The sequence below is a fragment of the Caldimonas tepidiphila genome (genome assembly GCF_003569765.1).
In the GTDB taxonomy this organism is placed as follows: Bacteria; Pseudomonadota; Gammaproteobacteria; order Burkholderiales; family Burkholderiaceae_C; genus Caldimonas; species Caldimonas tepidiphila.
This window is the reverse complement of sequence record NZ_QXMG01000012.1, coordinates 1-108838: the sequence shown is the minus strand read 5'-3', so window position 1 is coordinate 108838 and position 108838 is coordinate 1. Positions and strand designations below refer to the sequence as shown.

Genomic DNA, 108838 nt, shown 5'->3' with positions numbered 1-108838 from the left:
TCACCGGGCTGCACACGCACCGCCGGGCCATCGAGGCGGGCTGCAAGGTGGCAGGGCTGACGGTGCACTTCGTCACCGCCGAGCTCGACCACGGCCCGATCATCGCGCAGGCGGTGGTGCCGGTGCTGCTGGGCGACAGCGAGGAAAGCCTCTCGCAGCGCGTGCTCGCGCGCGAGCATGTGCTCTACCCGCGCGCGGTGCGCTGGCTGGTCGAGGACCGGCTGGACGTGCGCGAGGGCATCGTCACGCACCGCGACGGCGAGAGCCAGCTGCTGACCTGAGGCTCGGGCCGCGGCGGCCGGAACCGGGGCGGCTCGCGGCCGGAGGCCTCAGGCGCCGGTGAAGCGGAAGCGCGGCTGCTCGACCCCGTCGATCGTGACGGTCTCGAAGAACATCGCGTGCGGCCGCACCCACCAGCCGGTCTGGTTGTAGAGCGGGCGGTAGACCACCAGCGGCTCGAGCGTCTCCGAGTGGCGAGCGACGCCGATCACCTCGTATTCGCCGCCCTTGTAGTGCCGATAGCGACCGGTGGGCGTGTCGGGCAGCGGCGGCAGTTCCTCGATGTCGAGCATGGCGGACAAGGCCACGGCGGGCGTGGCGGACAGGGTGGCTGGGATAATCCGCATCATGCATCCAAACGCCCTGCTCGACCTGGCCACCGAACTGCTTCGCCAGGTCCTCAAGTTCGAAGCCCCTGCCGACGGCGTCGTGTCGGCCTTCTTCCGCAAGCACCGTGCCCTCGGGCCGCGCGAGCGCCATGCGCTGGCCGAGACCACCTACAACGTGCTGCGCCAGCGACTGCTGTTCCAGAACCTCGCACAAAGCGGCAGCGGCGCGCTCGAGCGGCGCCTGGCCTTGCTCGCCTGGCAGGGCACCGAGAGCTTGCGCCGCGGCGCGATCGGCCCGAACGAGCAGCAGTGGCTCGCCGAGGTGCAGGCGATCGACCGCAGCACGCTGCCCGAGAAGCTGCGCCACAACCTGCCCGACTGGCTCGCGACGCAGCTGAAGAACGCGCTCGGCGACGAGTTCTGGCCGCTGATGGAGGCGCTCAGCCAGCCCGCGCCGCTGGACCTGCGCGTCAACACCCTGAAAGCCAAGCGCGAGGACGTGCTCGCCACGCTCGTGGCCGCGGGTGTCGCGGCGGAGCTGATGCCCTACTCGCCCTGGGGCCTGCGCACCCAGGCCAAGTCCTCGCTGCACCGCATGGAGATCTACACCGGCGGCCTGGTCGAGGTGCAGGACGAGGGCAGCCAGCTGCTCGCGCTGCTGACCGGCGCCAAGCGTGGCGAGATGGTGGTGGACTTCTGCGCGGGCGCGGGCGGCAAGACCCTGGCGCTCGGCGCGATGATGCGCAACACCGGCCGGCTCTATGCCTTCGACGTCTCGGGCCACCGGCTGGAAGCCCTCAAGCCACGCCTGGCGCGCAGCGGCCTCTCGAACGTGTACCCGGCGCAGATCGCGCACGAGCGCGACGAGCGCGTCAAGCGTCTCGCGGGCAAGATCGACCGCGTGCTGGTGGACGCGCCCTGCTCGGGCCTCGGCACGCTGCGGCGCAACCCGGACCTGAAGTGGCGCCAGTCGCCGAAGGCGATCGAGGAGATGACGGTCAAGCAGAGCGCGATCCTCGCGGGCGCGGCGCGGCTCGTGAAGTCGGGCGGGCGGCTCGTCTACTCCACCTGCAGCGTGCTGCCCGACGAGAACGAGGCGATCGCCGCCGCCTTCACCGAGGCGCAGCGCGGCGACTTCCGGCTGGTGCCCGCGGCCGAGGTGCTGGAGGCGGCCAAGGTCGAGAACGCCGCCGCGCTCGTGAAGGACGACTACCTGCGGCTGTGGCCGCACCGCCACGGCACCGACGGATTCTTTGCCGCGGTGTGGGAACGTCGCTGAGCCGAAACGCTCCAAGTGACAGCGCGGACGGAATCCCCGTCCGCGCGGCTGTGCTTGACGCCGAGAAAGTTCAGGCAACAAATCCCAGCAATCCAGGGTAGCGGATGGCGGGGCGGCGGGGCCGCCCCCCTACAATCGTGGGTTGTTCTGGAAAAGGCCTGAAAGGCGCTTCAATGACCGAATCTCTCCTCGTGGTGTGGGACAGCCTCCTGCACTGGCTGGCCTACGGCCTGACCGGTGCCTCCTGGTGGCAGGTGCTGATCTACACGCTGGTGGTCACCCACATCACGATCGCGGCGGTGACGATCTACCTGCACCGCTCGCAGGCGCACCGTGCGCTCGACCTGCACGCGCTGCCTTCGCACTTCTTCCGCTTCTGGCTGTGGCTGACCACCGGGATGGTGACGAAGGAGTGGGTGTCGATCCACCGCAAGCACCACGCCAAGTGCGAGACGGTCGACGATCCGCACAGCCCGATGACGCGCGGCATCAAGACCGTGCTGCTGCAGGGCGCCGAGCTCTACCGCGCCGAGGCGAAGAACGAGGAGACGCTGCGCAAGTACTGCCACGGCACCCCGAACGACTGGATCGAGCGCAACCTCTACACCCGCTACAGCTGGCAGGGCGTGGGCCTGATGCTGATCATCAACGTGCTGCTGTTCGGCGCGCTGGGCCTCACCGTCTGGGCGGTGCAGATGCTGTGGATCCCGATCAACGCGGCCGGCATCATCAACGGCATCGGCCACTACTGGGGCTACCGCAACTTCGAGGCGCCCGACGCGTCGACCAACGTCTCGCCCTGGGGCATCATGATCGGCGGCGAGGAGCTGCACAACAACCACCACACCTACCCGACCTCGGCCAAGTTCTCGGTCAAGAAGTACGAGTTCGACATCGGCTGGGGCTACATCCGCGCGATGGAGATGCTGGGCCTGGCCAAGGTGCGCAAGACCGCGCCGACGCTCAAGCTCGGCGAGATCAAGCCGGTGGCCGACGAGAAGACGCTCGAGGCGGTGATCGCCCACCGCTACGAGGTGATGGCCAAGTACGCCCGCGAGCTGCGCCGCGCCTGCGCGGCCGAGCTCGAGCAGCTCAAGGCCGCGGGGGCGGAGAACAGCGCGCGCTGGCGCGAGATGCGCCTCGCGCAGCGCTGGCTGCACCGCGATGCCGAGCGCATCCCGATGAGCGTGCGCGCCGACATCCAGAAGGCCTGCGCCGCCGCCTGCGAGGCCTCGCCGGCGCTGACCAAGCTGGTGACGATGCGCGAGGAGCTGCGCCAGATCTGGACCCGCACCAACGTCTCGGCCGAGCAGCTTGTGCTCGACCTGCAGGCCTGGTGCAAGAAGGCCGAGGAGAGCGGCAACGCCGCGCTGGCCGACTTCGCGCTGAAGCTGCGCGCCGTGCGCGCCTGATCCCGGCTTTCCGATCGATCCCCGGAAGCGCCTCCTCGGAGGCGCTTTTTTCTTGCCTGCGCGAGGAGCGGGGCACCCGGGTTGGCGCTGCAGGGCGGCGCGTGCGAAGGAGAGGGCTGCTGCCGGGTGTCGGGGGCGGGGCCCTGCAGGGCCGCAGCGTTGTGCAGGCAACAAAAAACCCGCCGGGAGTCTTCCGCGGCGGGTTCTTTGCAAACGGCCCTCGTCAGGGCCTGGAAGGCTGCCGAATCACTTCAGCTTGACTTCCTTGTAAGCGACGTGCTTGCGCGCCTTCGGATCGAACTTCATCAGCTCCATCTTCTCGGGCGTGGTCTTCTTGTTCTTGGTGGTGGTGTAGAAGTGACCGGTGCCGGCAGTGGATTCCAGCTTGATCTTCTCGCGTCCGCCTTTGGATGCCATGGTGTGTTTCTCCTAGGTCCTGTATGAGTCGGAGCGGCTGATCAGAGCTCGCCCTTGGCGCGCAGGTCGGCCACGACCTGGTCGATGCCGACCTTGTCGATCAGGCGCAGAGCGGCGTTGCTGATGCGCAGGCGCACCCAGCGGTTCTCGGTCTCGAGCCAGAAGCGACGGTACTGCAGGTTGGGCAGGAAGCGGCGCTTCGTTTTGTTGTTGGCGTGGGACACATTGTTGCCCACCATCGGGCGCTTGCCCGTAACTTGACAGACGCGTGCCATGACGCTTCTCCGTTTCAATCTCGTTTCAAGATTGGCCTCCAGCGCAAGCTCACGAGCACCGCTCGCCGCACGAGGCGCCGGAGATGCGAGGCTTGATGGAGGCCCTTCGAAGGCTGCGTGCGGTGGCGACTGTGATCCGGGTGAGGGAATGCACAAGCGCTGGCGCTCGAGCCAGTTTCGGCAAAGACAGCGATTATAGCCAGATTTGCGAGCCGGCCCGAGAGACCGGCCGCAAGAGGCCTCAGAGCGCGCCGTCCTGCTCGAGGAAGCGCTGCGCGTCGAGCGCGGCCATGCAGCCGGTGCCGGCGCTGGTGATGGCCTGGCGGTAGACATGGTCCTGCACGTCGCCGGCGGCGAACACGCCCGGCACGCTGGTCATCGTCGCGAAGCCGTTGAGGCCCGAGCGCGTGACGATGTAGCCGTCCTTCATCTCGAGCTGGCCCTCGAAGATGCCGGTGTTGGGCTGGTGGCCGATGGCGATGAAGCAGCCCTTGAGCGGGATGTCCTCGGTCGCCCCGGTGTCGACGTTGCGGATGCGCACGCCGGTGACGCCCGTCTGGTCGCCCAGCACCTCGTCGAGCACCGAGAAGAGCTTGAGCTCCATCGTGCCGGCGTTGACCTTCTCCTGCAGCTTGTCGACGAGGATCGCCTCGGCGCGGAACTTGTCGCGGCGGTGGATCAGCGTGACCTTGCGCGCGATGTTCGACAGGTAGAGCGCCTCCTCGACCGCGGTGTTGCCGCCGCCGACCACGCAGACGTCCTCGCCGCGGTAGAAGAAGCCGTCGCAGGTGGCGCAGCCGCTGACCCCGCGGCCGTGGAAGGCCTGCTCAGAGGGCAGGCCCAGGTACTTCGCCGACGCGCCGGTGGCGATGATGAGCGCGTCGCAGGTGTACTCGCCCGCGTCGCCCTTGAGGCGGAACGGCCGCTGCGTGAGGCTGACCTCGTTGATGTGGTCGAACACGATCTCGGTGTTGAAGCGCTTGGCATGCTGCTGGAAGCGCTGCATCAGCTCGGGCCCCTGCACGCCCATCACGTCGGCCGGCCAGTTGTCGACCTCGGTGGTGGTCATCAGCTGGCCGCCCTGCGCCATGCCGGTGACGAGCATCGGCTTGAGGTTGGCGCGCGCGGCGTAGATCGCGGCGGTGTAGCCCGCGGGGCCGGAGCCGAGGATCAGGACCTGTGCATGCTTCGGGGGAGTGCTCATGGCGTCAGAGGGAGTTCGAGGGTTCGACAAGGGGTGTGCATCGGTTAGAGTGATACTGTGAAGAATTTCACGTATTCCGATGTTGCACGGCAGGAGAGCGGTGAGCGACACCGCCGTTCCGGCGCATTGTAGGTAAGGCCTGCCGGCTTGACGCGAGCGCGGGCTTGCATAACTCGAATCGGCGCGATAGCCGGCGATCAAGGGGTATCTGTCATGGCGATGTTGTCCAATCTGGACCTGATTCGGCGCGTTCCGTTGTTCTCGATGCTGACCAACGTCCAGGCCGAGGCGGTGGCCGAGGGCGTGGTCAAGCGCCGCTTCCGGCGCGGCGAGATCATCGTCGAGCAGGGGCGCAAGACCAATGCGCTGTTCATCCTGCTGACCGGGCGCGCGCGCGTGCTCACCTCCGACTCGCGGGGGCGCGAGGTGATCCTGGCGATGCTGCAGCCGGGCGACTATGTCGGCGAGATGAGCCTGATCGACAACGAGCCGCACTCGGCCACGGTGCGCGCGGAGGTGCAGACCGACGTGCTGGTGCTCGGCCGCCCGGAGTTCTCGCGCTGCCTGCCCGAGAGCTCGAGCCTGTCGTACGCGATCCTGCGCGGGCTGGTGGCACGGCTGCGCGCGGCCGACCGGCAGATCGAGTCGCTTGCGTTGCTCGACGTCTATGGCCGCGTCGCGAGGACGCTCCTCGACATGGCCGAGGACGTCAACGGCGTGCAGCTGATCCGCAACAAGGTCTCGCGCCAGGACCTGGCCAAGATCGTCGGCGCCTCGCGCGAGATGGTCAGCCGCGTGATGAAGGATCTCGAGGAGCGCGGCTTCGTCGAGACGCAGCCGGACGGCTCGGTGATCGTCAAGGAGCGCCAGCCGGCCGCTTGAAGCCGAAGCCGCGCGCGGGGCAGGCGGCTTCCCCGCGCCGGGTGTGAACCTCGCCGCGGTTCGGCGCAGGCCGGACCGCGGCGCGTGCCTGCAGGGGAGTGCGTGCGGCCCGCGATGGGCCACAATCCCTGCAATGGTTTTCCCGCTTGGCTCTCTCCGGACCGAGGCCGGTCCGCCCTCCACCGTCTATCGGCGCGGCAAGGCCGCCAAGGCCCCGCCGCCGGAGCCCGCGCGCCCGCGCTGGCAGACACAGGTCGGCGTGCTCGTCGGCGCGCTGCTGCTCGGCCTGTACGTGCTCGCGCTGGCGACTCATTCGCCGCTCGACGGCGCGTGGTCCACGTCCGGCAGCGCGAGCGTGCCGCGCAACAAGGCCGGCGCCTTCGGCGCCTGGCTGTCCGATCTCTCCTATTTCGGCCTCGGCTTCTCGGCCTGGTGGCTGGTGCCGGTGGCCGTGCGCGCCTTCCTGGGCCGGCTCGCCGGCGTGCTGCGCGAGGACGCGCTGCCCGCGCCCGAGGGGGCCCCGCCGCGGCCGGCCTGGTCGGTGTGGCTCGGGCTGGCGCTGCTGCTGTGCGCGAGCACGGCGCTCGAGTGGACGCGCCTCTATCAGCTGGAGGCGCTGCTGCCGGGACATGCCGGCGGCGTGCTCGGCTACCTGCTGGGGCCGAGCAGCATGCGCTGGCTGGGCTTCACCGGCTCGGGCGCCTTCTGGATCGTGGTGCTCGTGATCGGGCTGCCGCTGGCGCTGCGTTTCTCGTGGATGCGCTCGGCGGAGACGCTCGGGGCGCGCATCGACGGCCTGCGCCTGCGGCTGCTGGAGCGGCGCGAGCGCCAGAAGGACCTGCGCCTGGGCGAGCAGGCGAGCCGCGAGCGCGAGGCGGTGCTGGAGGAGGAGCGCCAGGTCGCGGCCGCCCATCCGCCGATCCTCGTCGAGGCGGCGTCGGAGGCCTTCAAGAAGGTCCGCACCAGGCTCGTCACGCCGAAGAAGGTCGAGCCGCCGCTCGAGCCGGAGGTCGAGGCCGCCAGTGCGGCGCCGCCCGCGGCAGCGCCGCTCGACGTGCCGGTGCTGCGCGAGCTCGCGATCAAGGAGCCCGCGCTGGTCGAGCCGCCCTGGATCGAGCCCGGCATGATCGAGGAGCCGCACGCACGCCCGGTGCGCGAGCGCAAGGCGAAGCAGGAGCCGGCGGCCGCGCCCGCGGTGGCGCCGGCCGTCGCCGCCGCAGCGCCTGTCCCGGCTGCCGCGCCCGCTCCCGCCGCGGCGAGGAGCGCGCCTGCCGAGCCCGGCGACGCCCGGAGGCCGCAGGTCGCGCTGCTCGACCCGGTGCCGGCCCGCCAGGAGACGATCACCGCCGACACGCTCGAGATGACGAGCCGGCTGATCGAGAAGAAGCTCAAGGACTTCGGCGTCGAGGTGCTGGTCGTCGCGGCCTTCCCCGGCCCGGTCATCACGCGCTACGAGATCGAGCCGGCCACCGGCGTGAAGGGCTCGCAGATCGTCAACCTCGCCAAGGACCTGGCGCGTTCGCTGAGCCTCGTGAGCATCCGCGTCGTCGAGACCATTCCCGGCAAGAACCTGATGGCGCTGGAGCTGCCCAACCCGCGCCGCCAGAGCATCCGGCTCACCGAGATCCTCGACTCGCCGGTCTACCGCGACGCGCCCTCGCTGCTGACGATGGGCCTGGGCAAGGACATCGTCGGCCAGCCGGTGGTCGCCGACCTCGCGAAGATGCCGCACCTGCTGGTGGCCGGCACCACCGGCTCGGGCAAGTCGGTGGGCATCAACGCGATGATCCTGAGCCTGCTCTTCAAGGCCGAGGCGCGCGACGTGCGCCTGCTGATGATCGACCCGAAGATGCTCGAGATGGCGATGTACGAGGGCATCCCGCACCTGCTCGCGCCGGTCGTCACCGACATGAAGCAGGCGTCGAACGCGCTGACCTGGTGCGTGGGCGAGATGGAGCGGCGCTACAAGCTGATGAGCAAGCTCGGCGTGCGCAACCTCGCCGGCTACAACAAGAAGATCGACGAGGCGGCCGAGCGCGAGGAGAAGATCCCGAACCCGTTCAGCCTCACGCCCGAGGAGCCCGAGCCGCTGGACCGGCTGCCCTACATCGTGGTCGTGATCGACGAGCTCGCCGACCTGATGATGGTGGTCGGCAAGAAGATCGAGGAGCTGATCGCGCGGCTGGCGCAGAAGGCGCGCGCGGCCGGCATCCACCTGATCCTCGCGACGCAGCGGCCGAGCGTGGACGTGATCACCGGCCTCATCAAGGCCAACATCCCGACGCGCATCGCCTTCCAGGTCTCGAGCAAGATCGACAGCCGCACCATCCTCGACCAGATGGGCGCCGAGGCGTTGCTCGGCCAGGGCGACATGCTCTTCCTCGCGCCGGGCACCGGCATGCCGGTGCGCGTGCACGGCGCCTTCGTCAGCGACGAGGAGGTGCATCGCGTCGTCGAGCAGCTCAAGAGCCTGGGCGAGCCCGACTACATCGAGGGCATCCTCGAGGGCGGCGTGCTCGACGGCGAGGGCGGCGGCGAGCCGGGCGGGGCGGGCGGCGCCGGCGGCGAAGGCGAGGCCGACCCGATGTACGACCAGGCGGTGGCGATCGTGCTGCAGCACCGGCGCGCGTCGATCTCGCTGGTGCAGCGCCACCTGCGCATCGGTTACAACCGCGCCGCGCGACTGCTGGAACAAATGGAGAAGTCCGGGCTCGTATCGTCGATGGGAACCAACGGGAACCGGGACCTGATCGTCCCGGCGCGCGAAGAATGAAACGACTGCTGATGGCCGCCCTGCTGGGCCTGGCCGCCCCCGCCTGGGCCGACGCGGTGGACACGCTGCGCGAGTTCGTGCGCGACGTCAAGAGCGGCCGCGCCGAGTTCACGCAGACCGTGACCTCGCCCGACGGCGCGCGCCAGCGCAGCTCGAGCGGGCGCTTCGAGTTCCTGCGGCCGAACCGCTTCCGCTTCGACTACCTGAAGCCCTTCGAGCAGCACATCGTCGCCGACGGCCGCAAGGTCTGGGTGCACGACGCCGACCTCGACCAGGTGACGGTGCGCAACATGGACCAGGCGCTCGGCGCGACGCCGGCGGCGCTGCTGGCGGGCACCGGCATCGAGCGCGACTTCCAGCTCAAGGCCTTGCCCGATGCCGAGGGCCTGCAGTGGGTCGAGGCGCTGCCGCGCACGAAGGAAGGCCAGTTCCAGTCGCTGCGCATCGGCTTTCGAGGCCGCGACCTCGGTGCGATCGAGATCCTCGACAGCTTCGGGCAGCGCTCGCGGCTGAACTTCAGCCGCGTCGAGTCCAACGTCGCGATCGCGCCCGAGTCCTTCCGCTACACGCCGCCGCCGGGCGTGGACGTGCTGCCGCAGTGAGGCAGCGGGTCCGGCGCCGATTCGGGACAATCGGCGCATGACCGACGAGCTGTTCCCCGACGAGGCGCCCGCGGGCGCCGTCCCGCCGCAGCCCGCGCCACGCGCGCAGGGCGCTGCGGCCGCCTCCGACCCCACCGACGCGCCGCTCGCCGAGCGGCTGCGCCCGCGCACGCTCGACGAGGTGATCGGCCAGTCGCAGCTGCTCGGCCCGGGCAAGCCGCTGCGCGCCGCGTTCGAGTCGGGGCGGCCCCACTCGATGATCCTCTGGGGGCCGCCCGGCGTCGGCAAGACGACGCTGGCGCGGCTGATGGCCGACGGCTTCGAGGCGCAGTTCATCACCATCTCCGCCGTGCTCGGCGGCGTGAAGGACATCCGCGAGGCGGTCGAGCAGGCGCAGGCCGCGCGCAGGCAGGGCCGGCGCACGATCGTCTTCGTCGACGAGGTGCACCGCTTCAACAAGGCGCAGCAGGACGCCTTCCTGCCGCATGTCGAGTCGGGCCTCTTCACCTTCATCGGCGCGACCACCGAGAACCCGTCCTTCGAGGTCAACTCGGCGCTGCTGTCGCGCGCCACCGTGCATGTCCTGAAAAGCCTCGACGAGGCCGAGATGGCGCAGCTGCTCGGGCGTGCCGCCGCCGCGCTGCAGGGCCCGGCGCTGAGCGATGCCGCGCGCGCGCGCCTGATCGGCTATGCCGACGGCGACGCGCGGCGGCTGCTCAACACCTACGAGAATCTCGCGCGCATGGCCGGCGGCGCGGCCGAGATCGACGAGGCGCAGCTCGAGCGCAGCCTCGGCGAGCAGCTGCGCCGCTACGACAAGGGCGGCGAGCAGTTCTACGACACGATCTCGGCGCTGCACAAGTCGGTGCGTGGCTCCGACCCTGATGCGGCGCTGTACTGGCTGGTGCGCATGCTCGACGGCGGCGTCGATGCGCGCTACCTGTCGCGCCGGCTGATCCGCATGGCGGCCGAGGACATCGGGCTGGCCGACCCGCGCGCGCTGCGGCTCGCGCTCGACGCGGCCGAGACCTACGAGCGGCTCGGCTCGCCCGAGGGCGAGCTGGCGCTGGCTCAGGCGGTGGTCTACCTCGCGGTGGCACCGAAGTCGAACGCCGTCTATGCCGCCTTCAATGCGGCGCGCGCCTTCGTGAAGAAGGACGGCACCCGTCCGGTGCCGATGCACCTTCGCAATGCACCGACGCGGCTCATGAAGGAGCTCGGACACGGCCAGGGCTACCGTTACGCGCATGACGAGGCGGGCGGCTTCGCGGCTGGCGAGAGCTACCTGCCCGAGGGCATGGCACCGCCCGGCTTCTACGAGCCGGTGGCGCGCGGACTGGAGATCCGCATCGGGGAAAAGCTCGCGGAGTTGCGCGAACTCAACCGGCGCGCCGGCGAGTCGCGCTAAAGGCACGCTCCACACTCTGTTTTTCGCTGTGACAACGGACAGAAACCCGTAGCGGGTGTTAGCAGAGGTACGACTACAATCCGCGCCACTTTGGCGGCCGGAACGGTGGGGGCTGGATGCATCCTCCAGGGCGGCCAACTTCTTGCTAATGGTCACCCCCGTTACAAGAACGCTGGCGGCAGCTGTGATCCTGGCGCGCCGGCTCCGGTCGAGAACACCCTTCTCTTGTGGAGAACCCCTCCGATGGAAATCCTCCTTCAGCAGATCATCAATGGTCTGGTGCTGGGCAGCATGTATGCGCTCGTCGCACTGGGCTACACGATGGTCTACGGCATCATCAGCCTCATCAACTTCGCCCACGGCGAAGTCCTGATGGTCGGCGCCATGGTCAGCTGGACCGTGGTCACCTTCCTGCAGGAGGCGGCGCCCGACCTGCCGGGCTGGCTGATGATGCTGATCTCACTCGTCTGCGCGATCGTGGTCTGCGCGGCGCTGAACTTCACGATCGAGAAGGTCGCCTACCGGCCGCTGCGCAGCGCGCCGCGCCTGGCGCCGCTGATCACCGCGATCGGCATGTCGATCCTGCTGCAGACGCTGGCGATGATCATCTGGAAGCCGAATCCCAAGCCCTATCCGCTGCTGCTGCCCACCGAGGTGATCGAGATCGGCGGCGCGGTCATCACCGTCACGCAGGTGATCATCCTGGTGGCCACCGCGCTGATCCTCACCGGCCTGCTGTGGCTCGTGAACAAGACCAAGCTCGGCCGCGCGATGCGCGCCACCGCCGAGAACCCGCGCGTCGCGGGCCTGATGGGCGTGCGCCCCGACATGGTGATCTCCGCGACCTTCATCATCGGCGCGGCGCTCGCGGCAGTGGCCGGCGTGATGTGGGCCGCCAACTACGGCTCGGTGCAGCACTCGATGGGCTTCCTGCCGGGCCTCAAGGCCTTCACCGCGGCGGTGTTCGGCGGCATCGGCAACCTCACCGGCGCGATGGTCGGCGGCGTGCTGCTCGGCCTGATCGAGGCGCTCGGTGCCGGCTACATCGGCGAGCTGACCGGGGGCGTGTTCGGCAGCCATTACGCCGACATCTTCGCCTTCATCGTGCTGATCCTGATCCTGACGCTGCGGCCCTCGGGCCTGCTCGGCGAGCGTGTCGCCGACCGCGCCTGACCTTCCGCAGGAGTACGACATGGAACAAAAGAACAAGCTGGTGGTGTTCGCGCTGGCGGGTCTCGGCCTGCTGCTGCTGCCGCACCTCGCGCTCTACTTCGGCCAGGGCTGGGTGCGCATCATCGACCTGGCGCTGCTCTACGTGATGCTGGCGATCGGCCTGAACATCGTGGTGGGCTACGCCGGCCTGCTCGACCTGGGCTACGTGGCGTTCTACGCGGTGGGCGCCTACCTCTTCGGCCTGCTCGCGTCGCCGCATCTCTGGGACAACTTCCCCGCGATCGCGGCCGCCTTCCCCAACGGGCTGCACACGCCGATCTGGGTGATCGTGCCGCTGGCGGCCGCACTCGCGGCGCTGGCCGGCGTGCTGCTCGGCACGCCCGTGCTGCGGCTGCGCGGCGACTACCTCGCGATCGTCACGCTCGGCTTCGGCGAGATCATCCGCGTGTTCATGAACAACCTCGAGCACCCGCTCAACATCACCAACGGCCCGCGCGGCATCAGCGGCATCGACTCGATGCGCATCTTCGGCTTCGACTTCGGCCAGCCGCTGATGCTCGGCGACTACCGGATGCCGCCTGTGGTGCTGTACTACTACCTCTTCCTCGCGCTGGTGCTCTTCAGCATCCTGATCAGCCACCGGCTCGAGACCTCGCGCATCGGCCGTGCGTGGATGGCGATCCGCGAGGACGACATCGCCGCCAAGGCGATGGGCATCAACGTGCGCAACATGAAGCTGCTCGCCTTCGCGATGGGCGCGACCTTCGGCGGCGTGTCCGGCGCGATGTTCGCGGCCTTCCAGGGCTTCATCTCGCCCGAGTCCTTCAGCCTGATGGAGTCGATCATGATCGTCGCGATGGTCGTGCTCGGCGGCCTCGGCCACCTGCCGGGCGTGATCGTGGGCGCCTTGCTGCTCGCGGCGCTGCCCGAGGTGCTGCGCTACGTCGCCGGCCCGCTGCAGCAGATGACCGACGGGCGCCTGGACGCGGCCATCCTGCGCCAGTTCCTGATCGCGGTGGCGATGATCACCGTGATGCTGCTGCGTCCGCGCGGCCTGTGGCCGGCGCCCGAGCACGGCAAGGTCAAGCCGACCCCCCAGTGAAGGAGACACGACGATGAGTGAAAGCATTCTCAAGGTCAGCGGCGTGTCCAAGCGCTTCGGCGGCCTGCAGGCGCTGTCGGACGTCGGCATCGAGATCCGCCGCGGCCAGGTCTACGGTCTGATCGGCCCCAACGGTGCCGGCAAGACCACCTTCTTCAACGTGCTCACCGGCTTGTACACGCCCGACTCGGGCCGCTTCGAACTGGGCGGTGCGCCCTACAAGCCCACCGCGGTGCACGAGGTGGCGAAGGCGGGCATCGCGCGCACCTTCCAGAACATCCGGCTCTTCCCCGACATGACGGCGGCGGAGAACGTGATGGTGGGCCGCCACGTGCGCACGAGCTCGGGCCTCATCGGCGCGGTGTTCCGCACCCGGCGCTTCCGCGACGAGGAGGCGCAGATCCGCGAGCGCGCGATGCAGCTGCTCGACTACGTCGGCATCGCCCGCTACGCCGACTACCGGGCGCGCACGCTGAGCTACGGCGACCAGCGGCGCCTGGAGATCGCGCGCGCGCTCGCCACCGACCCGAAGCTGATCGCGCTCGACGAGCCCGCCGCCGGCATGAACGCGACCGAGAAGGTGGTGCTGCGCGAGCTGATCGACCGCATCCGCAACGACGGCCGCACGATCCTGCTGATCGAGCACGACGTGAAGCTCGTGATGGGCCTGTGCGACCGCGTCACGGTGCTCGACTACGGCAAGCAGATCGCCGAGGGCACGCCCGCGGACGTGCAGCGCAACGAGAAGGTGATCGAGGCCTACCTGGGCGCCGGTCATGCCGCCCACTGATCCGGGCTTCGCAAGGAAAGAGCAGAAGATGTCCCAGACCCTGCTGAAGATCAGCGGACTGAAGGTGGCCTACGGCGGCATCCAGGCCGTCAAGGGCGCGTCGATGGAAGTGAAGGAGGGCGAGCTCGTCAGCCTGATTGGCGCCAACGGCGCCGGCAAGACCACCACCCTCAAGGCCGTCACCGGGCTGCTCGCGCCGGCGGGCGGCCACATCGAGTACCTCGGCCAGAACATCCAGGGCCTCGGCGCCTGGGACCTGGTCAAGCGCGGCCTGATCATGGTGCCGGAGGGCCGTGGCACCTTCACGCGCATGACGATCACCGAGAACCTGCAGATGGGCGCCTACACCCGCGACGACGACGGGATCGAGGCCGACATGCAGCGCGTGTTCGACTACTTCCCGCGCCTGAAGGAGCGCCGCGACCAGCTCGCCGGCACGATGTCCGGCGGCGAGCAGCAGATGCTCGCGATGGGCCGCGCGCTGATGGCCCGCCCGAAGGTGCTGCTGCTCGACGAGCCCTCGATGGGCCTGTCGCCGATCATGGTCGACAAGATCTTCGAGGTGGTGAGCGACATCTCGAAGCAGGGCGTGACGATCCTGCTCGTCGAGCAGAACGCGAGCCGCGCGCTCGCGCTCGCGTCGCGCGGCTACGTGATGGACTCGGGCGAGATCACGATGGAGGGCGAGGGCCGCGCGCTGCTCGACGACCCGCGCGTGCGCGCCGCCTACCTCGGCGAGTGAGCCGCGGACGCGGGCGCCGCCCGGCGCCCGCGGCACGGCGCGCGCTCAATCGATGCGCGCGCCGCTCGCCTTCACGACCCGCTCGTACTTCGCGAGCTCGGACTTCACGAACTCGCCGAACTGCGCCGGCGTCGTCGGCGCGGGCTCGGCCATCAGCTGCGCGAAGCGCGCACGCACGTCGGGCGCGTTCATCGCCGCGACGAACACCTCGTTGAGCCGCTGCACCGTCTCGGCGGGCGTGCGCGCCGGCGCGAACAGCCCGAACCAGGTGTCGACCGCGAAGCCGGGCAGGCCCGACTCGGCGATCGTCGGCAGCTCCGGCATCGCGCTCGAGCGCTGCGCGGTGGTCACGGCCAGCGCGCGCAGCTTGCCGGCGCGGATGTTGGCCGACGCGGCGGCGAGGTTGTCGAAGTTCAGGTCCACCTGGCCGGCGAGCAGCCCGAGCTGCGCCGGCGCCGCGCCCGCGTAGGGGATGTGCACCATCGCGACGCCGGCCTGCGCCTCGAACATCTCGCCGGCGAGGTGGCCGGCGCTGCCGTTGCCGCCCGAGCCGTAGTTGAGCCGACCGGGATTCTTGCGCGCATGGGCGACCAGGTCGGCGACGGTGCGGATGCCCAGGCGCTGCGCGGTGTCGGCGTTCATCACCAGCACGTTCGGCACGCGCGCCACCAGCGTGATCGGCGCGAAGTCGCGCACCGGGTCGTAGGGCAGCCGCGCGTAGAGCCAGGGGTTGATCGCGTGCGTGGCGACCGCGCCCATCACGATCGTCTGGCCGTCCGGCGCCGAGCGCGCCACCGCGTCCGCGCCGAGGTTGCCGCCGGCGCCGGGCCGGTTCTCGACGATCACGTTGCCGAGGCCGTCGCGCGCCTTCTCGGCGAGCAGCCGCGCGATCGCGTCGAGCGGGCCGCCGGGCGGGTAGGGCACCACGAGCTTGACGGTGCGGGGCTGGGCGGACAGCCAGCCGGGGGCGGCCAGCGCCGCGGCGGCAAGGCTGCCCTGCGCGAGCAGCCAGGAGCGACGATTCATCGGGGTTCCTTCAGGGAGAAAGAGGAGGTTCCCGGGTCCCGCCCCGCACCGGCCGGAGGCTGGGGGGCGGGGCGCCGGGCGAGCGAGACGGCGTGCCGCCGCCGGCTCAGTGCTTGTCCGCCTCGGACGTGAAGCTGTCGGCGAAGAACTCCTCGGCCGGCAGGCCGCAGCGCGCGACGAAGTCGCGCTGCGCCGACTCGACCATCACCGGCGCGCCGCAGGCGTAGACCTGGTGGCCGCCGAGGTCCGGCAGGTCCGCCATCACCGCCTCGTGCACGAAGCCGGTGCGCCCGGTCCAGCCGTCCTCGGGCTTCGGCTCCGACAGCACCGGCACGTAGCGCAGGTTCGGCATCTCGGCCGCGGCCTGCTCGGCCCACTCGTGCATGTAGAGGTCCTGGCGGCTGCGGCAGCCCCAGTACAGCACCGCGGGCCGCGTGATGTTGCGCACGCGCATGTGCTCGATCAGCGCCTTGAGCGGCGCGAAGCCGGTGCCCGACGCGAGCAGCACCACCGGCTTGCTCGAGTCCTCGCGCAGGAAGAAGCTGCCGAAGGGGCCCTCGAAGCGCAGGATGTCCTTCTCCTTCATCGCGCCGAAGACATGGTCGGTGAACTTGCCGCCGGGCATGTGGCGGATGTGCAGCTCGATCCCCGGCTGCTCGCCCTGCAGCTCGGGCGCGTTGGCCATCGAGTAGCTGCGGCGTGCGCCGTCGCGCAGGATGAACTCGATGTACTGCCCGGCGTGGTACTGCAGCTGGTCGTTGGCCGGCAGCTGCAGGCGCAGCACCGCGACGTCGGGCGCGGGCTTGGCGATGCTCGCGACCCGGCAGGGCATCTTCTTGATCGGGAACTGGCCGGCGGCGGTGACCTGGCGCGACTCGAGCACGATGTCGGCCTTGGGCGTCGCGCAGCAGGTCAGCACGAAGCCGGCCTGCTCCTCCTCGGCCGACAGCGCCTTGCTCTGGTGCGCGCCGTGGACCACGCTGCCCTCGACGAGGCGGCACTTGCAGGAGCCGCAGGCGCCGTCCTTGCAGCCGTAGGGCAGGCCGACGCCCTCGCGGATCGCCGCGGCGAGCAGCGTCTCATCTTCCTGGGTCTCGAAGGCGCGGCCGCTGGGCAGCACTTTGACTGAAAACGACATGGAATCGACCTCTTAAACTGACGGGCTCCATTGTGCCCGCAGCGGGCACCGCCTCCCCCGACCCGGAACCTCCGCCCGTCTCCCGCCATGCCCACGCCCGCCTTTTCCCGCCCTGCCGCCTTCCGCCGCCCGCGCCTGCTGATCGTCGGCTGCGGGGATGTCGGGCTGCGCGTCGCGCGGCTGCTGCGGGATCGCTACCGCATTGTCGCCCTGAGCTCCAGTGCCGAGCGGCGGCTGCAGTTGCGTGCCGCGGGGGTGATGCCGCTGCGCGGCGACCTGGACGCCCCGGCCACGCTGGCCCGGCTCGCCGGCCTGGCCGACGCGGTGCTGCACCTGGCGCCGCCGCCGGGGCAGGGCGAGTCCGACACGCGCACCCGGGCGCTGCTCGCGGCACTCGCCCATCGCTCCCGCCCGCTCGCGCTGGTCTACGGCAGCACGACCGGCGTCTACGGCGACTGCGGCGGCGAACGCTTCGACGAGACGCGCAGCGTCAACCCCGCCACCGACCGTGCGCGGCGCCGCGTCGATGCGGAGGCGCGGGTGCGCTGGTTCGGCCGCGCCTTCGGCGTGCGGGCCTGCGTGCTGCGCATCCCGGGCATCTACGCGGGCGACCGCCCCGGCGGCCATCCGCGCGAGCGGCTCGCGCGCGGCACGCCCGCGCTGCGTGCCGAGGACGATGTCTACACCAACCACATCCATGCCGACGACCTCGCGCGCGCCTGCGTCGCGGCCCTGCACCGGGGGCGGCCGCAGCGCGTGGTGCATGCGAGCGACGACACCGAGCTGAAGATGGGCGACTACTTCGAGCTCGCCGCGCGGCTGTGCGGGCTGCCTGCGCCGCCGCGCCTGTCGCGCGCGGAGGCGGCGCAGCGGCTCTCACCGGTGCAGCTGTCCTTCATGAGCGAGTCGCGGCGCCTCGCCAACGAGCGGCTCAAGCACGAGTTGCGGCTGCGCCTGCGCTACCCGACGGTGCGCGAGGGGCTGCTCGCCTGAGAGGCGGGCCTCACTGCACGCGGCGGATGTGGTCGCGGCGCCCGCCGCCTCCCCGGCCGTTGCCGCCGCGGCCGCCGAAGGGCGGCTGGCCGCGCCAGTAGCGGATCATCAGCCAGCCGCCGAGCATGCCGCCGAGGTGCGCGAAGTGCGCGACGCCCGAGGCGGTGCCGGTGACGCCGAAGAACAGCTCCAGGCCGCCGAAGACCATCACGAAGGTGCGCGCCTTCATCGGGATCGGCGGGAACAGCGGCATGATGGTGCGGTTCGGGAACAGCATGCCGAAGGCCAGCAGCAGGCCGAACAGGCCGCCCGAGGCGCCTACGGTGGGCCAGCGCGAGTCCAGCATCATGTTGAAGACGAGCTGGATCGCGGCGGCGGCGAGGATGCTGGCGAAGTAGAACTGCAGGTAGCGCCGCTGGCCCCAGACGCGCTCGAGCTCGCTGCCGAACATCCACAGGCCGAGCATGTTGAAGAACAGGTGGCCGATGCTGCCGTGCAGGAAGCCGTAGCTCACCACCTGCCAGGGCATGAAGCGGTCCCCGAGCGGCCACAGCGCGAAGAACTGCGTCAGCAGCCGCCCGGCGAGGGCGTCGATGAAGAAGGCGGCGACGTTGATCAGCAGCAGCGCCTTGGTGACGGGTGGGATCGGTGGCATGCGTGAGGGGTCCGCGCTCGTTGGGGGCAGGATCCGCGAGGTTACCCGCTTTTTGCCGTCCGGCCTGCGGGGCGGGAACCGAGGCCGGCATGCCCCCGCAGCCGCGTGGGGCCTTGGCCGCCTCCGGTGGCGGCTGCCGCGGGCTTGGGGCTAACGTGATCGCTTCTGCCTTGCCGATCCCGAGGAGACCGTCATGTTCGACTCCGCCGAAGACCGCATCCAGTTCATGCAGATCGTCGATGCCCTCGAGCAGGGCCAGGGCGACACGCTGCCTGCCGACGTGCTCGACCGCTACGTGCAGCAGGGCCTGATGGCGCGCGACGGCGGAGCGGTGAAGCTCACCGACGAGGGACGGCGGGAATACGACAAGGCCCGCAACGAGCGCCAGATGACCGGCTGAGCGAGGGGGCTCGGCGACCGGGGAAAAGGGCGGCCGCTCGGCCGCGGCCCCGGGCAGCCGTGTCGCCCGGCTCCCGCGAATCGGGTAATGAAATGCGCCCCGGCCCTCGCTACCTTACCCGCCTGAAGGAGCGAAGGGAGGTCGCGATGCTGAAGAAAATCGGTGGAACCGTGTTGGTGCTGCTTGTCCTGGCCGCCCTGGCAGGGGAGTCCGGCAGTTCGACGAAGTGCAGATGGGATCGCCGCGCCGCGGATTTCATCTGCCGGTGAGGCAGGCAGGAACGATCCGGCCGGGGGGCTGAGGAAAGCTGGTGCCGAGAGCCGGAATCGAACCGGCACGGTGTTGCCACCGGCAGATTTTGAGTCTGCTGCGTCTACCTATTTCGCCATCTCGGCGGCGAGTCCCCGGGAGGGGACGAGGCTGCGGATTATGTCATACGGCCAGGCGGCTTCCGCTTCCCTGCCACAATGCGCGCAGGAGAAGAAGTCGTCATGCCCCAGTACAAGACCATCGAAGACGTGATCGGCCGCACGCCGCTCGTGAGGCTGCAGCGCCTGCCGGGCGCCGACAACGAGCGGCGCGGCAACGTGATCCTCGGCAAGCTCGAGGGCAACAACCCCGCGGGCTCGGTCAAGGACCGCCCGGCCATCAGCATGATCCGCCGTGCCGAGGAGCGCGGCCAGATCAAGCCGGGCGACGTGCTGATCGAGGCCACCTCGGGCAACACCGGCATCGCGCTGGCGATGGCCGCCGCGGTGCGCGGCTACCGGATGCTGCTGATCATGCCGGAGGACCTGAGCGTCGAGCGCGCGCAGACGATGAAGGCCTTCGGCGCCGAGCTGATCCTCACGCCCCGCGCCGGCGGCATGGAGTACGCCCGCGACCTCGCCGAGCAGATGCAGCGCGACGGCAAGGGCCTGGTGCTCGACCAGTTCGCCAACGAGGACAACCCGCGCGTGCACTACGAGACCACCGGCCCCGAGATCTGGGCCGACACCGAGGGACGGGTGACGCACTTCGTCAGCGCGATGGGCACCACCGGCACGATCACCGGCACCTCGCGCTTCCTGAAGGAGCAGAACCCGGAGGTGCGCATCGTCGGCGCGCAGCCGAGCGAGGGCTCGCGCATCCCCGGCATCCGCAAGTGGCCCGAGGAGTACCTGCCGAAGATCTACGACGCGAGCACGGTGGACGAGCTGGTGCTGGTCAGCCAGGCCGATGCCGAGGACATGGCGCGGCGCCTCGCGCGCGAGGAGGGCCTGTTCGCCGGCATCTCCGCGGCAGGCGCCTGCTGGGCAGCGCTGCAGCTCGCTAGGACGGTCGAGAACGCGACGATCGTGTTCGTCGTCTGCGACCGCGGCGACCGCTACCTGTCCACCGGCGTGTTCCCCGCCTGATGGCGCCCCGCGCCGCAATGTCGCGCGCCGCCGCTGCCCCGGCATGAGCCACGAATTCCGCTACTGCCCCTGCTGCCGCACCGAGCTCGGCCGGGTGCACGACGGCGAGCGCGAGCGCCTGCGCTGCCCGGCCTGCGACTTCACGCACTGGAACAACCCGACGCCGGTGCTCGCGGCGATCGTCGAGCTCACCGACCGCGGCGGTCAGCTGCTGCTGGCACGCAATGCCGCCTGGTCCGGCAAGCTCTTCGCGCTGATCACCGGCTTCATGGAGGCGGGCGAATCGCCCGAGGACGGGATCCGGCGCGAGATCGCCGAGGAGACGGGCCTCGCCGTCAGCGAGCTGGCGCTCGTCGGCGTGAGCGACTTCCAGCGCATGAACCAGGTGATCATCACCTACCACGCTCGGGCGCATGGCGAGATCGTGCTGTCGCCGGAACTGGCGGAATACCGGCTGTTCCCGCTCGACAAGGTCAAGTGCTGGCCGGCCGGCACCGGGCTGGTGCTGGCGCGCTGGCTGCGCGAGCGCGGCCACGAGCCGCAGTGGATCGAGCTGCCGCGCCCCTGAGCCGCGACCGCGAGGGCCGCCCCCCATCTCCCCCCGGACATCGAAGAAGACACGAGAAACCGACCATGGATGCACACAAGGAACTCGACACCCGCGGGCTGAACTGCCCGCTGCCCATCCTGAAGGCCAAGAAGGCGCTCGCCGAGATGAACAGCGGCGAGCTGCTGCGCGTGTGGGCCACCGACCCGGGCTCGCTGCGCGACTTCCAGGCCTTCGCGAAGCAGACCGGCAACGAGCTGGTCGAGCAGCAGACGCTGCAGGGCGAGTTCATGCACCTGCTGCGCCGGCGCTGAGGGGCGGGGACGCAGGAGCGGCCGTCCCCGCGGCCCCCGGCGGCTCGCGCCGGGGCCGGCCGGGAGCTCAGAGCTCCAGGTTCTTCAGGTAGTCGCGGAAGCCCGGGCCGAGCTGCGGGTGGGCGAGCGCGAGCTCGACCGAGGCCTGCAGGAAGCCTTCCTTGCTGCCGCAGTCGTAGCGCTTGCCCTCGTAGCAGTAGGCGAAGACCTTCTCGCGGCGCAGCATGCCGGCGATGCCGTCGGTGAGCTGGATCTCGCCGCCCACGCCCTTGGGCTGCATGCGGATCTCGTCGAGCACGCCCGGCGTGAGGATGTAGCGGCCGGCCACGCCGAGGTTCGAGGGCGCCTCCTCGGGAGCGGGTTTCTCGACGATCTTCGCGACGTCCACCAGGCGGTCACGGACATGGGTGCCGCCGACGATGCCGTAGCGTTTCGTGTGCTCGGGCGGCACTTCCTGCACCGCGATGATCGACGCGCGCCACTCGGCGAACTGCTCGACCATCTGCTTCATGATGGGCTTCTCGCCCACCATCAGGTCGTCGGCCAGCAGCACCGCGAACGGATCGCCGTTGATGAGCTGCTGCGCGCATAGCACTGCGTGGCCGAGGCCGAGCATCTTGGGCTGGCGGATGAAGACGCACTCCATGTCCTCGGGCTTGATCGACTGCACGACCTTCAGCAACTCGAGCTTGCCGGCCGCCTGCAGCTCGGTCTCGAGCTCGTAGGCCATGTCGAAATGGTCCTCGATCGGCCGCTTGGTGCGGCCGGTGATGAAGATCATCTCGCGGATGCCGGCGTCGTAGGCTTCCTCGATCGCGTACTGGATCAGCGGCTTGTCGACGACGGGGAGCATTTCCTTCGGCTGCGCCTTCGTGGCCGGAAGGAAGCGCGTTCCGAGACCGGCAACGGGAAAGACGGCTTTCGTGATGTGCTGCATGTTTTTGCTCCTTGACAATCGACTTGATTGTGCATTGCGCAAAAGCGTTCAGCCGAGGCGTGCCAACTGCTCCGTAAGCCTTGCGACGGTGGCGCTGAATCCGGCGAGGCGCTGGCGCTCCTGATCGACCACCGCGGCGGGCGCGCGGGCGACGAAACTTTCGTTACCCAACTTACCTTCGGCCTTCGCGATCTCCCCGTTCAGGCGCTGGATCTCCTTGCCCAGGCGCTCGCGCTCGGCCGCGACGTCAATCTCCACGTGCAGCGCCAAGCGCGCCTCGCCCTGCACCGCGGTCGGTGCATGGCGGGTGGCCTCGGCGAACGCTGCTTCGTCGTCGAACAGCTTCACCTCGCTGAGCTTGGCCAGGGACTGCAGCAGCGGCGCGGCCTGTGCGATCAGCTCCGCGTCGCCGATCGCGTAGAGCGGCACGCGCGCCGCGGGCGACAGGTTCATCTCGCCGCGCAGGTTGCGGCAGGCACCCACCAGCGCCTTCACGCGCTCCATCCAGGCGTCGGCCTGCGCATCGATGCGCTCGGGCTGCGCCTTGGGGTAGGGCGCCACCACGATCGATGCGTCGGAGCCGGCCTCCTTGCGGCCCGCCACCGGGGCGACCTTCTGCCACAGCTCCTCGGTGATGAAGGGCGTGACCGGGTGCAGCAGCCGCAGCACCGTCTCCAGCACGCGGATCAGCGTGCGGCGCGTGGCGCGCTGCTGCGCCTCGCTGCCGGTCTGGATCTGCACCTTGGCGATCTCGAGGTACCAGTCGCAGTACTGGTCCCAGACGAACTGGTAGAGGGCGTTGGCGACGTTGTCGAGCCGGTAGTCGGCGAAGCCTTGCTCGACCGCCGCTTCCACGCGCTGCAGCTCGCCCGTGATCCAGCGGTCGGCGGGAGAGAAGTCGAGGTAGCCGCCGGGTACGCAGGCGTCGGCGCCGTGCTCGGCGAGGCCGCAGTCCTTGCCCTCGCAGTTCATCAGCACGAAGCGCGTCGCGTTCCACAACTTGTTGCAGAAGTTGCGATAGCCCTCGCAGCGCTTGCTGTCGAAGTTGATGTTGCGCCCCAGGCTCGCGAGCGAGGCGAATGTGAAGCGCAGCGCATCGGCCCCGAAACCGGGGATGCCCTCGGGGAACTCCTTCTCGGTGTCCTTGCGCACCTTCGGGGCGGTTTCGGGCTTGCGCAGGCCCGTCGTGCGCTTCTCGAGCAGCGGGCCGAGCTCGATGCCGTCGATCAGGTCCACCGGGTCGAGCACGTTGCCCTCGGACTTGCTCATCTTCTTGCCCTGCGCGTCGCGCACCAGGCCGTGGATGTAGACGTCGCGGAAGGGCACCTGGCCGGTGAAGTGCTTGGTCATCATGATCATCCGGGCGACCCAGAAGAAGATGATGTCGAAGCCAGTGACGAGCACCGAGGAGGGCAGGAACAGGCCCAGCTCGGGCGTCTTCTCGGGCCAGCCCAGCGACGAGAAGGGCACCAGCGCCGACGAGTACCAGGTGTCGAGCACGTCTTCGTCGCGCGTGAGCTCGCCGTGGTAGCCGGCGGCGGTGGCCTTCGCGCGCGCCTCGGCCTCGTCGCGCGCGACGAAGAGCTCGCCGCCCGTGCCGTACCAGGCCGGGATCTGGTGGCCCCACCAGAGCTGGCGGCTGATGCACCAGTCCTGGATGTTCTTCATCCACTGGTTGTAGGTGTTGACCCACTGCTCGGGCACGAACTTCACCTCGCCCGACTCGACCACCTGGATGGCCTCCTCGGCGATCGATTTCCCATTCGCACCGGGCTTGGTCATTGCAACGAACCACTGGTCGGTGAGCATCGGCTCGACCACCTGGCCGGTGCGCGCGCAGCGCGGCACCATCAGCTTGTGCTTCTTCACCTCCACCAGGAAGCCCTGCGCCTCGAGGTCGGCGACGACCTTCTTGCGTGCGACGAAGCGGTCCAGGCCCCGGTAGGTCTCGGGCGCGTTGTCGTTGACCGTCGCGTCGAGCGTCAGGATGCCGATCGTCGGCAGGCCGTGGCGCTGGCCGACCGCGTAGTCGTTGTAGTCGTGCGCGGGCGTGACCTTCACGACGCCGGTGCCGAACTCGCGGTCCACGTAGGCGTCGGCGATCACCGGGATCTCGCGATCGCACAGCGGCAGCTTCACCGTCTTGCCGATCAGCGCCGCGTAGCGCTCGTCCTCCGGGTGCACCATCACGGCGACGTCGCCGAGCATGGTCTCGGGGCGGGTGGTGGCGACCACCACTTCGCCGCCGCCGTCGGCGAGCGGGTAGCGGATGTGCCAGAGGAAACCGTCCTCCTCCTCGCTCTCGACCTCGAGGTCGGAGACGGCGGACTTCAGCACCGGGTCCCAGTTCACCAGGCGCTTGCCGCGGTAGATCAGGCCTTCTTCAAACAGCCGCACGAAGGTCTCGGTGACGACCTTCGACAGCTTCTCGTCCATCGTGAAGTACTCGTGGCCCCAGCTGACCGAGGCGCCCATGCGGCGCATCTGGCGCGTGATCGTGGAGCCCGACTCCTCCTTCCACTCCCAGACCTTGGCGACGAAGTTCTTGCGCGCCTCGGCCGGCGTCGGGCCCATGTCGTGGCGGCTGATGCCCTTCGCCTGCAGCTGGCGCTCGACGACGATCTGCGTCGCGATGCCGGCGTGGTCGGTGCCGGGCACCCACAGCGTGTTGTCGCCGCGCATGCGGTGGTAGCGCGTCAGCGAGTCCATGATGGTCTGGTTGAACGCGTGGCCCATGTGCAGTGTGCCGGTGACGTTGGGCGGCGGCAGCTGGATCGAGAACGAGGGCTTGCTCGCGTCGAGCGTCGGCTCGTAGAGGCCGCGCTGCTCCCACAGCGGGCCCCAGTGGGCTTCGATGGCGGCGGGTTCAAACGACTTGGCGAGTTCGGACATGGAAGAGGCCGGGGAGTAGGTGTGCTGAAGGAGGGCGGGCGGCGCACGCTGCCGAGCAGGGGCGCCGCCCGGGGAATCGGCCGATTTTAGGCCGGGCACGCGGGATGCCGCCGAGCCGCAGGGCCCTGCGCCGCGCGGGGCCGGCTCCAGCGGAGGTGAACATGAAGCTCGAAGGCTCCTGCCACTGCAAGGCGGTGCGCTTCTCGGTCGAGTCGGCGCAGCCGGTGCCCTTCATGCGCTGCTACTGCTCGATCTGCCGCAAGACCGCGGGCACCGGCGGCTACGCGATCAACCTCGGTGCCGACCGTCGCACGCTGCAGGTGCAGGGCGGGGAGCATGTGGCGGTCTATCGCGCGATCCTGGAAGACGGCCGGCGCAGCAGCGCCGAGCGCAACTTCTGCCGTGAGTGCGGCAGCGCGCTGTGGCTCTACGATCCGGGCTGGCCGGAGCTCGTGCACCCGCACGCGTCGGCGATCGACACGGAACTGCCGCCGCCGCCCCAGCGAACCCACATGATGCTCGGCTCGCGCGCGAACTGGGTGGAGCCGGACCTGTGGCCGGGCGACAAGTGCTTCGACGCGTATCCGGACGAGTCGCTCGCCGAATGGCACGAGCGCATGCACATGAGCTCGCCGCCCTCGTCCTGAAGGAAAAGGCGCCCGGCCTCGCGCCGGGCGCCGGGGCTCACATCAGCAGGTGCTCGCCGGCGTTCTCGCCGCCGAGGATCACGTAGTTCACGCGCTTCAGGTCGGTGAGCGAGCGGCCGCCCGAGTAGCTGATGGAGCTCTGCAGGTCCTCCTGCATCTCGCGCAGCGTGTCGGCGAGCCGGCCCTTGACCGGCTCGAGGATGCGCTTGCCCTCGACGTGCTTGTACTCGCCCTTGTTGAAGTCGCTGGCCGAGCCGAAGTACTCCTTGAACAGCTTGCCGTCGACCTCGACCGTCTTGCCCGGCGACTCCTCGTGGCCGGCGAACAGCGAGCCGATCATCACCATCGAGGCGCCGAAGCGCACGCTCTTGGCGATGTCGCCGTGGTGGCGGATGCCGCCGTCGGCGATGATCGGCTTCGTGGCGACGCGCGCGCACCACTTCAGCGCCGAGAGCTGCCAGCCGCCGGTGCCGAAGCCGGTCTTGAGCCGCGTGATGCAGACCTTGCCCGGGCCGATGCCGACCTTGGTCGCGTCCGCGCCCCAGTTCTCGAGGTCGATCACCGCCTCGGGCGTGCCGACGTTGCCGGCGATCACGAAGGCCTTCGGAAGCCGCTGCTTGATGTGCGCAATCATGCGCTGCACGCTGTCGGCATGACCGTGGGCGATGTCGATCGTGATGTAGTCGGCGCCGACGCCCTCGGCCGCGAGCCGGTCGATCACGTCGTAGTCGGGCTGCTTGACGCCGGAGCTGATCGACACGAACAGGCCCTTGTCGCGCATGCGCTTCGCGTAGGCGACGTTGTCGAGGTCGAAGCGGTGCATTACGTAGAAGTAGCCGTTGGCGGCAAGCCATTCGGTGATGCGCTCGTCCACGACCGTCTTCATGTTGGCCGGCACCGCCGGCAGCTTGAAGCGCCGGCCGCCGAACTCGATCGAGGGGTCGCATTCGCTGCGGCTGTCCACGCGGCACTTGCGCGGCAGCAGCAGCACGTTGTCGTAGTCGAAGATTTCCATGGTGTTCTTTCTCGCTCCTGGGTGAGGGCGGCACCGGCGTGCAAAGGAGGGCCGGTGCCGAGCTGCGGGCGGCGCGTTGAGGCAGTGCGCGGCCCAATGGCTGCGAGCGCTTGACTTGGATTCCCGGCGGCGCGAGGCGGGAGCGTTCCCGGGCGCCTTCGGCCCTGTGGATGCCGTCGGCAGGGGACGGCGCGGGCACAAAAAACCGGGCACCAAAATTTGGGCCCGGTGGCGCATTCTACGGATTCCGGGGGCCCCCGGGGGACGCAGGATGTAACGGTGCAGGACGGCCCGGACATGGCCTGGATGTCCCTGCCTGCGGCGCGTGCCGCGGCGCGGCGGAGCGGGGCGGCTTCCTAGAATGCTGCATGCAATCCGAATTCGACGCCTTCGCAGCGCCCGCCGCCCCCGCGCTGCTGCGCAACCTGAATCCCGAACAGCTCGCCGCGGTGACGCTGCCGCCCGAGCCCGCGCTGATCCTCGCCGGCGCCGGCTCCGGCAAGACCCGCGTGCTGACCACCCGCATCGCCTGGCTGATCCAGACCAGCCAGGTCTCCCCGGGCGGCGTGATGGCGGTGACCTTCACGAACAAGGCCGCCAAGGAGATGCTGACGCGGCTGTCGACGATGCTGCCGCTGCCCGTGCGCGGCATGTGGGTCGGCACCTTCCACGGCCTGTGCAACCGCTTCCTGCGCGCGCACTGGAAGCTCGCCGGCCTGCCGCAGTCCTTCCAGATCCTCGACAGCGGCGACCAGGTCTCGGCGGTGCGGCGCATCGTCAAGGCGATGGGGCTGGACGAGGAGCGCTTCGTGCCGAAGCAGGTGGCCTGGTTCATCGCGGGGGCGAAGGAGGAGGGGCGGCGCCCGAAGGACCTCGAGGCCTTCGACGAGCAGCGCCGCCGGCTGATCGAGATCTACCAGGCCTACGAGGACCAGTGCGAGCGCGAGGGCGTGGTCGACTTCGCGGAGCTGATGCTGCGCAGCTACGAACTGATGCGCGACAACGCCGAGCTGCGCGAGCACTACCGGCGGCGCTTCCGCCACATCCTCGTCGACGAGTTCCAGGACACCAACCGGCTGCAGTACCTGTGGCTGAAGATGTTCGCCGGCGACCCCTCGCAGGGCGACGCGGCGGCCGCGGTGTTCGCGGTCGGCGACGACGACCAGAGCATCTACGCCTTCCGCGGCGCGCAGGTCGGCAACATGAGCGACTTCGAGCGCGAGTTCCGCGTGCGTCACCTGATCAAGCTCGAGCGCAACTACCGCAGCTTCGGCAACATCCTCGACACCGCCAACGCGCTGATCTCGAACAACGCCCGGCGCCTGGGCAAGAACCTGAGCACCGAGGCCGGCCCGGGCGAGCCGGTGCGCGTGCACGAGTCGGTGAGCGACTTCGCCGAGGCGCAGTGGCTGGTCGACGAGGCGCGGCAGTTGCACCGCGAGGGCGTCGCGCGCAGCGAGATTGCGGTGCTCTACCGCAGCAACGCGCAGTCGCGCGTGGTCGAGTCGGCGCTCTTCAACGCCGGCATCCCCTACCGCGTCTGGGGCGGACTGCGCTTCTTCGAGCGCGCCGAGGTCAAGCACGCGCTCGCCTACCTGCGCCTGCTCGAGAACCCGAACGACGACACCTCCTTCCTGCGCGTGGTGAACTTCCCGGCGCGCGGCATCGGTGCGCGCACCGTCGAGCAGCTGCAGGATGCGGCGCGCGCCAGCGGCCGCAGCCTGTGGCAGAGCGTCGGCGCAGTCGCAGGCCGCGGCGGCGCGAGCCTCGCCGCCTTCTGCCGTCTGGTCGAGGCGATGCGGGCGGCCACGGCCGGCGCGACGCTGCGCGAGATCATCGAGCACGTCACGCACGCGTCAGGGCTGCGCGAGCACTACCGCACCGAGAAGGAGGGCCAGGACCGCATCGAGAACCTGGACGAGCTCGTCAACGCGGCGGAAGCCTTCGTGACGCAGGAGGGCTTCGGCCGCGACGCGGTGGCGCTGCCGATCGACGAGCAGGCGCCGGGCGCGATCGCGGCCGGGCTGCCCGCGGCGGTCGCCGACGTGGACCTGCTGCCCGACGCCGAGACCGGCGAGATCGTCTCGCCGCTGGCGGCCTTCCTCGCGCACGCCTCGCTCGAGGCCGGCGACAACCAGGCGCAGGCCGGGCAGGACGCGGTGCAGCTGATGACGGTGCACGCGGCCAAGGGCCTGGAATTCGACTGCGTCTTCATCACCGGGCTGGAGGAGGGCCTGTTCCCGCACGAGAACTCGCTGTCGGACAACGACGGGCTGGAGGAGGAGCGGCGGCTGATGTACGTCGCGATCACGCGTGCGAGAAAGCGGCTCTACCTGAGCCACAGCCAGACGCGCATGCTGCACGGCCAGACGCGCTACAACGTCAGGAGCCGCTTCTTCGACGAGCTGCCGGACGCGGCGTTGAAATGGATCACGCCGAAGGCACCGGCCTTCGGCCCGCGCGAGGCGCAGCAGTGGGGCGGCTGGGGCGGCAACCGCAGCGCGGGAGCGTCCTTCGGCACGGCGCGTCCCGCCGCGCCCGCGCCCGCGCCGGCCGAGGGGCCGCGCACGCAGAGCGGCGGCGGCCTGCGCGTCGGGCAGGCGGTGTTCCACACCAAGTTCGGCGAGGGCGTGATCAAGACGATCGAGGGCAGCGGCGAGGACGCGCGCGCGCAGGTCAACTTCGGCCGCCACGGCGTCAAGTGGCTGGCGCTGTCGGTGGCCAAGCTCACGCCGATCGACTGAAGGGCCGAAGGGCCGGGCGCGACGGTTCGCCGTGCGCCGTCACGGGAGGGCGGCGCTACGCCGTCCCGGCGGCCTCACTCTGCGGGCGTCGAGGAGCCGGGCGTCACGACGTCGATGGTCTTCTCCACCACCTTGCCGGTCACCTTCACGCCGGTGCTGACCACCGCGCCGGTCACCGAGATCGCGGCGCCCGCGGCGGCGCCGGCCACGCTGACCACGGCGCAGCCGGGCAAGGCGAGGCAGGCGGCTGCCGCCAGCAGCAGCCGGGGGGAGAGTCTGCGCGTCGAGGGGATCGGGTTCATGGCCAGGGCGGTGCGTTGCAGTCCCGCACATGATAGGGCCGGCATGCCCGGCGCGATGACGCGAAAAAGCCGGGCTTTCGGCCCGGCTCGCGAGAGGGATCGGTTCCGCTCAGGTGCCGATCACGCCGCCGTCCTCCTTCCAGATCACCACGGTGGCCGAGCGGGGACGGCCGCCCGCCGCTTCAGGCCACTTCGAGAAGGCCAGCGGGTCGTCCTGCGGCTCCACCGCGGGCTTGGCCGGGTGGTTGCCGTACTCGCCCGGGTGCTGGATGTTGACGAAGACGTACTTCTGGTCCGGCGTCCACGTGATGCCGGTGACCTCGCAGCCCGAAGGGCCGACCATGAAGCGGCGGATCTCCTTGGTGTTCGGGTCGGCCACCAGCATCTGGTTGTTGCCCATGCCGTCGAAGTTGCCGACGTTCGAGAAATTGCCGTCGGTCTGGATCCACAGGCGGCCGTGGACGTCGAAGGCCAAGCCGTCCGGGCTGTTGAACATGTTGGTCTGGGTGACGCTCGCCGAGCCCGCCTTCAGGTCGCCCGCGGCGGTGTGGACCTTCGGGTTGCCGGCAAGGACGAACAGGTCCCATTCGAACTTCGACGCGGCAGCGTCGCTGCCGGCCTCGCGCCAGCGCACGATCTGGCCATAGACGTTGCCAGCGCGGGGATTGGCCTCGTCGGTGGTCGTGCGGCTGCTGTTGTTCGTCATCGTGATGTAGACCTCGCCGCTCTTCGGATGCACGGTGACCCACTCCGGGCGGTCCATCTTGGTCGCGCCGACCGCGTCGGCGGCCAGCCGGGTGTTGACCAGCAGCGCGCCCATGTCGGCGTACAGGTCGCCGAGCTTCTGGCCGGTGGTGGTGGTCGGCGTGTCGAGCTTCAGCGGGATCCACACGCCGTCGCCCATCATGTCGCCGGCCGTCGCACCGGCGCCGAACCTGGCCACGTAGAGCGTGCCCGAGTCCAGCAGGTCGCGGTTGGCAGCCGGGTTGCCCGCCACGTACTTGCCGTCGGAGACGAACTTGTAGACGTAGTCGTTGGCCTGGTCGTCACCCATGTAGACCACCACGCGCTTGTCGGCGGCCAGCGTCATCGCGCAGTTCTCGTGCTTGAATCGGCCGAGCGCGGTGCGCTTGCGCGGCATGGACGTGGGGTCGAAGGGATCGATCTCGACCATCCAGCCGAAGCGGTTCGACTCGTTGGGGTGCTTGGCGTAGTCGAAGCGATCGTCGAACATCTCCCACTTGTAGCCCGACACGCCGCCGCTGATGCCGTAGCGCCTCATGCTGGCATTGCGGGTGTCGGTGCCGGAGGTGGTGCCGAAGTAGCCGTTGAAGTTCTCCTCGCAGGTGAGGTAGGTGCCCCACAGCGTGTAGCCGTTGCCGCAGTTGTTCAGCGTGCCGAGCGCCACCTCGCCGCTCGGGTCGGCAGCGGTCCTCATCAGCGCGTGGCCGCTGGCCGGGCCGGTGATCTGCATCGGCGTGTTGCCATGGATGCGGCGGTTGTACTTCGACGGGATCACGACCTTCCACGTCCCGTCGACCAGCTTCACGTGCGCGACCGAGACGCCATGGGCGTGCTGGCCCTTGCGCACCTGCTCCAGGTCCCAGCCGGCGCCGCCGGGCACCACCGCCTTGGGATAGAAGTACTCGTCGTTCAGGTACTCGTGGTTCATCACCAGCAGGCCCTCGGCGCTGTTGCCGGCGTCGAGCGGGAAGAAGTGCATCCCGTCGTGGTTGTCGCCGAACTGCAGCCGCTGCGACTCGGCCGTGTTGCCGGCATCGGACTTCCACGCCGGGCTGTTCGCGAACAGCGGGTCGCCCCAGCGGCAGAACACGGCGTGCTTGTAGCCCTTCGGCACGGTGACGGCGTCCAGCGAGTTGGCGGCCACGGCGCCGAAGCCGAGCATCACCGGCTCGCTGGTTTTCTGGGGCTCCTTGGAAGGGGGCGGACTGCTGCCGTCGTCATTGCCGCCGCCGCAGGCCGCCAGCCCGCCGCTGAGGAACGACACTGCGCCAGTAGCCAAGCCGGCCTTCAGGAAACCGCGACGCGAGCGAGCGATCTGGACGATCTCGTCGAAGTGGGCGTTGGCCGAGGCGTTGGTGGGGAAGTCGTCGGAATCGTGTGCGCTCATTGCAGCTCGAGTGAGTAGGTTCGCGGAAGCCATCCCCGGCGCGGGGGCCGGGCTGGGTGGCTGCAATGTTCTGCAATGGGCGTGACGAGGCTGTGACAGTACTTGCGCGCTGTCGCGCACTCGAGAAGGGGGTTGCGCGCCCTCGCGCGTGGTGGCGAGCCCGGGCGCGCCCTCGGGCGGCGCCGGGCGCGTCCTCACTGGGGAGCCGGGGCGGGGTCCTGCTCGAAGCAGTCGACGAAGGTGAAGTACAGCGACGCGTAGAACACGGTCGAGAACATCAGCGCGGCGGGCATCGCGGCGACCGCGGCGAGCTGCGGCTGCCCGAGCAGCGACATCGTCAGCGTCAGCAGGATCGTGAACAGGCCGATCACGCCGATCCAGGCGAAGAAGTACACCGCGAAGGCACCGAGGTTGCGCCAGCAGGCGATGGCGCTGTAGAAGATCGACTGCAGCGGCGAGGCGCCACCCCAGTGGATCAGCGCCGGCGCATGCCAGAACAGCAGCGAGACCGGCAGCGCCAGCGCGAAGCGCAGCAGCAGGCCGAACTCCATGGCCGGCGCCTGGGGCTGCGCCGTCCCCCCGCTCTCGCCATTGCCGATCGATTCCTGCAGCGCCTCGAGGCTGCCGCCGTCGAGCGCGTCGGCGAGGAACATCACCAGCACCGAGATCGCGGTGTAGGCGAGGCCGAGCTGCAGCTGCGCGCGCGCGCGGCCCTTGTCGCGCTTGAAGGGCACGACGAACACGCCCGGCAGCGGCATGCCGCCCGACACCGTCTTCTGCGTCGCGATCATGAAGCCCTGCGTCACCGCGGGCAGCAGCATCAGCAGCACCGGCATGCCCACCAGCGGCAGGCTCGCGAGCAGGAAGGCGCCGAACAGGAACAGGAAGAACAGGGCCGTGTACGCCAGCGGCTGGCGGAAGTACACGCGGAAGCCCTGCCGGACCCACTGCACGCCCTGCCGGGGCGGCACCAGTCGGAGTTTCATCGGGGCCGCCTCAGTCCGCGCCGCGCGCGTAGTGCCAGGGGTTGTCGATGCGCTCGCGCAGGATGCGCTCGAAGTGCGTCGGGTCGTGGGGCTTGAGCATCTGCGCGTCGCGCGGCAGGTGGAAGTCCCACAGCCGCGAGGTCCAGAAGCGCAGCGCGCCCGCGCGCATCAGCGCCGGCAGCAGGCGCAGCTCGTCGTGCGTCAGCTCGCGCTCGCCGTCGTAGGCGGCGACGAAGGCCGCGGCGCGCTCCTCGTCGAGCCGGCCGGTGGCGAGATCGACGCACCAGTCGTTGAGGCACACCGCGATGTCGAACAGCCAGGTGTCGACGCCGGCGAAGTAGAAGTCGAAGAAGCCGGTGAGCTCCTCGCCGTCGAACATCACGTTGTCGCGGAACAGGTCGGCATGGATCGGGCCGCGCGGCAGCTTCCCGTAGGCCGGCGACGCGGCCAGCGCCTGCTGGAAGGCGAGCTCGGCCTCGATCAGCTCGGCCTGCGCGGGCGCGAGGTGCGGCAGCACCACTGGCACCGTCTCGGTCCACCAGGACAGGCCGCGCAGGTTGGGCTGGGCGTGCGGGTAGTCCCGGCCGGCGAGGTGCATGCGCGCGAGCATCGCGCCGACCGCAGCGCAGTGGCGCGGTCCCGGCGCGAGCTGGTTGCGCCCGCGCAGCCGGTCGACCACCGCGGCCGGCTTGGCTTGCAGCGTGTGCAGGATCTCGCCGTCCGCGTCGGCCTGCGGGTCGGGCACCGGGATGCCGCGCTGCGCGAGGTGCTTCATCAGGTGCAGGTAGAAGGGCAGCTGCTCGAAGCTCAGGCGCTCGAAGATCGTCAGCACCCATTCGCCGCGCTCGGTGCTGGCGAAGTAGTTGGTGTTCTCGATGCCGGAGGCACAGCCCTCCAGTTGCTGGAGCCGGCCGAGGCCGAGCCGCGCGAGCAGCGCGGCGGCATCGTCGAAGGAAACGGGCGTGAAGACGGCCATGGGGCGCGGGGGCGCTCGCGCGCCCGGGAAGAGGTCAGAAGGAAAGGAAGTGCCACACCCGCTGGCCGGCCGCGCCGCGCGAGCCGCCGCCGAGGCCGTTGCCCTGGCTCGGGTCGCGCGCGGCGTCGATCGGCAGCACCTCGTAGGCCACCGCCTGGCGGGGCTGCACCTGGATGCGGCGGGTCTGTCCGCGCACGCGCAGCTCGTCGATGCGACTGCCCTCGTCCTCGACGCGCAGCTGCTGCACGGCGGGTTCGCGCGTCGCTTCAGGCTGCCGCGCCGCCCCGGGTTCGGACTGCGCGCGGGCCGGCAGCACGGCGGCAGCGGCCAGCAGCGGCACCAGGAGGGCGAGGCGGGGGAGCAGGGCGGACATGGTGCGGATTCTATCGGCCGCCACCGGGGCGCCCCGGTGGCGCGACCGCGCCGCCGGGGCTTGCCCGACAATCCGTCCATGACCGAAAAGACCCTGCTGCTGGTGGACGGCTCCAGCTACCTCTACCGCGCCTTCCACGCGATGCCCGACCTGCGCAGCGCCGACGGCACGCCCACCGGCGCACTGCACGGCATCGTCGCGATGCTCAAGCGCCTGCGCGAGCAGGTGCCCTGCGCGCACGCCGCCTGCGTGTTCGACGCCAAGGGCCCGACCTTCCGCGACGAGTGGTACGCCGACTACAAGGCGCACCGCCCGCCGATGCCCGAGGCGCTCGCCGCGCAGGTCGGCCCGATCCACGAGGTGGTGCGGCTGCTCGGCTGGCCGGTGCTGGAGATGCCCGGCGTCGAGGCCGACGACGTGATCGGCACGCTCGCGCGCGTCGGCGCCGAGAACGGCCACCGCGTCGTGATCTCCACCGGCGACAAGGACATGGCGCAACTCGTCACCGACCGCGTCACGCTGATCAACACGATGAGCAACGAGACGCTCGACGCCGAGGCGGTCAAGGCCAAGTTCGGCGTGCCTCCGGAGCGCATCGTGGACTACCTGACGCTGATCGGCGACGCGGTGGACAACGTGCCCGGCGTCGACAAGGTGGGCCCGAAGACCGCCGCGAAGTGGATCGCCGAGCACGGCTCGCTCGACGGCGTGATCGCCGCGGCGGGCTCGATCAAGGGGGTGGCCGGCGAGAACCTGCGCCGCGCGCTCGACTGGCTGCCGCAGGGGCGGCGCCTCGTCACCGTCGTCACCGACTGCGACCTGTCGGCGCAGCTGCCCGGCTGGCCGTCCCTGGATGCGCTCGCCTTCGGCGAGGTGCAGCGCGAGGCGCTGCTCGACTTCTACACGCGCTACGGTTTCCGCAGCTGGAAGAAGGAGCTGGAGGCGCAACTCGGCGTGAAGGCCGCCGGCGAAGGCGAGAAGGGTGGCGACCTGTTCGCCGCCTCCGGCGCGCCGGCCGACGCGGAGGTTCCTGCCGCCCCGGCCGCGCCGCTCGAGAAGCGCTACGAGACGATCCTGGACCTCGGCGTGCTCGACGGCTGGATCGAGCGGCTGCGCGCGGCGCCGCTGGCCGCCTTCGACACCGAGACCGACTCGCTCGACGCGATGAGCGCGCGCATCGTCGGGCTGTCCTTCTCGGTCAGGCCCGGCGAGGCGGCCTACGTGCCGCTCGCCCACGACTACGCCGGCGCTCCGCAGCAGCTGCCGCTCGGCGAGGTGCTCGCGCGGCTCAAGCCCTGGCTCGAGGACGAGGCGGCCGCGAAGCTCGCCCAGCACGCCAAGTACGACATGCACGTGCTGATGAACCACGGCATCGCGGTGCGCGGCGTCGTGCACGACACGATGCTCCAGAGCTACGTGCTCGAGGCGCACAAGCCGCACAGCCTCGAAAGCCTCGCCGAGCGCCACCTCGGCCGCAAGGGGCTCGCCTACGAGGACCTGTGCGGCAAGGGCGCCAAGCAGATCCCGTTCGCGCAGGTGGAGGTCGAGCGCGCCGCCGAGTACTCGTGCGAGGACAGCGAGATGACGCTGCACGTGCACGAGGCGCTGTGGCCGCGCATCGAGGCCGAGCCGGGGCTGCGGCGCATCTACGAGGACATCGAGATCCCGACCGCGCGCGTGCTGCAGCGCATCGAGCGCAACGGCGTGCTCGTCGACGCGCAGCGGCTGCAGCACCAGAGCCACGAGCTCGCGCAGCGCATCCTCGCGCTCGAGGCCGAGGCGCACCGCATCGCGGGCCGCCCGTTCAACCTCGGCAGCCCCAAGCAGGTCGGCGAGATCCTGTTCAACGAGCTCGGGCTGCCGGTGGTCAAGAAGACCGCCAGCGGCGCGCCCTCGACCGACGAGGAGGTGCTCGAGAAGCTCGCCGCCGACTACCCGCTGCCGGCCAAGCTGCTCGAGCACCGGGGTCTCTCCAAGTTGAAGAGCACCTACACCGACAAGCTGCCGCAGATGATCGACGCGGCCACCGGCCGCGTGCACACGAACTACGCGCAGGCGGTGGCGGTCACCGGGCGGCTCTCGAGCAACGAGCCCAACCTGCAGAACATCCCGATCCGCACGCCGGAAGGGCGGCGCATCCGCGAGGCCTTCGTCGCGCCGCCGGGACACGCGATCGTCTCGGCCGACTACTCGCAGATCGAGCTGCGCATCATGGCGCACATCTCCGGCGACGCGAACCTGCTGCGCGCCTTCTCCGAGGGGCTGGACGTGCACCGCGCCACCGCCGGCGAGATCTTCGGCGTCGGGCCCGAGGAGGTGACGAGCGAGCAGCGCCGCTACGCCAAGGTCATCAACTTCGGCCTGATCTACGGCATGAGCAGCTTCGGGCTCGCGGCCAACCTCGGCATCGAGACCCGGGCGGCGAAGGACTACATCGACCGCTACTTCGCGCGCTATCCGGACGTGAAGCGCTACATGGACGAGACGCGCGCGGCGGCCAAGGAGCGCGGCTACGTGGAGACGGTGTTCGGGCGGCGGCTGTGGCTGCCGGAGATCAACAGCCCGAACGGGCCGCGCCGCGCCGGGGCGGAGCGCGCGGCGATCAACGCGCCGATGCAGGGCACGGCCGCCGACCTGATCAAGCTGTCGATGATCGCGGTGCAGCGCGCGCTCGACGAGCAGGGCCGCGCGACGCGGATGATCCTGCAGGTGCACGACGAGCTGGTGTTCGAGGTGCCCGAGGCGGAGCTGGAGTGGGTGCGCGCCGAGGTGCCGCGCATCATGGCCGGCGTCGCGCAGCTGCGCGTGCCGCTGCTCGCCGAGGTCGGCGTCGGCCGCAACTGGGACGAGGCGCACTGAAGCGGAGGCGGGGGGCGGGGCGGCGCTGCCCGCCGCCGCTCCGCCTCATTCCTGCGCCAGCAGGCGGTCCAGCGCGTCCATGTCGATCGGCTTGACGAGGTGGGCGTCGAAGCCGGCCTCGAGCGCGAGCTCGATGTCGCGCTGCTGGCCGTAGCCGGTCAGCGCCACCAGCCGGCCGCGGTGGCCGGCCTCGCGCACGCGGCGCGCCACGCCGTAGCCGTCGAGGCCCGGCAGGCCGATGTCCACCAGCGCGATGTCGGGGCGCTGCTCGAGGATGCGCTGCACGCCGGCCTCGCCGTCGCCGGCGGTGGCCACCTGGTGGCCGCCGAGCTCGAGCAGCATCTGCAGCGCTTCGAGCGCGTCGGCGTTGTCCTCGACGATCACGACGCGACGCGCGCCGGCTTGTAGGGGTAGAGACTGCATGTGGGCTCGGGAAGGCGGCGCCGCGGCAAGGCGCGGCAGCCGCACGGTGAAGGTACTGCCCTGTTGCGGGCCCGGACTCTCGGCACTGACGACGCCGCCGTGCAGCTCGACGAGCCGGCGCACCAGCGTCAAGCCGATGCCCAGGCCGCCCTGGCTGCGGTCGAGCGTGCGCTCGCCCTGCACGAACAGGTCGAACACCCGAGGCACCAGGGTCTCGGGCATGCCGACGCCATTGTCGCGCACCTGCAGCAGCGCGGTGTTTCCCTCGGCACGCACGTCGACCTCGATCGTGCCGCCGGCCGGGGTGTACTTCACCGCGTTGGTGACGAGGTTGTTGATGACTTGGTCGAGCCGCGTCGGGTCGGCGTCGACCCAGGCCTCCTGCAGCCGCAGCGTCACCCGGTGCGACTTCAGCAGGCCGGCCATCTCCAGTGTCTGCAGCAGCTGCCGTACCGCCTGCGCGAGCTCGAGCGGCTCGCGCTCGAGCGGGATCTTGCCGGAGATCGCGCGGCTCACGTCGAGCAGGTCGTCCATCAGGTGCGCGAGGTGCTGCGTCTGCCGCGCGATCAGTTCCAGCGCACGGCGGCTGGCGTCGGCGGGGGGCGCGGCGTGGCGCAGCGCCTGCGTCGCGGCAGTGATCGCGCCGAGCGGGTTGCGCAGCTCGTGGCCGAGCATCGCCAGGAACTCGTCCTTGGCACGGTTGGCGTTCTCGGCCTCGATGCGTGCGGCATGCTCGCGTGCGGCGAAGGCGGCGCGCTCGCGCTCGACCGTCTTCTGGTCGCTCACGTCCACCGTCACGCCGAGCATGCGCTGCGCGCGGCCTGCCTCGTCGTAGCTCAGCAGCGCGCGCATCGCCAGCCAGCGAACCTGCCCGTCGGGCCACGCGACGCGGAATTCGAAGGTGCACTGCTCCTCGTGGCGCGCGAGTGCGGCGTCGAGCAGCGCGCGCACCGCCGTCTCGTCGTCGGGCACCATGCGCCCGGCCCAGTCGGCCCATTGGCCGCGGAACTCGTCGAGCCCGATGCCGAACAGCCGCGCCATGCCGGAGGACCAGGTCGCCTGGTCGAACTCGAACAGGTAGTCGAAGAAGCCGACGTGGCCCGCCGCCTGCACCAGCTCCACCAGGTGCTGGCTCTCGCGCAGGCGCCGGTCGGCCTCGATCAGGCGCGCCTCGGCGCGCTTGCGCTCGGTGATGTCGACGAAGGCGCCGATCGCGCCACGCGAGCGGCCGGCGGCGTCGTGCAGCGGCACCGCGTGCACCAGCAGCTGCTGCGTGCGACCGTCGTGCTGGCGCACCTCGAGCTCGACGTCGCGCAGCACCCGGTCCTCGGACGCGGCGAGTTGCAGCGGCCGCTCGTGCATCGCAATCTCGCGCCCGCCCTGGAACACGCGCGGCGGGGGCGCGTCGGGCGGCGCGAGGACCGACGCGAGCGCGGGGTTGCGCAGCACCTGCGTGGAGCGGGCGTCGCCGGCCATCGCCAGCCCGATCGGGCTGTTGTTGAACAGCGTCTCGAACTCGTCGGCCTTGGCCTGCAGCCGCTCGTGCGCGGCCCGGCGCTCGGCCTCGGCATCGAGCAGCGCGTCGCGCAGCGCGGCGATCTCGGTCACCTCGATCTTGCCGCCTACCGCCTGCGGTCCGGCATGCGCGAGCCGCGCCAGCGGCGCGGTCACGCGGCGCGCGGCGAACAGCGCCAGCAGCAGCCCCGCCGCCAGCGACAGCAGCCCGGCGCCGACCGCGGTGACGATCGACGCGAAGTGCGCGCGGTCGAGCGGCTCGGCCGGGCGGCCGACGGCGACGCCCCAGCCGCCGGGCTCGATGCGCTGGAAGGCGACGTAGGCCTGGCCGCCTTCGAGCACGTCGGTCTTGTGCAGGCCGTGCGGGCGCCGGCCCATCGAGCGCTGCGTCGTTGGCGGCAGCGCCTCGCCGATGTAGAGGTCCGGCGACTTGCTGCGGGCGATGATGCGGTTGTCCGCGTCGAACAGGGTCACGAAGCCGCCTTGCGGCGCCGGGGTGTCGCCCACCAGGTCCTGCCAGCGTTCCGGCGCGATCCAGGCCGACAGCACGTAGCGCAACTCGCCGCCAATCACCACCGGCACCTGGATGCCGGTGCTCAGCGCAGCGGGCTCGTCCTCGCTCGACAGGCCGATGACCGCCGGCTCGCGGTGACTGTTCATGCCCTCGAAGCCCGGCGGGCGCGGGTTCTCCCGCGACACGCCGCCGTAGGGCTCGGCGGTGTTGAGCAGCACCTTGCCGTCGGGCGCGATCAGCGAGAGGCTGCTCCAGCTCGGCCGCAGCTTGGGCAGGCTCGTGAGCGTGCGGTGGAACTCCGCGAGGTCGCCGGCGAGCAGCTCGCGCGAGTACGACAGGATCGTGAGCGCGTCGATCGAGGAGGCGATCTCGCGCTCGACCGCCACCGCGACCGAGCCGGCGTTGCCGCGCAGCGCGGCCTCCATCTGGGTGCGGCCCGTGCGCACCTCGTCGACGATCAGGTAGGAGGTGAGGGCGGCCAGCGGCACGGTGGCGATCACGATCACCGCCACCAGGTAGGCGCGCAGCGAGGCGCTCGGCCAGCGCGCGAGCGCGGGCCGGGCGAGCAGCCGGGACAGGCGCGCCGGCGGTTTCATTCGGAGGGGTTTCTCATGAGGCATTGAAGCGTAGCGGCGATGCCGGGGACGTCAAGTTCTGGGCGCCCATCGTGGTCCCCGCCCCGTCCGGGGGATGGGCATGTGCCTTGCCGCACTGCGTCAAGGCCGGGTCGGCGACCCGGCGTGTTCCGCACCCGCCAGGAGACCGCCATGCGACGACAGAGCGTCCTTGCCGCAACGATGACGATGCTGATGATCTCGACGGTGCCCGTCGCGCTTCACGCCCAGGCCGTCACCGGCCGGGGCGAGGCCGCCGGCAGCGACAGCGTCGGCAGCCCGGGCGGCACCTCGGGGGGCACGTCCGGGCGCGTGCACGAAGGGGCCGGCGCCGACGCCGCGGGGCAGGGCGGCACACCGGCCACGACCGGCACCTCCGGCCAGCCCGGCGCGCTGCCGCCGGTGGAGCCCAAGGCGGGGCAGCCCAACAACTACTCCGGCATGCCCGACAGCGAGCGCTGGGAGCGCACCCACCGCATCAGCAAGATCATCGGCGTGGAGGTGCGCAACCGCGAGGGCGAGCGCATCGGCGGCATCGAGGACATGGTGCTCGACCGCAACGGCAACGCCGCCTACGCGATCGTCTCGACCGGGGGCTTCCTCGGCCTCGGCAGCCGCCTCCACGCGGTGCCGTGGAAGCTGCTGCAGACGCACAACGAGGGCTACTACCTGCTCGACATGGACCGCGACCGGCTGCGCCAGGCGCCGAGCTTCGACGAGCGCGCCTGGCCGAACTTCAACGACGAGCGCTGGGTCCGCGACAACAGCCGCTACTTCGGCGTGCGCCGCTGAGCCGGCGCGACGGCCCGCTTCCGATCCTTCCTCTCGACTCAAGGAGACCTGCATGAGGACCAACCGCTTCCTGATCGCCGGCCTCGTGCTCGGCGGCATCCTCGGGGCCGGCTATGCGGCCCGCTACGTGCGCCGCCAGCAGTACAGCGCGCTTGCCTCCGATCCGCTGCTCGGCTGGAACGGCGAGAGCAGTGCCGGCTCGTCCGCCACCGGATGGCGCGAGGCGTCTTCGACGACGCGCGGCGACTCGATGCCCAGCCCCACCGCGCCGCTCGGCGCGGCCTGAGCCCGGGAGAAGGGCATGCCGCCGGTGCGCGGCATGGCCGCTTCGGGCGGCTGCGGCCGTACTGCGTCGCGGCAGGTATCCGCCCGCGGCGGTCCGTCGCGCCGGCGGTTCAGGCGGCCGCGAGGCTCGGCGTCTGCGGCGGCAGCGTGCCGGGCCGCAGGCGGCGCATCAGCGGCGTCACGACCGGGGTGCGCGGCACCATGAAGCCGGCATCGCCCGTCAGGCCGCCCCCGGGAGGGCCGGCATCGGCCAGCAGCCGCACGCAGGCCTGCACGCAGCCCTCGCAGGCCTGCCGCAGCCCCCGCGAGGATTCGTCTTCCTGCCTATCGTCCTCGTGGAGGGAGGCGAGCTCGCTGCAGACACCGGCGCACAACTGCGCCATGCCCGTCGCCCAGCGGCTCAGCCTCTGGCGCCGCGCACCGGCGCCCTGATCGGCTTCCGGGGCCTCGACGGCGAGCACCTCGGCCAGCGTGCGGCACAGGCTCGCACCGGCCAGCCAGTCATTGAGCGGCGGCGCGCTGCGCTTGCTGCTCAGCGCCTCCCGGACCGCCTGGAGGCAGGCGTCGTGGGCGTGCTCGCACGCCTCCATCGTCTCGCGCAGCAGTTCGTCCATCGGCGTGATCGGCGTGGCGGCCAGCGTGGGGCGCAGCGTCTGGGGGCTGGTGGTCATCGTTGCTCCTGTCTGAAGGGAGGTCGCCATCGCTCGGCGGCCTCCGGTGTTCCCACGGAAATCTGCCCCCGGTCCCGGTTCCTCCTCCATCGCAAGGTTCCGGCCGGGGCTCGGGCTCCTTCAAGCAGGACCCGTGCCGACCGGAAAAACGGTGCGCGACGCCCCCGAACCGGGGCTGCAGTCCACGCGCAGGATTGACAGGTGTCATGGGCGATAAACAGGCGTTTCCGCCAGTAACCATGCTGCACTGCCGCATAAACGGGTTTTTTTCCCATATCGCCGCCGTCTTCCTCTCCTCCGACAACGTTACCGGTGGACACCTCTTGGTCCGGCGGTCCTGTCGGCAAAGCTTACGGAGCGGCCGCTCCAACTTACAGGTCCGGCCGGTCAGAGGGGCAAGGCAGGGCACGAGCAGGGTGCAAGCTGTTTCAGATCAAGAGTGAAGGCAGCGAGGGACAAGCTCCCAGCCGGTGCGGGGCACGCCGATTGCCCTGCAGCGCTCGTACCCATAACGAGCGCACGGACATGCCCATGAGCCCACCCACCACGCCTTCCGTCTCGCGGCCGCCGATGCGCATTGCGCTGATCAGCGAACACGCATCGCCCCTGGCTGCGCTCGGTGGGGTGGATGCGGGCGGCCAGAACCTCTACGTGGCCCATGTCGCGCGCTGCCTCGCGCGCGCCGGCCACCATGTGGACGTGCTGACGCGGCGCGACAGCCCCGACCTGCCGCCGGTGGTGGACCTGCGGCCCGGCGTGCGGGTGCTGCACATCCCGGCCGGGCCGGCCGAGTTCGTGCCGAAGGAGGCGCTGCTGCCCCACATGCCGGCCTTCGCGCATGCGGCCGAGCAGCTGATGCGCCACAGCGTCCCCTACGACGTCGTGCACGCCAACTTCTTCATGTCCGGCATGGTCGCGCAGCAGCTCAAGGCCTCGCTCGGGCTGCCCTACGTGATCACCTTCCACGCGCTCGGGCTGGTGCGGCGCGAGCACCAGAAGCAGGCCGACGGCTTTCCCGACGAGCGCGTGGACATCGAGCGCGCGCTCGTGCGCGACGCCGACGCGATCGTCGCCGAGTGCCCGCAGGACCGGCTCGACCTGGTGCGCCTGTACGGCGCGCAGCCCGGCCGCATCGCGATGGTCCCCTGCGGCTTCGACGGCAGCGAGTTCGGCCCGATGGACCGGGCGCAGGCCCGCGCGCGGCTCGGGCTCGACGCGCGCGACTTCATCGTGCTGCAGCTCGGCCGCCTCGTGCCGCGCAAGGGCGTGGACAACGTGATCCGCTCCTTCGCCCACCTCGGCGCCGAGGTGCCGGCGCGGCTGCTGGTGGTCGGCGGCGAGACCGCCGAGCCCGACGAGGCCGCCACGCCTGAGATCGGGCGCCTGCGGCGCGTCGCGCGCGAGGCCGGCGTGCTCGAGCGCGTCACCTTCACCGGCCGCCGCCAGCGCGCCGACCTGCGCAGCTTCTATGCCGCGGCCGACGTCTTCGTCACCACGCCCTGGTACGAGCCCTTCGGCATCACGCCGCTCGAGGCAATGGCCTGCGCGCGGCCGGTGATCGGCAGCCGCGTGGGCGGCATCCAGTACTCGGTGCTCGACGGCGTGACCGGCTACCTGGTGCCGCCGCACGACCCGGCCGCGCTCGCGCAGCGCCTCGCGCAGCTCCACGCCGATCCGCAGCAGGCGCAGGCGATGGGCCTCGCGGGCCTGCGCCGCGCGCGCTCGATGTTCACCTGGGAGCAGGTCGCGGCCAGCCTGGCGGGCGTCTACGAGTCGGTGCGGGGCGGCGCGGCGCAGCCCGTCGCCGCGCAGGCCGCCGCGGCCTGGAAGGGCGCCGCGCGGCTCGCGTCCGCCGCCGCCGCCGGCTCGCTCGCCGCCTCCCGATGAATTCCCTTGTACCCACCGCAGGAGCCCTCTCGATGATTTCACTTGATCGCAAGACCGCACTCGTCACCGGCGCCGGCAGCGGCCTCGGGGCCGCCATCGCGCGCAGCCTGCGCGGTGCCGGTGCCCGCGTCGTGCTGGCCGACCTGAACGTCGAGCGCGCCGCGAAGGTCGCGCGCGAGATCGACGCCGGCGGCGAGGACACGCTGGTGGTCGGCGGCGACGTGGCCGACGAGGCAGCGGCGCGCGCGCTCGTCGAGCAGACGCTGTCGCGCTTCGGCTCGCTCGACGTGCTGGTCAACAACGCCGGCACCGACGTCACCAAGTCGCTCGACGAGCTCGGCCTCGACGAGTGGGACCGCGTGATCCGCACCAACCTGCGCGCGCCCTTCCTGCTCTCCAAGCTGGCGCTGCCGGCGCTGCGCGACAGCGACGGCGGGCAGGGCGGCCAGATCGTCAACATCGCCTCGACCGCGGCGCGCCGCGCCTGGCCCAACGCCAGCGCCTACCACGCCAGCAAGTTCGGCCTCGTCGGCCTGTCGCACGCGCTGCACTCCGAGCTGCGCCCGCAGGGCGTGCGCGTCTCCACCGTCGTGGTCGGCGGCATGCGCACCCCCTTCCTGCTCGACCGCTTCCCCGACATCGACGCCACCAAGCTGCAGGACCCGGCCAACGTCGCCGACACCATCCGCTTCCTGCTGACGGTGCCGCGCGAGTCGGTGATCCCGGAGGTGATGGTGCTGCCGATGCAGGAGACCTCATGGCCCTGATGCCCGAGGCGCGGGGCCCGGGACGGCCGGCGATCTTCCTCGACAAGGACGGCACGCTGGTCGAGGACGTGCCCTACAACGTCGACCCGGCGCTGCTGCGCTTCACGCCGCGCGCCGTCGAGGCGCTGCGGCTGCTCGCCGGCCACGGCTATGCGCTCGTCGTGGTGACGAACCAGCCGGGCATCGCGCTCGGCCGCTTCGACGCCGCGGCGCTCGGCCGGCTGCAGGCCGCGCTCACCGCGCGGCTGGCCGACGCGGGCGTGCACCTCGAGGGCTTCCATGCCTGCCCGCATGCCCCGGAGGGGCCCGACGGCCGGCTGCGCTGCACCTGCCGCAAGCCCGCGCCGGGGCTGCTGCAGCAGGCCGCACGGCAGCACGGGCTCGACCTCGCGCGCTCGTGGATGGTCGGCGACATCCTCAACGACATCGAGGCGGGGCGGCGCGCCGGCTGCCGCACCGTGCTGCTCGACGTCGGCAACGAGACCGAGTGGCTGATGTCGCCGCTGCGCACGCCGCACCGCTGCGTGCGCGACCTGATGGAGGCCGCGCGCTCGATCCTCGCGAGCGACCGCGCCGGCCGTCCCGACGTCGAACGAAACCCGCTCCCGCCCGGCACCGGCAGCCGCGCGGCCCCGATCCGAACCGCGCCCTGAGGCGCGCCACCGAACGAACGCTTGCCCCGAGGAGAGGCCCGCATGAACCACGATCCGCTGCACCCCACCGAGCCGCTGCGGCGCTGGCGGGCGGCCCGCAACATCCTGCTGGTGCGGCTCGACAACCTCGGCGACGTGGTGATGAGCACGCCCGCCTTCGCCGCGGTGCGCCACACGCTGCCGCAGGCGCGGCTGACGCTGCTCGCCTCGCGCTCGGGCGCCGCCGCGCTCGCGCACGTGCCGATGCTCGACGACGTGATCGTCTACGACGCGCCCTGGAGCAAGGGCAGCGGCGCGCCGCGCGGGCCGGAGTCGGTCGAGGCCGACCGGGCGCTGATCGGGCAGCTCGCCGAGCGCCGCTTCGACGCCGCGATCATCTTCACCGTCTGCACGCAGAGCGCGCTGCCGGCGGCGCTGATGTGCCGCCTCGCCGGCATCCCGCTGCGCCTCGCGCATGCACGCGAGAACCCCTACGACCTGCTCAGCGACTGGGTGCGCGACACCGACTCGCCCGAGACCGGCATGCGCCACGAGGTCGCGCGCCAGCTCGCGCTGGTCGCCGCCGTCGGCCTGCACCCGCGCGACGACGCCCTGGTGTTCCGCTACCGCGTCGACGACGTGCTCGCCGCGCGCGCCAAGCTCGCCGCGGCCGGGGGCGACCCGATGCGGCCCTACTTCATCGTCCACCCGGGCGCCACCGCGCCGTCGCGCCGCTACCCGGCGGCGCGCTTCGGCGTCGCGGCGCAGCAGATCGTCGCCGCCACCGGCTGCCAGCCGGTGTTCACCGGCGGCGCCGACGAGCAGGCGCTGGTCGACGAGGCCGCCGCCGGGCTGCCCGGCGCGCTCTCGCTCGCCGGGCAGCTGAGCCTGGGCGAGTTCGCCGCGCTGCTCGCCGGCGCCCAGGTGCTGGTGAGCAACAACACCGGGCCGGTGCACATGGCCGCCGCGCTCGGCACGCCGGTGGTCGATCTCTACGCGCTGACCAACCCGCAGCACACGCCCTGGAAGGTGCGCTCGCGCGTGCTCAGCCACGACGTGCCCTGCCGCAACTGCTTCAAGAGCGTCTGCCCCGAGGGCCACAACGACTGCCTGCACAAGGTCGAGCCGCAGGCGGTGGCGCAGGCGGCGCAGGAGCTGATGGGGCAGCCGGGGGTGGTGGTGCCGCTGCCGGTGCAGGCGCGCGTGAGCGTGGTGCCGGCGCTGTGAGCGCGACGGAGGGCCGATGCTGACACTCGGAATCAACGCTGCCTTCCACGACTCCTCGGCCGCCCTGGTGGCCGACGGCGTGCTCGTCGCCGCCTCGGAGGAGGAGCGCTTCACGCGCATCAAGCACGGCAAGCGCCCGGTGCCCTTCACCGCCTGGGAGCTGCCCTTCCACGCCATCGACGATTGCCTCGCGCGCGCCGGCGTGACGCTCGCCGAGGTGGACCACGTCGCCTACAGCTACGACCCGCGCCGCTTCCTGCGCGAGCGCGTGCCGGAGGGCGTGCTGACGCTGCCGCTGGAGCCCTCGGCGCACGACAAGGGCGCGTGGGAGAGCGTCTGGGATCCGCTGTTCGCGTCCTACATCGTCAACGCGCCGCGCCAGCTCGCCTCGGGCGCGCCGCACCACTTGAAGAAGCGCTTCGCCGGCGTGCGCCCCGACGGGCCGTTCAGGTGGCACTTCGTGGATCACCACCTGAGCCACCAGGCGAGCGCCTTCCTCGCCGCGCCCTTCGAGCGCTGCGCGGTGATGACGCTCGACGGCCGCGGCGAGGAGGCGACGACGAGCTACGGCGTGTGGCGCGACCAGCGCTACCGCCCGCTCGGCGAGGTGCTGATGCCGCACTCGCTCGGCCTGCTCTACGAGCGCGTCACCTCGCACCTCGGCTTCCTGCACTCGTCGGACGAGTACAAGGTGATGGCGCTGGCCGCGCTCGGCCAGCCGCGCTGGCGCGAGCGGCTGCGCGAGCTGGTGCAGGTCGGGGAGGGCGGGCAGTACCGCGTCGAGCCGACCGGGCTCGCCGAGCTGTTCGGCCCGGCGCGCGAGCGCGGCGCGCCGCTGGAGCAGTCGCACTTCGACATCGCCGCGTCGCTGCAGCAGGTGCTCGAGGAGACCGTGCTGCGGCTCGCCGCGTGGCTGCGCGAGGCGAGCGGCGAGCGCCACCTCGCGATGGCCGGCGGCGTGGCGCTGAACTGCGTGATGAACGCGCGGCTGCGCGACGCGGGCCTGTTCGACGAGGTCTGGGTGCAGCCGGCCGCGGGCGACGCCGGCACCGCGCTCGGCGCGGCGCTGTGGGTCGATGCGCGCGAGCGCGCCCTGGCTGCCGACGCGCGCAGCGGCATGCCCGACGAGGCCGCCAACGCGCCGCAGTTCGAGCCGGCGAGCGAGGCCGACACCGGCGCGCTGCTGGCGGCGCGGCGCTGGCACATGGAGCACGCCTACTGGGGGCCGGGCTCGAGCGACGAGGAGATCGAGGCCTTCCTGCGCTGGGCCAAGCTGCCCTACCGGCGGCTCGACGACGTGGCGGCCGAGACGGCGAGGATCCTCGCCGACAACCGCATCATCGGCTGGTACCAGGGCCGCATGGAGTTCGGCCCGCGCGCGCTCGGCGCACGCTCGATCGTCGCGTCGCCGCTCGACGCGGCGATGCAGCAGCGCCTCAACGAGCTCAAGGACCGCGAGGACTTCCGCCCGGTCGCACCGGCGGTGCCCGAGGAGCGGCTCGCCGAGTGGTTCACGCCGGCCGGCGCCAACGGCGGCCGTGCGCCCTTCATGCTCTTCATCTACGACGTGATCCCGGAGCAGGCGCCGCGCATCCCCGCGGCCTGCCACGCCGACCTGACCGCGCGCGTGCAGACAGTGCGCGCCGAGGACAACCCGCGCTGGCACGCGCTGCTGAGCGCCTTCGGCGAGCTCACCGGCGTGCCGGTGCTGGTGAACACCTCGTTCAACGTGCGCGGCGAGCCGATCGTCTGCACGCCGCGCGACGCGGTCGACGCCTTCTACAGCACGCCGCTGGACGCGCTGGTGATCGGCTCCTTCCTGCTGGAGAAGAAGTGAGATGGCGGCCGAGATCCTGAAGGGAACGATGCCGGCGCGGCCGGCTCGTGCGGCGGCGAGCGAGGAGGCGATGCCCGCGCCGCGCGGTCCGGTGCCGCGGCTGAGCGTCGTGATCCCGACCTTCCGGCGCCCGGACCTGCTCGCGCGCTGCCTCGAGGCGGTGATGGCGCAGACGCTCGCGCCCGAGGCCTACGAGGTGATCGTGGTCGACGACGGGCAGACCGAGGACACGCGCGAGAAGGTCGAGTCGATCGCGCGCGCGCATCCGCAGGGGCCGCGGTTGCACTACCTGCGCCCCGACGGCACGCGCGGGCCGGCCGCCGCGCGCAACCGCGGCTGGCGCGCGGCGCGCGCGCCGTGGATCGCCTTCACCGACGACGACACCCGTCCCGAGCGCGACTGGCTCGCCGAGGCCGAGCGCGCGATCGCGGCGGCCGGCGCCGAGGTCGCGCTGCGCGGCCGCGTGGTGGTGCCGGTCGAGGGCGAGTTCACCGACCACGCGAAGATGACCAAGGGGCTGGAGACGGCCGACTTCGTCACCGCCAACGCCTTCGTCGAGCGCGCGGCGCTCGCGGCGGTCGGCGGCTTCGACGAGCGCTTCCTGCGCGCCTGGCGCGAGGACTCGGACCTGTGCTTCATGCTGCAGCAGCACTGCGGCCCGGTCGGGCGTGCGCCGGGCGCGGTCGTCGTGCATCCGGTGCGCGAGGCGCCCTGGGGCCTGAGCCTGCGCCAGCAGGCCAACGTCTACTTCGACGCGCTGCTCTACAAGAAGCACCCGCGCCGCTACCGCGCCGAGATCCGCCCGGTGCCGCCCTGGCGCTACTACGCGATCGTCGCGAGTACGCTGGCGGGCTGCGGCTCGCTGCTGTGGGGCGCCGCGGGGCCGGCGCTGCTGCTGTTCGCCTTCGCGCTGGCGGCGATCGCGGGCTTCGCGCTCGAGCGGCTGCGCGACACCTCGCGCAGCGCCCGCCACGTCGCCGAGATGGTGCTGACCTCCGCGGCGATCCCCTTCCTGTCGGTGTACTGGCGGCTCGCCGGCGCCTGGCGCTTCAGGGTGCTGTTCCTGTGAGGGCCGCACCGCGCTGGAACGATTCGGAGCAGGCGCCGCCCTGGCTGGCCGAGCCGATGCGTCGCATCGCGGTGTTCCGCGCGCTGATGCTCGGCGACCTGCTGTGCGCGACGCCGGCGCTGCGGGCGCTGAAAGGGGCCTTCCCGTCGGCCGAGATCACGCTGGTCGGCCTGCCCTGGGCGCGCGAGCTCGCCGCGCGGCTGCCGAGCGTCGACGCCTTCGAGGCCTTCCCCGGCTGGCCGGGACTGCCCGAGCAGGCCTGCGAGCTCGCCGCGCTGCCGGACTTCCTCGCGCGCATGCAGGCGCGGCGCTGGGACCTGCTGGTGCAGATGCACGGCAGCGGCGGCATCACCAACCCGCTGCTCGCGAGCTTCGGCGCGCGCCATGTCGCGTGCTTCTTCGACACCGGCGGCTTCGTGCCGGAGCCGGAGCTCGCGGTGCCCTGGCCGCGCGAGGGCCACGAGATCGAGCGGCTGCTGCAGCTCACCGACCGGCTCGGCGCGCCGCGGCTCGGCACTGCGCTCGACTTCCCGCTGTGCGATGCCGACCGCACCGAGCTCGCCGCGCTGTGGCCCGGCGCCTATGCCGGCCGGCCCTTCGTCTGCCTGCACCCGGGCGCGCAGCTGCCCTCGCGGCGCTGGCCGGTGGAGCGCTTCGCCGAGGTCGCCGAGGCGCTGCGCCGGCGCGGCTTCGAGGTGGTGCTGACCGGCACCGCGGCCGAGGCCGCGCTCGGCGCGCGGCTCGAGGCGGCGCTCGCGACGCGGCCGCACGGCCCGGTGGTCAACCTGATCGGCCGCACCAGCCTGTGGACGCTCGGCGCGCTGGTCGAGCGCGCCCGCTTCGTGGTGTGCAACGACACCGGCATCGTGCACGTCGCCGCGGCGCTCGGCACGCCCACGGTGGTCGTGAGCGCGGGCTCGGACGTGCCGCGCTGGGCGCCGCTCGACGCGCGGCGTCACCGGGTGCTGTGGCAGGCCACGCCCTGCCGGCCCTGCCAGCACCACGCCTGCCCCTACGAACATGGTTGCGCCACCGCGATCGATCCCGCTGCGGTGATCGACGAGGTGCGCGCGTTGACGATGGCCGGAGAACGACTGCATGCCTGAAACCCTGCCGCAAGGCCACAAGAAGCTGCGCATCCTCACCTGGCACGTGCACGGCAACTACCTGTATTACCTGACGCAGGTGCCGCACGACTTCTACCTCGTGACCGACGACGCGCGCTCCACCCACCACAGCGGCAGGAGCGGCACGCTGCCCTGGGGCGACAACGTGCACGAGGCGCATGTCGACGAGATCGCGAAGATGGAGTTCGACGTGATCCTCTACCAGTCGCGCGACGCCTGGGAGCGCGAGCGCGAGCGGCTGCTCAGCCCCGCGCAGCAGCGCCTGCCGCGGGTCTACCTCGAGCACGACCCGCCGCAGCAGCACCCGACCGAGACGCGCCACTGGGTGGACGACCCCGGCGCGCTGCTGGTGCACTGCACGCCCTTCAACGCGCTGATGTGGGACAGCGGCAGGACGCCGGTGCGCGTGATCGAGCACGGCGTGGTGCCGCTGTCGCCGGCCCGCTACAGCGGCGAGCGCGCCAGCGGCGTCGTCGTCGTCAACAACCTCGACCGGCGCGGCCGCCGGCTCGGCGCCGACGTCTACGCGCAGGTGGCGCGCGAGGTGCCGCTGATGCTCGTCGGCATGGGCAGCGAGCGCATGGGCGGCCACGGCGAGGTGGCCAACCACCTGCTGCCCGGCGTGATGGCGCCGTTCCGCTTCTTCTTCAACCCGATCCGCTACACGAGCCTCGGGCTGTCGATCATCGAGGCGATGATGGTGGGGCTGCCGGTCGTGGGTCTCGCGACCACCGAGCTCGTCACGGTGATCCGCAACGGCGACAACGGCTACGTCGACACGCGCGTCGAGCGGCTGGTGGAGCACATGAAGCGGCTGCTCGCCGACCCGAAGGAGGCGGCGCGCCTCGGCGCGGCGGCGCGGCAGACCGCCGAGGAGCGCTTCGACATCCGCCGCTTCGTCGCGGACTGGTGCGAGGCGCTCAGGACCGTGGCGTCCTGAGCGGAGGGCCGCGTCTCAGCGCGGCGGGACGGCGCCCGCGAACAGCGTGGCGAGCTTCTGCGCGGTGGCGCGGGTATCGAGGATCAGCTTGCCGAGGTTGATCGTGTTGGCCGCGGCAACGGTCAGCACGCCGGTGCCGCCGGCACGCGTCAGCAGCATCACGCCCTGGGCGCCGTCGAGGATGATCTGGCGCAGCTCGCCGCGGTCGACCTCCCGGGCGGCACGCGTCGCGAGCGCCAGCAGCGAAGCGCACATCGCGCCGAAGCGGTCCTCGTCGACGCCGCTGCCGAGCACCGCGGCGACGACCAGGCCGTCGCCGGAAACCAGCGCCGAGGCCTGGATGTGCTCGGAACTCGCCTGGAGGTTCCTCAGGACGCTGCGGGCGGAACTCGCCAGCGGGGAGGCGGCCGGGCCGGACGGTTCACGCATTGCTCTTTCCTTGTTGCCGGGTCGTGGCGGCAGCGACGCCGCAGGCCCGGAAGATGGGGGACGACCCCGCGGGCGGCATCGGCTGCCGCCCCGCGGGGAAAGCCTGGGGACGGGGGGCGATTAGAGCGCGACCTCGATGGTCGGCATCGCCATGCGCGACTTGGTCAGCACCATGCCGAGGTTGGCGCCCTTGCGGCAGACGAAGCACGCGACCTGCTGCTGCTTCTTGCCGCGCAGGAAGACGTGGATCAGGTTGTCGCTGTTGACGATGATCTCCTGGAAGTAGTGGTGTCCGTCCTCAGGGATGCCGCGCGACATGCGGAACATCTGCTCGATGGTCTGCACGCTCGGACCCTGGAACAGGTCGGCCGTCGCCGCGGCGACCATCTCGACCACTTGGCTGGGATGGGAGTCGACCGTCTTGATGCCGAGCAGCATGCCGGACGCGAGGTCCACATAGCCGGCCGCCACGCAATCGGGGATGCTGCTCACTGCCTTCTGCAGTGCGGTGTCCAGGGTGCTCATGATTGATCGTTCTTCAGTGGGTTCTTGATGTAATGCAGGCCGGGCCGCCGCCGGTTCAGGGATGCGGCGCCAGCCTGCGTGAAGCGCTCTCCATCACGGAGGCGTTTTTTGCGACGACTCTCGCAAATTCCTCGAGGAAGCGGACCTGGGTGTCGGACTGGACCCAGCCCGGGTGCATGCGGCGCACATGCTCGAGCGCCTGCAGCGCGCCGATGCGGCCCATGCCCTGCCAGATCCAGTAGGCCGCCAGGATCGTGCCGGTGCGTCCCAGGCCGGCCTTGCAGTGCACCGCGATCACCTCGCCGGCGCGCAGGTGGCGGTCGATGTCGGCGCAGAGCTGCCAGCCGGTGGTCAGCGTCGGCGCGGCCATGTCGTCGATCGGGCAGGGCGTGCAGCGGATGCCGAAGGGCGCCGCCAGCGCCGGGTCGAAGGGCGTCTCGGTCAGCGACACCAGCCGCGTGATTCCGACCGACTGCAGCGCGTCGAGGTCGTAGCGCACGTCGTGGAAGATGCCGGGCAGCGGCGTGCCGCCGAGGCGCCCGGGGATCAGCCAGACGAAGCCGCGCGGCCCGTAGGCGGCGCTGCGCCCGGGCGGCCGCGCGGCGACGGCGGGGGCGATGTCCGCAGGCACCGGGGGCGCTTCGTCGGTGACGGCGGGCGGAGGCGGCGCGGCGGCCCCGATCGTCTCCTCGCGGCTCGCGTCGCGCGCTTCCTCGCAGGCCCCTTCGCAGGTTTCCTCGCAGGCCTCTTCGCCGGCGTCCTGCGCCTCCTCGGGGCAGGAGCCGGTGCGCACGAAGGCCCGGGCCGCCTCGCTGCGCGGATCGGAGAAGAAGGCCTCGACACCGGCGGCTTCCTGCACGATGCCGTTGGCCAGCAGCACCACCTGGTCGGCGATCTCGCGCGTCTGCAGCTGGTGGTGCATCACGACCAGCAGCGCGCGCTCGCGGGCGAGCTGCCGCAGCAGCTCCAGCACCGGCGCGGCCTGCTCGGGCGTCAGCCCGCTGGTGGGCTCGTCGACCATCAGCACCGCCGGCTGCGCGAGCGCCATGCGCAGGATCGCGATCAGCCGCTGCTCCGTCGGCGGGCAGCCGATCACCTTGTCGTGCAGGCGCGGCTGCAGCCGCGGCTGCAGGCCGTAGCGTTCGAGCGCCTCGCGCACGAGCTCGTTCTGCTCGGTGCGCCGCAGGTCCGAGCGGTTGGGCAGCTCGCACACCAGGTTCTCCATCACGGTGGAGACGAGCAGCTGGGGCTTCTGCATCACCAGCGCCGGGCGCTGCAGCCCGTCGGCCGGCGGGGCTTCGCCGAGGCGCACCGCGCCCCAGGTGCGCAGCGAGGGGTTGGCGTCGTTGTAGCCCGCGAGCGTGCGCAGCAGCGTGGACTTGCCGGTGCCCGAGGGGCCCAGCAGCGCCGTGCATCCGCACTGCGGCACGCCGAAGCTCACCGAGCGCAGCACCGTGCGTTCGCCGAAGGCGACGCCGAAGCCGTCGAGCAGCAGGCCGAAGCGGCTCATCGGGGCATCCTCGCGCTGCGTGCGTTCCCTCCGGGAGGGGCGCAGCGCTTCCTGGGGAGGGGCCGTGCGGAAGCGCTCATGCGTGCAGACGCGAGTGCAGCGCGCGTGCCGGGAAGCGCTCGTTCATCTCCAGCATCGCGGTGAGCGTGAGCAGCAGTGCCGTGACGTCGCGGCGCTCGCGCGTGTCGACGCGGAACAGTGGCGGGCGGCACATGCTGCAGGTGCAGGAGGCGGCGGCATGCTCGTCGAGATAGTCGTCGAGCGAGGTGTCGATGGCCTCGTCGACATGGGTGATGCCGATCACGATCGGCTTGCGCAGCGGCCCGACGCGCCGGCGGATCTGCGTCAGGTAGTGCCGCATGTCGGACACCGGGTCGGGCCGGGAATGGTCGACGAGCAGCACGATGCCCTTGGACTGTTCGAGCAGGATGTCCCACATGAAGTCGAAGCGGTCCTGGCCGGGCGCGCCGTACAGGCGCAGCTTGTCGGAGGGGCCGATGCGCATCACGCCCATGTCCATCGCGACGGTGGTGTGATGCTTCAGCAGCGCGGTCTCGTCGGTCGCGACCGCCTCCGTGTCGACGACCTCGATGTCGCTGATGGTGCGGATCGCCTGGGTCTTGCCCGAGCCGACCGAGCCGAGGAAGAGGATGCTCCATTCCATGAGGGCTTCTTCCTAGCGCGACACGAGCTTCTTCCAGAGCCTTCCGAGGAAGGCGCTGGGCGGGGGCGGCGTCATCGCGAGGCCCGGGTCGCCGGCCGGCATCGGCTCGGCCGCCGCTTCGGCCAAGCCGCGTCGCTGCTGCAGCACGTCGAGGTGGCCGAAGCGGTGCAGCACCAGCAGCAGGCGGCGCGACTCCTCCTCCGGCAGCTCGAGCACGCGGCTGACGAGGAATCCGACCGTGGGCTTGTGCGACAGCAGCGCGCAGACGCGGGTGACCGGACCGGCCCATTCTTCCGGCAGATCCGGGATCGCGGGCCAGGATTTCAGGTAGACGAGGCCCAGGCGGAAGTCCTCAGCTGCCGGGCGTCCGTCGCCCGTCTCGGCCAGCGCGCGGCGCCAGGCCTCGGCCGCGGGCCGCGGCCGCTCCTGCGGCACAGGACGCAGCGCAGCTCCGGACTGCCCCAGATAGGCCGGCGCCCCCGATCCGGCGCGTGCCGGAAACTGCGACCTGGCGTCGATGGCCGGATCGAGCGAACCAAATGACGTGTTCATTTCAGCCAACCCCCTTTGAAGCATCGGCTGTCCCCCCGAATTGTTGTAACGAGTTGTATACGCATTTCTACGTCCCTGCCGGACGACTGTCAAGGCGCTCGGAGGAATGGCAAGGCGGCTTGCGTCAGGCTAAACAGTCCGCTCGTCATGCCGCCGGATTCGGTGCTATACGCGAGGGAGCGCGAGAGATGTCGCGCATCCTGAGCGGCCGCTGCGGCCCTGCGGTGTTCCGCTACCCGGGGGGCGGGTGGGGCGGCTCATGCGCGCGTCCGGGAGGAATCGGGGGGATTCTCGGCAGTGCCGGCGCGCGTTCGTCTGCGCCGGTTCAAGGGGGCATCGCAGGCGCTGGCCGGGGCAGGCGCGCTGACCCCCGCGCCGCGTCGCTCCCGGCCGTGCACGGCGCGCTGCTGGCGCTCGAGCCAGTGCAGCAGACGGAGTTCGTCGCGGTCGAGCCCGCGGCGCGGCGGCGGCTCCACCGCGGCATGCGTCTCGGGGTCGATCTCGAGGACCCCGGGGTGGACGTAGGACTTGCGGCAGACCGCCACCGTGTTGCCGAGCCGGCCGGCGACCTCGCGCAGGATCTGCATCGCCGTGGGGCGCTGCGCCCCCTCGGCGCACGGCGCGGTCATCAGCGCGAGCGCGTGCACCGTCGCGTGCCAGGTGCGGAAGTCCTTCGCGGTGAAGTCGGCCTGCGCGGCCTCGCGCAGGTAGGCGTTGACCTCGGCCGAGCCGATCGGATGCGACTGGCCGTCCTGGTCCGGGTAGTGGAACAGCTCCTGACCCGGCATCGCCTGGCAGCGCCGCACCACGCGCGCGACGCGCGGGTCCTCGAGCGCGACCTCGTGCATCACGCCGTGCTTGCCGCGAAAGCGCAGCCTGAGCACGCTGCCCTCGAGCGCGGCATGGCGCCGGCGCAGCGTCGTGAGGCCGTAGGAATGGTTCTGGCGCGCGTACTCGTCGTTGCCGATGCGCACCAGCGTCGTGTCGAGCAGTCGCACCAGCGTCGCGAGCACCGTGTTCCGGTCGGGCTTGCCGCGCCCTGCGCGCGCGAGGTCGCGCTCGACGCGGCGCCGGATGCGCGGCAGCGCGGCGCCGAAGGCACGCATGCGCTCGAACTTGTCGGCGTCGCGGTGCAGCCGCCACTGCGGGTGATAGCGGTACTGCTTGCGTCCCCGCGAGTCGCGCCCGGTGGCCTGCAGGTGGCCGCGCGGATCGGGGCAGATCCAGACCTCCTGGTAGGCCGGGGGAATGGCCAGCCGCCGGATGCGATCGAGCTCTGCCGGGTCGCTCAACCAGCGACCGTCGGGCAGGCGATAGGCGAAGCCGCGGCCGCGGCGCACGCGGCGGATGCCGGGCTGGGTGTCGGTGACGTAGACGAGGCCGGGCGGGATCTCGACGTCGGCCGACGGCGCGGGTGGCGACCCGAGGGGCGTCGAGGGGGGCGCGGGCGAGGCTCCCGCAGGCGCCGGCGTTGCCGCTGCGGCGGCGCTGCGCCCGCGTGGCGGCCGGGCGCCGGCCTTCGCTGTGGCGGGGACCTGGGCCGTCCCCACCATCAACCCGCTTTCGCCCCTGGCAGCTTCTGCGCGGCTTCCAGGTGCTGGCGCAGCATCGGCAGCGCCTTCTCGACGAGAGCCTTCACCTGCGGGTTCTGCGTCTCGCGGCTCGCGCGCTCGAACAGCGCGATGTCCTCGCGGTGGGCTTGCAGGCCGACGGTCTGCACGAAGAGCCGGTCGAACTCGTCCTGGCGCGCCTTGCTGAGCCGGTCGACGAGCGCCTGCTTGTCGGCCGGCGCGTCGGTCGGCAGCGTCACGCCCGAGGCCAGCGCGAGCCGCTGGAGCTCGCGGTTGAGTCCGGTGTGATCGTCGACCAGCATCTTCGCGTAGGCCGTCACTGTCCTGTCCTGGCCGCGCTGCGTGGCGAGCTGCGCCATCGCCAGCTCGAAGTTCCCCGAGGCGACCGCGGCGGCGAGGAACTTCTGGTCCGGGCCGGCCGCCGTGGCCGGCGAGGGCGAGCCGGCGGCATCCTGGGCGGCAGACGGCTGCGCGGCGGGCCGCTCGTCGCCGACAGTGGCCCCGGTGCCGCCGCTCATCGCGCCGCTGGCGTCGCGGCCGCTGCCGGGGGCGCCAGTGGAGCCGCTCGAGCCTCCCGGCAGGCCGGCGACGGTGCCGGAACCGGTGTGGCCGCCGGCGCCGCTGCCCGTCGATGCCGTGCCGCCGGTGTCGGCCGGGCCGGGCGGCAGGGCCAGGTCGGAGCGCGGCGAGCCGCCCGTGTCCGCGCCTCCGCCGCGCGAGGTCGCGGTGCCGCCGCTGCCGCTCGATCCGCTGCTGCCGGACGCGCTGCCCGAGCCCGGGCCGTTGCTCCCGGAGCCGCCGGCGGCGGTGCCGGTCGTCGCACCGGTGCCGGTCGTGCTGGTCACGCCGGTGCTGCCGGTCGCGCCCGAAGGGCTGCCGAGCTGCGCGCCCTCGGAGGGCGCGGCGCCGCTGACGCCGCTGCCCGCCGAGGTGGCGGTGGTGCTCCCCGAACTCGTCACCGTGTCCGTGCCGGTCGAGATCTCGGTGCCGGTGCGCTCGCCGAGCGCGGAGCCGGCGGTACTGCCGCCGGAGGTGGCCGGCGCGCTCGCCGGCTGGCCCGAGGTCGGCGTGTCGGTGGTCGGGTTCGGGGTGTTGGGGCTGCGGTCGCAGGCGGTGAGCGCCAGTGACACCACGGCGAGGGCGATCGCGGTGCGGAGGCCGCCAGAGGTCGGTTTCTTCATCGGAATCTCCTGCCAAATGTGCATCGGCGCTGCACTTCTTGCGTCACCGCGCCTCATCAGGACGAGGCCATCTTGATCCGGTTGCGCGCGGCCTTGACCATGTCGTGGTTGCGCTGCACGCCCTGGTACTGGCGCTCGACCACCGCGCGCACCGGCTCGGGCAGCGGCTTGGCCAGCGCGTTGCGGTAGCGCTCGAGCGCCGCGTCCTCGCCGCGCTCGCACTCCTCGAGCATCGCCTCGTCGCTGTGGCCGGTCAGCATGCCCTTGACCGAGACCCAGCCGCGGTGCAGCGTGCCGCTGGCGCTGCTGCCGGTGTCGGGGGTGCCACCGTACTGCGTGACGAGCGACTGCAGCTCCTGCGCACCGCGGCGGCAGGACTCGGCGCGGTCGTTGAACAGCGTGCGCAGGTCGGTCGACTTCACGTGCTCGGCGCACTGCTGGAAGCCGTACTCGCCGTCCTTGCAGGTCTCGATCAGGGTGTTGAGGGTGTCGAGGACGTCGTTCTGGTCCATGGGGAACTCCTTTGCTTGTGGGAGAGGGAAGGGGAGGAGGGCCTCACCGCAAACGCGATACACGCGGCAGCAGCGCGAGGCAGTACAGCGCGGCCAGGCCCACGAGCACGTAGACGATGCGCGAGAGCACCGACATCGGGCCGAAGATCGCGGCCACGAGATCGAAGTTGAACAGGCCCACCAGCGCCCAGTTGAGGCCGCCGATGATCAGCAGCACCATCGCGATGGTGCTCAGCACTGCCGGCGCCGCCGAGGCGCCCGAGGCGGGCATGTCGTCCGCGGGTCGGTTCATGGATCACTCCTTTCCGAACTTCCGAGAGAGTGAGGGATTGAGGCATGTCTGCTCGGCAGGTAACGTGCCTGCCAGCGCGGTCATGCCGCCCGTCCCGCCGGGGCGGAGCTCGCCGCATCCCTTCACCCCCCTGATCCGGATGTCCGGGCATGGGCGTTGCCCCCTTCTGGTGTCATGGATGTTTCCCTCTCCGCGCCGGCGACGCGCCTCCCCGCTGCGGTCCCTCGCGAGCGCGGCGGCGGGGACGCGCGGCTCCACCTGCTCGACGCGACGATGTTCTGGAGCGCCACCAGCGGCGGCGTGCGCCGCTACCTGCGCGCCAAGCGCGACTGGCTCGCGTCGCGGGACGGCTGGCGCCACACCATCATCGCGCCGGTCGTCACCGAGCCCGGCATGGTCGGCGTGCCGGGCGTGCCGCTGCCGGGTGCGCCCGACTACCGGGTGCCGCTGCGGCGCGCGGCCGGCGCGCGGCTGATGCAGGACCTGCGTCCCGACCTGATCGAGGCGGGCGATCCGTGGCGGCTCGCATGGTCCGCACGCGACGCGGCCGCGCGCCTGGGCGTGCCGGCGGTCGCGTTCTGCCACTCGAACCTCGCGGCGCTGGCCGAGCGGCTGTGCGCCCCGCTGCTCGGTGCGCGCGGCGCGCGGCTGGCCGCCGGCGCGGCGCGCCGCTACATGCGCCACGTCTACCGCGGCTTCGACCTCGTACTCGCGCCGAGCGAGGCGATGCGCCTTCAACTGCTCGAGCTCGGCCTCGAGCGGGTCGAGCGCCAGCCGCTCGGCGTCGACGTGAACACCTTCTGCCCGGCGCGGCGCGATCCGCGCTGGCGCGAGGCGCTCGGCCTGCCTCGCGATGCGCGCGTGCTGGTCTACGTGGGCCGCTTCGCCGCCGAGAAGAACCTGCCGCTGCTGGCTCGGGCGGTGAGCTGCCTGGGGCCCCGCTACTGGCTGGTGGCGATCGGCGACGGGCCGCTGCCGCCCTCGGGCGAGCGCGTGCTCGTGCGCCCCTTCGAGGCCCGGCCCGAGGGCGTCGCGCGCGCGCTCGCGAGCGCGGACGCGGCGGTGCACGCGGGCGACCAGGAGACCTTCGGCCTGGGCGTGCTGGAGGCGCTGGCCTGCGGCACGCCGGTGGTCGCGAGCGCCGCGCAGGGCCTGGCCGAGCTCGTCGACGTGCGCGTCGGCATGCCGGTGGCGCGGCAGCGGCCCGAGGCCTTCGCGGAGGCCGTCGACGCGCTGTTCGCGCGCGAGCGCGCCGCGCTGTCGCTCGCGGCGCGCGAGCGCGCCGAGGCGCATGCCTGGGACCGGGTGCTGCCGCAGCTGCAGGCGCGCTACCACCGCCTGCTCGGGCGCGAGGAGGACCGGGCGCCGCGGCCGGCGCCGCTGCTGGCGGAGATGCCCCGATGAAGCCGGGCCTGAGCGTGGTGCTGCATGACGTGGCGCCGGCCACCGCGCTGCTGTGCCGGCGGCTGATCGACGCGGTGCACGAGGTCGCGCCGCTGCCGATGACGCTGCTGGCGGTGCCGCGCTACCACCACCAGGACCCCGACGCGGGCTTCGACCACTGGCTGGGCGAGCGGCTCGATGCCGGCGACGAGCTCGCGCTGCACGGCTACACGCACTGGGACGACGGCGAGCCCGACGGCTGGATCGACCACCTGCGCCGGCGCGTCTACACCGCGAGCGAGGGCGAGTTCAGCGCGCTGAGCTGCGCGCAGGCGACGCTGCGGCTCGCGGCCGGCATGCGCTGGTTCGAGCGCAACCACTGGCCGCTGCACGGCTTCGTCGCGCCGGCCTGGCTGCTCAGCGAGGGCAGCTGGAAGGCGCTGCGCACGATGCCGCTGCGCTACACCTGCACGCTGCGCGAGCTCGTGCCGCTGCAGCGCGGCAGCGAGCCGCTGGTCAGCCAGAGCGTGGTCTACAGCACCCGCAGCGCATGGCGGCGCGCGCTGTCGCGCCTGTGGAACCCGGCGGTGGTCGCGACGCAGCGCCACCGCCCGCTGCTGCGCTTCGAGCTGCATCCGCACGACGTCGAGCACGCCACGGTGCGCCGCTCGTGGCAGCGCCTGCTCGCGCGCCACCTCGAGGCGCGCGAGCCGCTGACGCTCGCGCAGGCGACGCTCGCCTGGCAGCAGCGCGGGCGCGGTTCGCTGGCGTGCTGAGCCGGGCGGCCCACGGCCCGGCGCTGGAAAAGGAGCGGGCGGCGACGGGCTCGCCGGGCGAGCCCGCCGGCCTCAGATCACCGACAGCGCGATCGCCGCGATCAGCGCGCCGATGCCGGCGCCGGCCAGCACGTCGCTCGGGTAGTGCAGGCCGAGCACGACGCGCGACAGCGCCACCAGCGCGGTGAAGCCCCACAGCAGCGGCGCGAGCACCGGGTAGGTGTTGGCGATCACCATCGAGAAGGCCACCGCGTGCAGCGTGTGCCCGCTCGGGAAGCTGAACTGGTCGAGCGCGCGCGCGCAGGCGCGGATGTCGGGGCAGCTCATGAAGGGCCGCTCGCGCGCGATGCAGCGCTTGAGCGAGAGGTAGAGCACCAGGTTGATCAGGCCGACCAGTCCCATCTGGATGGCGCAGGTCCAGCCGCCCGGGCCGCCGAGGAAGGGCAGCAGCACCATCACCGAGTACCACAGCATGCCGTCGCCGAGCCGGCTCACGAGCACCAGCAGCAGCACCACGGCCGGGTTGGCCGCGGCGCGGTGCAGCCAGCGCGCGCCGCGGCGGTCGTGCTCGGCCCACAGCGCGCGGCGCGCCCAGGGCGGGCGTGAGGCGTCCTCGTCGGCCGCGGCAGCGGCGAGCGAGTCGGCCGGGCTCGCCGGCCGGGGAGGCGACGCCTCAGGCGAGGCAGGCGTCGGCGGAACGTGCGGCTTCCACGGCATGCGCAGTCTCCTGAAGGTGGTCCTCGAAGCGGGCGAGCACCCGGTCCCAGCTGGCCTGCAGCGCGGCCTCGCGGGCCCGCTCGCGCAGCGCCCGCAGCGTGTCGGACTGCCAGGCCAGCGAGCAGGCGGCGGCGACGAAGCCGGGCTCGTCGCCGGGCGGCACGAGCAGGCCGCTGTCGTGGTCCTCGATGTGCTCGGCGGCTGCCGCGACGTCGAAGGCCACCACCGCGAGGCCCGAGGCCATCGCCTCCAGCGTCACGTTGCCGAAGGTGTCGGACAGGCTCGGGAACAGGAACAGGTCGGCCGAGGCGTAGTGCTCGGCGAGCGCCTCGCCGCGCTGCAGCCCGGCGAAGTGGACATGCGGGTGCTGCTGCTGCCAGCGCCGGCGCATCGGGCCGTCGCCGACCACCACCATGCGCGCGCCGGGCAGCCGCTCGCGCACCGCGTCGAAGGCGGCCAGCGCGAGCGGCACGTTCTTCTCGGCCGCGAGCCGCCCGACGTAGAGCAGCACCGGGGTCGCCTCGCCCGCGCCCCAGCGCTCGCGCAGCGCGGCGCTGCGCCGCTGCGGCGAGAAGAGCCGCGCGTCGACGCCGCGGCCCACCACCGTCAGGTGAGCGAAGCCGCTGCCGGCGAGCTGCTCGCGCAGCGCGGCGGTCGGCACGAAGGTGCGGTGCGTGGCGTTGTGGAAGCGGCACAGGTAGTGGCGCACCATCGGCTCCATCCAGCCGAGCCCGTAGTAGCGGCTGTACTGGTGGAAGTTGGTGCGGAAGTCCGAGGTCACCGCGAGGCCGAGCTGCCGGGCCGCCTGCACCGCCGCGCGCCCGAGCGGCCCCTGCGTCGCGACGTGCACGAGCTGCGGCAGGCGGCGCTCGAAGCGCTCGCGCAGCGTGGCCGTCAGCGCGAGGCCGAAGCGCAGGTCGCGGTACATCGGGATCGGCAGGCTGCGCGTGCGCCACTCCTCGGCGTCGTCGCGGCGCTCCTCGCCGGGCTGGCGCGGGCGCAGCAGGCAGAGCTCGTGACCGTTCGCGCGAAGGTGGCGCACCGTGCGTTCCACGGTCAGTGCGACGCCGTTGAGTTCGGGCGGATAGGTCTCGGTGACGTAGGCGATGCGCACGGCGGATTCGGGCTCTGAGGGTGAGTGTGGCGGGGCAATCGAAGTGCCCGTACACCCGTTCGAGGGGCGTCGGCGAACGCCGGCTGAAGGCTTCCCGGGGGCCGGGCGGCGGGCGGGCTCGCGGCACCACGCATCCGCGGGGGGGGCGCTCGCCCGCGTCCCCGCGCGGGCGGCAATTCCTTCTCACCGAAGCGGCGGTGCCGGCGGCCGCGGCACGCGTTGCCGCATGCGGCGCGACGCGCGGCCGGGGCAAGGGAGGGGCAAGGGCGGGAGGCGCCCCCCGGGCGCGCCGCTGGGGCACGGGGCTTGCTGCCCGCAGGCATCACGACAACGCGGGATCGCCCATGACAACGTCCACTCGGAAGCGCGTGCTGGTCGCCGGGGGCGCCGGTTTCCTCGGCAGCCATCTCTGCGACCGCCTGCTCTCCGAGGGGCACCGCGTGCTCGCGATCGACGACCTCTCCACCGGGCGGCGCGAGAACCTCGAGCACCTGAGGCTGCACGCGCGCTTCGCCTTCCGGGAGCACGACGTGACGCGGCCGCTGCCGGCGGGGCTGGACGTGGACGGCATCTTCAACCTCGCCTGCCCGGCGAGCCCGCCGCACTACCAGCGCGAGCCGGTGCAGACCACGCTCACCTGCGTGCTCGGCGCGCACCACCTGCTCGAGCTGGCGCGGCAGTGCGGCGCGCGGCTGCTGCAGACCTCCACCAGCGAGGTCTACGGCGACCCGGCCGTGCATCCGCAGGTCGAGGACTACCGCGGCAACGTCAGCCCGACCGGCCCGCGCGCCTGCTACGACGAGGGCAAGCGCTGCGCCGAGACGCTGTGCTTCGCCTACCTGCGCCAGCACCAGACGCCGGTGCGCGTGGTGCGCATCTTCAACACCTACGGGCCGCGCATGCAGCCCGACGACGGCCGCGTCGTCAGCAACTTCATCGTGCAGGCGCTGCGCGGCGAGGACCTGACGGTCTACGGCAACGGCGAGCAGACGCGCAGCTTCTGCTACGTCGACGACCTGATCGAGGGCTTGCGCCGCATGATGGACGCCGACGCCGAGGGGCCGGTGAACCTCGGCAACCCCCAGGAGCACACCGTCGCGGAGCTCGCCGAGCGGGTGCTGGCGCTGACCGGCAGCCGCTCGCGCATCGTGCGCCGGCCGCTGCCCGCGGACGACCCGAAGCGCCGCAAGCCCGACATCGGCCAGGCGCGGCGGCTGCTCGGCTGGCAGCCGAGCGTGAGCCTCGAGGACGGGCTGCGCGAGACGATCGCGTGGTTCCGCGAGCGGCTCGGCCTGCCGCCCGAGCGCAGCATCTTCCTGCCGGCGGTCGCGGTCGCGGTCGCGGCCGAGGCGGCGACGGCGACGGCGACGGCGACGGAGGGGCCGTGCGAATCGCGGTGATCGGCACCGGCCGCGTCGGCCTGGTCTGCGCGGCCGGCCTGGCGCAGCTCGGCCACGACGTGGCCTCGGTCGATGCCGACCCGTCGCTGATCGGGCGGCTCGAGCGCGGTGCGCTGCCGCTCTACGAGCCGGGGCTCGATGCGCTGGTGGCGATCCACCGCGCGTCGGGGCGGCTCGCCTTCACCGCTGACCTGCGCGCCGCGCTCGCGCAGGCCGAGGTGGTCTTTATCGCGGTGGAGCGGCGCGAGGAGGCGGGGCCGGGCCCGGCGGCGGGCAGCGCCGTCCCCGGGCGCACCGCGCCCGAACACGCGCTCGAGGCCGAGCGCGCGTGCGTGCTCGAGGTGGCGCGCGCACTCGGCCGCTGCCTGGCGCGGCCGGCGACCGTGGTGCTGAAGTCCGCCGCCCCGGTGGGCACCTGCGAGCGCCTGCGCGAGGCCATCGACGCGGGCCTGCGCGAGCGGGGGCTGCCGTGGCGGGTGCCGGTGCTGTGCAATCCCGAGTTCCTGCGCGGCGGCAGCGCGGTGCGCGACTTCCTCGAGCCCGGCCGCATCGTGGTGGGCGCCGACGCGGCGGGCGAGGCCGGGGTGCTGCGGCGCGTCTACGCGCCGCTGCTGGAGCGCGGGGTGCGGCTGCTGTGCCTCGGTCTGCGCAGCGCCGAGCTCGGCAAGCAGGCCGTCGGCGCGATGCTCGCGGCGCGCATCAGCTTCATCAACGAGATGGCGGCGATCGCGCATGCGCTCGACGCCGACATCGCGCAGGTCTGCGAGGTGCTCGGCAGCGACCCGCGCATCGGCCCCGAGTGCCTGCGCCCCGGCATCGGCTGGGGCGGCGCGGGCTTCCCGCGCGACCTCGCGAACCTGCGCCACGCGGCGGCCGCGCAGGGCCTGCAGCCGCGGCTGATCGGCGCGGCGGAGGCGGTCAACGAGACGCAGCGGCACTGGCTCTACGAGCGCCTGTGCGACTGCTACGGCGGGCCGGCCGGGCTGCGCGGGCGGCGCATCGCGCTGTGGGGCCTGGCCTGCAAGCCCGGCAGCGACGAGATGCGCGACGCGCCCAGCCTCTGGCTGGCGCGGCGGCTGGTCGAGGCCGGCGCGCATGTCGCCGCCTACGACCCGGTGGCGCTGCGCGGCGCCGCGCGCCGGCTCGACCATCCGCCCCGGCTGCACTGGGCACGCAGCGCGCGCGCCGCGCTGCAGGGGGCGCAGGCGCTCGTGCTGGCCACCGAGTGGCCCGAGTTCCTGCGCGTCGACCCGCGCGAGATCGCGCGCGAACTCGCCGACGGTCTCGTGATCGACGGCCGCAACCTCTTCGATGCCGAGCGCTGCCGCGCAGCCGGGCTGCGGCTGCTGCAGGTCGGCCGCCCCGCGCTCGCGCCGCGCCCCGCGCTGCCCGGCGGCGTGCCCGACGCGCTGCGGCAGGTCGCGGCGGCAAACGCCGAGCATGCGCACCGCCAAGGCGGGCCGGCCGGGGGGACGTGGGGGGCCTGAAGTCCCGGGGGCAAGACCCTGCGCGGCCTGCATCCGTGCCCCGCTTGCAAGGCCCGCCGGGCCCGTCGGTGTTAAGTTCGGTGCAGTTTGCGCTGCCGAGGAGGCCTGCCATGCCGAACGATCCTGTCGCGGAGTGCGCCAATGCGCACTGGACCCAGATGGTCGACCAGTGCTGCGGTGCGCCCGCACCGTCGCGCGGACCGCGGCCGAAGACGGCCGGTCCGCCGCTGCCGGGCCGGCCGCTGCCACCCTCGCCGGACGGCGCGCAGGACGAGCGCGAGCGCCTGCGCGAGCGGCTGCCCCGCGTCGAGCGCCTGCTCGCGAGCCGGCGCGCCGACCTGCTGTCGGAGCAGGAGGTCGAGCGCTACGTCGCGCTCGACTGGCTCGAGTGGCATGGCGGCACGCTGCGTCTGACCGTCGTCGGCCGCAATCTGTGCAGCCGGCAAGGCGCGGCCCTGCGCTGAAGCCGCGCCCACCCCGCGAGCGGCTCAGAGGAAGAACTCGAAGCGGCGCGCCAGCCACTCCTGCATGCGCGGCACCCAGCCCCGCTGCTGCCAGCGCTCGGCGGTGATCTCGCTGCAGCAGCCGACGTCGCGCCAGAACACCGCCTCGAGCTCGGCCGCGAAGTCGCGGTCGAGCACCACCACGTTGGCCTCGGCGTTGTGCAGGAAGCTGCGCCAGTCGAGGTTGCTCGAGCCGACCGTGGCCCACACGCCGTCGATCACGCAGGTCTTGGCGTGCAGCATCGCGTCGTGCCGCTCGTGGATGTGCACCCCGGCCTGCAGCAGCCAGGCGTAGTGCGAGCGTCCCGCGTGCAGCGGCGCCCACACGTCGCTGATGCCGGGCAGCACCATGCGCACCTCGACGCCGCGGCGCGCCGCCGCGGCGAGCGAGCGCATCAGGCGGCGCGTCGGCACGAAGTAGGCCACCGTGATCAGCACGCGCTGCTGCGCGGCGTCGATCGCGCCGATCAGCGAGCGGTAGAAGGCGTTGCGGCGCCGTCCCGCCTCGCGCGCCGCGACGCCCACCTGCTGCGTGCCCGCGGGCGGCAGCGGCGGGTAGTAGCGCGCGCCCGGCAGCGGCTCGCAGGAGTGGCGGTGCCAGTGCGAGATGAAGAGCCGCTGCATCTCGGCCACCACCGGGCCCTCGATGCGCACGTGCGTGTCGCGCCAGCCCGACTGCAGCACCCGCGCGCGCTCGCGCCGCAGCGGCCCCGAGGGGCCCGCGGCGTAGACGCCGCTGATGTTGACGCCCCCGGTGAAGCCGATGCGGCCGTCGACGATCATCAGCTTGCGGTGGTCGCGCAGGTGCAGCGCGCGGCTGATCGTGTTGCGCAGCGGATTCAGCGGGTTGTACTCGCACACCCGCACGCCGGCCGCGCGCATCGCGTCGAAGTAGGACGCGGGCGTCTGCATCGAGCCGAAGGCGTCGAACAGCACGTTCACGCGCAGGCCGTCGCGGCGCCGCGCGATCAGCCGGCGCGCCATCTCCTCGCCGGGGCCGCTCGCCTCGAGCGTGTAGCTCTCCAGGTTGATGTGGTCGCGCGCGGCGTCGATCGCGTCGAACATCGCCGCGTAGGTGGCCGGCCCGTCGAGCAGCACCTCGACGCGGTTGCCGGGAATCACCGGCGCGTCGAGCGTGCGCGCCAGCACGCGGCCGTGGCGCTGCAGAGCGGCGGCCGGGCCGCCGTGGGGCGGAGCGGCGGAGGGGGAAGGGGAGGCGCCGCTGCCGAGGCCGGAAAGGCCGGGAACCCGCAGCGGCGCGACGGCGGTTCCGGACTGGACGGGCGGGCTCAAGGCCTGCCCCTCAGTTCCATGCGTCGCGGCCGCGGCGCGGGGCGGCGGGAGAGGGGCGGGGCGCCGGCCGGGCGGCAGGGCGGTTGCCGGGATGGGCCTCCGGCCGGGAGAGGTTGGCGTGGTCGCCGCGCTCGCGGCTCGGGTGCTCGCAGGGGAGCTTGCCGTTGATCGTCTCGGGGGATCTCATGGGGGTCTCCAGGCGACTTCGGGAGCATTTCGCACGGTCGAAGAGGCAATCGGCGTGCCCGGGGCCCGCACCGAACAAAGTGCAGTCCGCGGCAGTTTCTGCAGCGGGGCCGAGGGTCTGGCCGGCAAGGGCCTCGCACCCGCCGCCGAAGGCGGCCCGCGGGATCGGCCGGCGGAGGTTCCCCCCGGCATGCCCCTTGCCCAAGGGGGTAGCGCAGCCTGATCGTCCCGTCAATGGGGCAAGGCACCGTGTTTACACCCCCATTCAAGGAGTGACGATGAAACCTAAGAGCAGCATCTTCTCCACCGCGGTGATCGCCGCCGCGCTCGGCTCCGCGGCCTTCGCGGTCCAGGCGCAGACGAGCGGCGCCACGACCGGGACCGGGGCCACCGGCACCTCGCCGGCCATTGGCGGCACCTACGACAGCGGCGCCACCGGCAGCAGCGGCATGGGCACCGGCGCGAGCGGGACGACGGGCGCCACCGGCAGCGGCATGGGCTCCATGGGCACGACCGGCAGCGGCATGAGCGGCACCGGAACCGATGCCTCGGGCACGAGCGGAGCGACCGGCACCGGAACCGATGCCACCGGCACCACCGGGGCGACCGGCACCGGCAGCACCTACGGCACCGGCACGACCGGAACGACCGGCAGCCCTTACGGCACCGGCGCCACCGGCACGAGCGGCATGGGCGGCACCGGAACCGACGCGACGGGTTCCGGCACGACGGGCTCGACCACCGGCACCGGTAGCGGCTACGGCACCGGCAGCGACGCAATGGGCACCGGCACCGGCGGCACGACCGGCTCCGGCATGGGCGGCAGCACCGGCGGCACGACCGGATCCGGCATGGGCGGCAGCACCGGCGGCACGACCGGCAGCGACATGGGCAGCGGCATGGGCGGGGCGACCGGCGGGGGCCTGGGCACCGGCGCGGCCGGCACGACCGGCACCGGCAGCGATGCGATGGGTACCGGCACCGGCGGCACGAGCGGCTCCGGCATGGGCGGCAGCACCGGCAGCGATGCCACCGGCAGCGGCACCAGCGGCTCTGGCATGGGCAGCCCGCGCAGCTCCACGATGGGCACCTCCGGCATGGGCAGCGACGCCACCGCCCGCGGCGGCATGATGGGGATGGGGGCCGGCCAGTCCTGGCTGCCCTACACCACGCAGGGCTACGTGGGCGCCAGCATCGGCCGCGCCGACTTCGACGACGCCTGCGGTGGCCTCGTCGGCTGCGACAACCCCGACGTCTCCGGCAAGATCTTCACCGGCGGGCGGGTCAACGAGTGGCTCGGCGCCGAGGTCAGCCTGATCCACTTCGGCCGCGCGGACGTCGCCGCCGGCGCGGGTGGACGCGCGCGTGCCTACGGCATCAACCTGAGCGCGGTCGGCACGATGCCCGTGAGCCCCACCTTCGACCTCGTCGGCAAGCTCGGCACCACCTACGGCTGGACCCGCACGCCGGCGGTGGGCGGCGTCGCCGGCGGCGACGAGAACGGCTTCGGCTTCACCTGGGGCCTCGGCGCCAACCTGAACGTCGCGCCGAACTGGGCGGTGACGCTGGACTGGGAGCGCCACCGCATGAAGTTCGTCGGCGGCCGCGAGGAGGTGGACCTGGCGACGATCGGCGTCAAGTACAAGTTCTGAACGTCGGCCCTGTCGGGCCGTGACGCACGAAGGGCGCCCCGCGGGGCGCCCTTCCTTTCATGCGGGCCTCGCGGCCGCACGGTGCATGACGCCGCCTCAGGCGCCCGCGGTCTCGCGCACCGGCTGCGGCGCCGGCAGGGCCGCCGCCTCGCCGGGGCCGTGCACCATCTCGCGGAAGATCGGCTGGCGCTCCATCAGCTCGGGCACGCTGCCCACGTCGAGCACCCGGCCCGCCACCATCAGTACCACCTTGTCGAAGTGCTCGAGCAGGCTCATGCGGTGCACCGACGAGACGATGCAGGCCTGCGGGAAGCATTCGCCCAGCCGGCGGAACACGAGCGCCTCGGTCACCGGGTCGAGCGCGCTGGTGGGCTCGTCGAGCATCAGCACTGAGCTGCCCTGCGCGGCAAGCGCGCCGCGCGCCAGGCACAGCCGCTGGCGCTGGCCGCCCGACATGTTGACGCCGCGCTCGGTGATCGGCGTGTCGAGCCCCTGCGGCATCGTCGCGAGCACCGTGTCGAAGGCGCTGACGTGCGCGGCCTCCACGATCGCGCTGTCGTCGTAGCGCTCGCCGAAGGTCAGGTTCTCGCGCACCGTGCACTCGAACACCTCCGCCTCCTGCGGGATCAGCGTCGTGACGCTGCCGAGGTGCTTCAGGCCGGGCCGGGCGCTGCCGTCCACGCTGAAGTGGCCGTGGTCGGGCTGGTAGAGGCCGGCGAGCACCTTCATCAGCGTGCTCTTGCCCGAGCCGCTCGGGCCCACCAGCGCCACGCGCTCGCCGCGGTAGAGCGTGAGCGACACGCCGTGCAGGCCGCCGCGCTGCGCCGCCTCGCCGTCCGCCGCGCCCGCCTCGGGGGCGCCGTCGCGCGAGAAGTGCAGGTCGCGCACGTCGATGCGGCGCCATTCCTCGCCCACCGCGGCGGTCGCCTCGGGGTGCTCCGGCGCGTTCCAGACCGGGTCGGCGCTCGAGTAGTCGGTGCGCATGCGCGCGAAGTTCTGGAAGTTCGTCGCCATCGAGCCGATCACGCCGCCGGCCTGGTTGGCGTACTGGTAGATCATGAACAGGCTGCCGATCATCAGCGTGCCGCCCGCGTTCTGCGACTGCCAGGCGTAGACGACCACCAGGCTCCAGGTCAGCGTGATCGTCAGCAGGTCCACCGCACACCACTTGGCCTCGGTCAGCACGATCGAGCGCTTGAGCGGCTCGAACACCGCGTCGAGGCGCTGGCCGACGAGGCGGCGCGTGGCCTTGTGCAGCCGCAGGCTCATCACGGTGGAGATGTTGCCGATGAAGTCCAGCAGCCCGGCGCCGTAGCGGCGGTTGGCGTCGTTCTCGCGCCGCGCCAGGCGCATCAGCGCGCGGTCGAAGCGGATGATCACGAAGGCCACCGCCAGGTAGCCGGCGAGCGCCATGCCGCCGGCGAGCTGCGACAGCAGCGTCAGCGCCACCACCGGCCCGATCAGGTTGACGATGTTCTGCAGGTAGATGAACTGCGTCTGCGCGAAGTTGCCGAGCGCGTTGCTCGCCTGGTCCACGCGCTGCTGCAGCTCGCCCGAGTGGTGCCGGTCGTGCCACACCAGCGGCACGCGGGTGAGCTTGCCGTAGAGCGCGTCGGACACGCCCTGGCGCACCTTCACGCCCACCGAGCGCTCCAGGATGCGGCCCGGGCCGTGCATGCTCCACGACACCACCACCGCCAGCACGATCGCGGCGATCCACAGCGCCGCCTGCGTCGAGGCGTCGGCGCCGCCGGCCTGCAGCGTGTTGATCGCCTGCGCGGCCATCCACGGCATCGACAGCTTCACGAGCGTCGAGCTCACGAGCAGCGCAGTGGCCAGCAGCCAGCGCGCGCGCACGCCGTCGGCGAAGCGCCACACGCTGCGGTAGAGGCCGAGCACGCCGGCCGGGGCGGGCGTTGCCAAAGAATTCGTCGTTTTCACAAGCTTCTCTTTCCCTGTCTGGGCGCCGCCGCGACGGCGCCGATGGCTTGTCCGCCGCCGGCTCCGTTCCAGAGGACGGCCGGCGACTCAGGCTCGCTTAAACGACAGGGAAAACCCGGGCTTGAGGGTGCGGGATGCGATCGGACGCATCCGGTGCCCCGAACCCTCGATTATTCACGGCGGGCTTGTAGAAGCTGGAGCGCAGGCGCTTGCGCGCGGAAGGAAGTTGTTGCAGGCGGAACGGCTGCTTACGTTCCGCGCGCCCCCGCGCTCCTGCGCTTGGCGCGCAGCAGCGACTTCAGCGAGGGCGCCTCGTTGCGGTCGCCCTCGAGGTAGACGCAGAGCAACTTGAGGCGGCGCCAGTAGCGGCAGACCGCGCGCAGGCCGAGCAGCAGCGGCACCGCGATCAGCGCACCGGCGATGCCCCACAGCCAGCCCCACACCATCACCGACAGGAACACCGACAGCGGGCTGAGCGAGAGCCGGCGGCCGAGGATCATCGGCGTCACGAAGTTGGCCTCGATCACGTTGATCAGCAGGAAGGCGGCGGCCGGCGCGACCATCATCCCGAAGCTGCCGAAGGTCAGCACGCCGGCGAGCAGCAGCAGCACCAGCACGATCAGCGGCCCGAGGTAGGGCACGAAGTTCATCACGCCGGCCATCGCCGCCCACAAGCCCGGGTTCGGCAGCCCGAGGCTCATCATCACGACGCCGGTGGCGGCTCCGACGCCCAGGTTGATCAGGCTCATCGTCGCGAGGAAGGTGCCGATCTCGCGCTGCGCGCGCCGCACGCCGGCGAGCACGATGCCGCGCGTTCGTCGCCGCGGGATCGCCTCCACCGTGCGCGACAGCAGCCAGTGCTCCGACGCGAGCAGGAAGTAGAGCAGGATCACGGTGGCCGCGGCCGAGATCGCGAAGGTCACCACCTGGGTCATCACGGTGCGGGTGAGGGCGAAGCCCTCGCTCGCGAGCTTCTCCTTCACCGGGTCGGGCGGCGGCGTGGCGCTGCGGGGATTCTTGCGCGGCGGCGCGAGCAGCGGCAGCTCGGCCCGCACCCGGTCGAAGGTCTCGACCAGCTGGCGCAGGTTGCTCGGCGCGCGCTGCCACCAGTCGGCGGCGGGGCCGGCGAGCGCGCTGCCCGCCAGGCCGACCACGCCGAGCAGCGCGGCGACGACCAGCCCGGCGCCCACCATCTCCGGGATGCCGAGCCGCCGCAGCCGCCGCACCGGCTCGGACAGCACGAAGGTCAGGATCACCGCCACCACCAGCGGCAGCAGCAGCGACTGCGCGAACTGCAGCAGGAAGATCATGGCGATCAGCAGCAGGCCCCGGGCGGCCCACAGGGCGGGCGCCGGCACCGCCGCGAAGGGGGAGCGGGTGCCGGTGGCGGGCGGGAGGGGGTCGTGCGGTGCGTTCAGGGGCGTGCCTCGGGCGATGGACGGGATGCAGGGCCGGCTCCGGCTTCGCGGGCGCGCCCGGTTGCCGTGAAGCCGGGAGGCCGGGACGTGCGGGCGAAGGGAAAGTCCTCCACCTGTGCGGCAGCCGGCGTGCCCCCACCCCGGAACGGAGGTCCTCGCACTGCTTGCAGGCCGTTTCGGGCACGCGATCTGCCGGGAGCGGCCTGACCCGAGATTTCTCTGCTGCAGGAGGCGAGGCGATGAACGGCAAGGCCCTGGAGGAGCGTCTGTGGCGCTTCGTGCCCGCGTCGCTGCGGCCCCCGGCGCAACTGACGGCGCGGGCCCTGACGCGCTGGGTGTCCGAGGGCGGGCCGCTGTACGGGGCGGCGATCGCCTTCTACACGATGTTCGCGCTCGCGCCGCTGCTGGTGCTCGCGATCTGGGTGACGGGCGCGGTGTTCGGCGCCGAGGCCGCGCGCGGGCAGATCGTCGGGCGCATCGAGAGCCTGGTGGGCTCCACCGCGGCGCAGAGCATCCAGTCGATGATCGAGTCGGCCTGGCGCGAGCCGGTCGGCAACTTCGCGGGGCTGCTCGCGCTGCTCACGCTGCTCGTCGGCGCGAGCGGCGTGTTCGCGCAGCTGCAGCGCGCGCTCAATGCGATGGCGCGCGTGCGGCCGTCCGAGTCGCCGCTCGGCGGCTTCCTGCGCACCCGGCTGGTCGCCTTCGCGCTGGTGCTCGGCTTCGGGCTGCTCGCGATGACGCTGCTGCTGGCGAGCACCGCGGTGGCGGCGCTCGGCGCCTGGCTGTCCTCGCGCGTGCCCGTCGCCGGCTTGCCCGCGCTGCTGGCGCTGGCGGACGTGGGGCTGTCCACCGCGGCGATCGCCGTCGGCTTCGCCGCGCTGATGCGCTGGCTGCCGGAGCGCCCCGCGAGCCGCCATGCGGTCTGGGTCGGCGCGATCGTCGGCGCGCTGCTGTTCTCGGTGGGCAAGCACCTGATCGGCCTGTACCTCGCACGCGCGAGCGTCGCGTCGAGCTACGGCGCGGCGGGCTCCTTCGTCGTCGCGATGATGTGGATGTACTACTCGGCGCAGATCCTGCTGTTCGGCGCCTCGCTCGGCCATGCCCTCGACGAGCGCCAGGGGCTCGCCCCGGGCGGCGCGCCGCGACAGGCGGGCGTCCCGGCCGGCCCGGGAGCCGCCCCCGGCTCGCCTGCCTCCGCGGGACGCGAGCCGGAGATGGGGCCGGAGCAGCAGCAGCGAGGACGCTCCGGTCCCTCCTCGTCGCAGCAGCCGCAGCAGCTCCCGCAGCCGCCGGGCGGCGCCGCAAGCGGCACCTCGGGCGGGGGCGCGAAGATCCTGCCCTTCACGCCGGCGGCGCGCTCGCGCAGCGATCTGCGGCGGCCGGGCGGCGGCGGCTGAACACGGGCGCCTTCGTCCTTTTCCTGTCTTTTCCTCGAGCTTCCCGCTCGCCTGGTCTGCTCCGGCTCGGAGCTTTTGCGAGCCGCGCGCCGGCGGGAGGAGGCCGGCCAGGCGGAACGGGCGCGGCGCCGACGGGGCAGCCTGCCTGCTGCAGGGGGCAGCGGCCCTCAGCGGCTCACGCGCCCCCCGCTGCCTCGCCTCAGCTCGCGCGCCGCAAAGGAATGGCTGCCGTCGCCTCGTCGCCCGCCGGGCCTTCGCTCTCCGCAGCGCCGTTGCGCGCGCCCTGGCCGCCGCCCTGGCCCTTGAGCGCATAGACCTCGAGCCGGTTGTAGAGCGTCTTCAGGCTGATGCCCAGCACCTGCGCGGCGGTGCGCTTGACGTTGCCGCAGCGCTCGAGCGTCGCCATCGTGACGCGGCGCTCGACCTCGTCGAGCGGCGTGCCGATGCGGATCGTGAGCAGGCCGCTGTCCTCCTCGTGGCGCGCCGGCATGTGCTGCGGCGGCTCCAGCCCCTCCACCACATCGTCGGCGAGGATGTACATGCGCTGTACATAGTTTTTCAACTCGCGCACGTTGCCGGGCCACGGCATTTCGTACAGGCGGGCCAGCGCGCTGGACGAGAAGGTCTTGCGCGTGCCCTCGGTGCGGTTGAGCTCGTCGAGGAAGTGCTGCGCCAGCATCTCGATGTCGCTGCCGCGGTCGCGCAGGGGTGGCAATTGCACCGGAAAAACATTCAGGCGGTGGTAAAGATCTTCACGGAACTTGCCCTCCGCGACGACCTTCTCGGGCTGCCGGTTGGTGGCCGCGACGATGCGCACATCGGTGGAGATCGGCTGCGTGGTGCCCACGCGCACGAAGGTGCCGGTCTCGAGCACGCGCAGCAGCTTGACCTGCAGCTCCAGCGGCATCTCGGTGACCTCGTCGAGGAAGATCGTGCCGCCGTTGGCGCGCTCGAAGAAGCCGCGATGCTGGCGGTCGGCGCCGGTGAAGCTGCCCTTCTCGTGGCCGAACAGCTCGCTCTCGATCAGCTGCGGCGAGATCGCGCCGCAGTTGATCGCGAGGAAGGGCGCGCGGCGGCGCCGGCTCAGGTCGTGGATGGTCTTGGCCGCGAGCTCCTTGCCGGTGCCGCTCTCGCCCACCAGCATCACGGTGGCCGAGGTCGGCGCGACGCGGCCGAGCTGGTCGTAGAGCCGCTGCATCGCAGGCGAGCTGCCGAGCAGGTGGCCGAAGCGGCCGGCACGGCGCAGCTCCTCGCGCAGCTCGCCGATCTCGTGGCGCAGCTCGGTGGGCTTGGGCTGACGGCGCAGGATCGCCAGCAGCCGGTCGATGTCCACCGGCTTGACCAGGTAGTCGGTGGCGCCGATGCGCACCGCGTTGATCGCGCTGTCCATCGAGGCATGGCCGGTGATCACGACCACCTCGGTCTGGTTCGGGGTCTCGAGGTCGGCGACGAGCTCGGCCCCGTTGCCGTCGGGCAACTGCAGGTCGGTCAGCAGCACCTCCGGCTGCTGGCGCACCAGTTGCGCCCGCGCGTTGCGCAGCGAGTCGGCGGTGGCGACGCTGAATCCTTCGGCACGGACCACTTCCGACATCCACTCCAGCACATCGGGTTCGTCGTCGACGATCAGGGCATGAGGCATGCGTTCTTTCTCCAGGCTGCAAGGTTCAGTTGGAACGCAGGCAGGAATCGAACGCAGCAATACCCCAGGCATGGGGTTTCAGATGGTTTCGCCGGCAGGCATGCCAGGGCGGCCGCGATGGAAGGCGGCGAGGCAGGGGGGCTGCTCCTCCCGATATTGCCGCGCCGCCACGGGCCGGGACGCAGCACCGCCGCGGGAGTGGGGATATTTCCCAGCAAAAACCTGCAGTCGCGGGGGTGGGTGTCGCGCCGGTGCGACGGTCCGCGGGCCGGCAGGGGAGGGGGCGATCCGGGACGGGAACGAAAAAAGGGCGGCGCGCAAGGCGCCGCCCCGGTGGAGGACCGCTTCGCCGGGAAGCGGCCTCGGCCGCCTTATTGCGGCGCCCGTACCACGATGTCGTTGCGCACCTGGCGCACGTCCGGGACCCCGCTCGCGACCTGCTCGGCGCGCTGCTTCTCGGCCTGCGAGGCCGCGAAGCCCGACAGCTGCACCACGCCCTTGAGCGTCTCGACGTTCAGCCGCATCGCGCTGACCTGCGGGTCCTGCGCGAAGCGGGCCTTGACGCGGGTGGTGATGGTGGCGTCGTCGACGTACTGGCCGACCGTGCTCTGGCCGCTGGTGACCGCGCAGCCGGAGAGGCCGAGCACGCCGGTGAGTGCGATGGTGCTTGCAAGGATCAGGTGTTTCATTGATTTCTCCCTTGGATAGGTCGTGCGGGCCGGGGGCGGGCGGCCTGCCCGCCGAGGGGCGGAGCGGCCTGCCGGTCCCTGGTTCCGCGAGGCGGGTTGCCCGACTCTGGGTTCGGCAAAACCCATGCCAGAGGGGCTGCGCGGCGCCCGTTCAGGCCTCGGCGGACCTGCCGGGGGAAGGGGGCGCAGGGATTGGGGGATGGGCGGTGCGCGCTTCGCACCCGGGGGCGTGGAGGCCCGGCAGGCCGCTGCGCGTGCCGGCCAGCCGCTCGAGCAGGGCGGCGGCGCGCCGCACGCCGTGCTCCAGCGCGAAATGCCCGAGCGCGCGCTGGCGGGCCTGCGCGCCCATCGCCGCGAGCGCGTGCGGCGCGCGCAGGCCCTCGCCGAGCCGTGCCGCGAGGGCCGGGAGCTCGCCCGGCTCGACCAGCCAGCCGGTGGCGCCCGGCACGATCAGCTCGGGCAGCGCGCCCACGCCGATGCCGAGCACCGGCAGCCCGCAGGCCATCGCCTCGAGCACCGCGAGCGGCATCGCCTCGGAGCGCGAGGTGGAGGCGAGCAGGTCGAGCTCGGCGTAAACGGCGGGCATGTCCGACTGCAGGCCGGCGAGGTGCGTGCAGTCGGCCAGCCCGCCGCGCTCGATCGCGGCCTGCAACTCCTGCCGCATCGGCCCCTCGCCGACCAGCACGAAATGCGCGTGCGGCGCGTCGCGGCGCGCGGCGCGCACCGCGTGCAGGAACAGGTCCGGCCCCTTCTCCCAGGACAGCCGGCCGACGAACCCGGCCAGCGGCGCCTCGGGGGGGATGCCCAGGCGCCGGCGCAGCGGCCCGGCACGGCTGCGCGCGGGCCGGAACACCGCGCCGTCCACGCCGTTGGGCAGCAGGTGCAGCCGCGCCGGGTGCGCGCCGCGTCCGAGCGCGTGGCGATAGCTCGGCCGGCACACCACCGCCAGGTGGGTGCCGGCGCCGCGGTGCAGCGCCAGGTCGACCGGGTCGGGCTCGAGGCTGTGCACCGTCGCGAGCACCGGACGCCCCGCGAGCCGGCCGGCAAGGGCGGCGAGCCGGTGGGCGTTGGGCAGGTGCGAGTGCACCACGTCGACGGCGCGGCGGCGCATCAGCGTCGCGGCCAGCCGCACCGAGGCCGCCGGCGGCGGTCCGGGCGGCATCGCCACCGGCAGCACCTCGATGCCGAGCGCGCGCAGGCGCGCGCTGAACTCGCCCTCGAAGGGGCAGAGCACGGTGCACTCGAAGCGCTCGCGCGGCAGGCGCTCGAGCAGCCGCAGCACGCAATGCTCCGTGCCGCCGACGATGGCGTTGCCGACGAGCTGCAGCACGCGCGTGCGTGGGCCCGGAGCGGGCGGTACGGCCATCGGGCGCGCTCAGCAGCAGCGCGGCGTCATGCGCACCCGGCTCCAGAAAGACAGCGGCGAGAACGGGTCGGGCAGCGTGCGCGCGGCGCGCGTGCAGTCGGCGATCGGGTGGAGCTGGCGGTGCGGGGAGCGGCCGGGCGGCGGCGCGCGCCGCGACGGGTCGATCCCGAGCCAGGCCGCGGCGGTGCCGCTCCAGACCTGCTCGCGCGCGTCCTGCGGCACCTCCAGCTCGTCGAGCAGCTCGCGCACCCAGCGCACGCGCTCGGCGAGGTGGGCGCCGCTGCAGGGCAGGAAGCAGTCGCTGCCGAACTGCAGCAGCCCCGGCCCCAGCACCTCCAGCGCCTTGTGCAGCACCTCGCGCCGGTAGGGCGGCGGCGCGCCGAAGGAGATGTCGAAGCGGAACATGCACTGCGCAGGCGCCACCTCGTTGAGCAGGTCGATCAGGCCGACCGCGATCGCCTCGTCGGTCCAGGGCCAGCCCAGGTGCGCCAGCGTCACCTTCAGCCCCGGGTGCGCGCGCAGCGCCTCGAAGAAGGTCGGGCGGCAGAAGCGCCCCGAGCGGCCGTCGATGAAGATGCCGCTGTGGAACAGCAGCGGGATGCCGAGCTCGCGCGCGGTGGCGAACACCGGCTGCACCGCGTCGTCGTACGGGTACCAGCCGGTGGGCACCATCTTGCAGCCGCGCAGGCCCAGCGTCTCCACGGCGCGGCGCAGCTCCTGCGGCGCGCCGGGGTCGCGCGGGTCGACCACCGCGAAGCCCACCAGCCGGTCGGCGTGGCCCTGGACGAGCCGGGCGAGGTGCTCGTTGGCGCGCCGCAGCGACGCGGGGTCGTCGAGCGAGTAGCCCTCGCTCAGGAAGGGCGCGAGCAGCACCCCGATGTCGACCCCGGCCTCGTCGAAGGCGTGCAGCACCTCGTCGGCGCGCTCGCGCCCCGTGGTGTGCAGGTGGGCGTCGATGATCATCTGCGGCGCCCGGCCTCCGCCACCGCCGGCAGCGGCGCGGCGGCCTGCACGGCCGCCGCATCGGTGGCGGCTTCCTGCGGCGCGGCGGCGCGCTGCGCGGTGGGCGCGAGCACCACGTTGGGCGGCAGCACGTCGGCCGTGAGCGCCTGCATCCCGGGGTGCGGCATCGCCGCCGGGCGCTTCGCGAGCACTTCCTCGATCAGCTCTCGCATCACCGTGGCGGTGCCGTCCCACGAGAAGCGCGAGACGCTCGCGAGCATCGCGCCCAGGCGCTCGGTGCGGCGGTGGCCGGTCTCGGCGAGCGCCTCCTCGCAGGCCGCGATGAACTCCGCCGGATCGTGCGCGATGCGCACCACGTCGCCGTACAGGCCCACCACGTCGCGCACCGGCGTGCTGACCACCGGCTTCTCGGCGGCCATGTACTCCAGCGTCTTGGTCGGGCTGATGAAGCGCGTCGCCTCGTTGATCGCGAAGGGCATCAGGCACAGGTCCCAGCCGGCGACGAGCTGCGGCAGGCGCTTGTAGTCCTGCTGGCCGAGCCAGTGGATGTTCGGCCGCTGCGGCAGCCGCGCCGGGTCGATCTTCACCACGGGGCCGACCATCACGACCTGCCACTCGGGATGCGCGTCGGCGAGCCGGCCGATGAGCTCCGGGTCGAGCCGCTCGTCGATCACGCCGAAGAAGCCCAGGCGCGGGCCGGGGATGTGCGCCTGCAGCGCCTCGGTCTCGGGGTCGTGGACGATGTTGGCCGGCGCGTAGTGCCCGACGTCCACCGCGCTCGGCAGGCAGTGCACGCTCGGGTGCAGGTCGCGCTTGGCCTCGTACAGGCTCGGGCCTCCGGTGAAGACGAGGTCGGCCATCTTCAGCAGCGCGGTCTCGCGCTGGCGCATCTGGCGCGGCGCGTTCTTGAAGGAGGCCAGCTCGTCCATGCAGTCGTAGACGATCGCGCGCGGGCTCAGCTGCGACAGCAGCGGCAGCGCCATCGGCGTGTAGAACCACACCAGGTAGTCCTCGATGCCCTCGCGCCGCAGGTGCTCCACGAGCAGCGGCTGCAGCACCGAGAGCTGGTCGTCGTGGAAGCCGCCGGCCTCGACCGGCGTGACCGGGCGCAGCACCTCGATGTTCTGCTGTGGCGTCGAGCGGCGGAAGTGCGGCAGGCCCTCGCCCCGCTCCGGCTCCTCGACGACGATGACGCGGAAATGCTGCGCCAGGCGCGACAGCAGGTGCTGCGGTCGCTGGAAGACGAAGTCCCAGCGCAGATGGGAGAAGACGATCAGGTCGGGCATGGTGCTTCCTTGTCGGAGGGTGAGGCGGGCAGGCGGGGCTGCCGGCCGGGGGGGAGGCGCTCTGGCGCGCCGCGCGCAACGCGATGCGTCGGCGCGGCGGCGGCGAGGCCCTGCGGGTGAGGCTCCACGCCCGGCGCCGGCGGGGACGCAGGGCTCGGGGCGGGAGAGGGAACGGGGGCCGGGGGCGGCGGCGGGTCCGGGTGCTCGGGCGGCGGGATCTCGGGACGGCCCGGCGTCGGAACCTCGGCCGGCGCGGGGGGCATCGGCGCGTGCAGCGAGAGCGCGCAGCGCGCGGCGCGGCCTGCCTGCAGGCCGGGGCGGCCGGCTCGGCGGTTGCTCGCGGCCGGCGCGGCCGCGTCGCGTGCGGCAGGCGGGCTCATGCCCGCGCGGCGGAGCGGGCGGCAGCGCCGCCGTCCTCCGCCGGCTCGGCCTGCGGGGCGGCGAGGCCCATCTCCTCCATCAGCTCGGTGCGCCGCTGCTGCATCTCCTCGAGCAGCGAGGGCCAGTCGATCCTGGCGCGCATCAGCTGCTCGAACAGCTCCTTCTCCTCCTCCTTCACGTGGTGCTTCACGTACTCGCCGAGCACGGTGAAGGTGGCGGCGAACTTCTCGTCGTCGGCGCCCATGCCCTTGAGCTGCCCGATCAGCATCTTCGCCGTCATGTGCTCGACCTCGGCCTCGTCGAGCAGGTCCTCCTCGCGCATCGCGTCGCGGGCGGCGGGGTAGAAGAGCTCCTCTTCCAGCGCCGCGTGCAGCTCGAGCTCGCTGCAGGCCCGCTGCACCAGCGCCTCGACCGCCTCCGCGTCCTCGTGCACGTCGAGCTTCTCGAAGTCGCGAAAGGCCTTCCTCACTCGCTTGTGATCGTCCTTGAGCATCGCGAGGATCTCGTCACGGGCTCGGGTGCTGTTGCGGCTGCTGGAACGGGTGGCCATGCGGGCATCTCCTGTGGGCGGGTATCCGGGGATCGGCGGCGGCGCGGCTCGCGTCGCCCCGCGCTTTCAGGCAATCCGCGTACCCCTCGGCTGCCTGCACAGGCGGCGGGCACACGGGGTGCAAGGTGGAGCGGGTGCCAAGATTCCCCTCGCGCCGGCACCGCGCCTGCAGGTATGGCGCTTGCCGGACCCACGAACCCCTCCACCCCTTTCCTGCGAGAGCCTGCGCCATGCCACAACAACCCCAGAAACGACGCATCTGCTGGCCCCCCCGTCCGCGCAGCCGCCGGCCGGGCTACACCACCACTTCGGTCGATCGCACCGGCGTGCCGGGCCCGCGCCTGCCGCACGAGCGCGACGAGTCCTCGGACAGCGCGGGGGGCTCGCGCTACGGCGTGATCGAGCAGGCCAAGGAGGATCTGGACCGCGGCCTGGTCGACACCGACCGCGGCGAGGCGGTGGACCGCCTCTACCGCGACACGCTGAAGGACGATTCCCGCTAGACCCCGCTCCTTCTTCTCTCGCCGCCTCCTGCGGGCGCCGTCGCGCATGCGCGCCGCGGCGCCCGCACGCTTTCCGGCCCCCCCCTGGCACGAGCCCCCGGGCGATTCCGGAGGGACAGGCGTGGTGCCTGCAGTGCCAGCCCGCCTCGTTCCGGGGGGAGGGGTGCGAAAAGGACTTGCGCTGCGACAGTCCGGCACTTGTTGCCGCAAGGCGGGTGGGCGGCGGGTATTTCCTCTATGCCCGCAATTTCTGCAGGTCTACCACCCCCGGATTGCAGCAGGACCTTCCCTTCGCAGCCCCTGGCATGGCCCGGGAACCCCGTTTGCCGCGATCTACGGCAAGCCTGCGGGAAACAGGCATAAATTTCCCGCAACCGCCTCTATCTCCAGTGAACCCTCTCGCGCCCCGCATGCCGGGTCCTTGCGTTTTCGAGACGGAATCCGTAGCGATTTCCGGTTCTTTGTAAATCCCACCTGCAGTTGTTGCCGGTTCTTCCACCAGGCACAGCCATTGCAATCGGCTGCTGGCATCGCAAGGACGCCCGGTGCGGCCGTACTCGGGACCCCCGAGTCAGCGTCCTTGTTCCCCGCCCGCCGTCCTCCCGGAATCCGCAGACGGCGCCGGAGCAACGAACGATGAAACAAAGAGGATTTGAATGAATTCACCGGCAATCCGACTTGAACATCGGCAACACCAGACCCTGACGCCGAGGCTGCAGCAGGCGGTGCGCCTGCTGCAACTCTCCTCGCTGGAGTTCGCGCAGGAAGTGCAGGAGGCGATGGGCAAGAACCCCTTCCTCGAGCACGAGGACGGGCCGGTCGAGGACCCGAGCGGCTTCGGCGACGGCAACGCGGCCGAGCCGATGGCGTCGACCGCGACCCCGGCTTCCGCCTCCTCCGAAGGCGAGTCGGACGCGTCGGCCGCCAACGACACGAGCTGGGAACGCGAGAACTGGCAGCAGGGCGGCGGCACCGGCACGCGCCAGAGCAGCGGCGACTCCGACGTCAGCATGATGGAGATGGTCGCGGCGGACGTCTCGCTGCGCGAGCACCTGCACGGCCAGCTCAACGTGATGCCGCTGTCGGCACGCGACCGCATGCTCTGCGCGACGATCGTCGAGGGCCTCGACGACGACGGCTACCTGCGCATGGGGCTCGAGGAGATCGCGCCGCTGGCCGGTCTCGACCCGGCGCCGGACGACAGCGAGCTGCAGATCGCGCTGCGCATGGTGCAGTCGCTCGACCCCTGCGGCGTCGCGGCGCGCTCGGTGTCCGAGTGCCTGCTGCTGCAGCTCGGCACCATCAAGCACGCCACCGACCGCGAGATCGCCCGCACGATCATCACCGAGCACCTGGAGCGGCTCGCGCAGCGCGACGTCAACGGCCTGTCGCGCGTGCTGGGCCGCCCGCCGGCGGAGGTCGAGCTGGTGTGCGACCGCATCCGCCACCTCGATCCGCGTCCGGGCTGGCGCTTCGGTTCCGCCCATGTCCATTTCGTCACTCCCGACGTGATCGTCAAGAAGGTGCGCGGCGTCTGGACCGCCACCCTCAACCCCGCAGTGATTCCGCGCGTACGGCTCAACCAGGTCTATGCCGAGCTGTTCCAGCGCCACCGAGATTCGAAGCATGCCGAGCTTGCCGCGCACCTGCAGGAAGCGCGCTGGACCGTGCGCAACGTGGAGCAGCGCTTCGCCACCATCCTGAGCGTCGCTCAGGCCATTCTGAAACGTCAGCGTCATTTCCTCGAATACGGAGCCCTAGCGATGAAACCCCTTGGTCTGCGAGACATTGCCGAAGAAGTCGGTCTGCACGAGTCCACCGTGTCGCGTGTGACGAACAACAAGTACATGGCCACCCCGGGCGGCGTGTACGAGCTCAAATACTTCTTCTCCCGCGCGATGCCTACCGCGAGCGGCGGTGCCTGCTCGGCCACCGCGATCCGCGGCGTGATCAAGGACATGATCGAGGCCGAGGACGCGACCGATCCGCTGTCGGACGCCGAGATCGCCCGCCAGCTCGCCCGCCAGGGCCTGAACGTCGCGCGCCGCACGGTCACGAAGTACCGCCAGATGCTGCGCGTGCCGGCAGTGGAGCGCCGTCGCAAGCATGTCTGAGCCTCGCTGAGGTTTCTCGGGCCGCCTGCCGTTTCCGCGAGACCGCAAGCACGCTTCCTGCGGTCCGCACGGCGGGCGAGAGACACGAAGAGGGGCCGGAAAAGGGCCTTCGGCAGCAGATGCCGAAGGCCCTTTTTCTATCGGAGGGCCCGTCGCCTCACCTCACCGGCCCTTGGACGCGGAGGTGGAGGAGGAGCTGCCGCCGCTGCCCGACGACGACGCGCCGCCTGCGCTGCTGCTGCCCAGGCCGCCGCCGAGCGCCTGGCTGCCCGGCACGTTGCTGCTCAGCGCCGAGCCGCTCGCCATGCCGGCGGTCGAGCTCGGGCCCTCGTTGCCGCTGCTGCCGGACTGCGCTCCCTGCAGCGCGCTGCCGCTGGTCGTGCCCGATCCGCCGCCGAGCGAGGAGCCGCTGGTGTTCGAGCTGCCGGTGATCGTCGAGCCCCCGGGGCTCGAGCCGCTGCCGAGCGAGGAGCCGTGCGGCGTCGCGCTGCTGCTGCCGAGCGAGGCGCTGCCGCCGCTCATCGGCGAGCCGCCACCACCGGCCCCGCCGCCGAGCGAGGAGCCGGTGCCGCCCACGCTCGTGCTGCCCGAGCCCGATTCGCCGGAGAGGGTGGAGCCGCCGCCCGCGTGCATGCCGCCGTGGCCGCTGTCCTGCCGCGAGCCGCCGCCCGAGGACTGGCGGCGCCACTGGTCGAACTCCTCGGAGAACTTGCGGTAGCGCTCCTGGCGCCAGGTGCGGTAGTCGTTGTCGAAGTTGCGCATCTGCTCGGTGCGCCACTGCTGGTAGTCGGGGTCGTAGTGCTCGTCCCCGTGGTGGGCCCCTTGGTGCGACATGTGCTGCTGCCCGCCGCTGCCGCCCATCATGCCGCCCTGGTGGCTGCCCATGTGGCCGCCGCCCATCTGGCCGCCGCCCGGCTGCCCGCCCGGGTGCGACTGCTGGTGCGACCAGTCGTAGCGGCCGCGCTGGTGCTCCTGCATGCCGTGCTGCTGGCCGCCGCCCTGAGGGCCCTGCCAGCCCTGCGCGCCGTAGGCACCGCTGCCGCCGCTCTGCTGGTAGCCGGTGCCGGCCAGGTGGCTGCTCGGTCCGCCGCCGTAGGCGCCCATGTGGGTGCCGTAGTCGTGCTCCGAGCCGCCATGCATGCCGCCCGTGCCCTGCACATGCTGCTGGCCGCCGCCCTGGTGGAGGCCGCCGTACGCGCCGCCGTGGGTGCCGCCGCCCGGGCCGCCGAAGTGCTGGCTGCCGCCGCCGTGGCCGCCGTGGGAGGGGCCGCTGTAGCCGCCGCTCATGCCGCCTTGCGAGCCGCCGTAGCCGCCATAACCTCCCTGCAGCCCGCCGAAGCCGCCGCCCTGCTGGCCGCCCTGGCCGTGCATGCCGTGGCCGCCCTGGGGCTGACCGGCGAAGCTGCCCTGCGCGCCGTGCATGCCGCCGCCCTGCGCGCCGTGCATGCCGCCGCCTTGGCCCCCTTGCAGCCCGAACGCGCCGCTGCCGCCGCCTTGCGGGCCGCCGTGCTGCGTGCCGCCCCAGCCTCCGGGGGTGCCGCCGAAGTCTTGCGTGCTGCCCCAGCCGCTGCCGCTCATCTGGCCTTCCTGCTGGTGGCCGAAGCCGCGCCCGCCACCGGTGTAGTAGGCGCCGGTGCCGCCGGTGCCGCCGGTGTCGGCATCGCCGTAGCTGCCGTAGCCGCCGTAGCCGCCCGGCTGGTTCTGCTGCGACCCGCGGTTGCCGCCGTAGTCGCCGTAGGTGCTGCCCGCCTGGCTGCGCACCGCCTCGTGTTCTCGCCCGCCACTCTCCGAGCCCCAGCGGTCGCGGGCGCCGAAGCGTTCGCTGCCCTGGCCGTAGGAGCGGTTGTCGTCGCCGTAGTCGTTCGGCCGGTAGGGGTTGTTCGGGTTGCGATGCTGATCCATGTGACTTCCTTTCGATCGTTTCGGAAGACGACGGGTCGCCCTGTCGCCCGGATCACCGCGGGGCGGGCCGGTCTCCGGCAGAAGCGCCTTCGTCCCCTGCGCCAGCCTCCTCCGGGAGGGGCGCGGCGAGGGCGGGCGCATCGGGCCTGCGGGATGCCGGCGTGCCGCGCGTTGCTGGCTGTCGTGAGCCTGCAAAAAGTTCAGCAATCGATGTTCCTGTGCGCCGGCGCCGGCCCTCACGCGGCGGGCTGCCGGGGCCCCGCCTTGCGCAGCCGGTCGCGGCGGCGGTTGCGCCAGAAGATCGCCTGGCCGGCCATCGCGCTCAGCAGCAGCGCGACGTTGACGACCAGGAAGACCCGGTCGCCGGTCAGCGCGCTGTAGACCGCGAAACCGCCCGAGGCGGCGGTCTGGCCGAGGAAGAGCCACGGGGACACGCCGGCGGTGCTGCCGCTGACCCACTGCTGCCGCACCTGGTTGAGGATGGTGGCCAGCAGCACGGCGGCGCTGGCCCATCCGATGAGGTCCACACCCATGGGAAGAGGGCTCCTGAAGATTGCATGGAAAAAGGGGGGAGGGGAAGAAGAGAAGGGCCGCGGGCTCGCATGCCTGTCACGAACTTTCGCCACCATCCGGCCACCCCTCCAGGAAATGCCGGCCGGGCTCGGCGATCCAGGGGTGCTGCGGCCGTCAGAGGTGGACCGGTCCCGGCAATCCCTGTGCCGGGCGCAGGGTCTTGCCGCGTGAGCTTCGGGCATGCCGATTGCTCGACAGCGCTGTACACCGTGCAAATCCTGCAACGGGACGTGCCCGTCCTTTTCGAAGAGGAGACCCGAGATGTGGAGTTCAGTGCTCGTGCCGCTGCCGATGGAAGCGGAAAACCGGCCGGTCGCGTCGCAGGAGGCCGACGGGGGCGCGCCTCCCGAGGGCGCCGTCGCCTCCCCGGTCGATACCGGTCAGGAGCAGTCGCCCGTGCGCGCCTCGGGCTGGCGACGCTGGCTCGGCGGCTGGGGCTCGCGCAGCGGCGAGGAGCCCGGGCGGGAGTGAGGCGGCGGCGCGGCCTGCGGGCCGTGGCGGACGGGGCAGGCCGCAGGGCATGAGGCTTGCCGCGCCGCGGGGATTCCTTCCTCCGAACCCCCGGGAGCCCCCATGACCTCCTCCTCCGACGATTCCAGGACCCTGCCGCCGCAGCACCAGGACCGCCAGCCCGGGCTGCAGGCACCGATGGACCCGCAGCCGCGCGCCGACGCGGCCGACTACCGTGGCAGCGGCAAGCTCGCCGGCAAGGTCGCGCTCGTGACCGGGGGCGACAGCGGCATCGGCCGCGCGGTGGCGGCCTGCTTCGCCAAGGAGGGCGCCGACGTGCTGATCGCCTACCTCGACGAGCACGAGGACGCCCAGCACACGCGCCGCCTCGTCGAGGCCGAGCAGCGGCGCTGCGTCGCGGTGCCCGGCGACATCGGCGATCCCGCCTTCTGCCAGTCGCTGATCGACACGCTGCGGCGCGAGTTCGGCCGGCTCGACGTGCTGGTCAACAACGCCGCCGAGCAGCATCCGCAGGAGCGCATCGAGGACATCTCCTTCGCGCAGCTCGAGCGCACCTTCCGCACCAACTTCTTCGGCATGTTCGAGCTGACGCGGCTCGCGGTGCCGCTGCTGGGCGAGGGCGGCTGCATCATCAACACCACCTCCGTCACCGCCTACCGCGGCAGCTCCCACCTGCTCGACTACTCCTCGACCAAGGGCGCGATCGTGTCCTTCACGCGCTCGCTGTCGCAGCAGCTCGCCGAGCGCGGCATCCGCGTCAACGCGGTCGCGCCGGGCCCGGTCTGGACGCCGCTGATCCCGGCCACCTTCAGCGCCGAGGAGGTCGAGAAGTTCGGCGCCAAGGTGCCGATGCAGCGCCCCGGCCAGCCCGACGAGATCGCGCCCAGCTACGTCTTCCTCGCCAGCCGCGACTCGGCCTACATGACCGGGCAGGTACTGCACCCCAACGGGGGCGAGGTGGTCAACGCATGAGCCGGCGCCCCCCGGGGCGCGGGGAGTGCCTACACTGGCCGGTTTTTCCCCCGGAAGGATTCCCGTGAAGCCACTGCCCCTGGCCCCCGCCGCGCGCGGCTCCCTGGTCCCCGCACGCGGGCGGCGGACGTGAGCGAGCCCGTCCTGATCCGCTGGAGCGAGGACGGCGCCGAGCGCGTTGCGCGCTGGCGCTCCGAGGCCGGCGCGCCGCCCCCGAAGCGCGTCGTGGTCGCCGACGACCGCCTCACCGCCGACGCGGCCTACCGCCTCGCCAGCGAGGGCACCGCGATGCTGTGGCGCGGCGACTACCAGAACGCGCGCCAGCTGCTGCAGGCGATGGCGCGCCGCGCCGACCGCAAGCCGCGCAAGCCCGCCGCGACGCCGACCGAGGCCTTCCACCTGCACCGCCTCGCGCAGTCGCAGCGCGCGCGCACGCTCGGCATGCTGCTGCTGCCCTTCGAGGCGGAGCACCGCATCCCGCTGCGCCGCGCGCCGGACGTGCGCCGCGCCTGCGAGGAGGCCTGGGGTCCGGGCGAGGGGCCGGCGGTCGCCTCGGTGCGCGAGCTGCTCGGCCTGATCGGCGCGCACGAGTGGCGCAAGAAGGGCGTCGAGGTGCCGGCCACGGGCGGGCGCATCCACCCGCACTACGGCGTGTTCTCGCCGGTGCGCGGCGAGTACGTGCGGCTCGTCGCCGAGGCACCGCTGCCGGCCAAGGCGCTCGCCTTCGACATCGGCACCGGCACCGGCGTGCTCGCCGCGGTGCTGGCGCGCCGCGGCGTGCAGCGCGTCGTCGCGACCGACATGGAGCCGAGGGCGCTGGCCTGCGCGGCCGACAACGTCGCGCGGCTCGGCCTCGGCGCGCACATCGAGCTGCGGCAGGCCGACCTGTTCCCCGAGGGCCGCGCGCCGCTGGTGGTCTGCAACCCGCCCTGGGTGCCGGGGCGGCCGAGCTCGCCGCTCGAGCACGCGGTCTACGACCCGGACAGCCGCATGCTGCGCGGCTTCCTCGCGGGGCTCGCGGCGCACCTGGCGCCGGGCGGCGAGGGCTGGCTGATCCTGTCGGACCTCGCCGAGCACCTCGGCCTGCGCTCGCGCGAGGAGCTGCTCGGCTGGATCGAGGCCGCCGGGCTGCAGGTGCTCGGCCGCCGCGACACGCGGCCGCAGCACCCCAAGGCCTTCGACCCCGCCGACCCGCTGCACGCGGCGCGCGCGGCGGAGGTCACGTCGCTGTGGCGGCTGGGGGCGCGCTGAGCGGGCTCGAGGTGCGGCCGCCTCAGACCACGCCCTTGGCCTTCAGGAAGGGCACGTAGGCGCGGTCCACCTCGCAGATGTGGTGGCGCAGCCATTCCTTGAGGAACTCCAGCGCCTCGAGGCTGGCCGCCTCGCCGTCCTCGAAGCGCATCAGCAACTCCATCGCCTTGCCGGTGAAGCCGTCGTGCTCGTCCTTGTGCGCGGGCGTCCCGGGATAGCCGTGCTGCTGGAACAGCACCTCCTCGATGATGAAGTGGTTGTGGGTGTAGTCCACCAGGCCTTCGAGGATCTGTCCGATCACCTCGCGCCGCGGCTCGGGCAGCGAGACCTCGTCGTGCAGGGCGTTGGTCTGATCCACCAGCCAGCGGTGCTGCTGGTCGATTTCGGCAAGACCGAGTTCGAGTTCGCGGGACCAGGGCATGAAGGTCATAAGGCGTCTTTCTCGTTGCGTGGGTGCGTGGGCGGGACGAGGCGAACGCAGGCGCCGCGCACGACCGGGACGGGTTGGCAGCGGCCTGCACGTAACGTTTTGTAATGGCGTCGCGGGGATCGTCGGCGCCGTGCCGGAAGGTGTCAATCCGTGCCGCGCGGTGCCCTGGGATATGGCCGCAGGAAAGTTGAGCTTGCTCAAACAGGAGTCATGCCCGGCCCTTCGGACCCTCCCCATCCACCTCGGCGCGTGACGCCGCCACCGGGCCCGCCACGGGGGCTGCGGCGCGTCGGCTTCCTGCCCCCGGGACCGCTTCGGCATGCGCGGCCGGGCGCACGGAGGGCGAAAGCTAAAATTCGCGTTTATTCAAGAACTTCCCACCAACCCGAGACGCCCGCCGGCCCCGCGCCGCGCCCGGGCGTGCACCAGGAGCTCTCCTTCATGGCCGGACATTCCAAATGGGCCAACATCCAGCACCGCAAGGGCCGCCAGGACGAAAAGCGCGGCCGGGTCTGGACCCGCCTCATCCGCGAGATCATGGTGGCGGCGCGGCAGGGGGGCGGTGACGTGGCCGTCAACCCGCGCCTGCGCCTGGCGATCGACAAGGCCAAGGCCGCCAACATGCCGGCCGACACGATCAAGAAGAACATCGACAAGGCCACCGGCAACCTCGAGGGCGTGAGCTACGAGGAGATCCGCTACGAGGGCTACGGCATCGGCGGGGCGGCGATCATCGTCGACTGCATGACCGACAACCGCGTGCGCACCGTGGCCGAGGTGCGCCACGCCTTCAGCAAGTACGGCGGCAACCTCGGCACCGAGGGCTCGGTGGCCTTCCAGTTCAAGCACTGCGGCCAGCTCGTGTTCGGCCCCGGCACGAACGAGGACAAGGTGATGGAAGTGGCACTCGAGGCCGGCGCCGAGGACGTCGTCACCGACGAGGACGGCGCGATCGAGGTGCTGACCGCGCCGGCCGACTTCGAGGCGGTGAAGAACGCGCTCGAGGCCGCGGGCCTCAAGCCCGAGATCGCCGAGGTGACGATGCGCGCCGAGAACACGATCGAGCTCGCCGGCGACGACGCCGCGCGCATGCAGAAGCTGCTGGACGTCATCGAGGATCTCGACGACGTGCAGGAGGTCTACCACAACGCGGAGCTGGCCGAATGAAGGTCCTCGTCATCGGCGGCGGCGGCCGCGAACACGCCATCGCCTGGAAGCTGGCGCAGTCGCCGCGCGTCACGCGCGTCTTCGTCGCGCCCGGCAACGGCGGCACCGCGCTGCACCCGCGCATGGAGAACCTCGCGATCACCGATCCGGCCGCGCTGGCCGACTTCGCGGAGATCGAGAAGGTCGGCGTCACGGTGGTCGGCCCCGAGGCGCCGCTGGCCGCGGGCGTCGTGGACCTGTTCCGCGCGCGCGGCCTGCGCATCTTCGGGCCCACCAAGGCCGCGGCGCAGCTCGAGAGCTCCAAGGCCTTCGCCAAGGACTTCATGAAGCGCCATGGCATCCCGACCGCGGCCTACGAGACCTTCTCGGACGCTGCCGCGGCGCACGCCTACGTGGACCGCATCGGCGCGCCGATCGTCGTCAAGGCCGACGGCCTGGCCGCCGGCAAGGGCGTGGTGGTCGCGATGACGCTCGAGGAGGCGCACGAGGCCGTCGACTGGATGCTGCTCGACAACAAGCTCGGCGTGCAGCACAACGCCGGCGGCGCGCGCGTCGTGGTCGAGGAGTTCCTGCAGGGCGAGGAGGCGAGCTTCATCGTGATGTGCGACGGCCGCCACGTGCTGCCGCTGGCCACCAGCCAGGACCACAAGCGGCTGCTCGACGGCGACGAGGGCCCGAACACCGGCGGCATGGGCGCCTACTCGCCCGCGCCGGTGGTCACGCCCAACGTCCACGCCCGCGCGATGCACGAGATCATCCTGCCGACGATCCAGGGCATGGCCAAGGACGGCATCCCCTTCACCGGCTTCCTCTACGCCGGCCTGATGATCGACGCCAACGGCCAGCCCAAGACGCTCGAGTTCAACACCCGCATGGGCGACCCCGAGACGCAGCCGATCATGATGCGGCTGAAGACCGACCTGCTCGAGGTGATGCTCGCCGCCACCGACGGCACGCTCGACAAGGTCAACCTCGACTGGGACCGCCGCGTCGCGCTCGGCGTCGTGATGGCCGCCGCCGGCTACCCGCTCGACCCGCGCAAGGGCGACGCGATCACCGGGCTGCCGCCCGAGTACCCGGACGCGATGGTCTTCCACGCCGGCACGGTGCGCGAGGACGAGCGCACGCTGACCTCGGGCGGGCGCGTGCTGTGCGTCACCGCGCTCGGCGACTCGGTGCGCGGCGCGCAGCAGCGCGCCTACGACGTGCTGCAGGGCATCCACTTCGAAGGCATGCAGTGCCGCCGCGACATCGGCCACCGGGCGATCACCCGCCGCTGAGCCTCGTTCCCCCGCTTTCGAGCGCTTCCGCCGGGCAAGCCGTTTGCCCGGCTTTTTTCTTGAAAAGCCGCACCCGCATGAGCGCGAACTTCTCGACCGACGCCGCCCGCCACTACCTGCTCGAGCTGCAGGAGCGCATCGTGCGCACGATGGAGGCCGAGGACGGCCACGACTTCCGCCGCGACGCCTGGGTGCGCCCGGTGGGCGGCCGGCTGGAAGGCGACGGCCTGTCGCGCCTGGTGGAGGAGGGCGGCCTGCTCGAGCGCGGCGGCTGCAATTTCTCCCATGTGAAGGGCCGGCAGCTGCCGCCCTCGGCCACCGCGCACCGCCCGGAGCTCGCCGGCGCGCCCTTCGAGGCGATGGGCGTGTCGCTGGTCTTCCACCCGCGCAACCCCTATGTGCCGACGGTGCACATGAACGTGCGCATGTTCGCGGCGCTGCCCGAGGGGCGCGAGCCGGTGGTGTGGTTCGGCGGCGGCATGGACCTCACGCCCTACTACGGCTTCGAGGAGGACGCGCGGCACTTCCACGCCAGCTGCAAGGCGGCGCTCGCGCCCTACGGCGACGACAAGTACCCGCGCTTCAAGACCTGGTGCGACGAGTACTTCTTCCTGAAGCACCGCGACGAGCCGCGCGGCGTGGGCGGCGTGTTCTTCGACGACTTCTCCGAGCTCGGCCTCGACGGCAGCTTCGCGATGACGCGCGCGGTCGGCGACGCCTTCCTGGACGCCTACCTTCCGATCGTGCAGCGGCGCCGCAGCCTGGAGTACGGCGAGCGCGAGCGCGACTTCCAGGCCTACCGGCGCGGGCGCTACGTCGAGTTCAACCTCGTGTTCGACCGCGGCACGCTCTTCGGGCTGCAGTCGGGCGGCCGCACCGAGAGCATCCTGATGTCGATGCCGCCGATCGTGAAGTGGCGCTACGACTGGCATCCCGAGCCGGGCACGCCCGAGGCGCGGCTCTACAGCGACTTCCTGCGGCCGCGCGACTGGGCCTGAACGCTGCCGCGCGACCGACTTGCCGAACGCCGTGAACGCCCCCGCCCCCCGCCTTCCGCGCATCGGCCTGCTCGGCGGCAGCTTCGATCCTGTACATTGCGCGCATCTCGCGCTGGCGCGGCTGGCGCTCGCGCGGCTCGAACTCGACGAGCTGCGCTGGCTGCCGGTCGGGCACGCGTGGCAGAAGGCGCGCGTGCTGACGGCGGCCGTGCACCGCTGCGCGATGGTCGGGCTCGCGATCGCGGACGAGCCGCGCTTCGTGATCGACCGCCGCGAGGTCGAGCGCGATGGCCCGACCTACACGATCGACACGCTGCGCGAGCTGCAGGACCGCACCGAGGCCGACTGGTTCCTCGTCATCGGCCAGGACCAGTACGGCGCGCTCGACAGCTGGCGCGACTGGCAGGCGGTGGTGCGGCGCGTGACGCTCGCGGTGGCGGGACGCGCCGGCTCCGTGCCGTCGCCCGCGCCGGCGCTCGCGGCGCTGCCGCATCGCGTCGTCGAGCTGCCGCTGCCGCCGATGCCGCTGTCATCCACCGAAATCCGTGCTCGCGCCGCGCGCGGCGAGCCGCTGGACGGCCTCGTTCCGCCCGCGGTCGCGCGCTATATTGCGCAGCATCACCTCTACACCTCTTGAACCTGGAGACGCCCCCCTCAATGGACATCCGCAAACTGCAACGCGCCATCGTCGATGGCCTGGAAGACGTGAAGGCGCAGGACATCGCCGTCTTCAACACCGAGCACCTCTCGCCGCTGTTCGAGCGCGTGATCATCGCCTCGGGGACGTCGAACCGGCAGACCAAGGCCCTGGCCGCCAGCGTGCGTGACGCAGTCAAATCCAGCGGCTTCCCGGTCATCCGCACCGAGGGCGAGGAAAACGGCGAGTGGATCATCGTCGACTGCGGCGCGGCGGTCGCGCACATCATGCAGCCCACCATCCGCCAGTACTACCACCTCGAGGAGATCTGGGGCGGCAAGCCGGTGAAGATGAAGACCGGCCCGGTGCGCGGCCTGCCCAAGGCGAGCGAGCCCGAGGACGCCGACGGGGACGGGGAGGCGCCCGCCGCCCGCAAGCCCGCGGCGAAGAAGGCCGCGCGCAAGACCGCGGCGCGCACCACGGTGGCCGATGCCGACGAGGCACCGGCCCGGCCGGCGGCGCGCAAGACCGCCGCCGCGAAGAAGGCCCCCGCCAAGAAGGCCGCAGCGAAGAAGACCGCCGCGCGCAAGACCGCGGCGGGCGCCGAGCCGGTGGCGCAGACGCTGGTCGTGAAGGCGCCGGTCGCGCGCAAGGCGGCGGCGAAGAAGACCACCGCCGCGAAGGCCCCGGCGGCGAAGAAGGCCGCCGCCAGGAAGGCCCCGGCGCGCAAGGCCGCGACCCGCGAGGCATGAAGCTCGTCGTCGTCGCGGTGGGCCAGCGCATGCCGGGCTGGGCCGAGACCGCGTACGAGGACTACGCGAAGCGCTTCCCGCCCGAGCTGCGGCTGGAGGTGCGCGCGGTCAAGACCGAGCCGCGCGGCAGCAAGACCACCGAGACGCTGCTCGCCGCCGAGCGCGCGCGCATCGAGGCCGCGATCCCGAAGGGCGCGCGCCGCGTCGTGCTCGACGAGCGCGGCACGCGCCACACCACGGTGCAGCTCGCCGAGCGGCTGAAGGCCTGGATGCCCGAGGGCCGCGACGTGGCGCTGCTGATCGGCGGTCCCGACGGGCTCGACCCGGCGCTGAAGGCCTCGGCCGACGAGACGCTGCGCCTGTCGGACCTGACGCTGCCGCACGCGATGGTGCGGGTGATGCTCGCCGAGCAGCTCTACCGCGCCTGGTCGGTGATGGTGGGCCATCCCTACCATCGCGAGTAGGGCGGACCGGCCTGCCGCTGCAGCGCAGCGCCGCCCGGGCGGGCGGCGCGCGTGCTGCGCGCCGTCTTCGCGCGCCCCCCGATCCTTTCCATCCCCCATTCCATTCCGCACCGCCGCCATGCCCGACTTCATCTACCTTGCCTCGCAGAGCCCGCGCCGCCGCCAGCTGCTCGGGCAGATCGGCGTGCGCCACGAGCTGCTGCTGCCGGGCGAGCACGAGGACGCCGAGGCGCTCGAGGCGGTGCGTCGCGGCGAGGCGCCGCAGGCCTACGTCGAGCGCGTGACGCGCGCCAAGCTCGACGCGGCGCGGCGCCGGCTGCGCGAGCGCGGCCTGCCCGTCGCGCCGATCCTGTGCTCGGACACCACGGTCGCGCTCGGGCGGCGCATCCTCGGCAAGCCCGCCGACGCGGCCGAGGCGCGCGGGATGCTCGCCGCGCTCGCCGGCCGCGAGCACCGCGTGCTGACCGCGGTCGCGGTCGGAGATGCGGGGCGCGAGGAGCTCGCCCTCAGCGTCTCGCGGGTGCGCTTCGCGCCGCTGGACGCGGCCGAGATCGACGCCTACGTCGCCAGCGGCGAGCCGATGGGCAAGGCCGGCGCCTACGCGATCCAGAGCCAGGCCGCGGCCTGGGTGTCGCACATTGCCGGCAGCTACTCGGGCATCATGGGCTTGCCGCTGTACGAGACGGCGCGGCTGCTGCGCGACTTCGAGGTGCGCGGCACGACGGCCGGGCGTCCCGCACAATAGCCCGCATGGAAGACATCCTGATCAACTGGTCGCCGCAGGAAACGCGCGTGGCCCTCGTCGAGAACGGCGCGGTGCAGGAGCTGCACGTCGAGCGCACGCTCGAGCGCGGCTTGGTGGGCAACATCTACTCCGGCCGCGTCGCGCGCGTGCTGCCGGGCATGCAGTCCGCGTTCATCGACATCGGGCTCGAGCGCGCCGCCTTCCTGCATGTCGCCGACCTGCACACGCGCGGCGTGCCGGCGCGCGGCCCCGGCAGCGAGGCGGCGGCCGCGGTGCCGATCGAGAAGCGCGTCTTCGAGGGCCAGACGCTCACCGTGCAGGTGATCAAGGACCCGATCGGCACCAAGGGCGCGCGGCTGTCGACGCAGATCAGCATCGCCGGGCGGCTGCTCGTCTTCCTGCCCTACGACGAGCACATCGGCATCTCGCAGAAGATCGGCTCGCACGAGCTGCGCGAGCAGCTGCGCGCGCGCATGACGGCGCTGGCGGGCGAGGGCGGCGGCGGCTTCATTTTGCGCACCAACGCCGAGGAGGCGAGCGACGCGGAGCTCGGCGCCGACATCGCCTACCTGCGCAAGACCTGGGCGCTGATCCGCAGCAAGAGCCTCAAGGCGCCGCCCGGCACGCTGCTGCACGAGGACCTGAGCCTGGCGCAGCGCGTGCTGCGCGACCTCGCGAGCGAGGCCACGCACTCGATCCGCATCGACTCGCAGCTGCAGTACGAGGCGCTCAAGGCCTTCGGCGCGGAGTTCACCCCGACCTCGGTCGGCAAGCTCGCGCTCTACCGCGGCGAGCGGCCGATCTTCGACCTCTACAACATCGACCAGGAGGTCGAGCGCGCGCTGGCGCGCCGCGTCGACCTGAAGTCCGGCGGCTACCTGATCGTCGACCAGACCGAGGCGCTGACCACGGTGGACGTCAACACCGGCGGCTATGTCGGTGCGCGCAACTTCGACGACACGATCTTCAAGACCAACCTCGAGGCCGCGCAGGCGATCGCGCGGCAACTGCGGCTGCGCAACCTCGGCGGCATCATCATCATCGACTTCATCGACATGGTGCGCGAGGACCACCAGGGCACGGTGCTCGCCGAGCTGCGCCGCCAGCTCGCGCGCGACCGCGTCAAGATGACGGTCAGCGGCTTCACGCAGCTCGGTCTCGTCGAGATGACGCGCAAGCGCACGCGCGAGTCGCTCGCGCACATGCTGTGCGAGCCCTGTCCGACCTGCGGCGGCAAGGGCGAGGTCAAGACCCCGCGCAGCGTCTGCTACGACATCCTGCGCGAGATCCTGCGCGAGGCGCGCCAGTTCAACCCCAAGGAGTTCCGCGTCATCGCCTCGGCGGCGGTGGTCGAGATGCTGCTCGACGAGGAAAGCCAGCACCTCGCCGGGCTGTCGGACTTCATCGGCAAGCCGATCTCGCTGCAGAGCGAGGCCACGATGTCGCAGGAACAATACGACATCGTGCTGCTGTAGCGTTGCGCGCGCGGGAACTTCCCCCGCGCCAGCGCTGTCCCTGCCGGGGCGGCGCAGCCCGGGCACCGCGGCGGTCGCCCGCCCTCCAACCTTCCGAATGCAAGCCATGTGGACCCGACGTTCCTTCATGACCCTTCCCGCGCTGGCCGTCGCGCCGCTTGCGCAGGCGCAGTTCCGCGTCGACATCTCCGGCGTCGGCGCGCGGCAGTTCCCGATCGCGATCGCGCCCTTCCGTGACGAGGCCGGCCGCACGCAGCAGGTGTCGGCGATCGTGCGCGCGGACCTGGAGCGCAGCGGGCAGTTCCGCGGCGTGGACGCGGGGAGCGCTGCGCTCGACGAGAGCGCGCGCCCGGCCTTCACCGACTGGCGCGGCCGCGGCGCCGACGCGCTCGTCACCGGCAGCCTGATGCGGCTGGCCGACGGCCGCGTCGACGTGCGCTTCCGGCTGTGGGACACGGTCAAGGGGCAGGACCTCGGTGGCGAGGCCGCGGCGGTGGCCGAGGCCGACCTGCGGCTCGCCGCGCATCGCATCGCCGACTTCGTCTACGAGAAGCTCACCGGCGAGCGTGGCGTGTTCGCGACCCGCATCGCCTACGTCACCAAGGTCGGGCCGCGCTACACGCTGTGGGTGGCGGACTCCGACGGCGAGGGCGCGCAGGTCGCGCTCGCCAGCCCCGAGCCGATCATCTCGCCGGCCTGGGCGCCCGACGGCAACGAGCTGGCCTACGTGTCCTTCGAGACGCGCAAGCCGGTGGTCTACTCGCAGGACATCCTCAGCGGCCGGCGCCGGCCGATCGCGAGCTTCAAGGGCTCCAACAGCGCGCCCGCCTGGTCGCCCGACGGGCGGCAGCTGGCGGTGGTGCTGACGCGCGAGGGCCTGTCGCAGATCTACCTGATGAACCGCAACGGCGAGAACCTGCGCCGCGTCACCACCAGCAGCGCGATCGACACCGAGCCGGCCTTCTCGCCGGACGGCAGCACGCTGTACTTCGTCAGCGACCGCGGCGGCTCGCCGCAGATCTACCGCATGTCGGCCGCCGGCGGCAACCCCGAGCGCGTCACCTTCAACGGCAGCTACAACATCAGCCCGGCGATCAGCCCCGACGGCCGCTGGATGGCCTTCGTCGGCCGCGACGGCGGCGCCTTCCGGCTGAAGGTGATGGAGCTCGCCGGCGGCGCCGTCACCTCGCTCACCGACACGCAGGACGACGAGAGCCCGTCCTTCGCGCCCAACAGCCGCCTGATCGTCTATGCCACCCGTGCGGGCGGGCGCAACGTGCTGATGACCACGACGCTCGACGGCAAGATCAAGGCGACGCTCGCCTCGAGCCGCGGCGACGTGAGGGAACCGGTCTGGGGCCCTTACACTTCCTGACTCGTTGCAGGCCCTTGATGCCTCGCAATGCATTGCGTTTCCAGCCCTTTTCCGTTTTTCGAAGCTTCCTGCTACAGGAGAGAACACAGATGAAGTTCCGTACCGCTGCCCTCCTCGGCCCGATGGCCGCAGCCATCGTCATGCTGGGCGGTTGTGCATCCGGCGTGCGCCTGGACGACCCCGCTCCCGTCGAGAACCGTGCCGTCGACCCCGGCCAAGGCGGCACCGCCGGCGCGACGCCGCAGTCGCAGGTCGCGACCGTCGACCTGTCCGCCGGCCAGCAGGGCCAGCAGGCGCTGTCGCAGCAGCAGCGCGTGGTCTACTTCGACTACGACAGCTTCATCGTCCGCGAGGACTCGAAGCCGGCCGTGACGGCCAACGCCAAGCACCTGACGGCCGACCCGACCCGCCGCGTCACGATCGAGGGCCACACCGACGAGCGCGGTGGCCGCGAGTACAACTTGGCGCTCGGCCAGAAGCGCGCCGAGTCGGTGCGCCGCTCGCTCGAGCTGCTCGGCGTGCGCGAGAACCAGATGGAAGCCGTCAGCTACGGCGAGGAGCGCCCCGCGGTGCAGGGCCAGAGCGAGGAAGCCTGGGCCCGCAACCGCCGTGCCGAGCTGAACTACCGCTGAGCCGGCCCGGCCCGCGGGCTGCGTCCGGTTTCCTCCATCCTCCCTGACCGTCCTTCACGATGAATCGACGTTTTTCCCTGAAGGCGGGCCGGCCGGCGGCCGGCGCCTTCGTGCTCGCGCTCGGCGTGCTCAGCGGTGCCGCGCAGGCGGCGCTGTTCGGCGACGACGAGGCGCGCCGCGCGATCCTGGAGCTGCGCCAGAAGCAGGAGCAGGCGCGCACCGAGAATGCCGAGCGCGGCAACCGGCTCGCCGAGCAGATGGAGCAGATGCGCCGCAGCCTGCTGGAGCTCAACAACCAGCTCGAGCTCACGCGCGGCGAGATCGCGCGCCTGCGCGGCCAGAACGAGCAGCTCGCACGCGACCTCAGCGAGGTGCAGCGCCGCCAGACCGACCTCGCGCGCGGCATGGACGACCGGCTGCAGAAGATCGAGCCGCAGCGCGTGAGCGTCGACGGCCGCGAGATCCTCGTGATGCCGGACGAGCGCCGCGAGTACGAGACCGCGCTGGAGACCTTCCGCAAGGGCGACTTCACCAACGCGGCGGCCGCCTTCGCCGCCTTCCAGCGGCGCTTCCCGAACAGCGGCTACGCGCCGTCGGTGTCCTACTGGCTCGGCAACGCGTTCTACGGCAAGCGCGACTACCGCGAGGCGCTTGCCGAGTTCCGCAACCTCGTTGCCGTGGCGCCGAACCACCCGCGGGTGCCCGAGGCGCTGCTGTCGATCGCGATGTGCCAGATCGAGCTGAAGGACCGGCCCGCCGCGCGCAAGACGCTCGACGACCTGATCAAGGCGCATCCGCAGTCCGAGGCAGCCAAGGAAGCCAAGGACCGGCTGGTGTCGCTGCGCTGAGCATGGACGCGGCCGAGCTCCCCGCAATGGTGGACGACGGCCTCGAGCGCCGTTTCGGCGGCCTGCGCCGCCTCTACGGCGACGCCGGCTACCGCCGCATCCGCGCGGCACGCGTCGCCGTGGTCGGGCTCGGCGGCGTCGGCTCGTGGGCGGCCGAGGCGCTCGCGCGCAGCGGCGTCGCGTCGCTGACGCTGATCGATCTCGACCATGTCGCCGAATCGAACGTCAACCGCCAGGTGCAGGCGCTCGAGCCGACGCTTGGCCAGGCCAAGGTCGAGGCGCTGCGCGAGCGCATCGCGCTGATCCATCCCGGCTGCGAGGTGCTGCCGGTCGAGGAGTTCGTCGAGCCGGACAACTGGCCGCAGCTGCTGCCGGCGCCGGTGGACGCGCTGATCGACTGCTGCGACCAGGTCAAGGCCAAGGCGGCGCTCGCGGCCTGGGCGGCCAGGAGCGGCGTGCTGCTCGTGAGCGTGGGCGCGGCCGGCGGCAAGCGCCTGGCGCAGCAGGTCGAGGTCGGCGACCTCGCCGAGACCACGCATGACCCGCTGCTCGCGTCGCTGCGCCAGCGGCTGCGCAAGTTCCACGGCGCGCCGCGCCAGGGCCGCATCGACGTGCGCTGCGTGTTCTCGCGCGAGAACGTCAGCCCGCCCGCGGACGCCGCCTGCGAAGTCGACGGCAGCCTGAACTGCCACGGCTACGGCTCGGTCGTCACCGTGACAGCGACCTTCGGTCTGGTGGCCGCCGGCGAGGTGTTGCAACAAATTTCGAGCGGCACGCGAAAAGTGCTTGCGGAGCCGGAAAAAACCGGTATAGAATCTAAGTCTTCGGCGGGTCGTTAGCTCAGTCGGTAGAGCAGCGGACTTTTAATCCGTTGGTCGCGTGTTCGAGTCACGCACGACCCACCACCGAAATCCTTGAAAAGATTTCGGGCTCTTAGCTCAGTTGGTAGAGCAGCGGACTCTTAATCCGTAGGTCGAGTGTTCGAGTCACTCAGGGCCCACCAGGAAAAGCAAGAAAAACACCAAGTGCGGCAAGCACTTGGACGCAAGACTCAAAGCCCGGCCTGTCCGGGCTTTTTTCTTTTCCGGTCCATCTCTGGTTCTCTGCGGGCGCTGCCCCTCCGTCCCAAAGCGGCCTCGCGGGCCCCTCGCCCGGGGCTTCTGCCTGCCCCTAGGGATAGTCTGGATGGGGCAGGGCCGTCTTCGGGCGTTCAATGAAGTGGCACACGTCTGTCCTCTTCGCCCGGCTCGTTCCCCTTCCCACCCCCTCGCGAATCCGCCTCCCAGGAAGCCTTCCGGAGGTCGAGATGCTGCCTGCGCCCGCACCCCTCTCTCCATCTCCCTCGTCCGCCCCGGCGGCGCAGGGGCGCGCATCGCGCGAGGCAGCCGTTTGTCCGGGTTCCGAGACCCGGATCCCGCCGCAATCGGTGCGGCACCGGTCCTCAAGGAGAAGCAAATGAACCTGCGTATCGCTGCCCTCACGCTGGCACTCGCATGCGGTTCCGCCGCTTTCGTCAGCACCGTCCAGGCGCAGCCCGCTCCTGCCCATGGTGGCGGCCACCTGATGGTCAAGCCCGGAGAGCTGACGTGGAAACCCCTGCCCTCGATCGCCGGCGCCGATATCGCCGTCATCGAGGGGCCGATGTCGCAGCCCGGCCCCTTCACCGTGCGCCTGAGGCTGCCCGCGAACTCGCGCATCCCGCCGCACTGGCATCCCGGCATCGAGCACATGACGGTGATGTCCGGCACCTTCTACATCGGCCACGGCGAGAAGTTCGAGGAAGGCAAGCTCATGGCCCTGCCGCCGGGGAGCGTCGCCATCATGCAGCCGAAAAGCCCGCACTTCGTGCTGGCGAAAGAGGAAACCATCGTCCAGCTGCACGGCATGGGGCCCTGGTCGGTGAACTACATCAATCCGGCGGACGACCCTTCCAAGAAGTGAGCTCAGGCCCCGCTGACGGATGAGCCGGCAGGTGCGCGATCTTGCCCGACGCCCGCTCTGAAGCGCCGGGGCCGCGATGCACCGAAACGGAGGGGCAAGCCGCCGAGGACTTTCCGGGGGGGGCGCGAACGTGCGCGTCAACGGGAGCCGCATGCATGAGTTGCGCAGGCAGGACTGTCCGAGGAGGCGCGCCGGCCAAGTTGCGGAATCGAGGGCTGAACCTGGATTGGCATTGCCGGATGAGCGGAAACAAGGGAATTTTATGGCTGGGCTGGCGACGATCAGTCATCTCTTTCTGAAATGAGAGTTGCGCCGCCTTTCATTTTCTCGGTCGAGACAGTTCGATAATTTGTTTTCGTGCATGCCTCTCCTTTGCCAGCAAAAGGGCTGAATTTCCATCCGCTTTCGCTCCGCAAAGGTTTTTCTTCGCTTCCTGCTACGGTCCGAAGGAGTTGCTAATGTTGCGCAAATTGATAGCCGGGGTGGTCGTGCCCCTCGCGATGCTCGCAGGCCCTGGGGTGCCGCCCGCCGCAGCTCATTCCTCCACCTACGAAGGCAAGGACGGCAAGGAGGACAAAGTGAACGACGCGCTTGGCGGGCACGCGGAGCAGGCCCGCGAGTTGCTAAGGATCCGCCAGGCAACCAAACGCTTCCGGGACATCAACGTCGCGCTCGCTGAAGGCTACGTGATTCCGCCCTCCGCGGAATGTGTGACGGCGGAGATGGAGGGTCTGCCGCGGCAACTCGGCGCGATGGGCGTGCATGTCATCCGGCCGGACCTGCTCGGGATCACCGGCGTTTCGCCGCGCGTTGACGGTACCGGGACCCACACCGATTTCACCCGCCCGGGAGTGCTGGTCTACGAGCCGCAGGCCGACGGCAGCTATGAATTGGTGGCGGTGGAGAATCTGGTGTTTGCTCAGGCCTGGCAGGCTGCCGGCAATACCGAGCCGCCGACTTTTGGCGAGAACCAGTACTACTACATGGTCGACAACCCCCTCACCGAGATCGATGAGGCGCACGGTTTCACGCCTCACTACGAATTGCATGTCTGGCTCTACCGGTACAACCCGGCAGGCACATTCATGCAGTTCAATGCCCGGGTGAGCTGCCCCGGAACGCGTTGACCTTCCCGGGGGCGCTATGCCGGCGATTTCGCGCCTCCCCGTTTCCCTCTCAGGGCTGTTCACTACGGCTTGGGATGGTAGCGGCTGAATGAGTTGGAGGAGTTACGCCTTGTTGCGGAAGCTGGAACATTTAAAACCGGCTGCACCCTGTGCTCGACGCCCCCTTGGCCAAGGAGGTCAAGCGCATCCGCCGCAATCCCGGTGTCTTTGGTCCCCTGCGCCGGCTCGCTCGGACCGAATCTCTGTCGCTCCAACGGCGAGAACAACATCACCCTGGCCTTCTAACGCAACTCCTTCGGCGCCGATGATTGCGTCCTTCACTGCGTCGGCCTCCGGAAGCAGCGAACCGACTTCGGTCCCACCGCTCCCGTTCCGGTGGTTTGTGCAGCGTCTGGTCACTTCCCGGGCCTGTCGGTAGCAGGTCATCGGCTCCTGGGGTTGAAGCTAAGTGATTGATTTTGATAAGATCTTTCCTGGAGGCCGGCGCCGGAAATACCCTGCTCAAGGATCTCTTGATCCGTAGATCGAGTGTTCGAGCCACACAGGAACCACCAGAAAAGGCAAGAAAAACACGGGGTGCGAGAAAGCCCCCAGGTTCAAAACTCGGCTCGTCCGGGCTTCTTTCTTTCCCGCCCGGCATGCGACGCCGCTGCTTCGGGCAGCCTTCCTGCCGGCAAGCACAACCATGAAGACTCTCGCTGTCCGTCTGGCCGGACCCCATGCCGCGCGCTTCTGGCGCTGCACGCTGGTGCTGCTGCTCTGCGTCGTGACCTGGCTCGCGCTGGCACCCGGCGCGCCCCAGGTTCCGGGCAGCCTGCTCGGATGGGACAAGCTCCACCATCTGGCCGCCTTCGCCGTGCTGGCGGTCGTCGCGGGCCTGGGGTTCCCGGCGGCAAGTGCACCGGTGCTGGCCGGCCTGCTCGCCTTCGGCGCGCTGATCGAGATGCTGCAGTCGCTCACGCCCAACCGTCATGCGAGCTGGGCCGACCTGGTGGCCGACCTGCTGGGCATCGTCCTCGGCGTCATGATCGCCCGCGGCCTCGTCGCCCGGGCGGCCTCCGCAGCCGCCCCCGTCAGGCGGTGAGTTGCCGCGGCACCGTGTCGCGGCCTACCTCATCGGCGGCATGGCGAGCAGAAGTTTCCGGTAGGCCTTCAAGCTTTTCAGCACCGCCTCCTCGGCCTGGAGCACGGCGGTGGCCATCGTCGTGCTCAGCCCGTCCTCCGACAACTGGTGGATGCGCCTGCGCTGCCCGGTAAGGGCGATCTCCAGCAGGGCGATGCGGTAGTCGGTACCGAGCAGGGTGTTGGGCTTGCTGTCGGGGTTCATGTGGAGGGCCTCCTGTGCGCAGGAACCGAAGCAAGACAGGCTCCGCGAGGGCCTGCGCCGACCTCCGCGATCGAGGGGGTGTGCATCCGTACAGGCGCCGCCACCGCGTCTTCGCGCGGCCGCTGTCTCATGAACCAGGGGCTCGCCGAGGGGCGAGGCGAGCGTGGGGAAGGGGGATGCGATGAGGAAGCCGGCCTGGCTTTTCCTGCTGCGGCTCCGGCTCGCCGTCGCCGACGCGGGCTGGCTGATGTCCGGCGGCCGGATGCTTTTCTTCGCCGCGATGGCCGTGCTGTGGCAGGTCGCGAAGTTCATCGCGAGGAAGGAGGCGCAGAGGAGGGCGGCTGACTCGAAGCCCGAATCCTGATGCCGCGCGCCAGCGAGGTCGGGGGCGAATCGCCCCGGATCGGCGCAGGCAGCCTTTTCCGGATTCGAGAGCATGAGCGCCCAGGAGTCCGACGAGCGGCCGCATCCGCGATGGCCGATTCGCTGCGCCCGGAAGGCAGGGCGAGGTGGATCGACCGGGTAGGGGCCAGCAAGGCGCAGCGCAACCGCTCCTCCATGCCGGGTGTCGAAGGAATTCGTCCCCTCGAATCCGCGTGGCGTGAGCGGGGCGGGCAGATTTATCTTTCAGCCGTAGTGTTCGCCAACCTTCGGCCGTCCACCGGCTATGAAAGGGTTGAAATGGATGCTGTCGCTGGCTTTCTCGCCGACATCACCGGCATCCCCCGCTACGTGCTGGAAGCGGAACTGCCGGGCTTGTCGCTCTACGTCCTCGGCCTGTGCCTCGTCCTCTATCTGGTGGGCCGATTGCTGCGCTCGAAGTGATCGGGAACGACGGGCGGGGCCGGGACCGTACGCGCTTGCGCTCGACGTCGTAGACGAAGGCCCTGAGCGGCGAGCGCTCATGCTGAAGGGATAGAGACCGGCGCCGTTGCGGTTGCACGTTGCCGACCTTCGTCTTCCCCGTGCTGCCAAAGCTTGCACATTCATAGGGGATGTTACGTCGTTCCGGTTGTGTGCCTGCAAGAGTTGCGGGTACAGTGGTTCGCTCCCAGACCAGCAGTTCCCATCCATGACCGGCGCCGCACGATTCTCCAACCCCGTCCTCGTCCAGGAGGGGGTGGCTTTCTGCGTGTCGATCGAGGGACGCAGGAAGGTGGTGGCGATCGCGACCACGGCCCTGCTGCGCCCTGCCGAGGGGCAGAGCGCGCTCGACGCCTTCCGCAGGTCGGCGGCCGAGATCCAGGAGGTCGCCTGCCGGCTCATCCTCGACGGTGCAAGCTCCCCCGTTTTCATCGAGCCGAACGATCTGCGCGCGCGGATGTACCGCGCGCAGCTGGAGCGCCAGACGGCCCCTGCCTGAGCGGCACGGGTGCTTCCGTCGCAATCGGCCGTCGTCGCGCCCCGCCCCTTGCCGGTCCGCCGACCGGGGTTCAGTGGAAGCGCACCCAGACCCCGCCGTCCTCCAGGGAGGCGCGCAGCAGCTCGGTGATGAACAGGCGTTCGCCCGTGTGATCCTTGTCCGGTGCCAGCAGCTCGAGCGCGGTTCGCATCTGCGCCGTCGTCCGCCACACCAGCGCGCCGTTCCCCTCCGCCGGCTCCTCGGCTTCCGTCGGAGCGAGCGGCACGTAGGTCGGGCTGGCGCCGGGCTTGCGCGTGAGGACGGCAAACGGTTTGCCCTTGCGGTAGCCGTAAACGTCATGCGTCATGAAGTCCTCCCTTCCTGTGAGAAAGATCATCACCCGCGTTGAACACGGCCCGGTATCCGGGTTAACCCATGTGCATCGGTGTCGCTGCCGCTAGGCGTCGCCCGCCATCGCGTCGCGCTTGCGGCTGACGTGATAGGCCGTCAGCACCTGGGACGCGACCATGTCCAGTGCCGGGCGGGCAGTGCCCTCGCGGTCGGTCCAGACCTTCGGCGTGAGGCTGCCGGCGAGCGCAGCCACGTCGCCGTCCTCCAGCGCCAGCAGGGCGGTGCGGGCGGCCTCCGCGAAGGCCACCACGTTGACGAACAGGCTCTCGCCGTCGCCCCCGGCCGGCGCGGTCCGCATCTTCGCCACCACGAAGGGCTGGCCGTTCCTGTCGCTGCGCTGCTCGGGCCGGCCCTGCAGCCGCCCGCTCACCAGTCCCTCGATCATGTCCGCTCCTTCTCCCCCGTCCCTTCGCCCCGGGACGGGGCGGCGGGCGGGATCATCGCAAACGTAGCGCACATTCGTACCGCCGGGACTTTCCCCTGCTGTCTGCCGGGGCCGGCGGGGCGCGATGGCCCTCGCTGCGGTGCGGGTGCGTGCGGCGGCCGCGAGGCGGGCGCCGCGGATAATCCGGCATGAGCCAAGACCTTTCCCGAGATCCTTCCGCCGGCGACACGCCGGCCGCCGCCCCCGCGGCGCTGTCCTTCTCCCGCCTGCCGCTCGCGCCCGCGACGCTCGCCAACCTGCAGCAGCTGGGCTACGAGGAAATGACGCCGATCCAGGCCGCGAGCCTGCCGCTCGCGCTCGCCGGCCATGACCTGATCGCGCAGGCCAAGACGGGCAGCGGCAAGACCGCGGCCTTCTCGCTCGCCCTGCTCTCGCGGCTCGACGCGCGGCGGCTCAGCCCGCAGGCGCTGGTGCTGTGCCCGACGCGCGAGCTCGCCGAGCAGGTGACGCAGGAGATCCGGCGTCTCGCGCGCGCGCAGGAGAACGTCAAGGTGCTCGCGCTGTGCGGTGGCGCGCCGATCCGGCCGCAGGTCGCCAGCCTGGAGCACGGCGCGCACATCGTCGTCGGCACGCCCGGGCGGCTGCTCGACCACATTGAGCGCGGCAGTCTGGCGCTCGACACGATCGGCACGCTGGTGCTCGACGAGGCCGACCGCATGCTGGACATGGGCTTCTTCGAGGACATCGTCGCGGTCGCGCGCCAGTGCCCGAAGGAGCGCCAGACGCTGCTGTTCTCCGCCACCTACCCGGAGGGCATCGAGAAGCTGAGCCGGCAGTTCCTGCGCGAGCCGAAGCAGGTGAAGCTCGTCGAGCGCCATGCGCCGCTGACGATCCGCCAGCGCTGGTACGAGGTGCGCGAGGAGGAGCGGCTGCACGCGGTGTCGCTGCTGCTGAAGGCCTACCGGCCGGCCAGCACGATCGCCTTCTGCAACACCAAGCAGCAGTGCCGCGACCTGGTGGACGTGCTCTCGGCGCAGGGCTTCGCGGCACTGGCGCTGCACGGCGACCTGGAGCAGCGCGAGCGCGACCAGGTGCTGATCCAGTTCGCCAACCGCAGCTGCTCGGTGCTCGTCGCGACCGACGTGGCGGCGCGCGGGCTCGACATCGCGCAGCTCGAGGCGGTCATCAACGTGGACGTGACGCCCGAGCCGGACGTGCACGTCCACCGCATCGGTCGCACCGGCCGCGCGGGCGAGGAGGGCTGGGCGCTCAACCTCGCGAGCCTCGACGAGATGGGCCGCGTCGGCGCGATCGAGCAGGTGCAGGGCCGCGAGTCGGAGTGGCATCCCTTGAGCGAGCTGAAGGCCGCGAGCGACGAGCCGCTGCTGCCGCCGATGGTCACGCTGCAGATCCTCGGCGGGCGCAAGGAGAAGATCCGGCCCGGCGACGTGCTGGGCGCGCTGACCAAGGACGCGGGCTTCGCCGGCGCGCAGATCGGCAAGATCAATGTGACTGACTTCCACACCTACGTGGCGGTCGAGCGCGGGATCGCGAAGGACGTGGTGCGCAAGCTCTCGGCTGGCACGGTCAAGGGCAAGCGCGTGAAGGTGCGCTTCCTCGACGAGGTGACGCAGCGCTGAGGGCGCGGGCAAAGGGGCCGGCGCGTCCGGGGGCGCGCAGCCTCTCCTCGTCCCGGGCGGGCCGGCGGCGACGCTTCAGGCGGCGACGACGATCGGGAAGCGCGCCCGCAGTGCGTCGCCCCCCGTCCCCGCTCGGAAGGGCACCGTGAGCGCCGCGCGCCCGGCCGCATCGAGTCGGCGCCACAGGCCGTCGCGCTCGTTGAGCGGTTCGCCCTCGACGTAGAGCTGCGTCGTCAGCAGCTCGCGGCTGCCGAGCCGCACCTTGACGTGGATGTGCGGCGTGCGGCCGCTGTAGGCCACCGGCCGCATCGTGCGGAAGCGGTAGCTGCCGTCGGCGGCGACGCTCGTGCGGCCGAAACCCTGGAAGGCCGGGTCGGCGCGGCCGCCGTCGCCGGGGTGGTGGTAGTGCCCGTCGGCGTCGCACTGCCAGATCTCGACCACCGCGCCGCGCACCGGGCGGCCGGCCGCATCGGTCACGACGCCGTCGAGCCAGGCCGGGCGGCCCTTCGCATAGCGCTGCGCGCCCTGCACCAGCAGGTCGGCGTCGCTGTCGGCGGGCAGCTCCACCGGGTAGAACGGGCCCTCGGTCTGCGCGGGCGTGAGCGCGAGCCGCGACTGCGCGCGCGCGTCGCGCAGGAACGGGGGCGCCGCGAGCAGCGCGGCGGAGCCGAGCAGCAGTCGGCGGCGCGGCAGGTCGGGGAGGGCGGGGATGGGCGTCAGCGGGTCCATGGGGCGGGATCTCCGAAGGAGCCTCCAGTGTGACCGGGCGGCAATGGCCACGACGACCTCCACTGCATCGCCCCGCATGCTGGGGGGCGGGACTACTCGGTGCCGACGCGCCCGCGCAGCGCCTTGATCTGCCCGCGCTGCACCTTGCCCTCGACGCGGCGGCGCTGCGAGGCGCGCGTCGGCCGGGTGGGGCGCCGGGGCTTGGGCACCTCGGCGGCGCGCGCGATCAACTCGTGCAGCCGCGCGAGCGCGTCGGCGCGGTTGAGCTCCAGGCTGCGGTGGCGCTGCGCCTTGATGACGACGACGCCGTCGGCACTGACGCGCTGGTCGCGCAGCGCCAGCAGCCGCGCCTTCAGCGCCTCGGGCAGCGAGGACGCGCCGATGTCGAAGCGCAGGTGCACCGCGTTCGAGACCTTGTTGAAGGTCTAAACGATAACACCAACGTTGGCGCTGCTGTCCGAAAGGCGTACCAACTTAGATATTTCACCGGCTTGGCAGCACGAGGATCCCCTCCTTCCCCTTGCTCAGTAGCGCACTCTCACAAGTTCCAGCAGCCGGAAAATCCTTGTTGGTTAAGCAGATGTGCGCGTTAAAGTGAATTTCTGCGCCAGCGCCTGATTAGTCATGATCCTCAGCCACGCCCCGGATATGACGCTCGCGCATAGGCGAGC

Annotated in this window: 106 protein-coding genes, 3 tRNA genes and 1 pseudogene (1 of these 110 cut by a window edge); 63 read left to right on the top strand and 47 right to left on the bottom strand. The window is 71.7% G+C overall.

Annotated elements, in window-relative coordinates; translation table 11 throughout:
- Window positions 1-281 carry the 3' end of a phosphoribosylglycinamide formyltransferase gene (purN, locus tag D3A59_RS10855; RefSeq protein ID WP_119154936.1) on the top strand. The gene continues 346 nt to the left of window position 1, outside the view, so 281 of the gene's 627 nt are visible here — the last part of the coding sequence; the start codon falls outside the window, past its left edge; the stop codon is at window positions 279-281.
- 48 nt (window positions 282-329) lie between these two features.
- On the opposite strand, the gene D3A59_RS10850 is transcribed toward purN, so the two are convergent.
- A complete protein-coding gene (locus D3A59_RS10850) occupies window positions 330-572 on the bottom strand; it encodes a DUF1653 domain-containing protein (protein ID WP_119154953.1) in 243 nt (80 codons plus the stop codon).
- Window positions 573-627: 55 nt separating this feature from the next.
- Between D3A59_RS10850 and D3A59_RS10845 the strand changes: the two genes are divergently transcribed.
- Window positions 628-1887, top strand: a complete 1260-nt coding sequence (locus D3A59_RS10845; RefSeq protein ID WP_119154935.1) for an RsmB/NOP family class I SAM-dependent RNA methyltransferase — start codon at window positions 628-630, stop codon at window positions 1885-1887.
- Window positions 1888-2060: 173 nt separating this feature from the next.
- The gene (locus tag D3A59_RS10840; RefSeq protein ID WP_119154934.1) at window positions 2061-3299 is read left to right on the top strand and encodes a DesA family fatty acid desaturase; all 1239 of its coding nucleotides are present in this window, start codon (window positions 2061-2063) and stop codon (window positions 3297-3299) included.
- Between the two features lie 246 nt (window positions 3300-3545).
- Here D3A59_RS10840 and rpmG read toward each other — a convergent pair whose 3' ends face one another.
- The 3 genes from rpmG to trxB form a co-directional block, all read right to left on the bottom strand.
- Window positions 3546-3716, bottom strand: coding sequence for a 50S ribosomal protein L33 (rpmG, locus tag D3A59_RS10835; protein WP_119154933.1), 171 nt, complete (start codon window positions 3714-3716; stop codon window positions 3546-3548).
- A 41-nt stretch (window positions 3717-3757) separates the two neighbouring features.
- A complete protein-coding gene (gene rpmB, locus D3A59_RS10830; RefSeq protein WP_119154932.1) occupies window positions 3758-3991 on the bottom strand; it encodes a 50S ribosomal protein L28 in 234 nt (77 codons plus the stop codon).
- Window positions 3992-4232: 241 nt separating this feature from the next.
- The gene (gene trxB / locus D3A59_RS10825; protein WP_119154931.1) at window positions 4233-5195 is read right to left on the bottom strand and encodes a thioredoxin-disulfide reductase; all 963 of its coding nucleotides are present in this window, start codon (window positions 5193-5195) and stop codon (window positions 4233-4235) included.
- Window positions 5196-5408: 213 nt separating this feature from the next.
- Here trxB and D3A59_RS10820 point away from each other — a divergent pair, with 213 nt between their 5' ends.
- From D3A59_RS10820 to D3A59_RS10780, 8 genes are all read left to right on the top strand, one after another.
- Window positions 5409-6077, top strand: coding sequence for a Crp/Fnr family transcriptional regulator (locus D3A59_RS10820; RefSeq protein WP_119154930.1), 669 nt, complete (start codon window positions 5409-5411; stop codon window positions 6075-6077).
- Between the two features lie 133 nt (window positions 6078-6210).
- A complete protein-coding gene (locus D3A59_RS26680; RefSeq protein ID WP_170162334.1) occupies window positions 6211-8850 on the top strand; it encodes a DNA translocase FtsK in 2640 nt (879 codons plus the stop codon).
- Entirely contained in the window at window positions 8847-9452 is a 606-nt protein-coding gene (lolA, locus tag D3A59_RS10805) for an outer membrane lipoprotein periplasmic chaperone LolA (RefSeq protein WP_119154929.1), read from the top strand. Before D3A59_RS26680 ends, lolA begins: the two co-directional genes overlap by 4 nt.
- A 37-nt stretch (window positions 9453-9489) precedes the next feature.
- Complete coding sequence (locus tag D3A59_RS10800; protein WP_119154928.1) at window positions 9490-10860, top strand: replication-associated recombination protein A; 1371 nt, start codon at window positions 9490-9492, stop codon at window positions 10858-10860.
- Between the two features lie 243 nt (window positions 10861-11103).
- Complete coding sequence (locus D3A59_RS10795; RefSeq protein WP_119154927.1) at window positions 11104-12033, top strand: branched-chain amino acid ABC transporter permease; 930 nt, start codon at window positions 11104-11106, stop codon at window positions 12031-12033.
- Window positions 12034-12052: 19 nt separating this feature from the next.
- Window positions 12053-13135 (top strand): branched-chain amino acid ABC transporter permease, encoded by a 1083-nt coding sequence (locus tag D3A59_RS10790; RefSeq protein WP_119154926.1) that lies wholly within the window; start codon window positions 12053-12055, stop codon window positions 13133-13135.
- A gap of 13 nt (window positions 13136-13148) precedes the next feature.
- On the top strand, window positions 13149-13925 hold the full coding sequence (locus tag D3A59_RS10785) for an ABC transporter ATP-binding protein (protein WP_119154925.1): 777 nt from the start codon (window positions 13149-13151) through the stop codon (window positions 13923-13925).
- Between the two features lie 28 nt (window positions 13926-13953).
- Window positions 13954-14667 carry an ABC transporter ATP-binding protein gene (locus tag D3A59_RS10780; protein ID WP_119154924.1) on the top strand — a complete coding sequence of 238 codons (714 nt, stop codon included), beginning with the start codon at window positions 13954-13956 and terminating at the stop codon, window positions 14665-14667.
- Between the two features lie 45 nt (window positions 14668-14712).
- On the opposite strand, the gene D3A59_RS10775 is transcribed toward D3A59_RS10780, so the two are convergent.
- Together D3A59_RS10775 and D3A59_RS10770 are read right to left on the bottom strand one after the other, a co-directional pair.
- Window positions 14713-15693: a Bug family tripartite tricarboxylate transporter substrate binding protein gene (locus D3A59_RS10775; protein WP_119154923.1), complete on the bottom strand. Its 981-nt coding sequence runs from the start codon at window positions 15691-15693 to the stop codon at window positions 14713-14715.
- Window positions 15694-15799: 106 nt separating this feature from the next.
- Window positions 15800-16831: a CDP-6-deoxy-delta-3,4-glucoseen reductase gene (locus tag D3A59_RS10770; protein ID WP_119154922.1), complete on the bottom strand. Its 1032-nt coding sequence runs from the start codon at window positions 16829-16831 to the stop codon at window positions 15800-15802.
- Between the two features lie 87 nt (window positions 16832-16918).
- Between D3A59_RS10770 and D3A59_RS10765 the strand changes: the two genes are divergently transcribed.
- Window positions 16919-17824 carry an SDR family oxidoreductase gene (locus D3A59_RS10765; protein WP_119154921.1) on the top strand — a complete coding sequence of 302 codons (906 nt, stop codon included), beginning with the start codon at window positions 16919-16921 and terminating at the stop codon, window positions 17822-17824.
- 10 nt (window positions 17825-17834) lie between these two features.
- Here the strand turns inward: D3A59_RS10765 and D3A59_RS10760 are convergent, their stop codons facing one another.
- Window positions 17835-18479 carry a rhomboid family intramembrane serine protease gene (locus D3A59_RS10760; protein ID WP_119154920.1) on the bottom strand — a complete coding sequence of 215 codons (645 nt, stop codon included), beginning with the start codon at window positions 18477-18479 and terminating at the stop codon, window positions 17835-17837.
- A 193-nt stretch (window positions 18480-18672) separates the two neighbouring features.
- Between D3A59_RS10760 and D3A59_RS10755 the strand changes: the two genes are divergently transcribed.
- The gene (locus D3A59_RS10755) at window positions 18673-18879 is read left to right on the top strand and encodes a hypothetical protein (protein ID WP_119154919.1); all 207 of its coding nucleotides are present in this window, start codon (window positions 18673-18675) and stop codon (window positions 18877-18879) included.
- A gap of 146 nt (window positions 18880-19025) precedes the next feature.
- Complete coding sequence (locus tag D3A59_RS26675; RefSeq protein WP_272868067.1) at window positions 19026-19148, top strand: hypothetical protein; 123 nt, start codon at window positions 19026-19028, stop codon at window positions 19146-19148.
- 39 nt (window positions 19149-19187) lie between these two features.
- Here the strand turns inward: D3A59_RS26675 and D3A59_RS10750 are convergent.
- Window positions 19188-19274 (bottom strand) — tRNA-Leu (locus D3A59_RS10750).
- A gap of 96 nt (window positions 19275-19370) precedes the next feature.
- Here D3A59_RS10750 and cysM point away from each other — a divergent pair.
- The 3 genes from cysM to D3A59_RS10735 all read left to right on the top strand — a co-directional run bounded on the left by cysM (window position 19371) and on the right by D3A59_RS10735 (window position 21137).
- A complete protein-coding gene (gene cysM, locus D3A59_RS10745; RefSeq protein WP_119154918.1) occupies window positions 19371-20276 on the top strand; it encodes a cysteine synthase CysM in 906 nt (301 codons plus the stop codon).
- Window positions 20277-20319: 43 nt separating this feature from the next.
- The gene (locus D3A59_RS10740; RefSeq protein WP_119154917.1) at window positions 20320-20844 is read left to right on the top strand and encodes an NUDIX domain-containing protein; all 525 of its coding nucleotides are present in this window, start codon (window positions 20320-20322) and stop codon (window positions 20842-20844) included.
- A 65-nt stretch (window positions 20845-20909) separates the two neighbouring features.
- Entirely contained in the window at window positions 20910-21137 is a 228-nt protein-coding gene (locus D3A59_RS10735; RefSeq protein ID WP_119154916.1) for a sulfurtransferase TusA family protein, read from the top strand.
- A gap of 67 nt (window positions 21138-21204) precedes the next feature.
- Here the strand turns inward: D3A59_RS10735 and galU are convergent, their stop codons facing one another.
- Both galU and D3A59_RS10725 read right to left on the bottom strand, forming a co-directional pair.
- On the bottom strand, window positions 21205-22074 hold the full coding sequence (galU, locus tag D3A59_RS10730; protein ID WP_119154915.1) for a UTP--glucose-1-phosphate uridylyltransferase GalU: 870 nt from the start codon (window positions 22072-22074) through the stop codon (window positions 21205-21207).
- Between the two features lie 48 nt (window positions 22075-22122).
- Window positions 22123-24966, bottom strand: a complete 2844-nt coding sequence (locus tag D3A59_RS10725) for a valine--tRNA ligase (RefSeq protein ID WP_119154914.1) — start codon at window positions 24964-24966, stop codon at window positions 22123-22125.
- A 161-nt stretch (window positions 24967-25127) separates the two neighbouring features.
- Here D3A59_RS10725 and D3A59_RS10720 point away from each other — a divergent pair, with 161 nt between their 5' ends.
- Window positions 25128-25613, top strand: coding sequence for a GFA family protein (locus D3A59_RS10720; RefSeq protein ID WP_119154913.1), 486 nt, complete (start codon window positions 25128-25130; stop codon window positions 25611-25613).
- A 37-nt stretch (window positions 25614-25650) separates the two neighbouring features.
- On the opposite strand, the gene D3A59_RS10715 is transcribed toward D3A59_RS10720, so the two are convergent.
- Window positions 25651-26628, bottom strand: coding sequence for a GMP reductase (locus tag D3A59_RS10715; RefSeq protein WP_119154912.1), 978 nt, complete (start codon window positions 26626-26628; stop codon window positions 25651-25653).
- Window positions 26629-26996: 368 nt separating this feature from the next.
- Between D3A59_RS10715 and D3A59_RS10710 the strand changes: the two genes are divergently transcribed.
- Window positions 26997-29372 carry a UvrD-helicase domain-containing protein gene (locus tag D3A59_RS10710; protein ID WP_119154911.1) on the top strand — a complete coding sequence of 792 codons (2376 nt, stop codon included), beginning with the start codon at window positions 26997-26999 and terminating at the stop codon, window positions 29370-29372.
- 74 nt (window positions 29373-29446) lie between these two features.
- On the opposite strand, the gene D3A59_RS10705 is transcribed toward D3A59_RS10710, so the two are convergent.
- The 5 genes from D3A59_RS10705 to D3A59_RS10685 form a co-directional block, all read right to left on the bottom strand.
- Complete coding sequence (locus D3A59_RS10705; RefSeq protein ID WP_119154910.1) at window positions 29447-29674, bottom strand: hypothetical protein; 228 nt, start codon at window positions 29672-29674, stop codon at window positions 29447-29449.
- Window positions 29675-29783: 109 nt separating this feature from the next.
- Window positions 29784-31805, bottom strand: a complete 2022-nt coding sequence (locus tag D3A59_RS10700; protein WP_119154909.1) for a PhoX family protein — start codon at window positions 31803-31805, stop codon at window positions 29784-29786.
- A gap of 194 nt (window positions 31806-31999) precedes the next feature.
- Window positions 32000-32791 (bottom strand): BPSS1780 family membrane protein, encoded by a 792-nt coding sequence (locus D3A59_RS10695; protein WP_157991481.1) that lies wholly within the window; start codon window positions 32789-32791, stop codon window positions 32000-32002.
- A 10-nt stretch (window positions 32792-32801) separates the two neighbouring features.
- On the bottom strand, window positions 32802-33767 hold the full coding sequence (locus D3A59_RS10690) for a homoserine kinase (protein ID WP_119154907.1): 966 nt from the start codon (window positions 33765-33767) through the stop codon (window positions 32802-32804).
- Between the two features lie 34 nt (window positions 33768-33801).
- On the bottom strand, window positions 33802-34140 hold the full coding sequence (locus D3A59_RS10685; RefSeq protein WP_240636025.1) for a hypothetical protein: 339 nt from the start codon (window positions 34138-34140) through the stop codon (window positions 33802-33804).
- 78 nt (window positions 34141-34218) lie between these two features.
- Between D3A59_RS10685 and polA the strand changes: the two genes are divergently transcribed.
- Window positions 34219-36999: a DNA polymerase I gene (gene polA / locus D3A59_RS10680; RefSeq protein ID WP_119154906.1), complete on the top strand. Its 2781-nt coding sequence runs from the start codon at window positions 34219-34221 to the stop codon at window positions 36997-36999.
- Between the two features lie 45 nt (window positions 37000-37044).
- Here polA and D3A59_RS10675 read toward each other — a convergent pair whose 3' ends face one another.
- On the bottom strand, window positions 37045-40047 hold the full coding sequence (locus tag D3A59_RS10675; protein ID WP_119154905.1) for an ATP-binding protein: 3003 nt from the start codon (window positions 40045-40047) through the stop codon (window positions 37045-37047).
- Window positions 40048-40218: 171 nt separating this feature from the next.
- Here D3A59_RS10675 and D3A59_RS10670 point away from each other — a divergent pair, with 171 nt between their 5' ends.
- Both D3A59_RS10670 and D3A59_RS10665 read left to right on the top strand, forming a co-directional pair.
- A complete protein-coding gene (locus D3A59_RS10670) occupies window positions 40219-40857 on the top strand; it encodes a PRC-barrel domain-containing protein (RefSeq protein WP_157991480.1) in 639 nt (212 codons plus the stop codon).
- Between the two features lie 52 nt (window positions 40858-40909).
- Window positions 40910-41143: a hypothetical protein gene (locus D3A59_RS10665; RefSeq protein WP_119154903.1), complete on the top strand. Its 234-nt coding sequence runs from the start codon at window positions 40910-40912 to the stop codon at window positions 41141-41143.
- Between the two features lie 109 nt (window positions 41144-41252).
- Here D3A59_RS10665 and D3A59_RS10660 read toward each other — a convergent pair whose 3' ends face one another.
- Window positions 41253-41813, bottom strand: a complete 561-nt coding sequence (locus D3A59_RS10660) for a hypothetical protein (protein WP_119154902.1) — start codon at window positions 41811-41813, stop codon at window positions 41253-41255.
- Between the two features lie 570 nt (window positions 41814-42383).
- Between D3A59_RS10660 and D3A59_RS10655 the strand changes: the two genes are divergently transcribed.
- The 8 genes from D3A59_RS10655 to D3A59_RS10620 all read left to right on the top strand — a co-directional run bounded on the left by D3A59_RS10655 (window position 42384) and on the right by D3A59_RS10620 (window position 51299).
- Complete coding sequence (locus tag D3A59_RS10655; RefSeq protein WP_119154901.1) at window positions 42384-43700, top strand: glycosyltransferase family 4 protein; 1317 nt, start codon at window positions 42384-42386, stop codon at window positions 43698-43700.
- A gap of 32 nt (window positions 43701-43732) precedes the next feature.
- The gene (locus tag D3A59_RS10650) at window positions 43733-44467 is read left to right on the top strand and encodes an SDR family oxidoreductase (protein ID WP_119154900.1); all 735 of its coding nucleotides are present in this window, start codon (window positions 43733-43735) and stop codon (window positions 44465-44467) included.
- A complete protein-coding gene (locus tag D3A59_RS10645; protein WP_119154899.1) occupies window positions 44458-45120 on the top strand; it encodes a D-glycero-alpha-D-manno-heptose-1,7-bisphosphate 7-phosphatase in 663 nt (220 codons plus the stop codon). Before D3A59_RS10650 ends, D3A59_RS10645 begins: the two co-directional genes overlap by 10 nt.
- Before the next feature lie 42 nt (window positions 45121-45162).
- On the top strand, window positions 45163-46326 hold the full coding sequence (waaF, locus tag D3A59_RS10640; protein WP_119154898.1) for a lipopolysaccharide heptosyltransferase II: 1164 nt from the start codon (window positions 45163-45165) through the stop codon (window positions 46324-46326).
- Between the two features lie 16 nt (window positions 46327-46342).
- A complete protein-coding gene (locus D3A59_RS10635) occupies window positions 46343-48163 on the top strand; it encodes a carbamoyltransferase family protein (RefSeq protein WP_119154897.1) in 1821 nt (606 codons plus the stop codon).
- Window positions 48164-48233: 70 nt separating this feature from the next.
- The gene (locus D3A59_RS10630) at window positions 48234-49232 is read left to right on the top strand and encodes a glycosyltransferase family 2 protein (RefSeq protein ID WP_119154951.1); all 999 of its coding nucleotides are present in this window, start codon (window positions 48234-48236) and stop codon (window positions 49230-49232) included.
- Window positions 49233-49288: 56 nt separating this feature from the next.
- Entirely contained in the window at window positions 49289-50338 is a 1050-nt protein-coding gene (locus D3A59_RS10625) for a glycosyltransferase family 9 protein (RefSeq protein WP_119154950.1), read from the top strand.
- Complete coding sequence (locus D3A59_RS10620; RefSeq protein ID WP_419187248.1) at window positions 50331-51299, top strand: glycosyltransferase; 969 nt, start codon at window positions 50331-50333, stop codon at window positions 51297-51299. The genes D3A59_RS10625 and D3A59_RS10620 overlap by 8 nt, the downstream gene beginning before the upstream one ends.
- Before the next feature lie 15 nt (window positions 51300-51314).
- On the opposite strand, the gene D3A59_RS10615 is transcribed toward D3A59_RS10620, so the two are convergent.
- From D3A59_RS10615 to D3A59_RS10575, 9 genes are all read right to left on the bottom strand, one after another.
- Window positions 51315-51728 (bottom strand): roadblock/LC7 domain-containing protein, encoded by a 414-nt coding sequence (locus D3A59_RS10615; protein ID WP_119154896.1) that lies wholly within the window; start codon window positions 51726-51728, stop codon window positions 51315-51317.
- A 120-nt stretch (window positions 51729-51848) separates the two neighbouring features.
- Complete coding sequence (locus D3A59_RS10610) at window positions 51849-52253, bottom strand: hypothetical protein (RefSeq protein WP_119154895.1); 405 nt, start codon at window positions 52251-52253, stop codon at window positions 51849-51851.
- 55 nt (window positions 52254-52308) lie between these two features.
- The gene (locus D3A59_RS10605) at window positions 52309-53763 is read right to left on the bottom strand and encodes a phosphatase domain-containing putative toxin (RefSeq protein WP_119154894.1); all 1455 of its coding nucleotides are present in this window, start codon (window positions 53761-53763) and stop codon (window positions 52309-52311) included.
- A 76-nt stretch (window positions 53764-53839) separates the two neighbouring features.
- On the bottom strand, window positions 53840-54427 hold the full coding sequence (locus tag D3A59_RS10600) for a GTP-binding protein (RefSeq protein ID WP_119154893.1): 588 nt from the start codon (window positions 54425-54427) through the stop codon (window positions 53840-53842).
- A 12-nt stretch (window positions 54428-54439) separates the two neighbouring features.
- Window positions 54440-54979 (bottom strand): hypothetical protein, encoded by a 540-nt coding sequence (locus tag D3A59_RS10595; RefSeq protein ID WP_157991479.1) that lies wholly within the window; start codon window positions 54977-54979, stop codon window positions 54440-54442.
- Between the two features lie 257 nt (window positions 54980-55236).
- A complete protein-coding gene (locus D3A59_RS10590) occupies window positions 55237-56532 on the bottom strand; it encodes a DNA topoisomerase IB (protein WP_119154891.1) in 1296 nt (431 codons plus the stop codon).
- A complete protein-coding gene (locus tag D3A59_RS10585) occupies window positions 56532-57731 on the bottom strand; it encodes a DUF4142 domain-containing protein (protein WP_119154890.1) in 1200 nt (399 codons plus the stop codon). The genes D3A59_RS10590 and D3A59_RS10585 overlap by 1 nt, the downstream gene beginning before the upstream one ends.
- A 56-nt stretch (window positions 57732-57787) precedes the next feature.
- Window positions 57788-58243, bottom strand: a complete 456-nt coding sequence (locus D3A59_RS10580; RefSeq protein WP_119154889.1) for a ferritin-like domain-containing protein — start codon at window positions 58241-58243, stop codon at window positions 57788-57790.
- A gap of 43 nt (window positions 58244-58286) precedes the next feature.
- Entirely contained in the window at window positions 58287-58535 is a 249-nt protein-coding gene (locus tag D3A59_RS10575) for a DUF378 domain-containing protein (protein ID WP_205665164.1), read from the bottom strand.
- A 174-nt stretch (window positions 58536-58709) separates the two neighbouring features.
- Between D3A59_RS10575 and D3A59_RS10570 the strand changes: the two genes are divergently transcribed.
- Together D3A59_RS10570 and D3A59_RS10565 are read left to right on the top strand one after the other, a co-directional pair.
- A complete protein-coding gene (locus D3A59_RS10570; protein ID WP_119154888.1) occupies window positions 58710-59939 on the top strand; it encodes a glycosyltransferase in 1230 nt (409 codons plus the stop codon).
- A complete protein-coding gene (locus tag D3A59_RS10565) occupies window positions 59936-60694 on the top strand; it encodes a DUF2334 domain-containing protein (protein ID WP_119154887.1) in 759 nt (252 codons plus the stop codon). Before D3A59_RS10570 ends, D3A59_RS10565 begins: the two co-directional genes overlap by 4 nt.
- A 72-nt stretch (window positions 60695-60766) precedes the next feature.
- Here D3A59_RS10565 and D3A59_RS10560 read toward each other — a convergent pair whose 3' ends face one another.
- On the bottom strand, window positions 60767-61411 hold the full coding sequence (locus D3A59_RS10560) for a phosphatase PAP2 family protein (protein WP_119154886.1): 645 nt from the start codon (window positions 61409-61411) through the stop codon (window positions 60767-60769).
- Window positions 61368-62525 carry a glycosyltransferase family 4 protein gene (locus D3A59_RS10555; protein ID WP_119154885.1) on the bottom strand — a complete coding sequence of 386 codons (1158 nt, stop codon included), beginning with the start codon at window positions 62523-62525 and terminating at the stop codon, window positions 61368-61370. The genes D3A59_RS10560 and D3A59_RS10555 overlap by 44 nt, the downstream gene beginning before the upstream one ends.
- Window positions 62526-62869: 344 nt before the next feature.
- On the opposite strand from D3A59_RS10555, the gene D3A59_RS10550 reads away from it, so the two are divergent.
- From D3A59_RS10550 to D3A59_RS10540, 3 genes are all read left to right on the top strand, one after another.
- Window positions 62870-63925: a UDP-glucuronic acid decarboxylase family protein gene (locus D3A59_RS10550; RefSeq protein ID WP_119154884.1), complete on the top strand. Its 1056-nt coding sequence runs from the start codon at window positions 62870-62872 to the stop codon at window positions 63923-63925.
- Complete coding sequence (locus D3A59_RS10545; RefSeq protein ID WP_157991478.1) at window positions 63910-65412, top strand: UDP-glucose dehydrogenase family protein; 1503 nt, start codon at window positions 63910-63912, stop codon at window positions 65410-65412. Before D3A59_RS10550 ends, D3A59_RS10545 begins: the two co-directional genes overlap by 16 nt.
- A 110-nt stretch (window positions 65413-65522) precedes the next feature.
- Window positions 65523-65876 carry a hypothetical protein gene (locus D3A59_RS10540; protein ID WP_240636023.1) on the top strand — a complete coding sequence of 118 codons (354 nt, stop codon included), beginning with the start codon at window positions 65523-65525 and terminating at the stop codon, window positions 65874-65876.
- A 24-nt stretch (window positions 65877-65900) separates the two neighbouring features.
- On the opposite strand, the gene D3A59_RS10535 is transcribed toward D3A59_RS10540, so the two are convergent.
- Complete coding sequence (locus D3A59_RS10535) at window positions 65901-67208, bottom strand: phospholipase D-like domain-containing protein (protein WP_157991477.1); 1308 nt, start codon at window positions 67206-67208, stop codon at window positions 65901-65903.
- A 10-nt stretch (window positions 67209-67218) separates the two neighbouring features.
- Window positions 67219-67395: a hypothetical protein gene (locus D3A59_RS25350; RefSeq protein ID WP_157991476.1), complete on the bottom strand. Its 177-nt coding sequence runs from the start codon at window positions 67393-67395 to the stop codon at window positions 67219-67221.
- Between the two features lie 277 nt (window positions 67396-67672).
- Here D3A59_RS25350 and D3A59_RS10530 point away from each other — a divergent pair, with 277 nt between their 5' ends.
- Complete coding sequence (locus D3A59_RS10530; RefSeq protein WP_119154881.1) at window positions 67673-69046, top strand: outer membrane beta-barrel protein; 1374 nt, start codon at window positions 67673-67675, stop codon at window positions 69044-69046.
- Between the two features lie 96 nt (window positions 69047-69142).
- Here D3A59_RS10530 and D3A59_RS10525 read toward each other — a convergent pair whose 3' ends face one another.
- Together D3A59_RS10525 and D3A59_RS10520 are read right to left on the bottom strand one after the other, a co-directional pair.
- Window positions 69143-70969 carry an ABC transporter ATP-binding protein gene (locus D3A59_RS10525; protein ID WP_240636022.1) on the bottom strand — a complete coding sequence of 609 codons (1827 nt, stop codon included), beginning with the start codon at window positions 70967-70969 and terminating at the stop codon, window positions 69143-69145.
- Between the two features lie 266 nt (window positions 70970-71235).
- Entirely contained in the window at window positions 71236-72345 is a 1110-nt protein-coding gene (locus D3A59_RS10520) for an AI-2E family transporter (RefSeq protein ID WP_119154879.1), read from the bottom strand.
- A gap of 299 nt (window positions 72346-72644) precedes the next feature.
- Between D3A59_RS10520 and D3A59_RS10510 the strand changes: the two genes are divergently transcribed.
- Complete coding sequence (locus D3A59_RS10510) at window positions 72645-73802, top strand: YihY/virulence factor BrkB family protein (protein WP_119154877.1); 1158 nt, start codon at window positions 72645-72647, stop codon at window positions 73800-73802.
- A 199-nt stretch (window positions 73803-74001) separates the two neighbouring features.
- Here D3A59_RS10510 and D3A59_RS10505 read toward each other — a convergent pair whose 3' ends face one another.
- The 6 genes from D3A59_RS10505 to D3A59_RS10480 form a co-directional block, all read right to left on the bottom strand.
- Window positions 74002-75441, bottom strand: a complete 1440-nt coding sequence (locus D3A59_RS10505) for a sigma-54-dependent transcriptional regulator (RefSeq protein ID WP_119154876.1) — start codon at window positions 75439-75441, stop codon at window positions 74002-74004.
- A 371-nt stretch (window positions 75442-75812) separates the two neighbouring features.
- Complete coding sequence (locus tag D3A59_RS10500; RefSeq protein WP_119154875.1) at window positions 75813-76130, bottom strand: BON domain-containing protein; 318 nt, start codon at window positions 76128-76130, stop codon at window positions 75813-75815.
- A 151-nt stretch (window positions 76131-76281) separates the two neighbouring features.
- The gene (locus tag D3A59_RS10495; protein ID WP_119154874.1) at window positions 76282-77496 is read right to left on the bottom strand and encodes a glycosyltransferase; all 1215 of its coding nucleotides are present in this window, start codon (window positions 77494-77496) and stop codon (window positions 76282-76284) included.
- 9 nt (window positions 77497-77505) lie between these two features.
- Window positions 77506-78459 (bottom strand): amidohydrolase family protein, encoded by a 954-nt coding sequence (locus tag D3A59_RS10490; RefSeq protein ID WP_119154873.1) that lies wholly within the window; start codon window positions 78457-78459, stop codon window positions 77506-77508.
- Window positions 78456-79745: a glycosyltransferase gene (locus tag D3A59_RS10485; RefSeq protein WP_119154872.1), complete on the bottom strand. Its 1290-nt coding sequence runs from the start codon at window positions 79743-79745 to the stop codon at window positions 78456-78458. Before D3A59_RS10485 ends, D3A59_RS10490 begins: the two co-directional genes overlap by 4 nt.
- A 376-nt stretch (window positions 79746-80121) precedes the next feature.
- Window positions 80122-80676, bottom strand: a complete 555-nt coding sequence (locus D3A59_RS10480; RefSeq protein ID WP_119154871.1) for a hemerythrin domain-containing protein — start codon at window positions 80674-80676, stop codon at window positions 80122-80124.
- 230 nt (window positions 80677-80906) lie between these two features.
- On the opposite strand from D3A59_RS10480, the gene D3A59_RS25345 reads away from it, so the two are divergent.
- Window positions 80907-81179: a hypothetical protein gene (locus tag D3A59_RS25345; protein WP_157991475.1), complete on the top strand. Its 273-nt coding sequence runs from the start codon at window positions 80907-80909 to the stop codon at window positions 81177-81179.
- Between the two features lie 656 nt (window positions 81180-81835).
- Window positions 81836-83293, top strand: a complete 1458-nt coding sequence (locus tag D3A59_RS10475; protein ID WP_119154870.1) for an RNA polymerase factor sigma-54 — start codon at window positions 81836-81838, stop codon at window positions 83291-83293.
- A gap of 162 nt (window positions 83294-83455) precedes the next feature.
- On the opposite strand, the gene D3A59_RS10470 is transcribed toward D3A59_RS10475, so the two are convergent.
- A complete protein-coding gene (locus D3A59_RS10470) occupies window positions 83456-85195 on the bottom strand; it encodes a hypothetical protein (protein ID WP_157991474.1) in 1740 nt (579 codons plus the stop codon).
- Window positions 85196-85431: 236 nt separating this feature from the next.
- Window positions 85432-85728: a hypothetical protein gene (locus D3A59_RS10460; protein ID WP_119154867.1), complete on the bottom strand. Its 297-nt coding sequence runs from the start codon at window positions 85726-85728 to the stop codon at window positions 85432-85434.
- Between the two features lie 301 nt (window positions 85729-86029).
- On the opposite strand from D3A59_RS10460, the gene D3A59_RS10455 reads away from it, so the two are divergent.
- From D3A59_RS10455 to D3A59_RS10445, 3 genes are all read left to right on the top strand, one after another.
- Window positions 86030-86239: a hypothetical protein gene (locus D3A59_RS10455; protein ID WP_157991473.1), complete on the top strand. Its 210-nt coding sequence runs from the start codon at window positions 86030-86032 to the stop codon at window positions 86237-86239.
- Window positions 86240-86341: 102 nt separating this feature from the next.
- Window positions 86342-87211 carry an SDR family oxidoreductase gene (locus D3A59_RS10450; RefSeq protein ID WP_119154865.1) on the top strand — a complete coding sequence of 290 codons (870 nt, stop codon included), beginning with the start codon at window positions 86342-86344 and terminating at the stop codon, window positions 87209-87211.
- Between the two features lie 129 nt (window positions 87212-87340).
- Window positions 87341-88462, top strand: coding sequence for a methyltransferase (locus D3A59_RS10445; RefSeq protein ID WP_119154864.1), 1122 nt, complete (start codon window positions 87341-87343; stop codon window positions 88460-88462).
- A gap of 22 nt (window positions 88463-88484) precedes the next feature.
- Here the strand turns inward: D3A59_RS10445 and D3A59_RS10440 are convergent, their stop codons facing one another.
- Window positions 88485-88892: a bacteriohemerythrin gene (locus tag D3A59_RS10440; protein WP_119154863.1), complete on the bottom strand. Its 408-nt coding sequence runs from the start codon at window positions 88890-88892 to the stop codon at window positions 88485-88487.
- 441 nt (window positions 88893-89333) lie between these two features.
- Here D3A59_RS10440 and D3A59_RS10435 point away from each other — a divergent pair, with 441 nt between their 5' ends.
- From D3A59_RS10435 to D3A59_RS10355, 17 genes are all read left to right on the top strand, one after another.
- Window positions 89334-90059: a YebC/PmpR family DNA-binding transcriptional regulator gene (locus D3A59_RS10435; protein ID WP_119154862.1), complete on the top strand. Its 726-nt coding sequence runs from the start codon at window positions 89334-89336 to the stop codon at window positions 90057-90059.
- On the top strand, window positions 90056-91339 hold the full coding sequence (gene purD, locus D3A59_RS10430) for a phosphoribosylamine--glycine ligase (protein WP_119154861.1): 1284 nt from the start codon (window positions 90056-90058) through the stop codon (window positions 91337-91339). Before D3A59_RS10435 ends, purD begins: the two co-directional genes overlap by 4 nt.
- A gap of 77 nt (window positions 91340-91416) precedes the next feature.
- Entirely contained in the window at window positions 91417-92337 is a 921-nt protein-coding gene (gene hemF, locus D3A59_RS10425; protein ID WP_119154860.1) for an oxygen-dependent coproporphyrinogen oxidase, read from the top strand.
- Window positions 92338-92368: 31 nt separating this feature from the next.
- On the top strand, window positions 92369-92974 hold the full coding sequence (nadD, locus tag D3A59_RS10420) for a nicotinate-nucleotide adenylyltransferase (RefSeq protein ID WP_119154946.1): 606 nt from the start codon (window positions 92369-92371) through the stop codon (window positions 92972-92974).
- A 20-nt stretch (window positions 92975-92994) separates the two neighbouring features.
- Window positions 92995-93726, top strand: a complete 732-nt coding sequence (rsfS, locus tag D3A59_RS10415; RefSeq protein WP_119154859.1) for a ribosome silencing factor — start codon at window positions 92995-92997, stop codon at window positions 93724-93726.
- Window positions 93723-94190, top strand: coding sequence for a 23S rRNA (pseudouridine(1915)-N(3))-methyltransferase RlmH (gene rlmH, locus D3A59_RS10410; protein ID WP_119154858.1), 468 nt, complete (start codon window positions 93723-93725; stop codon window positions 94188-94190). Before rsfS ends, rlmH begins: the two co-directional genes overlap by 4 nt.
- Window positions 94191-94308: 118 nt before the next feature.
- The gene (locus D3A59_RS10405) at window positions 94309-94935 is read left to right on the top strand and encodes a Maf family protein (RefSeq protein WP_119154857.1); all 627 of its coding nucleotides are present in this window, start codon (window positions 94309-94311) and stop codon (window positions 94933-94935) included.
- 5 nt (window positions 94936-94940) lie between these two features.
- Window positions 94941-96410, top strand: coding sequence for a ribonuclease G (gene rng / locus D3A59_RS10400; protein WP_119154856.1), 1470 nt, complete (start codon window positions 94941-94943; stop codon window positions 96408-96410).
- Between the two features lie 106 nt (window positions 96411-96516).
- Window positions 96517-97785: a Tol-Pal system beta propeller repeat protein TolB gene (tolB, locus tag D3A59_RS10395; RefSeq protein ID WP_240636021.1), complete on the top strand. Its 1269-nt coding sequence runs from the start codon at window positions 96517-96519 to the stop codon at window positions 97783-97785.
- A gap of 89 nt (window positions 97786-97874) precedes the next feature.
- Entirely contained in the window at window positions 97875-98417 is a 543-nt protein-coding gene (gene pal, locus D3A59_RS10390) for a peptidoglycan-associated lipoprotein Pal (protein WP_205665162.1), read from the top strand.
- Window positions 98418-98476: 59 nt separating this feature from the next.
- A complete protein-coding gene (gene ybgF / locus D3A59_RS10385) occupies window positions 98477-99265 on the top strand; it encodes a tol-pal system protein YbgF (protein ID WP_119154854.1) in 789 nt (262 codons plus the stop codon).
- Between the two features lie 2 nt (window positions 99266-99267).
- Window positions 99268-100104 carry a tRNA threonylcarbamoyladenosine dehydratase gene (locus D3A59_RS10380; RefSeq protein ID WP_240636020.1) on the top strand — a complete coding sequence of 279 codons (837 nt, stop codon included), beginning with the start codon at window positions 99268-99270 and terminating at the stop codon, window positions 100102-100104.
- Window positions 100095-100170 (top strand) — tRNA-Lys (locus D3A59_RS10375). Before D3A59_RS10380 ends, D3A59_RS10375 begins: the two co-directional genes overlap by 10 nt.
- A 22-nt stretch (window positions 100171-100192) precedes the next feature.
- Window positions 100193-100268, top strand: a tRNA-Lys gene (locus tag D3A59_RS10370).
- Window positions 100269-100720: 452 nt separating this feature from the next.
- Window positions 100721-101206, top strand: a complete 486-nt coding sequence (locus D3A59_RS25340) for a cupin domain-containing protein (RefSeq protein ID WP_157991472.1) — start codon at window positions 100721-100723, stop codon at window positions 101204-101206.
- Window positions 101207-101664: 458 nt separating this feature from the next.
- On the top strand, window positions 101665-102333 hold the full coding sequence (locus D3A59_RS10360; RefSeq protein WP_119154852.1) for a hypothetical protein: 669 nt from the start codon (window positions 101665-101667) through the stop codon (window positions 102331-102333).
- A 685-nt stretch (window positions 102334-103018) separates the two neighbouring features.
- Window positions 103019-103417 (top strand): VanZ family protein, encoded by a 399-nt coding sequence (locus tag D3A59_RS10355; RefSeq protein WP_119154851.1) that lies wholly within the window; start codon window positions 103019-103021, stop codon window positions 103415-103417.
- A 24-nt stretch (window positions 103418-103441) separates the two neighbouring features.
- Here D3A59_RS10355 and D3A59_RS10350 read toward each other — a convergent pair whose 3' ends face one another.
- On the bottom strand, window positions 103442-103660 hold the full coding sequence (locus D3A59_RS10350) for a hypothetical protein (protein WP_119154850.1): 219 nt from the start codon (window positions 103658-103660) through the stop codon (window positions 103442-103444).
- A gap of 181 nt (window positions 103661-103841) precedes the next feature.
- On the opposite strand from D3A59_RS10350, the gene D3A59_RS10345 reads away from it, so the two are divergent.
- From D3A59_RS10345 to D3A59_RS10340, 3 genes are all read left to right on the top strand, one after another.
- Window positions 103842-104024 carry a hypothetical protein gene (locus D3A59_RS10345; protein ID WP_119154849.1) on the top strand — a complete coding sequence of 61 codons (183 nt, stop codon included), beginning with the start codon at window positions 103842-103844 and terminating at the stop codon, window positions 104022-104024.
- A gap of 110 nt (window positions 104025-104134) precedes the next feature.
- Window positions 104135-104485: a hypothetical protein gene (locus D3A59_RS25335; protein ID WP_157991471.1), complete on the top strand. Its 351-nt coding sequence runs from the start codon at window positions 104135-104137 to the stop codon at window positions 104483-104485.
- A gap of 247 nt (window positions 104486-104732) precedes the next feature.
- Window positions 104733-105023, top strand: a complete 291-nt coding sequence (locus D3A59_RS10340) for a DUF1488 family protein (protein WP_119154848.1) — start codon at window positions 104733-104735, stop codon at window positions 105021-105023.
- A 70-nt stretch (window positions 105024-105093) separates the two neighbouring features.
- Here D3A59_RS10340 and D3A59_RS10335 read toward each other — a convergent pair whose 3' ends face one another.
- Both D3A59_RS10335 and D3A59_RS10330 read right to left on the bottom strand, forming a co-directional pair.
- The gene (locus tag D3A59_RS10335; RefSeq protein WP_119154847.1) at window positions 105094-105369 is read right to left on the bottom strand and encodes a hypothetical protein; all 276 of its coding nucleotides are present in this window, start codon (window positions 105367-105369) and stop codon (window positions 105094-105096) included.
- Window positions 105370-105459: 90 nt separating this feature from the next.
- Entirely contained in the window at window positions 105460-105798 is a 339-nt protein-coding gene (locus tag D3A59_RS10330) for a single-stranded DNA-binding protein (RefSeq protein WP_119154846.1), read from the bottom strand.
- Window positions 105799-105986: 188 nt separating this feature from the next.
- Here D3A59_RS10330 and dbpA point away from each other — a divergent pair, with 188 nt between their 5' ends.
- Complete coding sequence (gene dbpA / locus D3A59_RS10325) at window positions 105987-107438, top strand: ATP-dependent RNA helicase DbpA (RefSeq protein WP_119154845.1); 1452 nt, start codon at window positions 105987-105989, stop codon at window positions 107436-107438.
- A gap of 75 nt (window positions 107439-107513) precedes the next feature.
- On the opposite strand, the gene D3A59_RS10320 is transcribed toward dbpA, so the two are convergent.
- The gene (locus D3A59_RS10320) at window positions 107514-108167 is read right to left on the bottom strand and encodes a dioxygenase family protein (protein WP_119154844.1); all 654 of its coding nucleotides are present in this window, start codon (window positions 108165-108167) and stop codon (window positions 107514-107516) included.
- A 92-nt stretch (window positions 108168-108259) separates the two neighbouring features.
- Window positions 108260-108586, bottom strand: a pseudogene (arfB, locus tag D3A59_RS10315) (alternative ribosome rescue aminoacyl-tRNA hydrolase ArfB); the annotation flags it as partial.
- Window positions 108587-108838: the final 252 nt, after the last annotated feature.

Coding starts and splice junctions, on each gene's coding strand:
- D3A59_RS10850 (WP_119154953.1), bottom strand. CDS start 572: ATGCTCGACATCGAGGAACTGCCGCCGCTGCCCGACACGCCCACCGGT.
- D3A59_RS10845 (WP_119154935.1), top strand. CDS start 628: ATGCATCCAAACGCCCTGCTCGACCTGGCCACCGAACTGCTTCGCCAG.
- D3A59_RS10840 (WP_119154934.1), top strand. CDS start 2,061: ATGACCGAATCTCTCCTCGTGGTGTGGGACAGCCTCCTGCACTGGCTG.
- rpmG (WP_119154933.1), bottom strand. CDS start 3,716: ATGGCATCCAAAGGCGGACGCGAGAAGATCAAGCTGGAATCCACTGCC.
- rpmB (WP_119154932.1), bottom strand. CDS start 3,991: ATGGCACGCGTCTGTCAAGTTACGGGCAAGCGCCCGATGGTGGGCAAC.
- trxB (WP_119154931.1), bottom strand. CDS start 5,195: ATGAGCACTCCCCCGAAGCATGCACAGGTCCTGATCCTCGGCTCCGGC.
- D3A59_RS10820 (WP_119154930.1), top strand. CDS start 5,409: ATGGCGATGTTGTCCAATCTGGACCTGATTCGGCGCGTTCCGTTGTTC.
- D3A59_RS26680 (WP_170162334.1), top strand. CDS start 6,211: ATGGTTTTCCCGCTTGGCTCTCTCCGGACCGAGGCCGGTCCGCCCTCC.
- lolA (WP_119154929.1), top strand. CDS start 8,847: ATGAAACGACTGCTGATGGCCGCCCTGCTGGGCCTGGCCGCCCCCGCC.
- D3A59_RS10800 (WP_119154928.1), top strand. CDS start 9,490: ATGACCGACGAGCTGTTCCCCGACGAGGCGCCCGCGGGCGCCGTCCCG.
- D3A59_RS10795 (WP_119154927.1), top strand. CDS start 11,104: ATGGAAATCCTCCTTCAGCAGATCATCAATGGTCTGGTGCTGGGCAGC.
- D3A59_RS10790 (WP_119154926.1), top strand. CDS start 12,053: ATGGAACAAAAGAACAAGCTGGTGGTGTTCGCGCTGGCGGGTCTCGGC.
- D3A59_RS10785 (WP_119154925.1), top strand. CDS start 13,149: ATGAGTGAAAGCATTCTCAAGGTCAGCGGCGTGTCCAAGCGCTTCGGC.
- D3A59_RS10780 (WP_119154924.1), top strand. CDS start 13,954: ATGTCCCAGACCCTGCTGAAGATCAGCGGACTGAAGGTGGCCTACGGC.
- D3A59_RS10775 (WP_119154923.1), bottom strand. CDS start 15,693: ATGAATCGTCGCTCCTGGCTGCTCGCGCAGGGCAGCCTTGCCGCCGCG.
- D3A59_RS10770 (WP_119154922.1), bottom strand. CDS start 16,831: ATGTCGTTTTCAGTCAAAGTGCTGCCCAGCGGCCGCGCCTTCGAGACC.
- D3A59_RS10765 (WP_119154921.1), top strand. CDS start 16,919: ATGCCCACGCCCGCCTTTTCCCGCCCTGCCGCCTTCCGCCGCCCGCGC.
- D3A59_RS10760 (WP_119154920.1), bottom strand. CDS start 18,479: ATGCCACCGATCCCACCCGTCACCAAGGCGCTGCTGCTGATCAACGTC.
- D3A59_RS10755 (WP_119154919.1), top strand. CDS start 18,673: ATGTTCGACTCCGCCGAAGACCGCATCCAGTTCATGCAGATCGTCGAT.
- D3A59_RS26675 (WP_272868067.1), top strand. CDS start 19,026: ATGCTGAAGAAAATCGGTGGAACCGTGTTGGTGCTGCTTGTCCTGGCC.
- cysM (WP_119154918.1), top strand. CDS start 19,371: ATGCCCCAGTACAAGACCATCGAAGACGTGATCGGCCGCACGCCGCTC.
- D3A59_RS10740 (WP_119154917.1), top strand. CDS start 20,320: ATGAGCCACGAATTCCGCTACTGCCCCTGCTGCCGCACCGAGCTCGGC.
- D3A59_RS10735 (WP_119154916.1), top strand. CDS start 20,910: ATGGATGCACACAAGGAACTCGACACCCGCGGGCTGAACTGCCCGCTG.
- galU (WP_119154915.1), bottom strand. CDS start 22,074: ATGCAGCACATCACGAAAGCCGTCTTTCCCGTTGCCGGTCTCGGAACG.
- D3A59_RS10725 (WP_119154914.1), bottom strand. CDS start 24,966: ATGTCCGAACTCGCCAAGTCGTTTGAACCCGCCGCCATCGAAGCCCAC.
- D3A59_RS10720 (WP_119154913.1), top strand. CDS start 25,128: ATGAAGCTCGAAGGCTCCTGCCACTGCAAGGCGGTGCGCTTCTCGGTC.
- D3A59_RS10715 (WP_119154912.1), bottom strand. CDS start 26,628: ATGGAAATCTTCGACTACGACAACGTGCTGCTGCTGCCGCGCAAGTGC.
- D3A59_RS10710 (WP_119154911.1), top strand. CDS start 26,997: ATGCAATCCGAATTCGACGCCTTCGCAGCGCCCGCCGCCCCCGCGCTG.
- D3A59_RS10705 (WP_119154910.1), bottom strand. CDS start 29,674: ATGAACCCGATCCCCTCGACGCGCAGACTCTCCCCCCGGCTGCTGCTG.
- D3A59_RS10700 (WP_119154909.1), bottom strand. CDS start 31,805: ATGAGCGCACACGATTCCGACGACTTCCCCACCAACGCCTCGGCCAAC.
- D3A59_RS10695 (WP_157991481.1), bottom strand. CDS start 32,791: ATGAAACTCCGACTGGTGCCGCCCCGGCAGGGCGTGCAGTGGGTCCGG.
- D3A59_RS10690 (WP_119154907.1), bottom strand. CDS start 33,767: ATGGCCGTCTTCACGCCCGTTTCCTTCGACGATGCCGCCGCGCTGCTC.
- D3A59_RS10685 (WP_240636025.1), bottom strand. CDS start 34,140: ATGTCCGCCCTGCTCCCCCGCCTCGCCCTCCTGGTGCCGCTGCTGGCC.
- polA (WP_119154906.1), top strand. CDS start 34,219: ATGACCGAAAAGACCCTGCTGCTGGTGGACGGCTCCAGCTACCTCTAC.
- D3A59_RS10675 (WP_119154905.1), bottom strand. CDS start 40,047: ATGAAACCGCCGGCGCGCCTGTCCCGGCTGCTCGCCCGGCCCGCGCTC.
- D3A59_RS10670 (WP_157991480.1), top strand. CDS start 40,219: ATGCGACGACAGAGCGTCCTTGCCGCAACGATGACGATGCTGATGATC.
- D3A59_RS10665 (WP_119154903.1), top strand. CDS start 40,910: ATGAGGACCAACCGCTTCCTGATCGCCGGCCTCGTGCTCGGCGGCATC.
- D3A59_RS10660 (WP_119154902.1), bottom strand. CDS start 41,813: ATGACCACCAGCCCCCAGACGCTGCGCCCCACGCTGGCCGCCACGCCG.
- D3A59_RS10655 (WP_119154901.1), top strand. CDS start 42,384: ATGCGCATTGCGCTGATCAGCGAACACGCATCGCCCCTGGCTGCGCTC.
- D3A59_RS10650 (WP_119154900.1), top strand. CDS start 43,733: ATGATTTCACTTGATCGCAAGACCGCACTCGTCACCGGCGCCGGCAGC.
- D3A59_RS10645 (WP_119154899.1), top strand. CDS start 44,458: ATGGCCCTGATGCCCGAGGCGCGGGGCCCGGGACGGCCGGCGATCTTC.
- waaF (WP_119154898.1), top strand. CDS start 45,163: ATGAACCACGATCCGCTGCACCCCACCGAGCCGCTGCGGCGCTGGCGG.
- D3A59_RS10635 (WP_119154897.1), top strand. CDS start 46,343: ATGCTGACACTCGGAATCAACGCTGCCTTCCACGACTCCTCGGCCGCC.
- D3A59_RS10630 (WP_119154951.1), top strand. CDS start 48,234: ATGCCCGCGCCGCGCGGTCCGGTGCCGCGGCTGAGCGTCGTGATCCCG.
- D3A59_RS10625 (WP_119154950.1), top strand. CDS start 49,289: ATGCGTCGCATCGCGGTGTTCCGCGCGCTGATGCTCGGCGACCTGCTG.
- D3A59_RS10620 (WP_419187248.1), top strand. CDS start 50,331: ATGCCTGAAACCCTGCCGCAAGGCCACAAGAAGCTGCGCATCCTCACC.
- D3A59_RS10615 (WP_119154896.1), bottom strand. CDS start 51,728: ATGCGTGAACCGTCCGGCCCGGCCGCCTCCCCGCTGGCGAGTTCCGCC.
- D3A59_RS10610 (WP_119154895.1), bottom strand. CDS start 52,253: ATGAGCACCCTGGACACCGCACTGCAGAAGGCAGTGAGCAGCATCCCC.
- D3A59_RS10605 (WP_119154894.1), bottom strand. CDS start 53,763: ATGAGCCGCTTCGGCCTGCTGCTCGACGGCTTCGGCGTCGCCTTCGGC.
- D3A59_RS10600 (WP_119154893.1), bottom strand. CDS start 54,427: ATGGAATGGAGCATCCTCTTCCTCGGCTCGGTCGGCTCGGGCAAGACC.
- D3A59_RS10595 (WP_157991479.1), bottom strand. CDS start 54,979: ATGAACACGTCATTTGGTTCGCTCGATCCGGCCATCGACGCCAGGTCG.
- D3A59_RS10590 (WP_119154891.1), bottom strand. CDS start 56,532: ATGGTGGGGACGGCCCAGGTCCCCGCCACAGCGAAGGCCGGCGCCCGG.
- D3A59_RS10585 (WP_119154890.1), bottom strand. CDS start 57,731: ATGAAGAAACCGACCTCTGGCGGCCTCCGCACCGCGATCGCCCTCGCC.
- D3A59_RS10580 (WP_119154889.1), bottom strand. CDS start 58,243: ATGGACCAGAACGACGTCCTCGACACCCTCAACACCCTGATCGAGACC.
- D3A59_RS10575 (WP_205665164.1), bottom strand. CDS start 58,535: ATGAACCGACCCGCGGACGACATGCCCGCCTCGGGCGCCTCGGCGGCG.
- D3A59_RS10570 (WP_119154888.1), top strand. CDS start 58,710: ATGGATGTTTCCCTCTCCGCGCCGGCGACGCGCCTCCCCGCTGCGGTC.
- D3A59_RS10565 (WP_119154887.1), top strand. CDS start 59,936: ATGAAGCCGGGCCTGAGCGTGGTGCTGCATGACGTGGCGCCGGCCACC.
- D3A59_RS10560 (WP_119154886.1), bottom strand. CDS start 61,411: ATGCCGTGGAAGCCGCACGTTCCGCCGACGCCTGCCTCGCCTGAGGCG.
- D3A59_RS10550 (WP_119154884.1), top strand. CDS start 62,870: ATGACAACGTCCACTCGGAAGCGCGTGCTGGTCGCCGGGGGCGCCGGT.
- D3A59_RS10540 (WP_240636023.1), top strand. CDS start 65,523: ATGCCGAACGATCCTGTCGCGGAGTGCGCCAATGCGCACTGGACCCAG.
- D3A59_RS25350 (WP_157991476.1), bottom strand. CDS start 67,395: ATGAGATCCCCCGAGACGATCAACGGCAAGCTCCCCTGCGAGCACCCG.
- D3A59_RS10530 (WP_119154881.1), top strand. CDS start 67,673: ATGAAACCTAAGAGCAGCATCTTCTCCACCGCGGTGATCGCCGCCGCG.
- D3A59_RS10510 (WP_119154877.1), top strand. CDS start 72,645: ATGAACGGCAAGGCCCTGGAGGAGCGTCTGTGGCGCTTCGTGCCCGCG.
- D3A59_RS10505 (WP_119154876.1), bottom strand. CDS start 75,441: ATGCCTCATGCCCTGATCGTCGACGACGAACCCGATGTGCTGGAGTGG.
- D3A59_RS10500 (WP_119154875.1), bottom strand. CDS start 76,130: ATGAAACACCTGATCCTTGCAAGCACCATCGCACTCACCGGCGTGCTC.
- D3A59_RS10495 (WP_119154874.1), bottom strand. CDS start 77,496: ATGGCCGTACCGCCCGCTCCGGGCCCACGCACGCGCGTGCTGCAGCTC.
- D3A59_RS10490 (WP_119154873.1), bottom strand. CDS start 78,459: ATGATCATCGACGCCCACCTGCACACCACGGGGCGCGAGCGCGCCGAC.
- D3A59_RS10485 (WP_119154872.1), bottom strand. CDS start 79,745: ATGCCCGACCTGATCGTCTTCTCCCATCTGCGCTGGGACTTCGTCTTC.
- D3A59_RS10480 (WP_119154871.1), bottom strand. CDS start 80,676: ATGGCCACCCGTTCCAGCAGCCGCAACAGCACCCGAGCCCGTGACGAG.
- D3A59_RS25345 (WP_157991475.1), top strand. CDS start 80,907: ATGCCACAACAACCCCAGAAACGACGCATCTGCTGGCCCCCCCGTCCG.
- D3A59_RS10475 (WP_119154870.1), top strand. CDS start 81,836: ATGAATTCACCGGCAATCCGACTTGAACATCGGCAACACCAGACCCTG.
- D3A59_RS10470 (WP_157991474.1), bottom strand. CDS start 85,195: ATGGATCAGCATCGCAACCCGAACAACCCCTACCGGCCGAACGACTAC.
- D3A59_RS10460 (WP_119154867.1), bottom strand. CDS start 85,728: ATGGGTGTGGACCTCATCGGATGGGCCAGCGCCGCCGTGCTGCTGGCC.
- D3A59_RS10455 (WP_157991473.1), top strand. CDS start 86,030: ATGTGGAGTTCAGTGCTCGTGCCGCTGCCGATGGAAGCGGAAAACCGG.
- D3A59_RS10450 (WP_119154865.1), top strand. CDS start 86,342: ATGACCTCCTCCTCCGACGATTCCAGGACCCTGCCGCCGCAGCACCAG.
- D3A59_RS10440 (WP_119154863.1), bottom strand. CDS start 88,892: ATGACCTTCATGCCCTGGTCCCGCGAACTCGAACTCGGTCTTGCCGAA.
- D3A59_RS10435 (WP_119154862.1), top strand. CDS start 89,334: ATGGCCGGACATTCCAAATGGGCCAACATCCAGCACCGCAAGGGCCGC.
- purD (WP_119154861.1), top strand. CDS start 90,056: ATGAAGGTCCTCGTCATCGGCGGCGGCGGCCGCGAACACGCCATCGCC.
- hemF (WP_119154860.1), top strand. CDS start 91,417: ATGAGCGCGAACTTCTCGACCGACGCCGCCCGCCACTACCTGCTCGAG.
- rsfS (WP_119154859.1), top strand. CDS start 92,995: ATGGACATCCGCAAACTGCAACGCGCCATCGTCGATGGCCTGGAAGAC.
- rlmH (WP_119154858.1), top strand. CDS start 93,723: ATGAAGCTCGTCGTCGTCGCGGTGGGCCAGCGCATGCCGGGCTGGGCC.
- D3A59_RS10405 (WP_119154857.1), top strand. CDS start 94,309: ATGCCCGACTTCATCTACCTTGCCTCGCAGAGCCCGCGCCGCCGCCAG.
- rng (WP_119154856.1), top strand. CDS start 94,941: ATGGAAGACATCCTGATCAACTGGTCGCCGCAGGAAACGCGCGTGGCC.
- tolB (WP_240636021.1), top strand. CDS start 96,517: ATGTGGACCCGACGTTCCTTCATGACCCTTCCCGCGCTGGCCGTCGCG.
- pal (WP_205665162.1), top strand. CDS start 97,875: ATGAAGTTCCGTACCGCTGCCCTCCTCGGCCCGATGGCCGCAGCCATC.
- ybgF (WP_119154854.1), top strand. CDS start 98,477: ATGAATCGACGTTTTTCCCTGAAGGCGGGCCGGCCGGCGGCCGGCGCC.
- D3A59_RS10380 (WP_240636020.1), top strand. CDS start 99,268: ATGGACGCGGCCGAGCTCCCCGCAATGGTGGACGACGGCCTCGAGCGC.
- D3A59_RS25340 (WP_157991472.1), top strand. CDS start 100,721: ATGAACCTGCGTATCGCTGCCCTCACGCTGGCACTCGCATGCGGTTCC.
- D3A59_RS10360 (WP_119154852.1), top strand. CDS start 101,665: ATGTTGCGCAAATTGATAGCCGGGGTGGTCGTGCCCCTCGCGATGCTC.
- D3A59_RS10355 (WP_119154851.1), top strand. CDS start 103,019: ATGAAGACTCTCGCTGTCCGTCTGGCCGGACCCCATGCCGCGCGCTTC.
- D3A59_RS10350 (WP_119154850.1), bottom strand. CDS start 103,660: ATGAACCCCGACAGCAAGCCCAACACCCTGCTCGGTACCGACTACCGC.
- D3A59_RS10345 (WP_119154849.1), top strand. CDS start 103,842: ATGAGGAAGCCGGCCTGGCTTTTCCTGCTGCGGCTCCGGCTCGCCGTC.
- D3A59_RS25335 (WP_157991471.1), top strand. CDS start 104,135: ATGGCCGATTCGCTGCGCCCGGAAGGCAGGGCGAGGTGGATCGACCGG.
- D3A59_RS10340 (WP_119154848.1), top strand. CDS start 104,733: ATGACCGGCGCCGCACGATTCTCCAACCCCGTCCTCGTCCAGGAGGGG.
- D3A59_RS10335 (WP_119154847.1), bottom strand. CDS start 105,369: ATGACGCATGACGTTTACGGCTACCGCAAGGGCAAACCGTTTGCCGTC.
- D3A59_RS10330 (WP_119154846.1), bottom strand. CDS start 105,798: ATGATCGAGGGACTGGTGAGCGGGCGGCTGCAGGGCCGGCCCGAGCAG.
- dbpA (WP_119154845.1), top strand. CDS start 105,987: ATGAGCCAAGACCTTTCCCGAGATCCTTCCGCCGGCGACACGCCGGCC.
- D3A59_RS10320 (WP_119154844.1), bottom strand. CDS start 108,167: ATGGACCCGCTGACGCCCATCCCCGCCCTCCCCGACCTGCCGCGCCGC.